This window comes from Planomonospora alba, from assembly GCF_039534085.1.
GTDB lineage: Bacteria > Actinomycetota > Actinomycetes > Streptosporangiales > Streptosporangiaceae > Planomonospora_B > Planomonospora_B alba.
On record NZ_BAAAUT010000013.1, the window covers coordinates 1 to 113725 of the forward strand.

Below are 113725 nucleotides of genomic sequence, written 5' to 3' on the forward strand. Positions count from 1 at the left end.
CCCCCCCGGGTCGCGGACGCCGCCCCGGCGGCCCCGCCCGGTGCGCCGGACCTTCCGGAGGCTCCCGCGGTTCCGGAGGCCCCGGCCGCTTCGCACACGGCGGCCGCCCCGGCTGCTCCTGCCGTCCCGGTCCCGCCGGATACCGCCGGTGCTCCGGGCGCGCCGGTCCCCCCGGAGGAGGCCGCCTCCGCGCCCGGGGGCGGTCGGGCCCCCGCCGAGGAGCGGCGGGCCCCGGTCACCCCGATCGACACCGAGGCCCTGCGTCGTCTGCGCAGGCTGGCCGCCGCGGCCGAGGCCGGACGCGCCGAGTCGTCCGGGCGCGCCGCCCCCGCGGCCTCCGCCGGGCCTGCCGTGCCCTCCGCGCCCGGCGAGCAGGGGGAGCGGCCGCCCGCACCCCGCATCGTGCCGCGCTTCGTCGAGCCGGCCCCGATCGGGCCGCGGGCCGTCCCGGCGGCCGACCAGACCGAACGGACCGACCAGACCGAACGGACCGAGCAGGCCGAGCGGGCGGAACCGGCCGACCAGACCGAACGGACCGAGCAGGCCGAGCGGGCGGAGCCGGCCGACCAGACCGAACGGACCGACCAGACCGAACGGACCGAGCAGGCGGAACGGGCAGAACGGGCCGAACGGGCCGAACGGGCCGAGCGGGCCGAGCGGGCGGAACCGGCCGAGCAGGCCGAGCGGACCCAGCGGGCGGGGGACCGTACGGCAAGGCGCGCGGGAGAGCCCACGGCGGACGAGCCCGCGCGTCCCGGAGCCGAGCGGAAGGTGTGGCCGCCGGAGCGGCCGCCGGCCGTGCCGGGCGGCGTCTCGATCCGCGCCGTGCCCGCCGGGCCCGCCCCCGCCGACCCCGGGGCGCCGGTGGGCCTGCCCGGGCAGGGCGAGGCGAAGGTGCGCCGGGTGGAGTCGGTCATCGGCCGCGACTCCGAGGGCGGCTGGCGGCGCCTGGCCCAGGTGGTGATGGGACCGGGCGGAGGCCGTACGGACGGCTCGGAGATCGACGAGGCGCGGGCCAGGGGCGCCTTCACCGGCAGCCGCCGGGTCGTCGTGCTGGGCTGCACCGGCGGCGCGGGGCAGACCACGACGGCGCTCATGCTCGGCCACACCCTCGCCCGCCACCGGGAGGACCGGGTGCTGGCGGTCGACGCCAGCACCGGGGCGCACGCCCTGTCCAGCCGGATCGAGGGCGAGTCGCCCGAGACGCTGAGCTCCCTGCTGGCCGGGCTGGACGGGGTCCAGGGCTACCTGGGCATGCGCGCCTACACCAGCCGGTGCGCATCCGGGCTGGAGGTCCTGGGCGGCGACACCGACGCCGGCGCCGAGCAGCGGCTGGCCGACCGGGCGCTCTTCTCCGACCGGCGGCTCGGCCAGGCGATGGACCTGCTGGAGCGCCACTACAAGCTGGTCGTGGTGGACCCGGCCGCGGCGCTGGCCGCGCGTGTCGTCCCCTACGCCGACCAGCTGGTCATGGTCGTCCCGGCCAGCGAGGACGGGGCCGAGTCGGTGGCGATGACGTACGACTGGCTCGACGGGCACGGCTGCGCCGACCTGCGGCGGCGGGCGATCGTGGTCGTCAACGGGGTGAGCCGGCGCAGCATGGCCGACGTGGAGCAGGCCGAGTCGGTCGCCCGCGGCCGGTGCCGTGCCATCGTGCGGGTGCCCTGGGAGGACGAGCTGGCCCCCGGCAGGTCCGAGACGGTGGAGCCGTCCCACCTGCGGGCGCCGGGCCGCCGGGCCTACCTCGCACTGGCCGGCGTCGTGGTGGCCGGCCTCGCGGCGATACGGACGACCAGGACGAGCGAGGAGGAACTGGCCCAGTGACCCCCGGGGCGCGAGAAGACGTGATGTGCCCGTGAAGGAACGATCCCGGCGACCGGTGAAGGAGAAGTCATGAGTCGCGCGTCGCGGGCGCGCAGCCGCCTCGCGGTCCGGTACTTCGACGACCGGATCCTGCTGACCGACTCCTCCGCGTGGGCCTACTTCCGCCTGCCGACCGTGAGCTACGAGTTCGTCACCCCGGAGGAGCGGGAGGCGCTGGCCACCAACATCACGATCGCCCTCGCCGCGATCCGCATGCCGGACGCCGAGGTGCACCTGCGGGTGGCGCACCGCACCTACCCGGCCGCGGAGTGGGCGCTGGCGCTCAACGCCACCTCGGACGAGGGACCGGGCTGGCGCGACTACCTGGAGGAGATGTACCGGCACGTCTGGGCCAAGGACTTCTGGACGAAGGAGGTCTACCTCGGCGTACGGCTCGGCGCGCGCGGCAGGCAGCTGGGCGAGGGGGCGTTCTCCCAGCTCTTCGGGATCTACCGGAGGAGCGAGAAGGTCCTCGGCATCGAGGACGACCACGTGCCCAGGTCGGAGATCGCCAAGTGGACCGACCAGGCCGAGCGGCTCGGCCGGGCGCTGGCCGCCAGCGCGCTGTACGCCCGGCACGCCACCTCCACCGAGATCGCCTGGCTGTTCCAGCACGCCGCGACCGGAGCCCTGGGCGACCCGCCGCCCTCGGCCAGCCCGAAGCGGCGCTGGGGCCGGGGGGAGATCGAGTCGCTGGTCGAGGGGCAGATCCACAACGGCAGGTCGCTGCTGCGGATCGAGCAGACGCACGGCGAGTCCTACGTCGCCCACCTGTCCTTCGCCCGGTTCCCCGACCTGATGCCGTTCCCCGACGGCGAGCCGTGGATGCACTTCGCCGACCAGCTGCCCTTCCCGGTGGAGATCAGCTCGCGGATGCGGCTGATCCCGCCGGTCAAGGCCAGCAAGGACGTGGCGCGCAAGCTCGCCCACGCCCGGGACATGGACATCCACATCCGGGAGGCGGGCGCGGAGGCGCCGCTGGCGCTGGCCGAGCAGATCGACGCGGCCCGCATGCTGGAGCACGGCATCACCAAGGAGCGCCTGCCCTTCGTGTACGGCTGGCACCGGCTGATCGTGTCGGCGCCCACCGAGGAGATCTGCGTGCAGCGGGTCGAGGCGGTCGTCGAGCACTACCGCGACATGGGCATCGACATCGTCAACTCCACCGGCGACCAGTTCTCGCTGTTCTGCGAGGCGCTCCCGGGCGAGCGGGTCCGGGTCAACGCCTACGCCCAGCGGCAGCCGCTGCGGACCATCGCGGGCGGCATGGCCACGGCCACCGTGGACCTGGGCGACCGGGTGGACGAGACGAACGCCGGGTGGGTGGGGCCGTACATCGGCGAGACCCTGGGCCGCGCCCGCAGCATCGTGCACTTCGACCCGCTGGTGGCGGCGGCCCGCAACCGGCCGACGGCCATCGCGATCACCGGTGAGCCGGGCGGCGGCAAGACGACGCTGGCGCTGCTGATGATCTACCAGATGGCGCTGCGCGGCGTGACGGTCGCGGTGATCGACCCCAAGGGCGACGCCGAGTCCCTGGTCAGGCTGCTGCAGGAGCGGGGCCGCAAGGCGCGGATCATCCCGCTCGGCTCGGCCGCGCCCGGGCTGCTCGACCCGTTCTCCTTCGGCGACGACCTCGCGGCCAAGAAGACGATGGCCACCGAGACGCTCCGGCTGCTGCTGCCGCGCATGTCGGAGGAGCGCGAGTCGGCGATGATCCAGGCGGTCGCGGCCGTCTCCAACGGGCCCGACCCCTCGCTCGGCAAGGTCGTGGAGTTCCTGGAGCGGGCCGGGGACGCGGCGTCGAAGAACCTGGGCGCGGTGCTCCGCTCGATGTCGGAGATGCACCTGGCCCGGCTCTGCTTCGACCCCTCCGGCGGTGACCAGATCGACACCGAGGGATGGACCACGGTCTTCACCCTCGGCGGGCTGACCCTGCCGGACGCGGCCACCGGCCGCGACGACTACTCCTACGAGCAGCGCCTGTCGGTGGCCCTGCTGTACCTCGTCGCGCAGTTCGCCCGGGGCCTGATGAACGGCCTGGACCGGCGGACCCCCAAGGCGATCTTCCTGGACGAGGCGTGGGCGATCACCTCCACGCCGGAGGGCGCCAAGCTGGTGCCCGAGGTGAGCCGGATGGGCCGCTCGCGCAACACCGCGCTGGTGCTGGTCTCGCAGAACGCCGGCGACCTGCTGAACGAGCAGGTGACGAACTGCCTGTCGTCGGTCTTCGCCTTCCGCTCGACCGAGCGGGTCGAGGTGGAGAACGTGATGGCGCTGCTCGGGGTGGACCCCTCCGAGGAGCACAAGGCGGTGCTGCGCTCGCTGGGCAACGGCGAGTGCGTCTTCCGCGACCTGGACGGCCGGGCGGGCCGGATCGGGGTGGATCTCGTCTCCGGTGAGCTGCTGCGGTGGCTGGACACGAATCCGACCCATGACAAGCCCGGTGAGAACGTGCACGATCTACCCGGGGGCGACGGGGTCGGCAGGCCGGGGGCGACGGCGCTGGAGGTGCGGTCATGAAGGGCTCGGACGGCAGAGACGAGAGGCTGAGACGCTCCGCGTGTCCCCGGGACGGCCGGGCGCCCGCCCGGTGGTCGCCGGTGCGCAGGCGGCCGGACGGCGGGCGGCGCCGGCTGGGGCGCGGGCTCGCCGTCGTGCTGGTGGCGGTGGTGGCGTTCACCGCTCTGCCGCTGGCCTTCCCGGTCGGCGGTTCCGTCGCCGCGGCGGCCCCCTGCGACCTCTCGCCCGACCTGGCCCCCGAGGTCGTCGGCGGAGGCGTGGACGGCCTGGTCAAGCCTCCGGCGACGGAGGGGGCGCAGGCCGCGCCGGCTCCGCAGACGAACTACGCCACCTACGGCATGAGCGGCCAGTTCTGGCACACCCACGAGCTGGGCTGCGACGACGTCGCCGCGGTGCTGGGCAACGCCTGGGCCAACACGGTCTTCTCCTGGGCCAAGGCGCTGGACCGGCTGACCATCACCACCTACCAGGCGGCGGCCAGCGAGGGGCCGCTGGAGTCGATCAAGAACGTCGTCGACGACATCGTGGTCAACCTGTCCGAGGCGATGTACTGGCCGTACCTGCGGCCCGTGGTGATCCTCGGCGCCATCTGGCTGGCCTGGTACGGCCTCATCCGCAAGCGGGCGACCACGACCGCCGAGGGCGTCATCTGGATGGTGCTGGCGGTCACCGTCGCCGTCTGGGTCTTCAGCCGCCCCGGCGACCTCACCGGAGTGGGCAAGATCGTCACCGACAAGACCGGCGAGGTCGTCAACTCGGCGTTCTCCGGCCTGCCGGGCGCCGGCGGCACCTCCTGCCTGCCGGCCAAGGGGGAGACCTCCCCGCAGGCGCAGGCGGGCGGCTACGGCCGGTCCGGCACGCCGAGCGTGGAGCAGAACGCCGACGCGCTCTGGTCGACCCTCGTCTGCAAGCCGTGGCTGATGGGCGTCTTCGGCACCGCCGACCCCGAGGCCCCGGTGGTGAAGGTCATGGGCGCCAAGATGCTCGACATCCAGGCCATCGACCTGGCCGAGCAGAAGGCCGCCCAGACCCCGGACTCGGGCGCGCACCAGGCCCGCTACGAGGAGGAGGTGGCCAAGTACCTGAAGACCAGTCCGGTCTACTTCCTCTTCCAGGGCAAGGACTGGACGAACCGGCTGGGCATCGCGATCGGCGCGTTCATGGCCGCGGTGGTCGCCGGGGTGCTGATCTTCCTGGTCGCGGTCTCGCTGCTGGCGCTCAAGATCGGGTTTCTGCTGCTGCTCATCCTCGCGCCGGTCTTCCTGCTCATCGGCGTCCATCCGGGCTCCGGCCGGATCATCGCGATGCGCTGGGTGGAGATGCTGATCGGCACGCTGCTCAGGCAGGCGGTGCTGGCGCTCGTGCTGGGCGTGCTGGTGTACGGCTACGCGCTGATCATCTCCACCGCGATGCCGTGGGGCATGCAGGTCATGCTCATGGCGCTGCTGACGATCGCGGTCTTCTTCTACCGGCGGCCGTTCCAGCACCTGTTCGCCTCCATGGACGGGCACACCCTCACCACCCGCATGCTGGGCGAGGCGGCCGCCGCGCCGACCCTGCAGCGCGCGGCGGGCGTGCTGCCGCCGGTCTCGGCGGCCAGGGCCGGCAGGTGGCGCATGCGCAAGGCGGAGCGGCTGCTGCACGCGGCCGGGGTCGCGGCCGGGGCGGGGGCCGGCGGGGCCGCGGCGGTGGTCCAGGGCGCCCAGGGCAGGGTCAGGGGCCAGGAGGACGCGGCGGGCACCCCCTCGGGCGCCAGGGTGCCGGTCACCGCGCAGCCCGCGCCGCTGGACCCCGAGGGCAAGGCCGCCGGGCGGCGGGCCGCGTCGGCCCGTCCGGTCGCCGCCGCCCGCTCCGGCGCGGCGCCCCCGCTCAACCTCTCCGGCAACCGTACGGCGGGCGGCCCCGCGGGCTCCACCGGCCGTACGCCGGCGGGGTCGTCCCCGGCCAGGGCGGGTGGGTCCGGCGGGTCGTCGTCCGGTGGACCGTCCTCCGGAGGCGGCTGGTTCGGCGGCCGCTCCGGCGGGGGCTGGGCGTCCCGGGGCGGCTCGGGCTCCTCGGGAGGCCGGTCCTCCGGCGGGGGCGGCCGGTCGGGCGGGAGCGTCTTCGGCGGCGGTTCCCGGGGCTCCTCCTCGGGGTCCGGGGGGAGTCTGTTCGGCGGCTCGCGCGGTTCCTCGGGCGGCGGAGGCGCCTCCCGGGGCTCCTCGGGAGGCCGGTCCTCCGGCGGGGGCGGCCGGTCGGGCGGGAGCGTCTTCGGCGGCGGTTCCCGGGGCTCCTCCTCGGGGTCCGGGGGGAGTCTGTTCGGCGGCTCCCGCGGCCCGTCGGGCGGTCCGGCGCGGAGCGGGAGCACGGACCGCCCGTCCGAGGCGCCCCCGCTCTGGCTGCCGAGCCGTTCCGACCGGGGCCGGGAGGCGGACGAGGCTCCCCGGCCCTTCTGGCTGCGCCCGTCCGGGCCGGACAGATCGGACAAGGAGTAGCGGGCGATGGTGGAGAGCGGTGGCCGCCGGGGAGTGGTCTTCGCGGTTCTCGTCGGGCTGCTCGCGGCGGTCGGGATCTACCTGACGATGTGGGAGACGGCCGGCGGAGGCCGGGCGGCGGAGGCCGATCCGGTGGGCGCCGGCCGCGCCTCGGCCGGGTCTCCGGGCCCGCCGGGGCCGAGCGTGAGCGCGGAGCCGCCGCGCCCGTCCGCGACGGCCAGCGACGCCCCCTTCGACGTCTACTCGTACCTGCCGATGACCAAGCAGGAGCTCGCCGCGGCGGCGGACTACGCCGAGCGCTTCACGGCCGAGTACGGCACCTACCGCCACGACGAGGACCCGGCGGCCCACGGGGAGCGGTTGCGGGGCTACGCGACGCTGGAGTTCGGCGAGGTGCTGGTGCGGGCCCGCACGTCGACGGGGTTCGCCGAGGCGAACCGGGCCGACGAGGTGGTCTCCGAGGGCACGGCGGAGGTGAAGGAGATCCGGCAGATCCAGGACTCCTCCGTGGTGTTCGTCGTCGCCTGCACCGAGCGGATCACCGCGCGGAGCGGGCCGCGGGAGGAGACCCACGAGTACGCCGTCACGCTCATCCCGGTCGGCTCCGACTGGCGGGTCCATGACCTGCAGCCGGCCGACGAGGGCCAGGAGGGCGACGAGCGGCCGTCCGGGACCGGCGAGAGCGGATGAACGGCGGCGCAAGGGGCAGGGTCGCGCTGGCCCTCGCCGTGGCCGGGATCTGCCTGGTCGCGCTGATCATGGCCCCGATGATGATGGTGAGCACCTTCCCGACGATCACCGGCGGTGGTCTCGCCGACTGCGGGGAGGCCGCCGCGCAGGCGTCCGGCCAGTCCGAGACGGCGCTGTCGGACATCCCGCCGGAGTACCTGGAGCTGTACCGGAAGCACGCCGAGGAGGTCGGCGTGCAGTGGAACGTGCTCGCCGGGATCGGCAAGCGGGAGACCGACCACGGGCGCTCCACGCTGCCCGGCGTGCGCAGCGGCACCAACCACGCCGGCGCGGCCGGGCCGATGCAGTTCCTGATCAGCACCTGGGGCGGCAAGGCGAAGATCAAGATCCCTTCGGAGTTCAACGGCTACGCCTCCGACGGCGACGGCGACGGCTGGGCCGACGTCTACAACCCGGCCGACGCCATCCTCGGGGCGGCGAAGATGATCAAGCGGAACGGGGCGCCGGAGGAGGTGCGGCGGGCGCTGTTCGTCTACAACCGGGCCTGGTGGTACGTGGACCAGGTCATGGAGATCGCCGAGCGGTACGCCGCGGACGGCGCGGTCGCCGTCCCGCCCGAGGCCGCCGAGGAGTGCGACGAGGACCTGGTCGAGGCGGCCCCCGACGGCGTGGTGGCGCAGATCCTGGAGTACGCGCTGGCCCAGCGCGGCAAGCCGTACCTGTGGGGCGGGACGGGGCCGGACGCCTTCGACTGCTCGGGGATCGTCTACATGGCCTACCGGAGCGCGGGCCTGAGCATCCCCCGCACCACGTTCGGCCAGTGGCCGTTCGGGGTGCGGATCCCCGAGGGGGAGGAGCAGCCGGGCGACCTCGTCTTCTTCAACTCCGGGCCCGGCACCGGACCGGACCGGCCCGGACACGTCGGCATGGTGGTCTCGCCGGGGAAGATGGTCGAGGCCCGGTGCCGGCTCTGCGGCCCGATCAAGGTCACCTCCTACCGGACGCGTACCGGCATCGTCGGATTCACCCGTCCCCTGCAGAACCCCTCGGTCCAGGAGCAGCTCAGGCTCCGCGCCCAGGGCTGACGGCCGCCGCGGGCCCGCGGCGACGTGCGCTGTCGCCGCCGGTGCCGCGGACCCAGCAGAATCGGGGTCCATGAAGGTCGTCGTAGGAGCCGCCATCGTCGACGGCGCGGGCCGGGTGCTCGCCGCGCAGCGCGCCGACCCGCCGGAGCTGGCCGGGGGCTGGGAGTTCCCGGGAGGGAAGGTCGATCCGGGGGAGGACGACCACGCGGCGCTGGTCCGGGAGTGCCAGGAGGAGCTGGGTGTCCTGATCGAGGTCGGGGAGCCGGTGGGCGGCGACTGGCCGCTGGGCGCGGACTCCGTGCTCCGGGTCTGGCTGGCGGCGATCGTGGCGGGGGAGCCGGAGGCCAGGGAGCACCGGGAGCTGCGCTGGCTGGCCCCGGGCGAGCTGGAGGACGTGACCTGGCTGCCCGCAGACCTGCCGATCGTGCGGGCGGTGCGGAAGCTGCTCGGCGGGGATGACGTGCGGGCGCCGCGTCACGGTGATTGAAACATAGCTCATCGTGACATAACTGCTACAGAGCGTGTTGTCGTCATGCGTTCACGTCGGGGATCGGAGACGCGCGGTGACCGTACTGTGCAGAAGATGGTGGAAGCGTGCCGTGATGGTGTCGGCCCTCGGGACGGGGGTGTTCCTGCCGGGCGGCTGGCTGGCGGTGCACGCGTTCGAGCCCGAGTCCGACACGTCTCCTCTCGACCTGACCGGGGCGACCGGCCCTCTGCCGTCCGTGGTGCCGGTTCCGCCGGTTCCGCCGGTCACGCCGATCACACCTGTGCCGCCCGTCCCGTTCCGGCCGCCCGCCGAGCCGCCCTTCAAGAAGCCCGCCAAGAAGCAGTCCCCCCGGACCGGCCCGTCCCCGCAACGGCCGGTGCCGTCCGGAGAGGGGGGCGCCGGGATCGGGGACCCGGGGGACGGCCGGGACGGGTACGGCGGGCCGGGCGACCGGGACGGTTGGGACGCCGGGGGCGGCGGACCGGACGACCGGGACGAGTACAGCGGGTCTGGCGATCGTGACGGATACGGCAAGTCGGGCGATGGGGACCATTGGGACGGATACGGCGAGCCGGATGATGAGAGTGGCCGGGACGGGTGCGACGGGCCGGAGGTCGGAGGCGTCGGGGGAGCCCACGGCGGAGGGGGCGCGGAGGACGAGGAGGACAGGGCGGACCTGAAGGGCGAGGACCCCAGGAACGAGGAGGAGCGGGAAACGGGGGAGCCGTACAGCGGGAAGGACCTCCGGAGCGGCGGGGGCGCGCACGGCGGGGAGGACGCCCGGGACGGCGGGAAGGCCCGGGGTCGGGACGCGGGCGGCAGGCGGGACGCGGGCGGGAGGTGGGACGCAGGCGGGAGGTGGGACGCGGGCGGGAGGCGGGACGCAGGCGGCGCTCGGGCCGTCATCCCGGATCCGGAGGAGTCCCCCGCCCCCGGATCCCCCGGCGGGCTCGTCCCCTCCCTGCCGCCGTTCCCGTCCGTGTCCGCTCCGTCCATGACGGGCGCCGGGCAGCAGCCGGACGACTGCCTCCCCGAGCAGGTGCTCCCGGGTGCGGGAGAGATCGGTTCCGTCCCCGACCCCGGGCCGTACGAGGTCCCCTACGACGTGCAGGGGGTGGGGGGCCTGGAACGCCCGCGTGCCCTCGGACGGGACGGTGCGGCGCCGAAGAAGCCGCGCAAGAGGCCGCGGCGGTCCGACGGGGTGCTCCCGGGCCGCCACGGGCCCGGAGGGGTGGTCAGGAGGCCGCCGGCCCCCGCGCCCGTCCCGACTCTGGTGTGGCCGTGGCCGGTCCCGTCGTTCGCCTGGCCGACCCCGTCGCGGCAGCCGCCCGTCTCCTGGCCCACCCCGCGGGTCCGGATGCCCGAGGCGGAGCCCTCCCCGGTGGCGTCCCAGCAGCCGCAGGGGGCGCCGCTGCCGCTGCAGCTGAACAACCGGAGCCGGGAGATCGAGATCGTGCGGGAGCGGGAGCCGCAGGTGGAGGTGCGGGGGCTGCCCGCCGCGGCGGTCGCGATCGGCGGGCTGCTCTGCCTGCTCTGGCTGCAGGCGAAAGTGCAGCAGAAACGTGCCGATCGGGCGATGTCACGGTGACGACTTTGCTGGTAATTTTACCCGGCTAGTATTTCCTTGACTGAGTCGCCCGGGAGTGCACGGAGGCACCGGTGACGAGATCCCGCCGCACGGCCGCCGTTTCGGCCGTGCTCATGTCGCTGGGGCTGAGCGGCGTGGTCGTGTTCGCCGCGGTCTCGTTCTCCGGGCCCGGCCAGGCCGCCGCGGCCACCAGGGCGGTCCTCGCCGAGCCCCCGGACATGCTCCCCGGCTGCGATCCCTCCGAGGACGGGGGCGCGTGCGACGAGCCGCCCGCGCAGGAGGCCACCCCGGTCGTCACCGTGACGGTCACCGCGAACCCCGACGGAAGCGTGCCCAAGCCCACGGCCACCGCGACGGGGCAGGTGACGGTCACCGCCACGGTGACCGTGCCCCCGAAGACGCCGTCCCAGACCCCCACCTCCACGCCCACCCCCACGGCCACGGCCACGGCGGCCGCGCCGACCCCGTCGCAGCCGGTCCAGGTGCCGACCTCGCAGCCGATCGCCCCGGTGACACCGACCGCGGAGCCCGCCGAGGAGGAACCGCAGTTCCCCACGGCGGAGCAGAGCCCGACGGCGATCCCGACCGCGTCGCCCGAGCCGAGCGGCAGCGCCTTCACCGACTCCGGCTCCACCGTGCCGTACATCCGCAACGCCAGCTCCGGGGCGAGCCCGGCGACGCTGAGCCGCCAGCTCGGCATCCCGGCGCTGATCCTCGTGCTGCTCGTGCTGTTCGCCGTCCTGATCTTCGAGGGGCGGCTGCGCCGCATGGCCCACGCCGCCGCGGTCCGCCGGGCCGGTCCCCGCGCCGCGGCCCCGGGCGGCCACCCCGCCGGCGCCGCCTACGCCCCGGGCTACGCCGCGGCCCCCGGCTTCCCGCACGCGGTCTACCCGGGGAGCACGGCCTACGCCCCGATCATCAGCCTCGTCCCGATGCAGATGTACGCCCCGGCCTACCCCGAGGCGTACGCGGCCGGGCCGTACGCGCAGCCGTACGACCCGGCGGCCGCGCCCGGGTACGGGCAGCCCCCCTACGACCCGGCGGCCGCGCCCGGGTACGGGCAGCCCCCCTACGGGCCGCCGGCCGCGGGCCAGGCGTTCCAGGAGCAGGCGTTCCAGGAGCAGGCGCCGCCCGGTGCCGCGCCCCACGGGGAGTTCCCGGCCGGATCCCGTGAGGGTTTTCCCGCGGGCCCGCCCGCGCGGGAGCCCGCGACCGCTCCGGACGGCTCGTGGTTCACGCCCGCTCAGGGGACGGCTCCGCAGGGCGCGGCCGCGGAGGACACCACCGTGCAGGCCCCGCTCCCGCCGATCCCGCCCGCGCAGGAGCCGACCGTGCAGGCCCCGCTCCCGCAGGGGCCCGGACCCCGCGACCCGTCCGGCCCGGTTCCGCCGGGTCCCGCCGCGGAGCAGGCCCCCTCGGGGATGCTCCCGCCCGATCCGGCCGGACGCTCCGGCGCCTCCTTCCCGGGCGACCCGGCGCTCCACGAGCAGCCGCCGGCGGGCAGGTTCCCGCAGGACCCCGCCCTGGCCGGCGGGCCGGCCCCGGCCGGTCCCGGGGCGCCGCCCCCGCCTGAGGGGCCCGGCGGCACGGCGGTCTACCCCCTGCCGGGACAGGAGGCGGCGAAGAAGAAGCGCGGCCTCTTCCGCCGCGGATAAGCCGCCGCGGGCGGCGGGCCGGACCCCGTACCCCGGCCGGTCACGCGCGGACCGGGTGCTCACGCGGGAACGGCCGGTCACGCGCGGACCGGGCGCTCACATGGGAACGGCCGGTCACGCGGGGACGGGACCGGCCGTCGGGGAAGGACCGCGGGAGCGTCAGCTCTTCTTCGCGTCGGAACGCTTGAAGATCTTGTTGCCCAGCCAGACCAAGGGGTCGTACCTGCGGTCGGCGACGCGCTCCTTCATCGGGATCAGCGCGTTGTCGGTGATCTTGATGTGCTCGGGGCAGACCTCGGTGCAGCACTTGGTGATGTTGCAGTAGCCGAGGCCGTGCTCGTCCTGGGCCGCGTCCCGGCGGTCGACCGTGTCGTAGGGGTGCATGTCCAGCTCGGCGATCCGCATCAGGAACCGGGGGCCGGCGAAGGCCGGCTTGTTCTCCTCGTGGTCGCGGATCACGTGGCAGACGTTGTTGCACATGAAGCACTCGATGCACTTGCGGAACTCCTGGCCCCGCTCGACGTCGATCTGCTGCATGCGGTACTCGCCCGGCTTCACGTCGGCCGGGGGCGTGAAGGACGGGATCTCGCGGGCCTTGGTGTAGTTGAACGACACGTCCGTGACCAGGTCCTTGATCACCGGGAAGGTCCGCATGGGCGTCACGGTGATCGTCTCGTCCTCCGCGAAGGTGGACATCCGGGTCATGCAGCCCAGCCGGGGCTTGCCGTTGATCTCCATCGAGCAGGAGCCGCACTTGCCGGCCTTGCAGTTCCAGCGGACGGCCAGGTCGGGGGCCTGGGTGGCCTGGAGCCGGTGGATGATGTCGAGGACGACCTCGCCCTCGTTCACCTCGACGGTGAAGTCCTCCAGCCTGCCCTCGCCGCCCTCGCCCCGCCAGACGCGGAACTTCGCCTTGTAGCTCATGGCCTCACTCCTTGACCAGCGAGTCGAAGTCGGCCAGTTCTTCTGCGGTCATGTACTTCTCCAGCTCGCCTCGGTCGAACAGCGTGAGCAGGTCGTCGCGCATCTGCGGCTGGATCCTCTCCTCGACGGTCACCGTCGAGCCGTCCTCGGAGGCACCGCAGACCAGGAGCTTGCGCCGCCACTCGGGCGACATGGAGGGGAAGTCGTCGCGGGTGTGGCCGCCGCGGCTCTCCTCGCGCATCAGGGCGGCCCTGGCCACGCACTCCGAGACCAGGAGCATGTTGCGCAGGTCGAGGGCGAGGTGCCAGCCGGGGTTGTAGATCCGGCCGCCCGGCGCCCCGACGTTGCGCGCCCGCTCCTTGAGCTTCTGGACCGCCTCCAGCGCCTCGGAGATCTCCCCGGCCTTGCGGATGATGCCGACCAGGTCGTTCATCGTGCGCTGCAGCTCGTGGTGGACCTCGTAGGGGTTCTCGCCCGAGCGCTCCAGCGGGGCCAGCGCCTCGGCCTGCGCCGCGGCCACCGCCTCCCTGCGGACCGCGGGCCGGGCCGCCGACCGGTCAGCCAGCCGCTCCACGTACGCGGCGGCGCCGGCGCCCGCCCGGCGGCCGAACACCAGCAGGTCGGAGAGCGAGTTGCCGCCGAGCCGGTTGGAACCGTGCATGCCGCCGGAGACCTCGCCCGCCGCGAACAGGCCGGGGACGGAGGCCGCGCCGGTGTCCGCGTCGACCTCGACCCCGCCCATGACGTAGTGGCAGGTCGGGCCGACCTGCATCGGCTCGGCGGTGATGTCGACGTCCGCCAGCTCCTTGAACTGGTGGTGCATCGACGGCAGCCGCCTGACGATCTCCTCGGCGGGCAGCCGGGTGGACACGTCCAGGAAGACGCCGCCCTGCGGTGAGCCGCGTCCGGCCTTCACCTCGGCGTTGATGGCGCGGGCCACCTCGTCGCGGGGGAGCAGCTCCGGAGGGCGCCGGTTGTTGGCCTGGTCGGTGTACCAGCGGTCGGCCTCCTCCTCCGTCGTGGCGTACTGCTTCTTGAAGACCTCGGGGATGTAGTCGAACATGAAGCGCCGGCCCTCGGAGTTGCGCAGCACGCCGCCGTCGCCGCGGACGGACTCGGTGACGAGGATGCCGCGCACGGACGGCGGCCAGACCATCCCGGTCGGGTGGAACTGGATGAACTCCATGTTGATCAGCTTCGCCCCGGCCAGCAGCGCCAGCGCGTGGCCGTCCCCGGTGTACTCCCAGGAGTTGGAGGTGACCACGTAGGACTTGCCGATGCCGCCGGTGGCCAGCACGACCGCCGGGGCCTCGAACAGCAGCAGCCGGCCGTTCTCCCGGCGGTAGCCGAAGGCGCCGGCGATCGCGCCGTGCGGGCCGTGGGCCGGGCCGTCGTCCTTCAGCAGGCGGGTGATCGTGCACTCGGCGAAGACCTTGATGTACGCCTCGGGGTCGCCGTGCAGCCGTTCGTCCTCCTGCTGGAGCGCGACCACGCGCTGCTGCAGGGTGCGGATCATCTCCAGGCCGGTGCGGTCGCCGACGTGGGCCAGGCGCGGGTACTCGTGGCCGCCGAAGTTGCGCTGGCTGATCTTCCCGTCCTTGGTGCGGTCGAACAGCGCGCCCCAGGCCTCCAGCTCCCAGACCCGGTCGGGGGCCTCCTTGGCGTGCAGCTCGGCCATCCGCCAGTTGTTGAGGAACTTGCCGCCGCGCATGGTGTCGCGGAAGTGCACCATCCAGTTGTCGGCGCTGTTGACGTTGCCCATGGCCGCGGCCGCGCCGCCCTCCGCCATGACGGTGTGGGCCTTGCCGAACAGCGACTTGCAGACGATCGCGGTGCGCTTGCCCTGCTGCCGGGCCTCGATGGCCGCCCGCAGGCCCGCTCCGCCGGCGCCGATGACGACGACGTCGTATTCGTGACGCTCGATTTCCACAGGTGATCCTTACGCGAACGGGAAGGCGACGATGCCCTTGGCGACCAGCCGTACGTAGAGGTCGGCGCCCATGACCGAGAACATGGAGGCCAGCGCCAGCTCCTGGTGCTTGGCGTTGAGCTTGGAGACGAAGGTCCACGCCTTGTACCGGAGCGGGTGCCGGGAGAAGTGGTTCAGCCGCCCGGCGGTGATGTGCCGGCAGGAGTGGCACGAGAGCGTGTAGGTGACGATCAGGACCGCGTTGACGACCAGGATCCACGAGCCGAGCCCGTTCGGCTTGGCGACGAGGGCCTTGACCGCGTCGTAGCTGAGGATCAGGCCGATCACGATCGCGGCGTAGAAGAAGTAGCGGTGGACGTTCTGCAGGATGAGCGGGAAGCGGGACTCACCGGTGTACTTGCCGTGCGGCTCGCCCACGGCGCACGCCGGAGGGGACAGCCAGAAGCCCCGGTAGTACGCCTTGCGGTAGTAGTAGCAGGTGAAGCGGAATCCGGCGGGCAGGGCCAGGATGAGGAAGCCCGGCGGCAGGGTGTACCAGTCGCCGAACGGCGCCCAGCCGAACAGGCGGGCCTCTTCCGGGCAGCTCGTCGCCAGGCACGGGGACGTGAACGGCGCGTGGTAGGGCGACACGAAGTAGTCCATGTCGAAGATCGCCCAGAAGCTGTAGACGAGGAACGCCGTGAAGATGAGGAAGGTGACCAGTGGATACCGCCACCACTGGTCGGTCCTCAGGGTGCGCTCCCGGAGCTGCGCGCGCTGCCTTCTGGCCGGGCTGTCGGCCGTTGTCTGGGTCATCGGAGACGCCTCCACCTCCCGCGGACCCTGCCCGCCGGGGGTCCGGGTCGTTTCAGTTGTGGCCGCGCGCGCCGAGCCGCCGCGGCGACTCTTACGGGCGCGCGCCTGTCGGTGGGGGATACGTTACGACGGGACCCGGGAATTGTGTGAGAAGCATCACTCACATTTTCACGGTGGAAGTGTGATTCCCGTCACTCCGGCCTGACGGGGTGCGACGCTCAGTCGGTGGACGGCAGCTTCACCACGGTCACGAAGAAGTCGTCGATCCGGCGGACCACGTTGATGAACTGGTCGAAGTCCACGGGCTTGGAGACGTAGGCGTTGGCGTGCAGGTTGTAGCTGCGCAGGATGTCCTCCTCCGCCTCGGAGGTGGTCAGCACGACGACCGGGATGCGGCGCAGGTCGCCGTCGCTCTTGATGTCCTGGAGCACCTCGCGGCCGTCCTTGCGGGGCAGGTTGAGGTCGAGCAGGATCAGGTCGGGCCGGGGCGCGTCGGCGTACTCGCCCTCGCGGCGCAGGAAGGCCATGGCCTGCTCGCCGTCGTTGACGACGTGCAGCTTGTTCCTGACCTTGTTGAGCTCGAACGCCTCCTTGGTCAGCAGGATGTCGCCCGGGTCGTCCTCGACCAGCAGCACGTCGATCCAGCGGAACTCATTCATGTGCGTCTCCTGCAGGAAGGGTCCAGCGGAACGTCGTCCCGCGCCGGGGGGAGGCCTCCGCGCGCCCGCCGTCCGGGGCGCCGTTGTCCACCCAGATCCGCCCGCCATGGTATTCGACGATCTTCTTGCAGAGCGCCAGTCCGATCCCGGTGCCCTGGTAGGCGTCGCGGCCGTGCAGCCGCTGGAAGATCAGGAAGATCCGGTCGGTGTACTTGTCCTCGATGCCGATCCCGTTGTCGGCGCAGGAGAACTCCCACATGTCCCCGTCCCGGCGGGCCCCGATGTGCACCCGGGGGGCCTCCTCGGAGCGGAACTTGAGCGCGTTGCCGACGAGGTTCTGGAAGAGCTGGATGAGCTGGGCGCGGTTGCCGAGCACCACGGGCAGCTCGTCGCGGGTCACCGTCGCGCCGGTCTCCTCGATCTGCGCCGAGAGGTTCTCCAGCGCCTCCGCCAGCGGCACGGCGCTGTCCAGGGGGACGCGCTCGCCGCCGGCCCGGCCGGCCCGGGATAAGTCGAGCAGGTCGCTGATGAGCGCCTGCATGCGCTTGGCGCCGTCCACCGCGAAGGAGATGTACCGCCTGCCCTGCTCGTCCAGGCGGTCGCCGTAGCGCTGCTCCAGCAGCTGGCTGAAACTGGCCACCTTGCGCAGCGGCTCCTGCAGGTCGTGGCTGGCCACGTAGGCGAACTGCTCCAGCTCGGCGTTGGAGCGCCGCAGCTCGGCGGCCTGCTCCTGGAGCTTCTCCTGCGCCCGGGTGGTCCGCCGCCACTCCGCGACGATGCGGCGGCGCATCGCGTCGACGTGGCCGGAGAGCTCCGCCAGCTCGGCCGGGCGCTCGACGTGCAGCCGGTGCTCGAAGTCGCCCTGGGCGACGGCCCGGACCTGCGCGGTGAGCGTGGCCACCGGCCGCAGTACGGCGTGGCGGACGATGAGCGTGAAGCCGACCCCGGTCAGGACCAGCACGGCGGCCATCGCGCCGAGCGCGGCGTAGAGCATCCGCCAGCCCCGCTCCAGCCGGTCGGTGGCGTCCGTGTGCAGGGCGGTGAGGTGGTCGCGGAGCGCGGCCAGCGAGGACTGGACCGCGCGGAAGCGCTCGGTGCCGGCCCGCGCGCGCTCCGCGGCGGAGGCGTCCTCCTCGGACGGCGGGCCGGCCGTGACCGCGTCGCCGTACTCCCGGCGCCAGGTCTCGGCCGCGGCCCTGAGCGTGCCGAGCTCGGCGCGGACCGCCTGGCTCTCGGGTATCCGGGGGATCAGGCGTTCGAGCGCGGCCAGGGCCGCGTGCTCCGTGGCGACCGCGTCGCGGTAGTCGCCGCGGTGGTCCTCGTCGCCGGTGCTCGCGTACGCGCGCGCCGCGCTCGTCTGCGCGGTGAGCGCCCCGGACAGCTCCAGCACGCGCAGGGCGGCGGGGTCGACGACCTCGACGAGCGTCTCCCGGGCCTCGCTGGTCGCGGCGACCGAGCCGGCCGTGACCGCGATCCCGGAGGCGAAGGACAGGGCGGCGGCCGCACCGGCGATCAGGAACCAGCGGCCCACCGGCAGGCGGCCGGCGCCGCTCGCGGCGGGGGCGGAGAGCGGTCGCGGCCGGGTGAGGTCGCCCACCGTCAGGTGCTCCGCGCGGTCCCGGCGACGAGCACGGTGGCCAGGTCGTCGGTGAGAGCCTCCTCGTTCAGCTCGATGACCCGTTCGATGAGCCGGTCGAGGTGGATGCCGCCCTGCTCGCGGATCAGCCGGAGCAGCCCCTCGGTGCCGAGCAGGTCGGGGCCGCCCCCGACGGTGGCCTCGATCAGGCCGTCGGTGTAGAGCAGGACGGACCAGTCGCGGCCGAGCGGCACGTCGATGGGGGCCCAGTCCACGTCGGGGAAGATGCCCAGCGGCGGCCCGGAGGGGGTGCCCGGCACGACCTCCACCACGCCGTCGCGGATCAGCACGGGCGGCGGGTGGCCGACGACGTGCAGGCGGGCGTGGGAGAACGCGGGGTCCACGGTCATCGTGCACAGGGTGGTGAAGATCTCCGCGGACTTGCGTTCGAGGCGGAGCACCGAGTCGAGCGTGTGCAGCACGTCGTTGCCGGTGTGCCCGGCCAGGACCAGGGTCCGCCAGGCGATGCGGAGCGAGACCCCGAGCGCGGCCTCGTCCGGGCCGTGCCCGCAGACGTCGCCGACCACCACGTGCACGGATCCGTCGGGTCTCTGCACGGTGTCCCAGAAGTCGCCGGCCAGCAGGGTGCGCTGGCGGCCCGGCAGATAGCGCGACTCGTGGCGGAGGCCGCCGTCCCGCAGCACGGGGACGGGCAGCAGGCCGTGCTCCAGGCGGGAGTTCTCCTTGGTGACGAGCTCGGCCTCGACCAGCTTGCGCTGGGCCATGTCGGCGCGCTTGCGCTCCATGGCGTAGCGGACGGCGCGGATCAGCAGGCGGGCGTCGATGTCCTGCTTGACGAGGAAGTCCTGGGCCCCGGCGGAGACCGCCTCCACCCCCACGTGGGAGTCGTTGAGGCCGGTCAGCACGAGCACGGCGGCGTGCGGGGCCATCGCGAGCACCTGCTGGAGCGCCTCCAGACCGCTGGCGTCCGGCAGGGAGAGGTCGACGAGCACGCATCTGACCTCGTCGGTCAGCCGGACCAGGCTCTCCGCGAGGCTGCGCACCCAGATGATCTTCGGGGGGTTCTCGGCCTCGCTGAGCAGCTCCTCCACGAGGAAGGCGTCACCCGCGTCGTCCTCGATCAGGAGGAGCGTGAGTGTTTCGTTGGGAGGGGCGGTCACTGACGCCTCTTCGGGTCGGGGGATCCGTTAACCCTATGAGAATAGTGCCGCGACCTCGATGATGCGGATACGTGATCGAATCACACGGGTTTCAGGGGGCCTGGCCCGCTCCGAGGAGCTCGACCCCCGGGGGGAGGCTGCCGTCGTGGGCGGCCTCGGCGAGGAAGAACAGCAGGGTCGCGCGGAACGCCTGGGCCGCGCGGGTGGGTTCGACGTCCTTGCGGTGGGCGAGGGCGACGGTGCGGCGGAGCCCGGGCGGGGCGAGCGGCGTGCCGGTCAGGCCGGGCCGGCCGTCCAGCACCATCGAGGGGACGAGCGCGATGCCCAGGCCCGCCTCCACGAAGCGGAGCACGGCGTCCATCTCCCCGCCCTCCACGGCGAAGCGCGGCTCGAAGCCCGCCTGGCGGCACGCGTTGAGCGTGGCCTCCCGCAGGTCGTAGCCGCGCCGGAACATCACCATCGGCCGTCCCCGCAGGTCCTCGATCCGCACGTACGGCCGGCGCGGGCGCGAGGCCGAGGGGGAGACGACGACCAGGTTCTCCCGCAGGATCTCCTCGGTGACCAGGGCGGGGTCGTCGCTCTGCAGCGGCAGGATGATGAGCGCCAGGTCGAGCTGGCCGCGGGCCAGGGCGCGGACCAGGTCGCGGGAGCCGCCCTCCTCCACCAGCAGCTCGATGCCGGGGTAGGCGCGGTGGAAGCGGGCCAGCGCGTCGGCCATCAGCCCGGCGCACAGGGAGGGGGTGGCGCCCAGCCGCACCCGGCCCCGGCGGAGCCCGGCCAGCTCGCCGATCTCCCGCCGCGCGGTCTCGGCGTCGGCGAGCATGCGACGGGCCAGCGGCAGCAGCGCCTCGCCGGCGGGGGTGAGGGTGACGTTCCCCCGGGCGCGGCTGAACAGCGGCGCGCCGAGCTCGGCCTCCAGAGCCTTGATCTGCTTGCTCAGCGACGGCTGTGCGACGCGCATCCGCTCGGCTGCCTGGGTGAAGTGCCGGGCCTCGGCGACCGCCACGAAGTAGGCCAGTTGCTGGAGCTGCACGCTTCCCTAGCGTAGGGATGCCCTGATCGCGGGCTTCGCCCGGCCCTCCTGCGGGGGCGGGCGCGCTGCCTTATAACATGCCGATGTCGGGAGCGAAACGGGGTCGTGATGAAAGGTGTGAGATTGCTCGCACTTGATGACACCGTGTCAGCACGGGAGCCCCGGGAATCCAGACGCAATAGCCGGAGGCTATGGAAACCACGCCCATGATGACTTGGACGTGACCAAAGTCCTTTTCTTAGCGTCAGGGCTGTGACTGCCATTGATGGGCGCGGAAGGTCCACCGCGCCGGTTGCCCCCCCAGCCAAGCCAGTGACGCCCGCGACGCCCGGCCGCAAGCCCGGGTTCCTCGCCTCCTCCAACGGGAGGAAGGCCGTGATGGCCGTCACCGGCGCCGTTCTCGTGATCTATCTCGTCCTGCACATGGCAGGCAACCTCAAGATCTATTCGGGCGCGGAGTCGTACAACGCCTACGCCGAGTTCCTGCGCACCATGGGCGAGCCCGCGGTCCCCTACCGGACCGTGCTGACCGTCATCGAGGTCGTGCTGGCCGTCAGCGTCGTGCTGCACATGTGGGCGGCGATCACGCTGGCCCGCCGGGCGGGCCGGGCCCGCCCGGTCAAGTACGCGGCCAAGCGCAGGTCGCAGGCGAACGGCTACGTCGCGCACATCATGCGCTGGGGCGGCGTCACCATCGCGCTGTTCGTGATCTGGCACCTGCTCGACCTGACCTTCGGCACGGTGAACCCGGCCGGTTGGGACGGCACGCCGTACGAGCGCATGGTCCAGGGCTTCGCCCCCGAGCGCTGGTGGGTCACGCTCTTCTACGCCGTCTCCGTCGTGATGGTCGGCCTGCACCTGCGGCACGGCCTGTGGAGCGCCTTCCAGACGCTGGGCCTGGCGAGCGGGCGCAGCTACCGCCCGCTGCGGGCGACGGCCGCGGTGATCTCCGCGGTGCTGGTCGTCGGCTTCCTGGTGGTCCCCTTCTCGATCATGATCGGAGCGGTCAAGTGAGTGAGCTGTACACCGAGGGCGAGCCGATCCGCGACACCAAGGCGCCGGACGGCCCGATCGAGGACCGCTGGGAGAAGCGGAAGTTCAGCGCCAAGCTGGTCAATCCGGCCAACAAGCGCAAGATGCACATCATCGTGGTCGGCACCGGCCTGGCCGGCGGCTCGGCCGCCGCGACCCTCGGTGAGCTCGGCTACAACGTCACCTCGTTCTGCTACCAGGACTCGCCCCGGCGCGCGCACTCGATCGCGGCGCAGGGCGGCATCAACGCGGCCAAGAACTACCGCGGCGACGGCGACTCGATCTACCGGCTGTTCTACGACACCGTCAAGGGCGGCGACTTCCGCGCCCGCGAGTCGAACGTCTACCGCCTGGCCCAGGTCAGCGTGAACATCATCGACCAGGCCGTGGCGCAGGGCGTGCCGTTCGCCCGCGAGTACGGCGGCCTGCTCGACACCCGCTCCTTCGGCGGCGCCCAGGTCTCCCGGACCTTCTACGCCCGCGGCCAGACGGGCCAGCAGCTGCTGCTCGGCGCCTACCAGGCGCTGGAGCGGCAGATCGCGGCCGGGACCGTCAAGATGCACACCCGCCACGAGATGCTCGACCTGATCGTGAGCGACGGCCGGGCGCGCGGCGTCATCGTCCGCGACATGGTGACCGGTGAGATCGAGCGGCACCTCGCCGACGCGGTCGTGCTGGCCACCGGCGGCTACGGCAACGTGTTCTTCCTGTCCACCAACGCCAAGGGCTGCAACACCACGGCGATCTGGCGGGCGCACCGGCGCGGCGCGTACTTCGCCAACCCGTGCTACACCCAGATCCACCCGACCTGCATCCCGGTCAGCGGCGACTACCAGTCCAAGCTGACCCTGATGTCGGAGTCGCTGCGCAACGACGGCCGCGTCTGGGTGCCGAAGAAGGCCGGCGACACGCGCGAGCCCGCCGACATCCCGGAGGAGGAGCGCGACTACTACCTGGAGCGCATCTACCCCGCCTTCGGCAACCTGGTCCCGCGCGACATCGCCTCCCGGGCGGCCAAGAACGTCTGCGACGAGGGCCGCGGCGTCGGCCCCGGCGGGCTCGGCGTCTACCTCGACTTCGCCGACGCGATCAGGCGGCTCGGCCGCGACGCGGTGGAGAAGAAGTACGGCAACCTCTTCGAGATGTACGAGCGCATCACCGGCGAGGACCCCTACACCCGGCCGATGCGCATCTACCCCGCCGTGCACTACACGATGGGCGGCCTGTGGGTGGACTACGACCTGCAGTCCACGATCCCCGGCCTGTTCGTGATCGGCGAGGCGAACTTCTCCGACCACGGCGCCAACCGCCTCGGCGCGTCCGCGCTGATGCAGGGCCTGGCCGACGGCTACTTCGTGCTCCCGACCACGATCGGCGACTACCTCGCGAACGGCCCCTACGGGGAGGTCGACGAGGCGGCGGTGGCCGAGGCCGAGACCGCGGTCCGCACCAAGATCGAGAAGCTGCTCTCGGTCGACGGCAACCGCACCCCCGACTCCTTCCACCGCGAGCTGGGCAAGCTCATGTGGGACTACTGCGGCATGGAGCGCACCGAGGAGTCGCTGCGCAAGGCGCTGGAGCGGATCCCGGAGCTGCGCGAGGAGTTCTGGCAGAACGTGAAGGTGACCGGCACCGCCGAGGAGCTCAACCAGGTGCTGGAGCGGGCCGGCCGGGTCGCGGACTTCTTCGACCTGGCCGAGCTGATGTGCATCGACGCCCTGCACCGCACCGAGTCCTGCGGCGGCCACTTCCGCGCCGAGTCGCAGGACGCCGACGGCGAGGCGCTGCGCGACGACGAGAACTTCGCCTACGTCGCGGCCTGGGAGCACGGTGAGCAGGGGCCGATCCTGCACAAGGAAGCCCTGGAGTACGAGTACGTCAAGATGACCCAGCGGAGCTACAAGTGAACCTCACACTCAAGGTCTGGCGCCAGAAGGGGCCGGAGGACAAGGGCCGCATGGTCACCTACCGGGTCGAGGACGTGTCCCCGGACATGTCCTTCCTGGAGATGCTCGACGTGCTCAACGAGAAGCTCATCCTGGAGGGCGACGACCCGATCGCCTTCGACCACGACTGCCGCGAGGGCATCTGCGGCATGTGCGGCATGGTGATCAACGGTGTCGCGCACGGCGAGCAGGTGGCCACCACCACCTGCCAGCTGCACATGCGGCACTTCGAGGACGACGCGGTCATCACCATCGAGCCGTGGCGCGCCGCGCCGTTCCCGGTGGTGAAGGACCTGGTCGTGGACCGCTCGGCGTTCGACCGGATCATCCAGGCGGGCGGCTTCATCTCCGTGCCCGCCGGTTCGGCCCCGGACGCCCACAGCGTCCCGGTGAAGAAGGCCGACGCCGACGCGGCGTTCGACGCGGCCACCTGCATCGGCTGCGGCGCCTGCGTCGCGGCCTGCCCGAACGGCTCGGCCTCCCTCTTCACCGCGGCCAAGATCACCCACCTGTCCCTGCTCCCGCAGGGCCAGCCCGAGCGCGACTCCCGCGCCAGGGCCATGGTGGAGCAGATGGACGCCGAGGGCTTCGGCGGCTGCACCAACACCGGCGAGTGCACCGCGGTCTGCCCCAAGGGCATCCCGCTGGAGACCATCGCCCGGATGAACCGCGACTACCTCAAGGCGTCGAAGTAGCCGCAGGGGGCGTATGCTCCCTTCCTGCCCGGGGAGCCGGTCCGCGCGCGAACGGGCGCGACGGGCCGGTCGCGGGCGGCCTGCCGGCCCGGGCGGTCGGGAGGCGGCGTGAGCGGGCGCGGGCCGTACCTTCGTGGGGAGGTACGGCCCGCGCTTTTCTCCGCCCTTTCCGGGCCCGCCCTTTGGCGGGCCTACCACGGGCTGACCCGGTCGCAGCTGGACGCCAAGCACAAGACCTACGGCAGGCAGGGCTACTACCCGGTCAGCGTCGACGGCGAGTATGTCCCGGGCCAGGGCGTGGTCTACGCCGCGGTCTGGGTCAAGAACTAGCCGCCCGCGCCGTGGCCGGGGCGTGCGGGGCCGTACGGCACGGCCGCGTCAGAGGTGCGCGCGCAGGGCGGCGGTGAACCACTCGCAGGCGGGGGCCATCGGGGGGAACGGCGGGCGGCCGTTGAGCACGACCATCAGCTGCCAGTACCGCTCCACCCGCCGGTCGGTGAACGCCTCCAGCGTGTCGGCGATCCGGAGGCGCTCCCCAGCCGGGAGCGCCGGGTCGACGATCCGGTCCAGGACCCGCCTGCCCTCGGGGGAGTCGGGGGCGACGCCCGCCGCGAGCGCGCCGCCGGCGTGCTCCATGATCTTGTCGTGGTCGTAGCCCCCGGGGGGCGACTTCATCTCCTGCCGCATCCGCCGCTGGAAGTCCTCGTCCATGGCGAGCAGCACCATCCGGCGCACCCGCCGCAGGAACCCCTCGTCGGAGACGAGCTCGGCGAGCTCGATCCAGGCGTCGACCTGCTCGGCGGAGGGGTCGGCCGGCAGCTCGGCGGGCATCAGGCGCATCGCCTGGGCGATGTAGGCCCCCGGGGCCTCCGGATCGAGTCCTTCGAAGGCGCGGTCGACGAAGTCGTCGATCATGCGCTGCCGCTCCCGTGCGGACAGCCGGGCGAGTTCGTGCATGAGTCTCATCTCCTCGGTGGTGCTTGCACGCCGGGCGACCGACCGCAGCACCGCGCGGCGCAGCCGCAGGGCGCGGATCTCCACGTCCAGGGCGTCGGCGTGCGTGCGGGCGACCTCGGACACCGTCACCTGCCGGTGCAGGACCCGCCGGACCGTCTCCAGCCCCAGTCCCAGCTCGCGCAGGGTCTGGATCAGCTCCAGGCGGGCCACCGCCTCGGCGTCGTAGAGCCGGTGGCCGCCGGCCGAGCGGCGGGCCGGCTCCAGCAGGCCGCTGTCGGACCAGAAGCGGATGGTCCGCACCGGCAGGCCGGTGCGGCGGGAGAGCTGCCCGATGGACAGCGGCTCGGCGCGGTCGTTCACGAGACGATCCTCGGATCTCCAGTCACTGGAGGTTCAACCCCGATCGCCGACAGGCCGTCGGCGGCCTCGGCGATCACGGTCATGTCCGGCTGGGCGTCGAGCACGAGGCGGAAGGCGCTGCGGATGCCCTCCTGGTCGTCGGCGATGAGGATGCGGATGGGCACGCCGATCATCGTGCCAGAGGGATGCGGGCCGACAGGGACCAGCCGCCGGGCACGGCCGCCGCGCGCAGGGCGCCGCCCATGGCCTCGACGTGCCCGCTGAGGCCCGGGAGGCCGAAGCCGCCGCGGCGGCCCGCCCGCCCGCCGGACGCGCCGCCACCGGGTGCGCAGGGGGCGCGGGCGGCCGCCGCCTCCAGGGGAGAGGCGGGGGAGAGAGGCCGCAGCAGTCACACCGATGCCGCGGCGACCGACGGCACGCAGGCCCCCACGGCCCGCCGCGCCGGGGACCAGCGGGCGGTCAGCGCGGCCAGGGCGGTCGGCGCGAGACCCTCCGCCATCCCCCATCCGCCGCCGCCCTCGCCTACCACCTCCGCCGGCGGGGCCGCTGCCGTCGCTGCGGGCGCGGCGCGGCGTGGTCCCGTGCCGGTGAAGGGTCCGCACTCATCCTGACGGCATCGGATGATGGCATACGACTCCCTTTCCTTCCCTAACATGTCCTCATTGAGAGGAGAATAGGGTATTTTCATGGCGAAACGTCTCCGTCTGCGGGGCGTGCCGGTGGACCGCTGCGATCCGCCCCGCGCACCGCCCGGCCGTGGGGATCCGACAGGAAAGGAGTGCTCGCGCCATGAGCACGATCTACAAGTCCGAAGCCGGCGCGCGTGAGATCCGGCGGCGCTACCAGGAGCTGCTGGACGCCTGGCCGGTCCCCGCCGAGCACGTGCGGGTGCCCACGCGCGAGGGGGAGACCTTCGTCGTCGTCTCCGGCCCGAAGGGGGCGCCACCCGTGCTGCTGCTGCACGGCTCGGGGGCGAACGCGGCGATGTGGCTGGGCGACATCGCCTCCTGGGCCCGCTCCTTCCGCACCTACGCCGTCGACCTCGTCGGGGAGCCGGGCCTGAGCGCGCCGTCCCGGCCGCCCCTGGACTCCGGCGCGCTCGCGCTGTGGCTGGACGACGTGCTGGACGGCCTCGGGCTCACCGCCGCCTCGCTCGTCGGGGCCTCCCTCGGCGGCTGGGTGGCGCTGGACTACGCCACCCGCCGCCCGGAGCGGGTGAGGCGCCTGGCGCTGCTGTGCCCGGGCGGCCTGGGCCGGCAGCGGACGGGCTGGATGGTCAAGGCCCTGCTGCTGCGCCCGTTCGGGCGCCGGGGGCTGCGCCGGACGGCGCGGTCCGTCGCGGGCCTGGAGTCGCCGGAGGCCCGGCCGTTCCTCGACTACCTGGTGCTGGTCTTCACGCAGTTCAGGCCGCGCACGGAGCGGCTGCCCGTGTTCCCCGACGGCGCGCTGCGCCGCCTGGACATGCCCGTGCTGGTGGTCGTCGGCGGCCGGGACGCCATGTTCGACTCCGCGGAGACCGCCCGGCGCGTGCACCGGTGCGTCCCGAACGCGACCGTGGACCTCCTGCCCGAGGTCGGGCACTCGATCATCGGCCGGACCGAGCAGGTCGCGGCGTTCCTGCGCGGCTGACCCCCTGCCCCGCCCGGGGCCTCAGCCCAGCTCGGCGACGAGCTCCTGGCGGAGGGTCTCCAGGTCGACGTCGATCTCGGACAGGATCCGGCGGGCCGGTCCGGGGCCGGCGCGCAGGATGCCGAGGAGGATGTGGCCGTCGGCGATGTGGTTGTGCCTGAGGGCGATGGCCTCGCGCAGGGAGAGCTCCAGGGCCTTCTTCGCGGGCGGGGTGAAGGGGATGTGCCGGCCGCTGACCGTGCGGCCGCGGTGGTCGCGCTGGGGCGGCCGGTCCAGGGCGCCGGGGCCGAAGGCGGCCTCGACCTTCTCCCGGATGGCGGACAGGTCGATGCCGATCGTCTCCAGCGCGTCGGCGTCGATCCGGTCGCTCCCCATCGGGGGGATCATGCCGAACACGGCCCGGTAGGCCCGCTCGTGGTCCAGGCCGTGCCGGGCCAGCACCCGAGCGGAGACCGTCTGGGGCTGGTCGAGCAGGCCCAGCAGGACGTGCTCGCTGCCGATGAAGTGGTGGTTGAGCCGCCGGGCGTTCGCCTGGGCGAGCTTGACGGCCTGGCGGGCGTCGCGGGTGAACCGCTCGAACATGCCTACTTCTCCCTTCTCAGGAGCCCGCGGCCCCCTGCGTACTTCTTGTGCACCGCCTGCCGGGAGACCTCCAGGCAGTAGGCGATCTCCTGCCAGGACCATCCCTGCTCGCGGGCGTTCTCCACCTGAAGGGCCTCCAGGCGGTCGACCAGCATCCGCAGCGCCCGCACGGCCCGCAGGCCGACGGCGGGGTCGCGGCTGCTGGCGTCGGAGGCCAGCTGCGCCGTATCGCTCATGCTGTCAATGTAGGTTGACGCGGGACTTTATGTCAACCCTGGTTGACGTGGGACCGGAAAATGAGTTGCCTGGTCAGAGCGGGATTTGCCAGCCTGTACAGGCCATGCGCTCCTTACCTGCCGCCGATCCCGGCACCCCTGACGCCCGAAGCCCGCTGCGCTATCTGTGGTGGGTGGCCCGCAACCAGGCCGCCGCGCTCGCGGCGGGCATCGCCTACGCCACCCTGTGGTGGCTCACGATGGCCCTCGTCCCCCTCTTCCTCGGCGAGGGCATCGACGCCCTGCGGACCGGTGACACGGACGGGCTGGTCACCTGGGGAGCGGTGGTGTTCGGCCTGGGCGCGGCGCAGGCGTTCACCGGCGTCATGCGGCACCGGATGGCCGTCTACAACTGGCTGAGCGCCGCCTACCGGACCGTCCAGGTCACCGCCCGGCAGGCGGCCCGGCTGGGCGCGACGCTGCCCAAGCGCATGTCCACCGGAGAGGTCGTCAGCATCGGCAACTCCGACATCGCCCACATCGGCAGCGCGATGGACATCCTGCTGCGCGGCGTCGGCGCGGTCGTCGCCATCGGCACGGTGACCGTCCTGATGATCCGCATGTCGCCCCCGCTGGGCCTGACGGTGCTGATCGGCGTCCCGCTCATGGCGGTCGCCGTGGCACCGCTGCTGCGCCCGCTGCACCGCCGCCAGAACGCCCACCGCGAGCTGCAGGGCGAGCTGTCCACCCGGGCCGCCGACATCGTCGCCGGCCTGCGCGTGCTCCGCGGCGTCGGCGGCGAGCAGGTCTTCGCCGACCGCTACACCGCCGAGTCCCAGCGGGTACGGCGGGCCGGGGTCCGGGTGGCCTCGGTCGAGTCGGCGCTGGAGGGCGCGCAGATCCTGCTGCCCGGCCTGCTGATCGCCGCGGTGACCTGGCTCGGCGCGACCTTCGCGCTCCAGGGCCGGATCACCCCGGGCCAGCTCGTCACCTTCTACGGCTACGCGGTCTTCCTCATCGCCCCGATGCGGACGCTCACCGAGGCGGCCGACAAGCTGACCAAGGGGCACGTCGCCGCCCGCCGGGTGGTGCGCATCCTGAACCTGGAGCCCGAGATGACCGGCGGCACCGGCCGCTCGGACGGCGGCCTGCTGCGCGACGTGGCCTCCGGCGTCGCGGTCCGCCCCGGCACGTTCACCGCCGTCGCCGCGGCCACGCCCGAGGAGGCCATCGCGATCGCCGACCGGCTCGGCCGCTACAGCGACGGCGACGTGGACTTCGGGGACGTGCCGCTGCAGGAGCTGCCGCTGGCCGAGGTCCGCCGCCGGATCCTGGTGGCCGACAACGGCGCGCGGCTGTTCGCCGGCCGGCTCAGGGACGAGCTGGACGTCGCGGGCGGCGCCTCGGACGACGACATGGCCGAGGCGCTGCACGCCGCGTGCGCCGAGGACATCGTCGAGGCCCTCCCCGGCGGCCTGGACACCCGGGTCGCCGAGGCGGGCCGGGAGTTCTCCGGCGGCCAGCAGCAGCGGCTCCGGCTCGCCCGCGCCCTGCTGGCCGACCCGGAGGTGCTCATCCTGATCGAGCCCACCAGCGCGGTCGACGCGCACACCGAGGCCCGCATCGCCGACCGGCTCGCCAAGGCCCGCCAGGGCCGCACCACGCTGGTCTGCACGACCAGCCCGCTGGTGCTCGACCGCGCCGACCACGTCGTCCACGTCGCCGGCGGCGTCGTGCGGGCGCAGGGCACCCACCGCGAACTGCTGGCCACCGCGCCGGCCTACGCCGCCACCGTCACCCGGGGAGAGGACTGACGTGAGCGAGCGGACCACGAGCACGGCGGTGCCGCCCATGCGGCCGACGGAGGAGGACGCATGAGCGAGCGAACGGACGAGCGCACCGCCGGGGAGTCGGGCGAGCGGCGGGACGACCGGATCCTGCCGGTCGCCGACCAGGCCCAGGTCAAGGCCTATGCCCGGCGGCTGATGATGAGATACCCCCGGGAGCTGGTGACGGCGCTGGTCCTGCACGGCCTGGCCGCCGCCTTCGGCCTGGCGGTGCCGTGGCTGCTGGGCGGGCTCGTCCAGGACGTCCACGACGGCGCCGCGGTCGACCCGCTCTGGCTGGCCCTGGCGGTCGGCGGCTTCCTGACCGGGCAGGCGGTCCTGGTCAGATACGCCGTCTACGCCTCCTCGACGCTCGGCGAGAAGGTCCTGGCCGAGCTGCGCGAGGAGTTCGTCGGCCGGGTGCTCGGCCTGCCGCTCTCGGTCGTCGAGCGCGCCGGGTCGGGCGACCTCATCACCCGGACCTCCCGCGACGTCGACGCGCTGTCGCGGACCGTGCGGCACGCCGTCCCCGAGACGCTGATCGCGCTGGTCACCTGCGCCATCACGGTCGGCGCGCTGGTGCTGGCCGGACCGCTGATGATGCTGCCCGCCCTGCTGGCGGCCCCGCTGATCTGGCTGGCCACCCGGTGGTACCTCAAGCGCGCCCGGGACGGCTACCTGCGGGAGAGCGCCGCCTACGCGGACATGACCGACGGCCTGGCCGAGACGGTGAACGGCGCCCGCACCGTGGAGGCCCTCGGTCTGCAGGAGCGGCGCCGCCGGCGCACCGACACCGACATCGCCCGGTCGTGGGCGGCCGAGCGCTACACCCTCGGCCTGCGCACCGTCTGGTTCCCCGCGGTCGAGCTCGGCTACGTGATCCCGATCGTGGCCACCCTGGTCGCAGGCGGCCTGTTCCACCTGCGGGGCTGGGCCACGCTGGAGCAGGTCACCATGGCCGTGCTCTACGTGCAGCAGCTCGTCGACCCGCTCGACCGGCTGCTGATGTGGATCGACGAGCTCCAGGTCGGCGGGGCCTCCATGGCCCGCCTGCTGGGCGTCGCCGAGGTGCCCGACGACCGCGAGGCCGGCTCGGCCTCCCCGCAGGGCCGGGAGCTGCGGGCCGACGGCGTGCACTACGCCTACCGCGAGGGGCACGACGTGCTGCACGGCATCGACCTGGCCGTCCGGCCCGGGGAGCGGCTGGCCATGGTCGGCCCGTCCGGGGCGGGCAAGTCCACGCTGGGCAGGCTGCTGGCCGGCATCCACGGCCCGCGCGCGGGCACGGTCACCGTCGGCGGTGCCCCGCTGGTCGAGCTCCCCCTGGACGACCTGCGGGGCCAGGTCGCCCTGGTGAGCCAGGAGCACCACGTCTTCCGGGGCACGCTCCGCGACAACCTGCTGATCGCCCGCCCGGACGCGGACGACGCCGGGGTCAGGGCGGCGCTGGCGGCGGTGGACGCCGCCGAGTGGGTCGAGGCGCTGCCGGACGGCCTGGACACCGTGGTCGGCTCGGGCGGCACGGCGATCTCCCCGGCCCAGGCGCAGCAGCTCGCCCTGGCCCGCCTGGTCCTGGCCGACCCGCACACCCTCGTCCTCGACGAGGCCACCTCGCTGATCGACCCGCGGGCGGCCCGGCACCTGGAGCGGTCGCTGGCCGCGGTGCTGGAGGGCCGTACGGTGATCGCCATCGCGCACCGCCTGCACACCGCGCACGACGCGGACCGGGTGGCGGTGGTCGAGGACGGCCGGATCAGCGAGCTGGGCTCCCACGACGAGCTCGTCGCCGCCGGCGGCTCCTACGCCGCGCTGTGGAGCAGCTGGCACGGCATGCCGCGGTAGGGACCGGCGCGGACACGCCGCGCCGCGGTGGAAAGCGGTGCGGACACGGCGCGGGCCGCGGCCCGGCGGTGGGGGCGCGGCCCGCGCGGCCCGCGGCTCAGCCGATCCCGAGCGACTTCTTGAGGAAGTCGACCTGGAGCAGGAGCAGGTTCTCGGCCACGACCTCCTGCGGGGTCATGTGCGTCACCCCGGACAGCGGGAGCACGCTGTGCGGGCGGCCGGCCGCCAGCAGCGCCGAGGACAGCCGCAGGGTGTGCGCGGCGACCACGTTGTCGTCGGCCAGGCCGTGGATCAGCAGGAGCGGCCGGTCGAGCTTGTCGGCGTCGGCGAACAGCGACGAGGCATCGTAGCGGCCTTCGTCCGGCAGGCCGAGATAGCGCTCGGTGTAGCAGGTGTCGTAGAGCCGCCAGTCGGTCACCGGGGCCCCGGCGACGGCCGCGTGGAACACGTCGGGCCGGCGCATCACGGCCAGGGCCGCGAGATAGCCGCCGAAGGACCAGCCGCGGATGGCCACCCGGGACAGGTCCAGGTCGTCGGGGAAGCGCTCGGCGGCGCCGTGCAGGGCGTCCACCTGGTCGTCGAGGACCGGGCCGGCCAGGTCGTGCAGGATCGCCCGCTCGAACTCCGGGCCCCTGCCCGGGGTGCCCCGGCCGTCGGCGACGACCACCGCGAAGCCCTGGTCGGCGAACCACTGGCTGGTCAGGTAGGCGCCGGAGGCGGCCAGCACGCGCTGGGCGTGCGGCCCGCCGTACGGGTCCATCAGGACGGGGAGCCGGGCCGAGCCGGGCACGTGGCCGCTGGGCAGGATCACGGCGGTGGACAGCTCGCGCTCGCCCGCGCGGATGAGCGAGACCCGCAGGTCCAGGCCGTGCCGCTCGGCGTGGGAGGCGATGTGGCCGCGCGGGGAGTGGTGGTGGAAGACCTGGACCACCGGGCCCTCGGTGTCCAGCGTCTGACCGGTGAGCACGAGGGTGCCGCCCGCGGTGCGGCCGCTGTAGACGCCGCCCGCGGACGGGCTGATCAGGGTGATCCCGCCGTCGCGGTAGGCCCACACGGCGATCTCGGCCGGGTCGCCGCCGCTGGCCCGGAAGAGCACGGTGCCGCCCGAGACGTCGAGGACCTCGCGGACCTGGAGGCTGGGCGGCGTGACCGGCTCGTCGCCGATGATCAGGCGCCGTCCCCCCTCGGAGTCGGCGACCCAGACCAGGGTGCCGTCCGGCAGGTGGCCGGGCACGCCGTTGACGATCTCCACCCAGGCGTCGTCGGTGTCCTCGCGGACGAGCACGGACTCCCCGGTGGCCGGGTCGATCTTCAGCAGCTTCATCGACCGCTGGTCGCGGGAGAGGGTGACGATCGCCAGGCCGTGGGCGTCCCAGCAGGCGGTGACGAGGTATTCGTCGGTGAAGGGCACCGGCGTGCGGGAGCCGTCCAGGCCGAGCACGAACAGCTCCACCTTGGCGTTGGGCGTGCCGGCGGCGGGGTAGCGCTGCGGGACGGCGGGCCGGGACGGGTTGGCCGGGTCAGCGATGAACCACTCCCGCACCGCCGACTCGTCGGCACGCTCGACCAGCACCGCGTCGCCCGCAGGGGACCACCAGTGGCCCCGCATGCGGTTCATCTCCTCGGCGGCGACGAACTCCGCCAGGCCGTAGGTGACGCCGGGGCCCTCGGGGCGGGCCAGCGTGTGGTCCACCCCGTCCTGGAGGTCCTGGACGTGGAAGGCTCCCCCGGTCACGTAGCCGACGTAGCCGCCGTCGGGCGACAGCCGCGGGTCGATCACCGGGCCGGGCGTCGCCAGGCGCCGCACGCCCCGGGTCCTCAGGTCCACCGCGTACAGCCCGCCGGCCAGGGCGAAGACGGCGGTGGTCACCGCGGCGTCGGTGCTGTAGCCGACGATGCCGCCGGCCTGCTCCCGGCTGCGCTCGCGGCGCGCCCGCTCCTCGGGCGGCAGGTCCTCCTCGTCCACGGCCAGCGCGCGCGGGTCCGCGACCAGGCGCTCGCCGCCGCCTGCCACGTCGAACTCCCACAGGCAGGTGACGGGATCGGAGCCGCCCTTCGTCCGCAGGAAGACGATCCGGGAACCGTCGGGGGCGATGGTGAAGCCGCGCGGCACTCCGAGGGTGAAACGGCGGGTGCGCGCGTGCAGACGAGGGAAGCTCTCACTCATACCGCCCATCCTGCCAGCTTGACAGCGTGTTCCACGGTGCCCGCAGACGTTCGAGTGAAGGCTGTTATGAAAGAAAATGGTCAGACGAGACTTATTGGGTGAATTACCTACTTCCCGGGGGTGGCGCGGGCCGACAAGTTCCTCCGGTCGCCGACCGTCTCCGGTACCCCGATACCCTCTGAGTCATGAACGATCGGCGTCTGCTGCTGGTACACGCGCATCCCGACGACGAGACCATCGGCACCGGGGCCACGATGGCCAAGTACGCCGCCGAGGGCGCCCACGTCACCCTGGTGACCTGCACCCTGGGAGAGGAGGGCGAGGTCATCCCGCCGGAGCTCGCGCACCTGGCCGCCGACCGCGACGACACGCTGGGCGAGCACCGCATCGGCGAGCTGGCGGCGGCCTGCCGCGCGCTCGGCGTCACCGACCACCGCTTCCTGGGCTGGCCCGGCCGCTGGCGCGACTCGGGCATGATGGGCGCCGCCTCCAACCACCGGGAGAACGCCTTCTGGCGGGCCGACGTCGAGGAGGCCGCCGCCGAGCTGGTCAAGGTGATCCGCGAGGTCCGCCCCCAGGTCCTGGTCACCTACGACGACAACGGCTTCTACGGCCACCCCGACCACATCCAGGCCCACCGCGTGGCCCGGCGCGCCTTCGACCTGGCCTCCGAGCCCGCGCACGGCGAGGGCGAGCCGTGGCGGATCTCCAAGTTCTACCTCACCGCGCTGCCCCGGTCCGCCGTCCGCCGGGCCACCGAGGCGATGCGCGAGGCGGGCACGCGCTTCCAGATCGCCGAGGCCGACGACCTGCCGTACGGCTGCGCGGACGAGGACGTCACCACCGAGATCGACGCCCGCGCCCACGTCGGCGCCAAGCTCGACGCGATGCGCGCGCACGCCACCCAGATCGCGGTGGACCCGCCCTGGTTCGCCCTGTCCAACGGCATCGGCCAGCAGGCGTTCGGGGTCGAGCACTACATCCTGCGCCACGGCGTGCCGGGTCCGGCGGGCCGGGGGGCGCCGGTCGAGGCCGGCGGCATCGGCGAGCCGTACGACCGCGAGGACGACCTCTTCGCGGGCATCAACTAGCCTCGATGTCCGTGGAACAGGTTCCGGAGACGACCAGGGCGCCGGCGGAGGCCACCGCGGGACCGTCGTCGCCGGTCACCGCGGCGGCCTACACCGTGCTGGTCCTCCTCGGCCTCCTGATGGGGCTGCTCGGCGGGTTCCAGCACTCGTGGTACATCCGGCCCGTCCCGGTCTCGGCCATCGCCTGGGTCGCCGGGCTCTTCGCCGTCTGCCTCGGGGCCGGCCGGGCCATGCGCGGCCGCGGGGCGGCGTGCGCGCCCGCCGCGGGCTGGGCGGCCGTCACGATGCTCTGGCTGGGCGTCCGCCCGGAGGGCGACCTGGTCATCGCCGACGACCCGTCGGGCTACGTCTACCTGTACGGCGGGCTGCTCGCCGTGCTGGCGGGCGTGCTGATGACCCCGGCGCGGGGCGGATCGTGGCTGCTCAGCGGCTACCCCCACGGTGCCGGCCCGGTGCGGTCCGATCCGTCCTGACTGCGTAGGGTGGCCTGCGTGCAGCCAGAGCAACCGGTGGACCGCGACGCCTACCGCAGGGTCGTCGGCCGTTTCGCGACCGGCATCGCGGTCGTCACCACCATCGTCGACGACACCGACCACGCGATGACCGTCAACTCCTTCGCCTCGGTCTCGCTGGACCCGCTGCTCGCGCTGTTCTGCGCGGAGAAGGTCGCCCGCTTCCACGACGCGGTGCTCGCCGCCGGGGTGTGGGGGGTGTCGGTCCTGGCCGACACCGCCGAGGACGTCTCCCGCTTCTACGCCCACCGGGGCCGTCCGCTCAAGGGCCAGCTCGACGGCCGCCCGCATCACCGCGGCGGGCTCGGCGTGGCGCTGTTCGACGACGCGCTCGCGACCCTGGAGTGCCGCACGACCGCCGTGCACGACGGCGGCGACCACTCCATCGTGGTCGGCGAGGTGGTCGCGGTGGACACGCCCGCCGAGGGCTCGCCGCTGCTGTACCACGAGGGCCGCTACCGCAGGCTGGGCTGAGCCCCGCACGGCCCCCTGTCGCCGATCGCGCGCAGGGCGCACAATCACCGGTATGCGACGGTGGCATCGCACCCGGCGGGCGCTCAACTACGCGAACCTCTCCACCCCCCTGGGGCTGCTGGTGGCCCGGCTGGGTCGCGCCCGCCTGACGGCGGGCCCGGACGGCCTCCTGCTGGCGCACGGTTACCGCATCCCGTTCCCGGTGGCCGGGGCGTTCACCGTCGGCAACGTGGTGCTGACCCGGCACGGGGAGGGCTATCTGACCGGCGCGCTGCTGCGCCACGAGGCCCGGCACGCCTCGCAGTACGCGGCCTGCGCGGGTCTGCCGATGCTCCCGCTCTACGTCGCCGCGGCGGCCGTCTCACTGCTGCTGTGCGGGAACCCCGCCTCCTGGAACGTCTTCGAGCGACTGGCGGTCCTGGAGGACGGCGGCTACCGGCGCACCCCGCCGTGGTGGTCCCGGTCGCCCCGCACCGGGCCCTGACCGCCGGGCGGCACGAGCGTCAGCGTGTCCACGGCCGCCTCGCGGACCGCCTCCTCGCCGGTGCGCATGGGGACGGTCTTCCCGGCGGCCCACAGCGGCGCCTGGTCGGCGTAGTGGTCGTGGAATGCGTGGCCGGAGGCGCCGGTCAGGTTGATCCACCGCGAGCCGTCCGGATCGGCGAGGTCGACGACCATCCGCATGGACGGCAGCCAGCTCACCGCGTACCCCTCCTGCACGTCCCAGCCGGTGGCGTCGACCGCGTCGTCGCTCCCGCCCACCCGGAACGGACCCCGGTTGAACAGCCACTCCACCGGGGCGATCCCGGAGGTCCCCAGGGAGCCGTGGACCAGCGTCAGCGTGTGCAGCTCACCCCAGCGCCACGCCCCGGGCTCCGGGCCGAGCCGGGCATCCAGCTCGTCGTAGGCCAGTGCGAGGGCGCGGCGCAGCATGTCGTCGCGGGTCTCCCGCACGTCCGTGCGGACGTCGTCCCAGAAGGGGTCGCCGGCCCGCTGCAGCAGGACGCGGACCACCTCGAACCAGCGGTCGCCGCCGCCCGGCCGGGCGCCCTCCGGCAGCTCGTCGCCGAACGTCTCCAGCAGCAGGTGCCGCCAGACGGCGTTGAAGTACGCCGCCGGGGCCGAACCGGCGCCCTGCGAGCCGTCCCAGTCGCGCAGCAGCTCGCGGGCCCGCCCCGCCGGCCCGGCCACCTGGAGCTCCAGCAGCGCGGGCACCAGGAAACGGGCGAAGCCGTTGTGCGTGTCCGACTGCAGCGCGGCCATCGCCGCGGCGTCGACCGGACCCTCGGCCAGGGCGGCGCGCAGGCGCTCGGAGATGCGCTGGGCGCGGTAGCCGTACGCCCAGTCCTTGGTCAGCACCGGCGGGTAGCGCTCCGGGTCGATGACCGCGTTGTTGGCGGTCACGATGTGGCCCTCCGGCGGGTTGTAGAGGCTGGGCAGCTCGTCGAAGGGGATGGTGCCCTGCCAGGCGTACTCGCCGGTCCAGCCGGGCACCGGCCAGGTGCCGTCGCCGCGCACCCGCACCGGGATCCGGCCCGGCGCCTGGTAGCCGATGTTGCCGTCGACGTCGGCGTAGACCAGGTTCTGCGCCGGCACGTCGAACAGGCTCGCCGCCGCCCGGAAGTCGTTCCAGTCCTGCGCGGCGTTCAACGCGAAGACCGCGTCGGCGCTCCGGCCCGGCTCCAGCGCCGTCCACTTCAGCGCGACCGCGTCGGCCCGCTCGCCGTCGGCCCGCCCGGCCCCGGCCAGCGCGCCGCGGGCGTCCCCCATGACGTCGGAGACGAGGGGGCCGTGCATGGTGTGGCGGACCGTCAGCACGACCGGGTCGCCCCCGGCCACCCGGATCGTCTCGGTCCGCTTCTCCAGCGGCTTCCACTCGCCCATCAGCAGGTAGGAGTCGTCCTTCACCTTCTCCAGGTAGAGGTCGGCGACGTCGGGGCCGAGGTTGGTGAACCCCCAGGCGATCCGGTCGTTCCGCCCGATGATCACCCCGGGGGTCCCGGAGAAGGTGAACCCCGTCACGTCGAAGGGGCACTCGGCGCTCTTGCTCCGGCAGTGCAGCCCGGCCTGGTACCACACCGACGGCACGCCCGCCGCCAGGTGCGGGTCGTTGGCCAGCAGCGGCTTGCCCGAGGCGGTGTGCCGCCCGCTCACCACCCACGAGTTCGAGCCGATGCCGCTGCCGCCCGCCGGGTCGCCCATCAGGCTCGGCACCGCGCGCATGGCCTCCGCCGCCCGGGTCAGCGCCGCGGGGTCCGGCGCGGGGACGCTCTCCTGCGGCTCCCGGCTCTGGTCGAAGCGCCCGCCCGTGACCGCCCCCCGGGTCACGATCGGCCGGTGGAGGTCGAACGGGTAGCCGGGCCAGAGCTGCTCCACCCGCTCGCGCGGCAGCCGGGTGGCGGCCAGCGCCCGGCCGATCTCGTCGGACAGGTTGGAGCGCAGGTCCCAGGCCATGGCCTTGAGCCAGGACAGGGAGTCGACGGGGGTCCACGGCTCGGGCTCGTAGCCGGGGGCGACCAGCTTGAGCACGCCGTACTCCAGGCTCCTGGAGAGGGCGCCCCCGCTGCGCTCCAGCCAGGAGTTCACCCCCTCGGCGTAGGCCTCGAGGTGGAGCCGGGTCTGCTCGTCGAGCAGCGGCAGCTCCTGCTCGGCCACCCGCCGCCAGCCCATGGTGCGGACCGCCTTGTCCTGGTCGACCGTGGCGGCGCCGAACATCTCCGACAACCGGCCGGCCGTCGCGTGCCGGCGCAGGTCCATCTCGAAGAACCGGTCCTGGGCGTGCACGTAGCCCTGGGCGAGGAACAGGTCGCGGGCGGAGTCGGCGTAGATGTGCGGGATGCCGTACGCGTCGCGGTGCACGGTGACCCTCCCGGTCAGGCCGTCCACCGCGAGTGTGCCCGACACCTGCGGGAACGACGCGCGCACGGCCCAGACGGCGGCCCCGGCGCCCGCCGGCCCGAGGAGCGCGAGCGCGGTGAGGACCCGTGCGAGCCACCGCAGCGGCCGGGACATCCGGGCGTACGGCCGGAACCTCAAAAGACCTCCCTGCGACACGTCCGGGCGTTCGGCGCGACCACCCCCGGATCCGTAGGGCCACGATCGCATCCGGGAGAATGCGGCGCATGGAGTTTACGACCGCCGACCTGATCGACGCCCACGGCGACGTCCTGGCCAGCTGCGTGACGCAGTTCCGCTCGTACGGCGGGCGCACCCGCTTCGCGGGCCCGATCGCCACCGTCCGCTGCCTGGAGGACAACGCCCTCGTCAAGCGGGTCCTGGCCACCCCCGGAGAGGGCCGGGTCCTGGTGGTGGACGGCGGCGCCTCGCTGCGCAGCGCCCTGATGGGCGACGTGATCGCCGCCTCCGCCGTCGCCTCGGGCTGGTCCGGCGTGGTCGTCAACGGCGCGGTCCGCGACACCGCCGCCTTCGCCGCCCTCGACCTCGGCATCAAGGCCCTCGGCTCCAACCCCCGCAAGAGCGCCAAGGACGGCAGGGGCGAGCTCGACGTGCCCGTCACCTTCGGCGAGGTCACCTTCACCCCGGGCGCCTGGCTCTACAGCGACGAGGACGGCATCGTCGTCGCCCCGCACGAGCTGTAGACGCCGGGACGGCGGGCCCTACCGGGGACGCGTGACGGCCGGGGCCCAGTCTCAGAATCAAATCTCATAATCTTTAGATTCTGAGATAGCGGTAGATGGTCGCTCTGGAGACGTCGAAACGGGCGGCGATCTCCTCGGCGCCGTGCCCCTCGGCGTACAGGGAGCGCGCCTGGGCGGCCTGCTCCCCGGTGAGCGCGGCCCGCCGCCCGCCGTTCCGTCCCCGGGCGCGCCCGCGCGCCCGGGGCGCGCCCGGTCCGTCCAGCAGCGCCCTGGCGCCGTCCAGGATGAGGCTCCTGAGCCGCTCGGCCGGCTCGTCGCGGAACAGCACCACCGGATCGGCCAGCCCGGCGACCACCTGGGAGGCCCGTACCCGCTGTTCGAGCCCGCCGCCCGGACCGGCCACCAGTTCGTTGGCCAGGGCGATCGCGGCCCGGAAGCGGTCGGCGACCGGCGCCTGCACCAGCAGGGTCATGTCCTTGACCAGCATGGTGAGCGTGTGGCGGTGGCGCAGGTGCACGTCGACGTAGCCCTCGATCGCCCGCCACCGCACCTCCTCGGCGCCGTCGCAGGACTCGGCCCGGGCCAGTACCGCCTCCAGCTCGTCCAGCAGCGGCAGCGTGAGCCGGTGGAGGATCTCCTCCTTGGAGTCGAAGTGGTAGTAGAGGGCGGCCTTGGTGATGCCCACCTCGTCGGCGATGGCCTGCATGGAGGTGGCGCGGTAGCCGCGGGCGGCGAACAGGGCCCGCGCCGCCTCCAGGATCCGCTGGGATGTCATGTCCCCCACTTACCTGTGGTCAGTTCGTTTGGTAGCCTACTTACCAAAGGTAAGTCTATCGCCGTGGGGATGATCTATATGCGAACCAGGGTGTCCTTCCCCGTCGCCGGCGTCCGCTGCGCCGGCCACCTCTACCTGCCCGCCGGTTCCGGACCGGTGCCGTGCGTGGTGCTCTGCCACGGTTTCAGCGGGACGATGGACCGGCTCTTCGACCACGCCGAGCGTTTCGCCGCAGAGGGCTTCGCGGCGCTGGTCTTCGACTACCGCGGCTTCGGCGAGAGCGACGGCGAGCCGCGCCAGGTCCCCGACATCCCCGGCCAGCTCGCCGACGTCCGCGCCGCCGTGGCCTTCGTCCGGGGGCACGAGCGGGTCGACCCCGACAGGGTGCTGCTGTGGGGCAACTCGCTGGGCGGCGCGCACGCCGTCACCGTGGCCGCCGGCGATCCCCGGATCGCCGCGGTGGTGGCGCAGATCCCGTTCAACGGGTTCCCGAAGAAGGTCGAGGGCCGGTCGGCCGGTGACACGCTGCGGCTGCTGGGCGCGATCCTCTGGGACGCGCTACGGGGCCGGCTGGGCCTGCGGCCGTACTACATCCCCATGGTGGGACGTCCGGGAGAGCTCGCCGTGACCGCGACCCCCGAGGCCGACAGGCACATCGAGACCCTGACCGGCGGGCAGCAGACGTCCTGGCGCAACAGCGTCGCGCCCAGAGGGCTGCTGCAGATGATGCGCTACCGGCCCGCAGAGGCCGCGGCGCGCCTGGCCTGCCCCCTGCTGGTCTGCGTCGCCGCCGAGGACCGGGAGACACCGCTGGAGACCAACCGGGCGCTGGCCGAGCGCGCGCCGCGGGGCGAGCTGCGCGTCTACCCCGGCACCCACTTCACCTTCTACACCGACCCCGGGTTCCGGGACCGCGTGGTCGCCGACCAGATCGGCTTCTACCGCCGGGCGTCCGCGGCGGTGTGAGGGAGGACGCGCACCGCCTCCCGGCCGCGGGGACCCGTGCGGCACCGGGCACGATCCGTGCGGGAGAGGCCCCGCCGCCACGGGACGGCACAGGGCCCCGGATGTCACAGGACCGTCTCCAGGACCGTGGAGCGGTCCGCGAAGCCGTGCCTGCGGTAGAAGCGCACGGCGGCCTCGTTGGCCGCGTAGGCGGTCACCCCGGCGTAGCGGGCGCCGCGCCCGCGGGCCCAGGACCGGAACTCCGCCACCAGGCGGGCGCCGACCCCCTGCCCCCGGTGGCCGGGCTGGACGTACATGCTGCCGAGCGTCGCCACCGGGACCGGCCGCATCGCGGTGGGCCCGGTGAGCGACCCGGTCAGGTGGCCGACGATCCGGCCGCCGTCGTCGGCGACCAGGACCAGCCGGTCGGGATCGTCCAGCGCGGCGGCGAACCTGGCCTGGCCGTGCTCGCGGGGCCAGGCCAGGTTCAGCGACGGGTCGCGCGCCCCGGCGTCCTCGGCGAACAGCGCGGCACTGCAGGCCACCACCCCGTCCAGGTCCTCGGCCCGCGCGGGCCGTACGGTCACAGCGATCTCACTCATGATCGCGACGCTATCGGGCGGCACCGACATTCACGGTGCCCGGCGCGGATCGCGCCCCGTGCCCCGCGTGGCGGGGGGCGGCGCGCGCACCGTCCGGAGGAAGGCCCGCGTCCCGCTCCCGGAGGAGGGTCACCGGGGTTCTCCGGGCGGCCTGCCGATGTCCGCCGGCAGGTCCAGGGCGAGGACCGTGTCGAGGTGGACGAACGCCTCGAAGCGGGAACCCGGGGCGAGGGCCTCGTCCTGCTCCAGCTCCTCCGCCAGGCGCAGCGCCGACGGCGTGTCGAGGTCGTCGTCGAGGGCCGCCTCGATCCGCGCGACCCGGTCGACGGGCATGGGGCTGCTCGGGTGCTCCGACCACTCGGCGACGCGGGAGCGCATCCGGCGCAGCGTCCGGTCGGCGGCGCGCAGCGCGTCCCAGGACAGGTCCGCGGGCTCGCGGTAGCGGTGCCCCAGCAGCGCCAGCCGCACGGCCAGGGGGTCGAGGCCCCGCGCCGCCACGTCCCCCAGCGTCGCCCCCGCGCCGCCGGCCGCGCTCGCGTCCCCGCCGAGCACGGGCCCGGTGCGGACCGCCCGCGGGCCCGCCGGGCCGCCGGCCGCATCCAGCAGGACGGTCCCCTCGGGCACCTCCGGGAGCGCACCGGGGGAGGAATGCTCGGCGGGGCGCAGGTTCAGCGTCAGGGTGTCGGCGTGGAAGGCGTCGTCGTCGGCGGCGCGGTGCAGGACCACGCGCAGCCGGTGCCGCTCGCAGACCCGCCGGACCAGGTCCGCCAGCAGGTGCGGGCGGAGGTCGCCCAGGCGGGCGGGGCGGGCGGCCGGGCCGCGGGTGCCGATCCGCAGGGCGCGGGCGCCCTCGGGCACCACCCGCTCCGCCCGGCCGCTGGAGGTGTCGTGGAGCCGCAGCATGAGCCCGAGACTAGTTCGGCGGCCCGCCCGCCGCGCGCACCGGCCCGCCCGCCGCGGGTGTCGGTCCGGTTCCGCCCCGCGCGTCCCGGCCGTCAGCGGAGCGGGGCCCGCGGCCCGGCCCGGGGCCCGGCACGGCCGGACCGCGGGACCGGGCGGAGGCGTCAGGAGGCGGTGCCCTCCAGGAAGGCGAGGATGTCGCGGTCGCCGCGCTCGCGCAGCCGGGCGAGGACCTCCTCGCGGGCGGCGCCCTCGGGCAGGCCGATGCGGCCTCCGATCAGCCGCAGCCCCTCGGCCTCCGAGGCGACCGGGGCGGTGTAGCCGATCAGGTGCAGGGCCCGGTTCAGCGCCGGGAGGCCGGGGACGGCCGCGGGCAGGTAGCGGGTGAGCAGCTCGCCGCCGTCGGAGACCGTCAGGAAGACGTGGTCGCCCTCGGAGGCGCCCGCGGCGACCAGGATCGGCCGGATGGAGCCCATGGTCGGCTGGTTGTGCCAGCTGATCACCACGTCGCCCGAGGGGGTGGAGGCGGTCAGCTGCCCGCCGGGGGCCATGCCGAGGTAGGCGGCGAACCCGGTGGGCAGCGGCGAGCCCGAGCCGCGCAGGTGCTCGGCGTTGACGTCCACCCGGTGCCACCAGCGGCCGTCGCGGCTGCGGAAGCACCGCCGGGTCGCCGAGACGTCCCGGCGCGGCTGGTAGTCGCTCTGCTCGGCCTCGGCCACCCGGATCCACCCGCGCTGGGTGCGCTCGAAGCCGGGGCCGCCCGCGTAGGCGCGGACCGAGCTCTCGCTCACGTCGTAGCGGGAGGTCAGGTTGGCGACGATCGTGTTGACCGGGGCCTCGCCGCCGGCCCGCTCGATCTCCCGGACGATCATCTCCCGGATGCCGAGGTACTGCTCGCCGCCCCAGCGGGTCAGGCCGTACTTGTTGCGGTCCAGCCGCAGGAACCGGTCGTCGGCGGTGAGCTGGTTGCGGATGCCGACCAGGCTGTAGTCCTCGCCGATGCGCTCCTGGATCTCCTCGGGCGTCAGCGCGCCGCCGGCCACCGCGAGCACGGCCTCGGCCTTGTCGTTGACGCTGCGCGGCCAGAGCACCACGTGGTCCTCCAGCACCCGCAGCTGGGGCACCGCGGCCAGCCACCGCTCGGCCACGTCCTCGCGGATGCCGAGCTGGCTGACCATCGTGACGGCCTCCGCCAGCGGGCGCGGCCCGTCGGTGAACAGCTGCCGGGTCTTCTCCCGCAGCTCGTCGGCGCCGCCCGCGACCAGCCACCCGTCCACCTGCTCGTAGCCGGTGAGCAGGGTCCGCACGAAGCGCCAGGCCGGGATGCCCAGCGTCTTCAGCTCAGCGCGGTGCCACGGCACCGCCGCGGCCAGGTCGTCGGCCGGCACCGCGGAGCCGAGCCGACCCCGCAGCCACGACACGTGCGCCACCAGGGGCGCCGCGTCGGGGCCGGACAGCCAGGTGTCCACGTGGTCGCGCAGGTCGCGCTCGATCTGCCGGATGCGCTCGCGCGTCACCGAGAACCGCTGGGCCAGCTCGTCCAGCGTCACCCGCTGGGAGGCGTACAGCCGGTCCCTGGCGATGGCCCGCTGGCGCTCGTCCAGGGAGGTGAAGACCTCGTCGATCAGCTCGGGCAGCGGACGGTCGGGCCGGGCGGGCACCGCCGGGGCGACGCTGTCCTCGGTGACGGGGGCGAGCAGCCGCTCCAGCACGTCGATGAAGAGCTTGTGCACGGTCTCGCGGCCGAGCCCCTCGGGCGTGTGCACGCTCGAGGCCGGATCGGCGAACCTGAGCAGCGGCAGGATGTCGCCGAGCGTCAGATGCCCCCAGCACGACAGGGCGAGGTCGGCGAGCCGACCGGCCACCTCGGGGGTCCCGACGATGGAGCAGGCGCGCTCCAGCGGAAGCGCCTGCCACCACGCCTCGGGGAGACGGGGGTCGGTCGCGATCGGCGCTACCTGGCCGGGAGAGGTCCAGCGCAGGGGTGGCGCGATGTCGCTCAGGCTGAGGTTCATTGGGGTCCAACCGGCAAGGGGAATGTATCCGCAGTTCAGAGTATGTGATCAGACGGGAAGGAACGGGCTGGCCCGTCCCGAGTGGGACACGTACAGCAGTTCGCGGGCCCGGGTGCAGGCCACGTAGAGCAGCCCCCGCTCGCGCTGGAGGTCGTGCGCCCGGGCGGTGAGGTCCTCCCCGGCCGGGGTGAGGGAGTCCGGCGCCGGCACGATCCCGTCCGCGACGCCGATCACCGCCACCCGCCGGAACTCCAGCCCCTTCATGCCGTGCAGCGTGGTCACCCGCACCCCCGTGTCCTTCAGCGCTGCCCTGGCGCCCCGGACGAGGTCGGCGGTCCTGGCGGCCACGGCGATCTCCCCCGGGGGGACGCCCTCGGAGATCCATCGCGCCACGTGCGCTGCCAGGCCGTTCAGCTCGTCCTCCGGTGAGTCGTAGGCGCGGACCACGGGATGCGGGCCGTGCCGGGTGGCGCGGAAACCGTACAACTCCTGCACCCCGGCCACCAGCCCGTCGGCCGGCCCGCCTCCGCGCAGCCGCACCCCCCAGGAGAGGATTTCCCCGGGGAGCCGGTAGGACACCTGGAGCCGGTGCCAGAGCGCGTCGATGCCGACGGAGGCGAGCGAGACCCGGGTGTCGAGCACGCGCTGGTGCGGGTCGCCCACGATGAACAGGTCGTCCGGCGCGTGCGGCACCGCCGCGCGCAGCAGCCGCCACTGCGCGGGGTGCAGGTCCTGCGCCTCGTCCACCACGATGTGCCGGTACGGCTCCCGCCGCGGCGCGGCCTCCTCCAGCAGATCCCCGGTGGTCTGGCCGAGCAGGATCGAGGCGTCGGCGGCGAGCTGGAGCAGGGTGCGCTTGCCGCGCTCGGCCAGCCTCCCGGTGACGTGCTCGACCGCGGCCCAGACGGCGGCCCGCTCCTCGGCCGGGAGCGCGACGCCGCGGCCCGGGCGGGGGGCCGACAGATACTCGTCCAGGGTCAGCAGGTTCTGCGCCAGGATCACCTGCTCCCACTCGCGCAGCAGGAACGCCGGGCTGTGCCCGCTGCCCGTCTCCCGCCAGAGCCCGGCCAGCTCGTCCGCGCCGACGATCACCGGTGCGCGTCCCTCGGCCTCGGCCACGACGCGCTGGGCGAGCCGGTCCACGTTGCCGACCTCGATGCGCTTGCGGACCACCCCGTCCTCGATCAGCACGTCGAGCCGGGCGGACAGCTCGGTGCTCAGCCCCTGGGAGAAGGTGACCAGCAGGACCGGGCCCGCGCCGCGCCGGGCCAGGAAGGCGGCCCGGTGCAGGGCGGTGAGGGTCTTGCCGGTGCCCGCGCCGCCGGTGACCAGGACCGGCTGCCCGTAGGAGTCCCGGTAGGCCAGCCGACGCTGCGGCGGGTGCAGGAACACGCACCAGCCGGGCGCGTCGAGCACGTGGTTCAGCTCGCGCACGTCCGCGGCGAAGACGGCGCGGTCCGGGCTGCGCCGCAGCGCGGCGGCGAGGTCGTCGGGGTCGATGGGGTCGATGGGGTCCGCGGCGGACGGCGGGTCGGCCGGGCGGCAGGCGTCGAGCTCCCGCCAGGCCGTGGCCACCGACTCCCCCCGGGCGAGCGCGGCCAGCGGGGCGTACTGCGTCACCGGCAGCAGCGGCTCCAGCGCCTCCAGGGTCAGCTCGTCGGAGATCAGCCGGACCAGCGGGAGGAAGCGGTGGTCGACACCCAGCTCCGCCATGTCGCTGTCGCAGGTGTCGGCGAAGAGCCGGGCAGGGAACACCGCGGACGAGCGGCGGATCGCCCGCTCCGCCTGCTCCAGCGCCTCGGCGTCCCACACCTCGACCACACCGATCACCGGGTTGACCCCGAAGCGGTACCGCTGGGCGTAGGCCCAGGCGTCGGCGTCCGGCAGGACGGTCAGCAGCCAGTAGACGTCCCGCTGCCTGACCACGACACCGCGGTGCCGGTCGGCGAGGCGGAGCGTCGCGACCCGGTCGTCCCTGGCCCCCCTGACCCGCTCCGGGTGGGGCGCGCCGGAGGAGTTCTGCAGGAAGCGGCGCACGGAGACCAGCGCGTCCCGGCGCGCCGGCTGCGGCAGTGCGCCCAGCTCCACGGGGAACTCGGGGGAGATCGCGAGTCGGGGCATCGGCTACGCCAGCAGGGACTGCAGGTCGCGGTCACCGCGCTCGCGCAGGCGGGCCAGGAGGTCGGGCAGGTCCGCCGACCCGCTCATCCCGATCCGGGTGGCGATGACCCGGGCGGCCTGCTCGACGGTGCCGCCGGGCGCGGTGTAGCCGACCAGCCGCAGGGCCCGCGCGACCGGGTCGGTCCCGGGGCTCGCGGCGGGCAGGTGCCTGGCGCGCAGGACCCCCTCCTCGGACAGCGTCAGGAACAGGTGGCTCCCCTCCTTGGCGCCGACGTCGTGCAGCAGGAGCACGAGCGAGTCCAGGGCCGGCCGGTCCCGCCAGCGCAGCGTCAGCTCGCCCACCATGCTGGTGACCGTACGGCTGTCGCCGGGGGCCAGCCCCAGGTAGGCGGCGAACCCGCTGGGCAGCGGGCACTCGGCGCCCGACAGGTGCTCGGCGGTGATGTCGACCCGCAGCCACCAGCGGCCGTCCGGCTGCCGGAAGCAGCGGCGGGTGAGCGAGACGTCCTTGAGCGGCCGGGGCGTGACGGCCTCGGCGGGCCGTCCGGCCGCCTCCCCGGCGGCTTCCCGGGAGGGCTCCGGGGCCGGTTCGCGGCCGGGGCCTGCGTCCGGCGCCTGGCGGGGGGCCGCGCCGTTGGCGCGCCGGGCCGACTCGCCGGCGCCGAGGATGCGCAGCTGCGGCACGTTCTCCAGCCACTCCTTGGCGACCTCGGGGTGGATGCCGAGGGAGGAGACCAGTTCGAGGGCGCGGCCGACGGTCGGCGGGCGCTCGGCGCTGCTGATGAGGTCGCGGGTCCGGTGGCGCAGCTCGGCGATGTCGCCGTCCACCAGCCAGTCGTCGACCAGGTAGTAGTCGCCCAGGGTGGCCAGCACGAACTGCCACGCCGGCACGTCGAGGGAGCGCAGCTCCCGGGGGTGCCAGTCGGCCGCGCCGATCAGCCGCTCCACGGGGGCGGCCTTGCCGAGGGTCTTCCTGAGCGCCGCCAGGTGCGCCCGGTACGGCGCCGCCTCGTCGGAGGCGAGCCAGTCGCGCAGCCGCGCGCGCAGGTCGTCCTCGGCCTCCCGGACCACCTCGGCCGGGACCGCGAAGAGCTTGGCCAGCGCCTCGACGGTCGCCGGGTCGTCGGTGAACACCCTGTTCTGCGCGACGGCCCAGCTCAGGTCCTCCAGGTCGGCGAAGGCCGCGTCCAGCAGCTCGTGCAGGGTCGCCGGCGCCGGGCGCCGGGGCGCGGGCGCGTCGGCTCCGGCGGATGCGGGGACCGGCTCGGGCGCGTCGCCGGCGCCCGCCGGTCCGCGCGCGGGCTCGGGCTCCGGCTCGCGCGCGGGCTCGGGCTCGGGTTCCGGCTCGGGCGCGGGCGCGGGGCGGGCATCCGGCTCGTGCGCGGCCTCGGGCTCCCGCACGGCCTCGGGCCCGTCCGCGGCGGGGGAGCCGGGACCGGCGTCCGGGGCGGAGACGGCCTCCGGCTGGAAGGCGGCCTCGGAGCGCAGGGCGGCCTCGGCCCAGGGCTCGGTCTCGATCCGGGGGGCGGGCAGGGGATCGGGCAGAGGATCGGGCAGGGACCTGGTCCAGGGGTCGAACCCGCGCGCGGGACCGGTCCCGGGCAGCGGCGGCCGGGGCCCGGGCAGGGGATCCGGCCCGGACCCGGCGGCGGCAGGGAGCCCGGGCTCCGCGGCGATCCGAGGTTCCGGCAGGGACCGTGCGGGCTCGTCCCCGGACTCCGGGGCCGGGAGGTCGGAGACGGCCTCGGGCGTGCTCTCGGCTGCCCGCCCGGCCTCGATCTCGGCTGCCCGCCCGGCCTCGGCCACGGGCCCGGCCTCGGCCTCCGGCGCGGTGGAGGCCGGGGCCGGGACCTCCGGCTCGGCGTCCGCGCTCCCGGACTCGGGCGCGGCGACGGGCCGCGCGTCCTCCGATGCCTCCGGAGCCTCCAGTCCCACCGGGGCCTCCGGTGCTTCCAGGTCCGCCGGTGCTTCCAGGCCCGCGGGGGTCTCCGGCGCCTGCGGTACGGCGGCGCGGCGCTCCTCGGCGGCGGGCCGCGGCGCGGCGGACACCGGCGACAGCCGGGCGAAGACCGCGGAGAAGAGCGTGGTCAGCAGCGGGCGCGGCTGGACGAAGGGCTGGTCCCGCAGGTCGTGGCCGGTCAGGGAGAGCAGCCCGGCCCAGGAGCCTGCCCGGTCCAGGGCGATGGCCGTGCAGGGCTCGTCGGCCTCGTCGGGATCCAGGACGTACAGGGCGGGGAGGACGTCGCCGACGGCCGCGGCGGGCCAGTGCTCCAGCGCGACCTCCGTGACGATCTCCGCGAGCCGGTCGGCGCCCAGCACGGACAGGACCGTGGGCAGGGGCAGACTGCGCCACCAGGCGTCCGGCAGATCGGGCTGGTCCCGCAGGACCGGGATCGCGGCCGCGTCGCTCCAGCGCAACGGCGGCACAAGGTCACTAAGACAGACGTTCATCCGTTCCCTTCACCAGCCCCTCAAGCCGCCCGAGTCACTCCTCGTCGCTGGAGAACGAGACTCATGGAACAGACCATAGTCTGGCAAATCGCCTCAGTGCACCGGGGTGGTCCCAGCGGGGGCGGTCTCAGCGGCGGACGGCCGCGAACCGGAGCCGTACGTAGTCGGCCATCCAGCCGGTCTCGCGCCGCAGCGCGGGCGCTGCCAGTTCGTTCACCCGGCGCAGCAGCGGCTCGACCAGCTCGGCCGGAACCTGGTGGAGCAGGGAGCCGGCGAACATCCGGACCCAGTCCGCCGCGCCGTTGGGGCATTCGTCAAGTGGCGTCGGCCGGTCGAAGTACTCGAGAATGCGGACGACGAAGCCGCCCTTCTCCAGCCGCGCGGCGTACTCGGCCGGGGTCGGGAAGTACCACGGCAGGTCCGGGTCGCGCAGTCCGTGCTCGCGCCAGGCGGTGGAGACCGCCGCGATCAGCGCGGCGCAGTTGCCCGCGCCGCCCATCTCCGCCACGAACCGCCCGCCCGGGGTCAGCGCCTCCCGGACGCTGGCGATCACCGCGTCCGGTTCGCTGCCCATCCAGTGCAGGGCCGCGTTGGAGAAGACCGCGTCGTACGGCTGCGCGACCACGAAGTCGCGGCCGTCGCCGACGATGAAGTCCAGCCCGGGATACTGCGCCAGGGCCTTCTCGATCATCGCGGGGGAGCCGTCGATGCCCAGCACGCGGGCGCCCCGGGAAGCGATCTCGGCCGTCAGCACCCCGGTGCCGCACCCCAGGTCCAGCACGCGCTCCCCGGGCCGGGGATCCAGCAGGTCGACCAGCGGGGCGCCGTACGCCGAGATGTATCCGAGGCCGCTGTCGTAGGTGCGAGCGTTCCAGTTCATCAAGCTCGGTGTGTCGTATCGCAAGATGATCAGCTCACATTCCGAGACCGCAGCCCCTCAACGGCAAACCCTCCCGACACTTTAGAGGCTGGCGCATCGCGCGGCGTATCAGTCCCGCAGGCCACACCGCCCCCGGGCGGCTCACCCGACGGCGCCGTCCCACTCGCTCTCGAGGACGGCCTTGGCCGCGTCGATCTGCGGGACGGTCAGGACCACCGGCTCGGCGTCCGTCTCCGGGAGCCTGGCGGCCAGTTCGGCGTCCAGGGCACCGCTCATGCGCAGGGCCTCCATGCGGACGGGCCGGGCGTACCCCTTCAGGAAGAGGTTCTGGCCCCGGTCGGAGAAGACGAACTCCTGCCAGAGCCGGGCCGCCGCCGGATGCGGCGCGGCGGCGTTGATGGCCTGCACGTAGTAGGACGCGATCGTGCTCTGGCCCGGGATCGCCACCCTCCAATCGGGCCTGCCCTTCTCGGCCTCCTCGGCGGCCCGCTCGGCGTTGAGGAAGTCCCAGTCGAGCACGACGGAGGGGGTGCTCCCGTCGGCCGCGATGTTCCCGGCCTCCTCCAGCCCGCGGAAGAACTCCACGCCCCGCTCCGCGTCCGCCTCGCCGTCGCGCAGCGAGGCGGTCATCACGCCGCTGAAGGCGGCCGCGTTCTTCCTGGGGTCCCCGGGCAGCCAGACGCTGTGGCCGGACTTGCGCAGATCGTCGTAGGAGGCGGGGGCCCGGACCCGGCGCGCGTCGTAGCCGACGGACATGTAACCGCCGTAGGCGGCGTACCACTTGCCGGAGTGGTCCTTGAGGTGGTCGGGGATGTCCTGCCAGGCGCGGACCTTGTAGGGGGCGAAGGAGTCCGCGGCCGCCACCGCCGTCTCCAGGCTCAGGTCGAACACGTCGGGCCGCAGCTGCTCGGCGGCCTCGATCTGGCGCTGACTGCTCGCGCCGGGCTCCAGCTCGTTCACCGTGATCCCGTACTCGTCGGAGAACGCCTCGATGATCTCGCCGTAGTTCACCCAGTTCCGGGCCAGGCCCACCACGTTGAGCGAGCCCTCCTTCCGGGCCGCCTCGATGAGCCGCTCCATGCTCGTGAACCCCTCCTCCAGGGAGGCGGCCTGGAGCTTCACCGGGGGGAGCGGGGTTCCCTCGGTGGCCGGTGCGCCGCCGCATCCGGTGATCGCGGCGGTGAGGACCACGGCGGTGGCGATGGCGAATCGGGTGCATGCAGTCACGGGGCGCATACTCCCTGCGGGGCCCGGAGGGGTCGAGGAGGCGCGGCCGTTCTTGGTGAACGGCTTACACCGGCGCGCACCGCGCGGTACGGGGACGGACCCGGGCGGGGGCGGCCGTTGACCCGGCGGCCGTCCGCGGTCAGCCGGCCCTGCGACCGGCCCTGCGGCCGGTCCGCGGTCAGCCCGGGACCGGGCCGCCGCCGCGCGGGTCGCCGCTCCGCGGGCCTCCCGCGACGACCTTGGCCGCCACCAGGGCCTCCTCGGGGATCTCCACGAGGGTGCCGTCCCGCTTGCGCACCCCGAGCACGCCGTCGCGCCAGAACTCCAGCTCGCCGACGGCGTCCCGGAAACCTTCGGGGACCCTTCGCCGGGTCGTTACCCTTTTCCCCACGTCGGAGGGGTTTACTGTGATGGTCAGGCGGGCGCCGAAGCGAGGAGTCACCGCGTTTCGCCCCCCTCCCGTTTCAGACTCGCGGCGGGCACGGCAATACTCTAGGGCGTAGCAACCCGCGGTCGAAGTCGTGCCTAGGTGCGTAAAGAAGAAGGAGCCCGAGGTGACCTACGTCATCGCGCAGCCTTGCGTGGACGTCCTGGACAAGGCGTGCATCGAGGAGTGCCCCGTCGATTGCATCTACGAGGGCGAGCGCATGCTCTACATCCACCCCGACGAGTGCGTGGACTGCGGTGCGTGCGAGCCTGTCTGCCCCGTCGAGGCGATCTTCTACGAGGACGACCTCCCCGAGCAGTGGAAGGACTTCTACAAGGCCAACGTCGAGTTCTTCGAGGACCTCGGTTCGCCCGGCGGCGCCTCCAAGGTCGGCAAGATCGAGAAGGACCACCCGGTCGTCGCGGCCCTGCCGCCGCAGGCCGAGGGCCACTAGAACGCCGCCGGGCCGGGAGGCGGTGCGGCGCCGGATCGCCACCGCCCCCCGCCCAGGGGGACCATCACGACCTCTCCCCCGTCCCGTGCCGGGCGGGGGCGCTAGCGGGGAGAACTGTGTTCGGGCTGCCTGACTTTCCGTGGGACCGGCTCACGCCGTACAAGGAGCTGGCGCTGGCGCATCCCGGCGGCATCGTCGACCTGTCGGTGGGCACCCCCGTCGACCCGGTGCCCGAGGTCGCCCGGCGGGCGCTGGCGGAGGCCGCCGACAGCCCCGGATACCCGCTGACCTACGGCACCGAGCGGCTGCGCGCCGCCGCGGCCGGATGGCTGAGGCGCAGGCACGGCGTGGCCGTCGACCAGGCGAACGTGCTGCCGCTGATCGGCTCCAAGGAGTTCGTCGCCTGGCTGCCGACGCTGCTCGGCGTCGGCCCCGGCCGGCGGGTGGTCTTCCCCGAGCTGGCCTACCCCACCTATGACGTGGGGGCGCGCATCGCGGGCGCGGAGCCGTACCCCGCGGACGGCCTGCTCGCGCTCGGGCCGGAGCGCGTGCCGCTGGTCTGGGTCAACTCCCCGTCCAACCCGACCGGCAGGGTCCTGCCCGCCGAGCACCTGCGCAAGGTCGTCTCCTGGGCGCGCGAGCACGGCGCGGTCGTCGCCTCCGACGAGTGCTACATCGAGCTGGGCTGGGAGGAGGAGCCGATCTCGGTCCTCCACCCGGACGTGTGCGGCGGCTCCCACGAGGGGCTGCTCGCGGTGCACTCGCTGTCCAAGCGCTCCAACCTGGCCGGCTACCGGGCGGGGTTCGTCGCGGGCGACCCCGCGCTGATCAAGCGGTTGCTGGAGGTCCGCAAGCACGCGGGCATGATGATGCCGGCGCCGGTCCAGGCGGCGATGGCCGCGGTGCTCGACGACGACGCGCACGCCGAGGAGCAGAAGGCCGTCTACGCGGCGCGGCGGGCGGCGCTCCGCCCCGCGCTGGAGGCGGCGGGCTGGCGGATCGAGCACTCCGCCGCCGGGCTGTACCTGTGGGCCTCCGACGGCACGGGCTGCTGGGACCAGGTGCGCAGACTCGCCGAGAAGGGGATCCTCGTCGCACCCGGTGACTTCTACGGCACGGCGGGCGGGGGACATGTCCGGATCGCTCTGACGGCCAGTGACGAACGGGTCAGTGCGGCGGTGCGCCGCCTCCAGTAGGATCGCGCGGCATGACCCCTGAGGTCGTCGTGATACTCGGACTGAGCGTGCTGACCCTCGTCCTGCTGCTGGGCGCGTTCCTCGCGACCACGCGCCAGGACAGGAGGGCGCCCGAGGCCGGGTCCCCCGGCGAGACGCCCCGCACGCCGCCCGAGGCCGGGCGCTCCTCGCCGCCGCGGCCCTCCCCGGTCCAGGCCGGGGACGCAGGCCAGGCGGGCGTGGACTACCCCGATCCCCGCACGATCGAGGTGGGCGACACGATCGAGTACCAGGGGGTGCGGGCCCGCGTCCTCGGCGCGATCCACCTGTCGTGGCAGGGCGCGCAGTGGACGGAGTACCTCCTCGACGAGGGCGTGCGCCGCCACCGGTGGCTCTCGGTCGAGACGCGCTCGGGCCCGGCGCCCGAGGAGGGGCTCCGGCTCGACGTGCTGCTGTGGACGCCCGTACCCGACGAGGGCATGATCCCGGCCAAGACGATGATCATCGTGGAGGGCGTGGAGTTCTTCCCGGAGGGCCGGGGGACCGCGGCGTTCCGCGGGGAGGGGTTCACCGGGCTGCCCGAGCGGGGGCTGCTCGACTTCGCCGACTACCGCGCCGCCGACGGCCGGCTGCTCTCCTTCGAACGGGTGCAGGGCGAGGGCTGGACCTCCTGCTACGCGCAGCCCCTGCCCCCGGGGTCGATCACGATCCGCCGACGGGTGTAGCCGGGCCTCAGGAGAGCCGGATCCGGCTCGCGGAGGCCTCCGCGTCGGTCCGCCAGCCGCCCTCCTCGCCGTCCTCCACGTTCCAGGACCGGCCGTCGTAGCCGACCCGGCGCAGGCCGTACTTCTGGGCGTGGGCGACCGACCAGGTGGCGATCAGCCAGCCGCGCCTGCGCGAGGAGGTCTCCAGCGTGGTCCCGGAGCCGAGGGTGCGGGCCAGCTCCCTGCGCGCCGCGGCGGGGTCGGGGTCCGGGACCGGCTTCTCCTCGTCCTCCAGGTCGAACCAGCAGTGCACCGCGCCCGGGACGCGGCCGGTGAAGGCCGCCGCCAGGATCTCCGCGTTCTCCTCGTGCTGGGCGTACAGCGAGCCGTCGGCCGAGCGCTGCACCGCCTGGGCCGCCTCGTGCAGCGGGATCTTCCGGTAGTCCTTGACCTTGACCAGGGCGGAGAAGAACTTGCCCGCGGTGTAGACCGGGTCGAGCAGCTGCTCGGGCGTGCCCCAGCCCTGGGAGGGCCGCTGCTGGAAGACACCGAGCGAGTCGCGGTCGCCGAACGGGATGTTCAGCAGCTTGGACTCCTGGATGCCGGTGGCGTAGGCGATCACCACGGCCCGCTCGGGCAGCTTGCGGCGGTGGGCCACCCCGGCGATGGCCGCGGCCACCTGCGCCTGCTCGATCTCCAGGGGGATGGTCCCGCCGGGGGTGGTGACCAGGCAGCCCTCGCCGGTCACGGTCCGGTTGAGCAGGGCGAAGACGCCCACGGTGATGCCCACCGCGAGCACGGTCACGATCGCGATGATCGCGATGACACCTGGGGAGAACCGCCGTCGCACGCTGAAGAACCTACCGGCCCCGCGGAGCGGGCAGGCGCCCGCGGGAGGGCCGGGGCGGCGGCCTCGCACCTCCCGGGGCGCGGTCCCGGCGCCGTCCGGGGCGCGGCCCTCGCGCCGTCCGGGGCGCGCCCGGGCCGTCCGCCCCGCGCCCCGGGTGCGGCGGTAGGGTCGCGGCATGGGCACGAGCTTGGATCTCACGCAGGACGTCGGCGCGCTCACCGCGCGGATCGTGGACATCGAGTCGGTCAGCGGGAACGAGAAGGCGCTCGCCGACGCGGTGGAGGAGGCGCTGCGCCCCCTGCCGCACCTGCGGGTGGACCGGGACGGCGATTCCGTCGTGGCCCGCACCGGGCTCGGCCGGGGCGAGCGGGTGGTGATCGCCGGGCACCTCGACACGGTCCCGGTCGCGGACAACCTCCCCAGCCGGGTCGAGGGCGACCTGCTGTACGGCTGCGGCACCTCCGACATGAAGAGCGGCGTCGCGGTCGCACTGAAGCTGGCCGCGGCGCTGCCGGAGCCGAACCGGGACGTGACCTACGTCTTCTACGACTGCGAGGAGGTCGAGGCCGAGCGGAACGGGCTGTTCCGGCTCGGCCGCGACCACCCCGACTGGCTCGCCGGCGACTTCGCGGTGCTGATGGAGCCGACCGACGGGGTGATCGAGGGCGGCTGCCAGGGCACCCTGCGGGCGCAGGTGGTCACCCGGGGCAAGCGGGCGCACAGCGCCAGGGCCTGGCTCGGCTCCAACGCGATCCACGCCGCCGGGCCGGTGCTGGACGTCCTGAACGCCTACGAGGCCAGGAGGCCGGTGGTGGACGGGCTGGAGTACCACGAGGGGCTGAACGCGGTGGGGATCACCGGCGGCGTCGCGGGCAACGTGATCCCCGACGAGTGCGCGGTGACGGTCAACTACCGCTTCGCCCCGGACCTGTCGCTGGAGCAGGCGCAGCAGCACGTGCGGGAGGTGTTCGACGGCTTCGAGGTGCACTTCACCGACGGCGCCCCCGCCGCGCGGCCCGGCCTGAACCACCCGGTGGCGGCGGCCTTCGTGACCGCCGTGGGCGGCGCCCCGAGGGCCAAGCTCGGCTGGACCGACGTCTCCCGCTTCTCGGCTCTCGGGGTCCCCGCGGTCAACTACGGCCCCGGCGACCCGAACCTGGCCCACCAGCGCGGGGAGTTCGCCTCGCTGTCCAAGATCGCCGAATGCGAGCGGCACATGCTGGCCTGGCTCTCCTGAGAGCCCCGCCGCGTCCCCGCCGGGCGCGCCCTCCGGACAAAGAGAAAGTGGCTTTCCTCGCCGGCCATTTGGCGGGGAAAGCCACTTTCAGTCCCGAGCAGCACCCTCGCCGATTAGACGGAGCCATCGCGAAATCCGGTTCCGCGTTTCCACCGGGATTTTTCAAGATTTTTTTTCGGGGTGGTTCCGGCGTGATCGGCGGTAAAGGTTGCCGGTATGTCCTCACAGGTGGGTTGCGGCCCTGGCTGGGCAGATCCTCTTCGGCCGGCCCAGGCCGTCAGCGAAGTCTCTCCCCGGCCCGAGGGCGGGGTCCTGCCGATGCTGGAGGTAATCGATGAAGAAGACGCGTCCGGAGCGCCGCCAGGGGTCCGCGGTCGTCCGCGGCGGCCTCGTCCCGGACTCCACCTACGACCAGCGGCTGCTGGAGGAGCAGAGGTCCACCGACTGGCTGCACATGGACCCGTGGCGGGTCATGCGCATCCAGTCGGAGTTCGTGGAGGGCTTCGGTCTGCTCGCCGAGCTGCCCCGGGCGGTGACCGTGTTCGGCTCGGCGCGCACGCCGGTGGACTCGCCCGACTACGAGCTGGGCGTGCGGATCGGCCGGGGGCTCGCCGAGGCGGGCTACGCCGTCATCACCGGCGGCGGCCCCGGGTGCATGGAGGCGGCCAACAAGGGGGCGGTCGAGGGAGGCGGGATCTCGGTCGGGCTCGGCATCGAGCTCCCCTTCGAGCAGCACATGAACGACTACGTCGACCTCGGCATCGAGTTCCGCTACTTCTTCGTCCGCAAGACCATGTTCGTGAAGTACTCCTGCGGGTTCGTCGCCCTGCCGGGCGGGTTCGGCACGCTGGACGAGCTGTTCGAGGAGCTGACCCTCGTCCAGACGCGCAAGGTCACCTCCTTCCCCGTGGTGCTGGTGGGCACGGAGTTCTGGAGCGGGCTGCTCGACTGGATCAGGACGACGCTCGTGTCCACCGGGAAGATCTCCCCGGCGGACGTGGACCTGATCCAGGTCACCGACGACCCGGACGAGGTCGTACGGATCATGGTCGAGGCGGACCGCGGCCGGTCGGCGCAGCTCGGGAAGGAGGAGGCGGCGGCCGAGGACGCGGTGGCCGCCGGGGAGTGAGGCGGCGGAGAACGCGGTGGCCGCGGCCGGGTGGCGCCGAATAAGGTGATCCGGTGTTCATCTGCGTGTTCCTGGCGTCGAGCCAGAGGATCGATCCCAAGTACCTGACCCTGGCCCGGGACGTGGGCGCCGAGCTCGCCCGGCGCGGGCACACGCTCGTCAGCGGCGGGGCCCGGGTGTCGTGCATGGGGGAGGTGGCCCGCGCGGCCCGCGCGGGCGGCGGCCGCACGGTCGGGGTGATCCCGCAGGCCCTCGTCGACATCGAGGTGGCCGACACCGAGGCCGACGAGCTGGTCGTCACCGCGGACATGCGCGAGCGCAAGGGGGTCATGGACGCCCGCTCCGACGCCTTCCTCGTGCTCCCCGGCGGCATCGGCACCCTGGAGGAGCTGTTCGAGATCTGGACCGCGCGGACGCTGGGCCTGCACGACAAGCCGCTGGTCGTGCTGGACCCGTGGGGCCTGTACGCGCCGCTGCGGAGCCTGGTGGAGGGCATGCACGAGGCGGGGTTCACCCGGCCCGGCGTCTTCGACGCCATCTCCTGGACCACCGACGTCGGCGAGGCCTTCGAGCTGCTGGAGAAGAGGACCCGGCACCTGTCGCCGAGCCCCGAGGAGCTAGGCGAGGCCGCGGCGGGCTAGCGCGGGCGGGCGCCTGCCGGCCAGGGACTCGGTCATCTCCACCGCGAGCCGCACCTGGGCGGGGCGGGCGGTGCGGAAGACCCGGGCGCCCAGCCAGGCGCAGATCGAGGCGGCGGCGAGCTCCGCGGCCTCGTCCGCCGCGGCGTCCCCCGCCGCGCCCTCCGCCCCGGCCAGCGCGGCGGGGGTGACGGCGACGGTGTGCCCGGCGCGGACGAGCCGCTCGACCTCGGCGACCGAGCGCGCCTCGACCCAGCCGGGCGCGCCCGGCGCGTCAGGTCCGATCACCACGGGAACCGCCATGGCGTCATCCTAGGTCCTGCTCCGGATCTTCCGGTCCGCGGCGGGACCCGGCCCGGGGGAGTTGTGGCACGATTCGTATGTGCTGGTCGTACTCGTGCTCGCTGCGCTCGCCATTCTCGCCGGCGTGGTGGTGGTCGCCATGGGGAGGGGCGGCGAGCTGACCGAGTTCGCCCCCGACGTGCCCCCGCTCGCCCTGCCCGACGCCGGGAAGCTCACCGCGGTGGACTTCATGGCCCTGCAGCTCCCGGTGAGCCTGGTCGGCTACCACACGCAGAGCGTGGACGAGACCCTGCAGCGGGTCGCGCACGCGCTGAGCGAGCGCGACACCAGGATCGCGGTGCTGGAGCAGCGGGTGTCGGAGCTGCTGGAGAGCAGGCTTCAGGCCCGGCACGAGCTCCACCCCGGCCCGTCGTACGGCCCGGCCGCCGGGCACGCGCCCGAGAGCCCCGGTGCGGCCGTCCACGAGGACGCCGGGCGGACCGCGCCGCCGGCGGAGGCGGAGCCCGCCGCCCCGGAGGACACCGCGCGGGAGGGCACCGCCGTGGAGGACGCCGTCCCGCAGGAGGCGGACGGTTCCCGGGACGGCCCCGGGTCGGCCGCCGCGCACGACGACGCCGTGGCCCGGGACGGCGCGCCGGGGGAGGAGCCCGGAGGCGGGCCGGCCGCCCCCGGCGGGCGCGAGGACGCCGGGGAGCGCGGATGACGGGGCCCGTCCGGTGCGGCTGGGTGACCTCGGCCCCCGAGTACATCGCCTACCACGACGAGGAGTGGGGCCGCCGGGTCGAGGGCGACGACCGGGTGTTCGAGCGGCTCACCCTGGAGGCGTTCCAGTCGGGCCTGTCGTGGATCACGATCCTGCGCAAGCGGGAGAACTTCCGAGCCGCCTTCGCCGGGTTCTCCATCCCCGCCGTGGCCGCGTTCGGCGAGTCCGACGTGGCGCGGCTCCTGGCCGATCCGGGCATCGTCCGCAACCGCGCCAAGATCGAGGCGGCGATCTCCAACGCGCGGGCCGCGCTCGACACCGGCCTGTCCGACCTGGTCTGGCGCTACGCCGATCCGGACGCCCCGGTGCCCGCCGGCGACGGCGACGTGCCCGCGCAGACCCCCGCCTCCCGGGCACTGGCCAAGGAGCTGAAGCGGCGCGGCTTCCGCTTCGTCGGCCCCACCACCGCCTACGCGCTGATGCAGGCCATCGGCCTGGTCAACGACCACATCGCCGGCTGCTGGGTCCGCGCCGAGGTCGCCGCGCCCGCCGCCCCGCGGGACTGACCGCCGCCCGGCGGTCAGCGGCCGGAGAACCTCGGGCGCTCCTTGCGGAGGAAGGCCCGGGTGGCACCGAGGTGGTCCTCGGTCGCGGCGCACTCGTCCTGCAGGTCGGCCTCCAGCGCCAGCGCCTCGGCCAGGGTGCCGCCCGCCGCGGCGGCCAGCGCGCGCTTGGTCGCCGCGTAGGCGCGCGTCGGGCCCTGCGCCAGCCGTACGGCCAGCGCCCGCGCCTCGCCGGCCAGCTCCTCCGCCGGCACGACCCGGGAGACCACGCCGAGCTCCAGGGCGCGGGCCGCGTCGAGCGGGTCGCCCAGCAGGAGCAGCTCGGCCGCGCGGGCCGGGCCGACCAGGCGCTGCAGGGTCCAGGAGGCGCCGGAGTCCGGGGCCAGCCCGATCCCGGTGAAGGCCATGACGAACTTGGCCTTGTCGGCCGCCACCCGCAGGTCGCAGGCGAAGGCCAGGGCGGCGCCCGCGCCGGCGGCGACGCCGTTCACCGCGGCGACGACGGGCTTGCCCATCTCGGCGATCGTGCGGACGATCGGGTTGTAGTGGGTGCGCACGGTGTCGGCGAGGCCGCGCCCGGCCTCCAGGTTCGCGGCGTGCTCGCTCAGGTCCTGGCCCGCGCAGAAGGCCCGCTCGGAGCCGGTCAGCAGGACCGCGCGCACGGCGTACGCCTGGGAGGCCATGGTCAGGGCCTCCAGCAGCTCGGTCTTCATCCGCACGGTCAGGGCGTTCATCGCCTCGGGACGGTCGAGGGTGATGGTGGCGACCCCGTCACTGACGGAGTAGATGACGTCGTTCAACGGGAAGGGCCCTTTCACGGCTCGGTGAGGTGGCGTTCGACGAACGCCGAGGCGGCGGGGAGCAGGCGCGCGGCCTCCTGCTCGAAGTAGGCGCGGGCCTTCTCGCCGGGCCAGCCCGCGGGCAGCAGCTCGGCGGGGAGGCCGGGGTCGCGGAAGAGGAAGTTGCGCCAGCCGTGCAGCAGCCTGCTGCGGACGGCGAACACCCGGTCGTCGGCGGCGCCGTCCGGCAGCGAGTCGACCAGCTCCACCGCGCGGGCCAGCCACTCCTCGTAGGCGGCGGCGATGGCACCGAGGTCCCAGGTGCGGGCGACGAGCGCCCGCGGGTCGCCGTCGAGCACCGCCTCGAAGCGGTGGGCGCGGACCTCCTCGCCGTCGAGGAGCGTGTCGAGCTCGGGGGAGGGGCGCGGGCCGATCCAGGTGCCCTCCGCCAGCGGCGCGTACCCGAGGAAGGACAGGCTGGCCCGGAGCCGCTCCCGCCGGGCCCGGTCGCGCACCGGCTCGACCGTGAGCAGGTGCCACCGGCCCGACCAGGCGACGGCCCCGGCCCGGTAGATCCTCAGCGCGGTCTCGTCGAGACGGCGCACGCACTTGGGGGTGGCCTCGTAGCCGGGCCCCTGCGGCAGCCGGGTGGGCGTGAGCCAGCCCTGCCGGACCATGCGCGAGACGGCGGTGCGCACGGCGGGGGCCGCGATCTCCAGCGGGGCGAGCAGGCGGACGAGGGCGGCGACGGACGCGCGACCGCCCCGGGACCGCAGATGGTCACCGTACAGATCGAAGAGTGCGGCGCGGGCGTTCACGGGGACCAGTCTGGTCGCCCGAGGGATGCCGGACAATGCGTCGGGCCTGCGCGGGGCCGATGGGAGACCTGATCGTTCCCATCACGAGCGTGGAAGCGGGATAATAGGACATCACAGAAGACGTGAATGCGTCGGCCACCCTCGGGTCTGACGGAGATCCGGAGCCCGAAGCAGGAAGGGATACACGCATGGCGGCGATGAAGCCGAGGACCGGCGATGGTCCGCTGGAGGTCGTCAAGGAAGGCAGGGGAATCGTCATGCGGGTTCCCTTGGAGGGTGGCGGCCGGCTCGTCGTCGAGCTCTCGGCCGACGAGGCCGGTGCCCTCGGCGAGGAGTTGAAGAAGGTCGTCGGCTGACGACCGGCCCGGTGACCACGGCCCTGGCCGCAGGGCCGCCCCCCGAGGCGGCTCGCGCCAGGGCCGCTTCCGTCTGCAACGGTTGTTCGAGACTGGAGTTCTGACGTGCCCCTGGAGACCTCGATCGTCACGGCCGCGCGGGTGCCGGAGGACGCCGCGCTGCTCGCGGTGCCGTTCGGCGCGGATCTCGCCCCTCCGGTGGAGCTGCCGGTGCCCGCCGCCGGGCTGCTCGCCTGCTACGAGGCCAAGGGCGAGGCCGGGGAGATCGTCGACGTGCCGGTGGCGCGGGGAGGGGCCGTCGGCCGCGTGCTGCTGTACGGCATCGGCGACGGTTCGGCCGACGCGCTGCGCAAGGCCGGGGCGGCGGTCGCCCGCCGGGGCAGGGGCCGTGACGAGATCAGCGTGGTGCCGCCGGCCGGGGCCGCGGGGACGGGCGCCGCGGAGGCCGTCGCGGCGTTCACCGAGGGCGCGCTGCTGGCCTCCTACACCTTCCGGATCGGCGAGACCCCCGCCGCCTCCCGGCCGGTGGGCTCGATCCGGCTCGTCACCGGTGACGGCGGGGAGACCGGAAGCGCACCGGACACCGGCTCCGTCGAGGCCGGGCTCGCCCGGGGGAAGGCCCTCGCCGGCGCCGTCGCGCTCGCCCGGGACCTGGCCAACACCCCCTCCTCGGTGAAGAGCCCCGCCTGGCTGGCCGAGCGTGCCGCCGAGCAGGGCGTGGCCACCAGGATCTGGGACGAGCACGAGCTGCGCGCCGAGGGGTTCGGCGGCATCCTCGCCGTCGGCCAGGGCTCGGTGAACCCGCCGCGGCTCGTCCAGCTCTCCTACGAGCCGGAGGGCGGGCGGGCGGACGGGCACGTGGTCCTCGTCGGCAAGGGCATCACCTACGACACCGGCGGGCTCTCGCTCAAGCCGACCGAGGGCATGAAGTTCATGAAGACCGACATGGCGGGCGGCGCGGTCGTCATCGCGGTCCTGGGCGCGCTGGCCGCCCTCGGCGCGCGGGTGCGCGTCACCGGCCTGGTCGCCGCCGCGGAGAACTCCTTCTCCGGCGCGGCGCAGCGCCCCGGCGACGTGATCACCCAGTACGGCGGGCGGACCGTCGAGGTCCTCAACACCGACGCCGAGGGCCGGCTGGTGATGGCGGACGCGCTGGCCTACGCCGACGCCGAGCTGGACCCGGACGTCATGGTGGACGTCGCCACGCTGACCGGGGCGATCAGCGTGGCCCTGGGCAAGGGCCTGGGCGCGGTCTTCGCCTCCGACGACGAGCTGGCCGCCCGGCTGGTCGAGGCGGGAGAGGCGAGCGGCGAGCGGCTCTGGCGGATGCCGCTGATCGAGGACTACGCGCCGGCCCTGGAGTCCTCCGTGGCCGACCTGGCCAACATCGAGGCCGGGTCGGCCTACGGCGCGGGCTCGATCACCGCGGCGCTGTTCCTGCGCGAGTTCACCGGGAAGCGGCCGTGGGCGCACCTGGACATCGCGGGGGTCGGCCGGAGCACCTCGGACGAGGGGCTGCTGACCAAGGGCGCGACCGGCTTCGGCGTGCGCCTGCTGCTGGAGTGGCTGTCGGGCCGCTGAGCGCCGCCCCGCGGCGGGCCCGTGCGGGCCGGCCGTACGGCCGGGCGGTCAGGAGCCGAGCTTGAGCGCGGCCAGGATGCCGCCGCCGAGGGGGAGCAGCAGGGGGCGGAGCCGCTCGTCGGAGCGGACCAGCTTGCCCAGCTCCCGGACGGCGACGGTCTCCGGGTCGCGCCGGGCCGGGTCGGCGACCCGGTGGTGGAGCAGGGCGTTGTCGAAGACGACGACGCCGCCCACCCGGAGCAGCCGGACGGACTCGGCGAGATAGTCGCCGTACTCCCGCATGGCGCCGTCGCAGAAGACCATGTCGTATCCGCCGTCGGACAGGCGCGGCAGCACGTCCAGCGCGCGGCCCGTGATCAGCCGGACCCGGCCGCCGGAGAAACCGGCCTGGGCGAAGCTCTGCCGGGCCAGGCGCTGGTGCTCCGGCTCCACGTCCACGCTGGTGAGCGTGCCGTCGGGCCGCATGCCGCGCAGCAGCCACAGGCCGGAGACGCCGCAGCCGGTGCCGATCTCCACGACGGCGCGGGCGTTGACGGCGGTGGCGAGGAAGCAGAGGGCGGCGCCGCAGCTCGGCGAGACCGGAGGGGCCCCCACCTCGACGGCCTGCCGCCGGGCCAGGCGCAGGATCTCGTCTTCGGGATGGAAGTCCTCGGCATAGGCCAGAGTGGCCTCCAACGGACTGCTCGGCGTCTCTGCCATCGGCCTCTCCTCTCCCGCTCTCGATCCGTGCACCGTCGCGCATGCGCTGGGTCGCAGCCTAAGGGAGGCAGGCCGGATCGGGAACTCATGCCCCGGCTGGGACGTTGCATGGATTAAAGCGGCGTTTGCCGGTCCTCAGGGTAGTGAGCGCGCACGAAGGGACGAAACCAGGCACTATGGCGATAGCGGTGGTCCCGAAGAGAGGGGTGCTGGTGGACGAGCCCGACCACCAGGTGGATGCTCCCGTGTCAGACTGGACGCCTCCCACCTGGGACGAGGTCGTCCGGACCCATTCGGCGCGCGTCTACCGGCTGGCCTACCGGCTGACCGGCAACGTCCACGACGCCGAGGACCTGACCCAGGAGGTGTTCGTCCGGGTCTTCCGGTCCCTGTCGAACTACACCCCGGGCACCTTCGAGGGCTGGCTGCACCGCATCACCACGAACCTGTTCCTCGACATGGCCAGGCGCAGGCAGCGCATCCGGTTCGAGGGGTTCGCCGACGACGCGGCCGAGCGGCTGCGCGGCCGCGAGCCGTCCCCCGCGCAGGTGTACGACGACGCCCACCTGGACGCCGACGTGCAGGCGGCGCTCGACGCGCTCGCCCCCGAGTTCCGTGCGGCCGTCGTGCTGTGCGACATCGAAGGCCTGTCCTACGAGGAGATCGCCGCGACGCTCGGCGTGAAGCTCGGCACCGTCCGCAGCCGCATCCACCGCGGCCGGGCACAGCTGCGTGACGCGCTGGAGCACCGCGCGCCCCGCGGCGACCAGTCCCCCCCGACCATCACCCGCGGGGAGGAGCTCGCATGAGACACCACAGGCATCCGGAACGGCGGACCCGGACCGGGAGCGCAGGCATGAGCGCGGTGCGAGGACGGCGAGGGTCCGGAGCGGACACGACCGTCAGGGGCGAATGTCACGACGAGCCGCTCGGCAAGGAGTGGGCATGAGTCATCTTGGAGAACGCGTCTCCGCGCTGGTCGACGGAGAGCTGAACCACCACGAGCGCGACCGCGCCCTGGCGCACCTGACCTTCTGCGCCGACTGCCGGGCGGAGGTCGACGCCGTGCGCGCGCTGAAGAGCAGGCTGCGCTCGCTGGACGGGCCGTCGATGCCGGCCGACCTGACCGTGTCGCTGCTGCGGATGGCCGAGCCGGGCGGCCCGCTGCCGCCGCGCGAGCGGCCCTTCCCCGCCCCCCGGACCTTCGGCGGGGCGCCGATCCCGAGCATGCACAGCATCGCGCCGCCGGACAACCGCCCCCGCGGCAGAGCGGGCGGCGGACCCCGCCGCTCCCGCAGGGCGGGCTACGTGGCGGTGGGGTTCGCCTCCGCGGCCGTGGCGCTCGGCACGCTGTTCGTCGTGGGGGGCGCCGAGACCGGCCCGCGGGTGCCGCCGGTGGACATGTTCGCCAACCAGCACCGGAACACCGCACCCAGCGGCACGGTGACGCCCACGCCCACTCCGACCCCGACGGTGTTCGCACCCGCTCCGTGACCCGCCCGCCCGTCACCGCGCTCCCGCAGGCCCGCGGGGGCGGGGGCGGGCTCTTCCGTTCCCCGGGGATCCGGCTCCCCCGGCGTCCGCGCGTGCTCCGGGACCCGCGCACACCCCGGTGCCCGCGTGTGCCCCGGGAGCAGCGCCGTACCCCGGGACCCGCGCCGTACCCCGGGACCCGCGCACCCCGGTGCCCGCGTGCCCCGAGGCCTGGCGCGCTGCGCGCGCAGGGGTCGTGCCGCCCCTCGTTCGGGGGACGTCCGGACGGACCGGGCGGCGGGCCGCGCACGGGGAGTCTCCGGGATACTGGTGTGAGGCATTTCAGACAGGCGGGACGTGCTTTACGTCTCTCGTATGCTCCGCCGGGGAAGATTGCTTGGCTGCTGCCGAAGGGCGGCCTCATGCGAGGCAAGGAGTAGTGAGTATCCGATGACGACCGACGATCCCCGCACCCACGAGGCGCACGATGCCGAGGGGCGTGCGCCGTCGGGCCTCAGCGGCGGCCAGGAGCCGGCTCCGGAGTCCCCGCGGCCCGAGTTCCTGCCGGCCGAGGACGCCGCGGGACCGCGCGGTGAGTCCGGTGAGCAGGGCGGGCGCCCGGATGACGAGGGGTGGAGTCAGCTGGGGCACCCGCCGGCGCGCGGCTGGGACCAGGAGCCCTCGCCGGGCGCGCCGCAGCCCCGCGAGGGCTGGAGCGACACGGAGGAGATCGGCTGGGGTGACCCCTCCGGCCGTCCGCGCCCCGGCGCCGCGCCGTACGGGCAGCCCTACGGCGACACGGCGGTCTTCGCCTCCCCGCCCCCGCCCCCGCAGGCGGTGGGCATGGGCCCCGGATGGGCTCCGCCGCCCGGCGGTCCCGCGGGCGCCGCGGCGGCCCCCCGGCGGCGCACCCCGGGCACCGGCACGCTCATCGCCCTGGCCGCGGTGATCGCGCTGCTCGCCTCGACCTTCGGCAGCGTCGGCACCTACCTGCTCACCCGGCCGGGCGGCCCGGGTGTGGACCCGTCCTACACCATGCCCGCCGCGCCCAGCGGCTCCACGGCCCGGGCGCCGGAGTCGGTCGCGGGCGTGGCCGCCAGGGTGCTGCCCAGCGTGGTCTCGCTCTCCGTCGAGGGCGGGGGCGGCACCGGCACCGGATCGGGCTTCCTGATCAAGGGCGGTTACGTGGTGACCAACAACCACGTGGTCGCCTCGGCCGCCGACGGCGGCCAGATCCAGATCCAGTTCAACAACCGCAAGTCCACCGCCGCCCGGATCATCGGCCGCGACCCCGAGTCCGACCTGGCCGTGGTCAAGCCGGACGACACCTTCGGCATGCCGGAGATCAACCTCGGCAACTCCGACAACGTGGTGGTGGGCGACCCGGTCATCGCGATCGGCTCCCCCCTCGGCCTGACCAGCACGGTCACCACCGGCATCGTCAGCGCGCTCAACCGCCCGGTCCAGGCGGGCGAGAGCGCCTCCGACACGACCTGGTTCAGCGCGATCCAGACCGACGCCGCGATCAACCCCGGCAACTCCGGCGGACCGCTGGTCAACGCGAACGGCGAGGTGATCGGCGTCAACTCGGCGATCGCCACCCTCGGCAGCAGGCAGATGGGCGGTCAGAGCGGCAGCATCGGCCTCGGTTTCGCGATCCCGGTCAACCACGCCCGCCGGGTCGCGGAGGAGCTGATCACCACCGGTGCCGCCAGCAAGCTGCGGATCGGCGTGCTGATCGACCAGGCCTACCAGGGCAGCGGGGTGCGGATCGCGAGCGAGGCGCAGGGCGGCCAGGAGCCGGTGACGCCCGGCGGCCCGGCGGACCAGGCCGGCCTCAAGCCCGGCGACGTCATCCTGGAGGTCAACGGACTCATGCTGCAGGACGGCGACGAGCTGATCGCGCTGGTCCGGGGCAGGGCGCCCGGCGACAAGCTGGAGGTCAAGTACCAGCGGGGCGGCCAGGAGAAGACCACCACGGTGACCGTCCAGGCGGACCGGCCCGCGCCCGCGCCGACCTCGTCCTGACCGGCGCTGCGCGGGAGCGGGCTCGCGGCACGGGGCATTAGTCTGGAAGCTCTCCGGGTCCTCTCCCGGAGAGCTTCCAGACTTTCAGGGGGTTGTGCGATGGAGCCGTGCCCGAGCCGGGCGGCGCGCGCCGGGCGCCCCCGCGCGCTGAGCCGCTAGGAGATCACCGTGTTCGGACTCGGGTGGTTTGAGGTCGCGGCGCTGGTGGTCATCGCCCTGCTCGTCTTCGGCCCGGAGAAGCTGCCCCAGGCCGCCGCGCAGGCGGGCAGGACGCTGCGCAACCTGCGGCGGATGGCCAACAACGCGAAGGAGGACCTGCGGTCGGGGCTGGGGCCGGAGTTCGCCGACTTCGACCCGGCGGACCTCAACCCGAAGAACTTCGTCCGCAAGCACCTCACGGCCGACCTGGAGGAGGAGTGGGACGGCGCCAAGTCGGCCGCCGCGCTGACCGGCCCGGCCGTTCCGTCGTCCTACGCGGCGGAGGCGGCCGACGAGCTCGGTTACGGCGAGATCCCGCCGTACGACCGGGAGGCCACCTGACGAGGCGCCGGTCCCGGCGCGGGGCCCGGGCTCCCGGCGGTGCCCGGCCGACCTGACCGGCACGGCCGGCCCGGCCGGTGGCCGGCGGGCGGCGAGAACGCGCGGCGCGGCGGGCCCGGTCGGCGGGCGGCGAGAACGCGGAAGGCGCCCCCTCTCCCAGGAGAGGGGGCGCCTTCCGGCGTCCGCCGTACGGCCCCGACCCGGCACGGGGTCCGGACCGCCGCGGGCTCAGCGGCCCCGGGTGGGGGAGATGCCGAGCTGGAGGCCCTTGAGACTGGTCGGCTTCTTGCTCAGCCCGCCGGCGATGCGGATCAGCTCGGCCGCGGCCGGGGAGTCGGGGTCGGAGAGCACGAGAGGCTTGCCCTCGTCCCCGCCCTCGCGCAGCCGCATGTCGATCGGGACCTGCCCGAGCAGCGGGACGCGGGCGCCGAGGGTGCGGGTGAGCGCGTCGGCCACGGTCTGGCCGCCGCCCTCGCCGAACACCGAGATCCGCTCGTCGCAGTGCGGGCAGGGCAGCCAGGACATGTTCTCGATGACGCCGGCGATCTGCTGGTGGGTCTGCGCGGCGATCGATCCGGCCCGCTCCGCCACCTCGGCGGCGGCCTGCTGCGGTGTGGTCACCACGAGGATCTCGGCGGAGGGCAGGCGCTGGGCCACCGAGATGGCGATGTCGCCGGTGCCCGGGGGCAGGTCCATCAGCAGGACGTCGAGGTCGCCCCAGTAGACGTCGGCGAGGAACTGGTGGAGGGCCCGGTCCAGCATCGGCCCGCGCCACACGACCGGGGTGTTGCCCTCCGGCTTGAACATGCCGACCGAGATGACCTTGATGTCGTGCGCCACCGGCGGCATGATCATGTCTTCGACCTTGGTGGGCCGCTCGGTGGCGCCGAGCATGCGGGGCACGCTGTGGCCGTAGATGTCGGCGTCCACCACGCCGACCTTGAGACCGTTCGCGGCCATGGCGGCGGCGAGGTTCACGGTGACGGAGGACTTGCCGACGCCGCCCTTGCCGGAGGCGACGGCGAAGACGCGGGTCAGCGAGCCGGGCTTGGCGAAGGGGATCTCCTTCTCCGGGCCCCGGTCGCCGCGGAGCCTGGTCTGCAGCTCCTTGCGCTGCTCGGGGCTCATCACGTCCATCTCGACCTGGACGCCGGTCACCCCGTCGACGCGCGAGACCGCGGCGGTGACGTCGCGGGTGATGGTGTCCTTGAGGGGACAGCCGGCCACGGTGAGGAGGATGCCGACGCGGACCGCCCCGTCGGGGGAGATGTCGACGTTCTTGACCATGCCGAGCTCGGTGATCGGCCGGCGGATCTCAGGGTCGTTGACGGTGGCCAGCGCGGCCGTCACGAGTTCCGGGGTAGGTGCCATCGAAGTGTCGGCTGCCGCCACCGTGAGGGCGACGGGGGATGCCGTCCCTCCTTGTCTCTGTGTCGTCCAGGCGTTCGCGGACGGGTTCATCGTATGAACCCAGGGGGGGTGCGAAGAATTCCGGGATCAGGGAGCGGCGGAAGCGCCTTTGACGTCTTGTTACCCGCCGTGCCGGGCGCTGCGCGGGCACCCCGCCGTACGATCCGGACAATTCGCTATGTAGATGCGCATGCAACGTTCTAAGGTTACTCCGTGACGCTGACGGCGGGCGAGTCAAGGGATTCCATCGGCCCGGAGGAGCTGGAGGTCTGGCGCATGCTCCAGCGTGCCCAGGTGCGCATCACCCGGCTGCTGGAGACGGATCTGATGGTCGAGCACGACCTGGCGCTGGCCTCCTACGACGTGCTCGCGCGGCTGGCGGAGTCCCCCGGCCGGCGGCTGCGGATGAACGACCTGGCCGAGCGGGTGCTGCTCTCGCGCAGCGGCCTGACCCGGCTCATCGACCGCCTCCAGCGCGACGGCCTGGTCGAGCGCGAGGCCTGCACCAGTGACGCGCGCGGCCTGTTCGCGGTCCTGACCGAGGCGGGCGCCCGGCGGCTGGCCGAGGCCACCCCCACCTACCTGCGCGGCATCCGCAGCCGGTTCCTGGACGTGCTCGACCCCGACGAGCTGCGCCAGTGCGCGGCCATGCTGCACAAGCTGTTCCCGCAGGACGCGGACCGGCAGGACTGAGGGGCCGCGACAGAGCCGCAGGGGGCCGCAGCGGGGCCGCAGGGGGCCCGCGGCGGGGTCAGCGGCCGCCCTTCGGGCGGGCGGCGACCGGCTCGTAGGACTCCCGCAGCTCCTCGGCCAGGTGCTGGAGCTCCGAGCGGATGTAGTCGCGCGTGGCGACCTCGCCGAGTGCGATGCGCAGGGCCGCGATCTCCCGCGTGAGGTACTCGATGTCGGCCTGGTTGCGCTCGGCGGCCCGGCGGTCCTGCTCGCCCTGGATCCGGTCCCGGTCGTCCTGCCGGTTCTGCGCGAGCAGGATCAGCGGAGCGGCGTAGGACGCCTGCAGCGAGAGCATGAGCGTCAGGAAGATGAACGGGTAGGGGTCGAAGCGCAGCCCCTCGGGGGCGAAGATGTTCCACGAGATCCAGACCGCGACGAACACCGTCATGTAGACGATGAAGCGCGCGGTGCCGAGGAAACGGGCGATCCGTTCCGAGAGCCGCCCGAACGCCTCGGGGTCGTAGTGCGGGCGCAGGCGCAGGCCCGGCTCCCTGGGCTGGTCGAGCCGTTCGGTCACGTGTTCCCTCCGCTGTCCTCGTCTTCCCGCCAGTCGCCGGGGAGCAGGTGGTCGAGCACGTCGTCGACGGTGACCGCGCCCACCAGCCGGCCCGCGTCGTCCACCACGGGCACCGCCACCAGGTCGTAGGTGGCCAGGTAGGAGGTCACCTGTTTCAGGGTGAAGTCGGGTCTGATCGGGTCGAGCGAGTCGTCCATGACCGTGCCGAGCAGGGTGGACGGGGGCTCGCGCAGCAGCCGCTGGAAGTGGACCAGGCCGAGGAAGCGGCCGGTCGGCGTCTCGACGGGCGGGCGGGTCACGTAGACCTGCGTGGCCACGGCCGGGATGTGGTCGCGCTGGCGGATGTGGGCCAGCCCTTCGGCGACGGTGGCGGTCGGGGGGAGGATCACCGGCTCGGAGGTCATGATGCCGCCGGCGGTGTTCTCCGGATAGACCAGCAGCCGGCGGACCGGCGCCGCCTCCTCCGGCTCCATCAGCGCCATCAGCGCCTCGGCCTGCTCGGGGGCGAGGTCCTGGAGCAGGTCGGCCGCGTCGTCGGGGTTCATCTCCTCCAGCACGTCGGCGGCCCGCTCCGGGTCCAGGCGGCTGAGGATGCCGATCTGGTCGCGCTCGGGCAGCTCCTCCAGCACGTCGGCCAGCCGTACGTCGTCGAGGGCGGAGGCGACCTCGATGCGCCGCTTGTCGGACAGGGTGTGCAGGGCGCTGGCCAGGTCGGCCGCGCGCATGGTCTCGAAGGCGGCCAGCAGGCCGGCCGCGCCCTGGTCCTTCTGCACCGCGCTGAAGCCCCGCACGTCCTGCCAGTCCACGATCCGGCTGGCGCCCCGGCGCCGCAGGCCCAGGGCGGGGGCGGGCTTGGCCAGGGCGACCTTGGTGACCAGCCACTCGGAGGTGCGGGTCTTCTCCATGGCGAGGTCCAGCACCGTCATGCGCTCGCCGCCGGCCTCGACGGCCAGGTCGAGCATCTCGCCGATGACGAGGGTCTCCGAGGCCCGCTGCTCGAACCTGCGCATGTTGAGCCGGCCGCTGAAGACCAGCGCGCCCGCCTCGATGTCGAGCACCCGGGTGATCGGCAGGAAGACCCGGCGGCGGGGCTGCACCTCCACCACGAGGCCGTGCACGTGAGGCGGGCGGGAGCCGGCGACGGTCACCACCACGTCCCGGACCCGGCCGATCTGGTCCCCGGCCGGGTCGAAGACGGGCGTGCCCGCGAGCCGGGCGATGAAGATCCTCACATTCGAAGCGTAGGCCGTATCCCGGGGCGGGAGGCCGAGGCACGCTCACATGCCGGACATTCCTTGCCCTTATCCCCTGCCCGTGACAGCATCAAAACTCCAAAACGGTAGTTACATGGGTGGTGTCGCATGAGGCGTGCCGGTCTGCTGATCGCGTTCGCGTCGTCCTGGTGTTTCGCCTTCTCCGGGCCGATGGCCAAGTACCTCGCCGCCGGAGGGCTGAGCCCGCTGGAGTCCGTCTGGGTCCGGATGGCCGGAGCGGGGCTGCTGCTCGTCGGCGTCCTGGCGGCCGTGCGGCCCCGGGCGCTGCGCATCCCGCGCTCCCGGCTGCTGTTCTTCGGCGCCTACGCGGTGGTCGCGGTCGCGGGCGTGCAGGCGCTGTACTTCGCGGCGATCACCCGGCTCCCGGTGGGGGTCACCCTGCTGATCGAGTTCACCGCACCGGTGCTCGTCGTGCTCTGGGTCCGCTTCGTCCGCCGCCTGCGGCTGCCGCGCGAGGCGTTCGTCGGGGCCGTGGTCGCGGTGGCCGGGCTCGGCGTCGTGGTGGAGGTCTGGTCGGGCCTGAGCCTCGACCCGGTCGGCCTGCTGATGGCCTTCGGCGCGGCGGCCTGCTGCGCCGGATACTTCCTGCTCAGCGACGGCTTCGGCGACGACGTCGACCCGCTGGGCCTCATCGCCTGGGGGTTGCTCGGGGCCGCGGCGGTGCTGGTGCCGCTCTCCCGCCCGTGGGACATCCCCTGGGGGGCGTTCACCCGGGCCGTGGAACCGCAGGGCGCCCCGGTCCTGCCGGTGGCGGTGGCGGCGCTGTGGATGATCGTGGTCGCCACCGTCGTCGCCTACATCCTCGGCGTCACCGCGGTGCGCCGCCTGTCGGCCGCGGTCGGCTCCACGGTCGCCTCGCTGGAGGTGATCGCCGGGGCCGTGATCGCCTGGGTCCTGCTCGGCGAGTCCCTGGGCGTCTTCCAGATCGTCGGCGGCCTCATCGTCCTGGTCGGCGCCTATCTCGCGCAGCGGGCCACGGCCGCGCTGCCCGCGCCCGCGGGCGGGCTCACGGAGCCGGCCGTCGCGGTGTGAGCCGCACCACCCGGGACCCGGCCGCCCAGCGGGCGGTCAGGCCCGCGGCGTCGGCGGCGTTGAGGCGCTCCTTGGCGAGCGCGGCCACCGCCTCGGCCTCCCGCGCCTGGTCCACCACCTCGACGTCGGCGTCGAAGGAGACCAGGCGCCCGCCGTTGTCCTTGCTGCGCAGGGTCACCCCGACGCGCCCGGCGCCGGTGAGCCCGGGCAGCTCCTGCTCGCCGCCGCCGGTGACCACGTAGATGGCGCCGTCGTGCCAGACGTGCCAGGCGAGCCGGGGCCGGTCCAGCTCCAGCCAGAGCACGCCCGACTTCTTCGCGCCCTCCTCGATCACGCTCATGGGAAGAATGTACGGCCTGCGCCCCGCGGAGACCGCGGTGCGCAGGCCGTACGGGACCGGGGAGGGTCAGCGGCGGGCGAGCCGCCAGGCCGCCGGGAGCAGCCCGGCGGCAAAAGCGATCTTGACCGCGTCGCCGACCAGGAAGGGGACCACGCCCGCGGCGAGCGCCTCGCCCAGGCCCAGGCCCAGGGTCGCCATCAGGACCGGCAGGCCGAAGGCGTAGATCGTCAGGTTGCCGAGGACCATCGTGCCGACCGTGCGCGCGGCGGTGCGGTCGCCGCCGCGCTCGGCGAGCCTGCCGACGATCGCCGCGGCGGCGACGAAGCCGACGACGTAGCCGAAGGTGGGGCCGCCGAAGCCGGAGGCGCCCTCGGCGAACCACGGCACGCCCGCGACGCCCGCGAGCAGGTAGAGCGCCATGCTGAGCACCGCGCGGTTCATGCCGAGCGCGGCGCCGACCAGGACGACGGCCAGGGTCTGGCCGGTGACCGGGACCGGCCACATCGGGACGGTGAGCTGCGCGGCCAGGCCGGTCAGGGCGGCGCCGCCGACGACGAGCGCGGCGTCGCGCACCCGCGCGCCGGGGATGAGGTCGGACAGTACGGCGGGCCGGGCCGCCGGGGAAGCATGTGCCATCGTTCGTCTCCCTTTACCGAGGCGTGGTCCCCATTATTCGGACATCCGGTGCGTGAACCGCACAAGAGGTGCGCCAAGAAACAGGGGTGGGAGTTTGTGCGGCCACGACAGCGGGACCTGTCCGCCGGATCCGGCCGCGCGCCCGCTACGGTGGGGCCATGCGCTCCCGACGCTCGTGCCTCGCGGTCCCCGGAAGCAGCCCCCGGTTCCTGGAGAAGGCCCAGGGCCTGCCCGCCGACGAGGTCTTCCTCGACCTGGAGGACTCCGTCGCGCCGCTGGCGAAGGAGGAGGCGCGCAAGAACGTCGTGGCCGCGCTGCGCGAGGGCGACTGGTCGGGCCGGACCCGCGTGGTCCGGGTCAACGACCTGTCCACGCAGTGGACCTACCGCGACGTCATCGAGGTCGTCGAGGGCGCCGGGGAGTCCCTCGACTGCCTGATGCTGCCCAAGGTCGAGGACGCCGGCCAGGTGTCCTGGCTGGACACCCTGCTGACCCAGATCGAGAGGGCCAACGGGCTCCCGGTCGGCCGGATCGGCCTCGAGGCGCAGATCGAGAGCGCCAGGGGCCTGGTCAACGTCGACGCGATCGCCGCCGCCTCGCCCCGGCTGGAGACGCTGGTCTTCGGCCCCGCCGACTTCATGGCCTCGATCAACATGCGGACCCTGGTGGTCGGCGAGCAGCCGCCGGGCTACACCGAGGGCGACGCCTACCACTACATCCTGATGCGCATCCTGATGGCCGCCCGCGCGCACGACCTGCAGGCGATCGACGGCCCCTACCTCGCCATCAAGGACCTGGACGGCTACCGCCGGGTGGCCGCGCGCTCGGCGGCCCTGGGCTTCGACGGCAAGTGGGTGCTCCACCCGACCCAGATCGAGGCGGCCAACGAGGTCTTCTCGCCCTCCCAGGAGGACTACGACCGCGCCGAGCTCATCCTCGACGCGTACGAGTACTACACGACGGTCGAGCGGCGCGGCGCGGTCATGCTGGGCGACGAGATGATCGACGAGGCGTCCCGGAAGATGGCGCTGGTGGTGGCGGCCAAGGGCCGCGCGGCCGGGCTGTCCCGCACCTCCGCCTTCACCCCGCCCTCCGTCTGACGCGGCGGGCGGTACGGCGGGCCGGGCCCGCAGCCGCAGGGCCTACAGGCGCACCCCGATCGTGGTGAAGAACCACACCGACGAGGTCAGCCAGAGCCCGGTCAGCGCGGTGAAGGCCAACCCGCCCAGCAGGGGGAGGCTCCAGCCGGGCAGCCCCGGGCGGGGCAGGGCCAGCATCTTCGCGGTGAACACGCCGTAGAAGAAGCAACCCAGCAGCGAGTGGGCCAGCACGCGGGGCGTGTCGAACCAGGCGCCGAGCGCGTACAGGCAGTGGAAGGCCACCGGGACCGTCAGCAGGAACGCCGCCCGGCCCGACCAGCGGTGCACGGCGGCGATCCGCGGGCCGGTCCACGGCGCGTCCGGTCTGATCCGGCCCCACATCGCCAGCGCGGACAGGACCTGCACGCCGGCGAGGACGAAGGCGCCGGTGGTCAGCCAGGACTTCATGGCCAGCGGGCCGGAGAACCCGGCGGGGCCGACCGCGTAGCCCGTGGGGGTGTGGACGCGCCCGTACACGCCCAGCGTGACGGCGAGCAGGGCGCCCGCCGCGAGCGGGACGAGCAGCGGCGCGAGACCGCGCCGGGACGGGAGCGCGGCGGCCGTGACCCCGGCCCCGTCCGCCCGGACGGGGCCGGGGCCGCGGTCGCCGCGGGGGCCGTCGGCGGGGTGGTAGGTGCGGTGGCCGGCGCGGTCACCGTGGGTGCCGTGGGTGCCGCTCATCAGAACTCTCCAATGAACTCGTCGACGTCCTCGGGGCCGACCTGCTCGCCGCGGACCGTCGCGTTCTCCCCGGGCTCGGGGACGGCGACGTCGACCGGCTCGCCGTCGACGAGGGTGAGCCCGACGCGGCTGCCGTCGGGCAGGTAGATCCATCCGGCCCGGACGGTCGCGCCACGCACGACCGCGGTGGCCCGGTAGAGGCCGGAGGGCTTCTTGACGGCCGGTGCGGTGAAGCGCCACTCACGGGAGCCGAGCTCCAGCGTCCCGGTGGCCTTTCCGCCGTCGAGCCTGGCGGTGACGGAGGCGCCGCCGGGCCCGGTCAAGGCCACGGTGCCGCCGGTCACCCGGCCTTTCAGCCAGGCCTCGGACCTGCCGTCGCAGAAGTAGCCGACGGCCCTGCCGCCGCGGACGGAGACGGCGATGAGCCCGCCGTCGCCGCGGACCCGGCCCGCGTAGTCGGCTCTGGCCGGGACGGGGACGGCGGTCCCGGTGGTCTCGGCCGTCCGGGCGGCCCCGGGGGTTCCCGTGGCCTTCGAGATCTCCGCGGGGGCGGGCGCGGCCTGCGAGGTGGCCAGGGCCACCTCGGAGGGCCCTCCCGGGGCGTCCGGAGCCGCGGACGGGGCGGTGCTGAGCACGCCGAGCACGGCGGCCGTCGCCGCTCCGGCCGCCAGTGTGAGGACGGGCCCCAGCCGGTTCATGTCTGCTGCTCCCTGGGTCGGGGTTTCTGCCTGCCCTCCATGGAAGACCCCGCCGCCCGAGCCGTCTGTGGAGTAATCCGCACACGGGCCGGGAATCCGCACGGACCCGGGCGGGCTCGGCCGCTCCCGGCGAGTGGCTGAAATCGGATATGCCATTTATGGCAGTGACAAATCCGGCGCTCAGTCGATAAATCTCGCTAGAGAGGTATCGCCAGGACGGCTCCGTCGTGCTGCTGTGGATGGGGCGCGGCAGAGGGCCGTCCGGGGCGGTGACGAGGTGATCGTTTCAGTGGGGCTGGGTAAGAGTAGGGTCGCGTGCGATCTGCCGTTTCCGTAGGGAATTGCGGCCAGGCGCTGGAGATGAATGGAACGGTCCGGAATCCCTGGATCCGGACGCGGAGGCTTCCTGCGAGGAGGTGCTGAGCGTGGCCTCGGGCCCCCACGATCCGCGCTCGGGAGAACGGCCGCCGGACGACGGCGGCGCGGCCGGCGGTACGGCGCGCGCCGGGAGCGCGGGGCGGTCCCCCGGGCGTCCCGGGTCCCACGCATCCGCCGAGTCCTCCGGACCCCCGTCCCCGCCGACGATCCAGCACTTCCCGCCCGGCCCCTCCGACGACCGGCTCCGCGGCCTGCCGCTCTCCTCCCCGTGGATCGCGCCGCCTTTCGCGGCCCCGCTCCCCGCGGGCCGGGAGGAGCCGGAGCCGCCTGCCGGGCCGCCCGCAGGGTCCGCCGCCGGGCCTGCTCCCGGCCGGTCCCCGGGTACGGCGGGCGGACGGCGCCGTCCCTACGCCCAGCCCTACGCCGCGGCCCCCGTGCCCGCGGGGGAGACCCCCGGCCCCGGCCCCGCTTCCGGCCCCGATCAGGGTGCCGCCCCCGGTCCGGGCGCCGCCCCCGCCCCCGTGCCCGATCCGGAGCCGGAACCGCCCCGCCGCAGGCCGGTCCGGCCGGACCTCCTGGTGGCGTCCGGGCCTCCCCGCCGGGTCCCCGGCTCCCCGGACCGTCCCGCGCGGACCGGTCCCACGGGGCGCGAGCCGTCACCGGAGCCGGAACGGCCGGATCCCGTCCGGCACGGGCCGGATCCGGCGGGACCGGACCTCCTGCGGCACGAGCGGGAGGCCGAGCCGGTGCCGCCCCGCCCCGCCGAGCACGAGCCGCCACCGGAGCCGGAACGGCCGGACGCCGTGGGGCATGAGCCGGACGCCGTGGGGCATGAGGCCGACGCCGTCCGGCACGGACCGGACCCCGGCGGAGGGGACGGCGGCGCCGAGGAGTTCGAGCCGGTGCGGCGGGTCGGGCGCCCGCCCGGCGGCAGGCCGGTCCGGCCGGACCTCCTGGTGGCGCAGGGACCGCCCCGCAGGCACGGCCCCGGCGGGGGGCGCCACCGCCCCTCGGCCGCGCCCTCGGCCGTGCGCCGCTCCACCCCGCGCCGGGGCAGGGGCGCGCGCGCCCTGGTGGTCCCCATGGTCCTCGTCCTCGTCCTGACGGCCGCGGTCGGCGGAGGCCTGGCGCTGTGGCACTGGGTCGCCGGCAACCCGTTCGGCCCGGGGCTGCGCCTGGCCGGCGGCGAGTTCCGCCCGGCGGACGGGACCTTCGTCTCCCCGGTCGCCGGCGGCGGCGACGGCTCCAGCCAGGTGCTCAACGCCGTCGCCGCGGCGGGCTCCACCGTGGTGGCGGTCGGCAGCGACACCACCCGGCCCGTCCCCCGGCCGCTGTTCCTGGTCTCCCCGGACGGCGGCACGACCTGGCGGCTGGGGAAGGTGACCGGCTTCGCCGGCCAGGAGGACGGGCCGGCCACGGTCGGCCTGGTCGTCGGCGGCGACGGCCGGTGGCTGGCCGCGGGAAGCGAGCCGCTCGGCGCCGCGGGCCGTACCGTGGCCCTGTGGACCAGCGTCGACGGCCACCGCTGGAACACGCTGGACGGCGAGGCGCTGACCGCGTTCGCGAACGGGGACAGGATCGCCGATCTGGCCCGGACCTCCTCGGGCTTCGTCGCGGTCGGCAGCACCCTCCTCGCCGACGGCTCCCCGGCCGCGGCGGCCTGGACCTCGCCCGACGGGCGGAGCTGGACCCGGATCGACACCGATGACATCGGCGCCCCCGACCGGGTCCGCGGCGTCAAGGCGGTCGCCGCCCGGGGCGACGCCGTGGTGGCGCTGGCCGACCCGGCCCGGGGCGGCTCCGGCTCGGTCGTGCTGCGCTCCGGCGACGGCGGGAGATCCTGGTCGCGCTCAGGCGTGGCGCTGGACGACGTCCTCCCGCAGCCGGGCGCGCTCGCCACGGTCCGGAACGGGTTCGTCCTGGTCCCGATCCTGCAGCGCAACGCCGAGGGCGAGGTGCCCGTGCACTGCTCGGCGGACGGCGGCCGGTGGGAGCGCTGCGGCGCCATCACCGGGCTGGGCCCGCAGGGTGCGGGCGTCCGGCGCCTGACCTCCACCTCCGAGGGGGTGGCCGCGGTCACCGAGTCGGGGCTCGAACGCTACGTCGTCCACCGCAGCGTGGACGGCCGCAGATGGACCGAGGCGGCGGACCTCGGCCGGGTGCCCGGGGCGCTGCGGGCCCTCGCCCTCTCCGGCACGGGCACGCTCGTCGTCGGCGGCGACGAGCGCGCCGCCGACGTGGACAACCGGCTCGTCCTCATCACGGCGGCCGAGGGGGCCGAGGCGAGGGCGGTCCCCCTGGCCGAGATCGAGGGCCTGGTCCGGGTCGCCCGCGAGACGGCCCGGGTGGCCGCGGGGGAGGGCGGTTTCGTCGCCGTCGGCGCGGTCCGGGGCGACGCCGGGATCTGGACCAGCCCGGACGGCGAGCAGTGGCGGACCGGCGAACCGGCGGAGATCCTCGGCGGCGCGCACCGGCAGGTGCTCGGCGACGTGGCGTACGGCAGGCGGGGCTGGCTCGCGGTGGGCGGCACGATGAGCGGTGCCTCCTCGACCGAGCCGCTGCTGGCCACCTCCGCCGACGGCGGGACCTGGCGCCGGGTGCCGGTGGAGGGGGCGCTCAAGCCCGGGGACGGCCGCGACTTCCTCGCCCCGCACGCGGTCGCGGCCGGGCCGTCCGGGTACGTCCTGGCCGGGGAGGAGCGCGGCAGCGCCACCTCCGCCCCGGTCCTGTGGTTCTCCGCCGACCTCAAGCGTTACACCCGGGCGGAGAAGCTGCCCGCGGGCGGCGCCGGGGTCCGCCTGCACGACGTCTCGCCCACCTCGTCCGGCTACATGGCCGTCGGCGGCTCCGGCACGGCGGAGCACGAGACCGGCGTGGTCTGGGTCTCGGCCGACGGGGTCACCTGGCTGGCGCGGGGGCCCCTGCTGCCCGAGGGGGCGACCTCGGCGGGCCTGCGGCACGTGGTCACGTACGGCGGGCAGGCCGTCGTCATCGGCACCGCGCAGACCCCGCAGGGCCGCCGGGCGTTCGGCGCCGTCTCCCGCGACAACGGCTCGACGTGGGAGACGTCCTGGCTCCCCGCGGACGGGGCGGCCGCCGTGTACGACCTGGCGGCGGCCCCGGACGGTGTGGTGGCGGTGGGCCGGCAGGGCGAGCCCGGCGGGGAGGACAGCGCCGTGTGGACCTCCGAGGACGGGCGGTCCTGGCAGCGGTACACCCCCACCCAGGGGCGGATGGCCGGGACCGGCGTGCAGTGGCTCGGCGCCGTCGCGGTGGCGGGCGACCGCGTGGTGGCCCTGGGCCGGTCGACCACCTACGACACCGACCACCTCACCCTGTGGCGCTCGACCCTGACGGCGGACCGATGACGCCCCAGCCGGTGAGCGCCTCCAGCAGGCCGGAGGTGAGCGGCAGGCGCGGCAGCTCCTCGGGGGCGAACCAGCGGGCGTCGGCGGCGTCGTCGCCCGCGGCGAGCACGCCGCCGGTGACCTCGGCCAGATAGTCGCGGATCTCGTAGACGCCGCCCCCCGGGGCCGGGCGGTCCACCGTACCGGCCAGGGGGCCGACGGAGACCGCCAGGCCGGTCTCCTCCATCACCTCGCGGGCGACCGCCTCGGCGTCGGACTCCCCGGGCTCGACCCGGCCGCCGGGCAGGGACCACAGGCCCTCGCCGGGCGGGCGGCCGCGGCGGACGAGGAGCAACCGACGGGAGCGGTCGAAGACGATCGCTCCCACACAATTTACGCGCACCTGAACAAGATTACGGCTGGATAACGGACTGCGCTCTTGACTGACCCGTCACCGGAAGAGCACCGTGGGTAGGCGTGAGAGCATCGCCCATCTGTCCACGCTGTTTCGGCCCGCTTCATCCGCCGAGTGTCTGGTCGAGCGCCTGGCGATGCGGCCTGCACGGTGACGTGCTGCCCCTGCAGCCGCCGTTGCACCCGTCGCAGGCGGCCGTGGAGGCCGTCGCCCGGGACGCCCACGTCCCGGTCTGGATGCCGTGGCCGCTCCCGGCGGGCTGGCTGGTCACCGGGTTCGCCACGGCGGGCGACGAGCGCAGCGGCACCAGGGCCACCGTCGTCGCGCTGGCCGGTCCCTCGGTGACGCAGGGCCCCGCGGACATGCTGATCATCGCGGAGGAGCCCGGAGTGGGGCTCGGCGCGGGGTTCGGCGGGTTGCCCGGGCCGGACCCGGGGGAGGGGTTCGGTGAGGGCCCGCCGCACGCGAAGATCGACGTGAACGGCCATCCCGCCGCCCTGTGGTGCGCGGGCGGCGCCCCGGACCGGGCGGTCTACGCGGGCGAGGCGATGGGCAACTGGCTGTGGAGCATCGTCTGGCCCGCCGACGCCGGTTGCCTGGTCGCCCTCTTCGAGCTCTCCCTGCGCGACCTGCGCGACGACGGCCAGGTCTTCGACCTGCCCTTCGGGGCCTTCTCGCCCCGGCTGAGCGGCCCCGGCACCTGAGCGCGGGCGCTTGATCCCGGGCACCTGAGCGCGGGCGCCCGGGCGGGTACGGCCGGTCCCGGCCGGGGCGCGGTCCCGGCCTGCGCGTCCTCCGGCCTGCGCGGCCGCCCGTCCCCGGCCTGCGCGGCCGCCCGTCCCCGGCCTGCGCGGCCGCCCGTCCCCGGCCTGCGCGGCCACCCGGCGGCCCCGTGCGGGCCGGGCGCTCCTAGCATGGATACGCTCCCCCTCCGACCAGGCCCGGGGGAGACGTGTTCGACATCCAGTTCTTCGTCGAGGCGTTCGTCACGATGTTCGTCATCATGGACCCGCCCGGCACCATCCCGCTCTTCCTCGCCTACACCGGCGGCCGCAGCCCGGCCGAGCGCAGGAGGATCGCCTGGCAGGCGCCCATCGTCGCGTTCTGCCTGATCGTCGTCTTCGCGGTCTTCGGGCAGGCGATCCTCGGCTACCTGCACGTCGAGGTCCCGGCCATGCAGATCGCCGGCGGCCTGCTCCTGCTGCTGGTCGCCCTCCAGCTGCTCACCGGTGAGACCGGGCCGGCGCCCACCACGATGAAGTCCAACGTGAACGTGGCGCTCGTCCCGCTCGGCACGCCCCTGCTCGCCGGCCCCGGCGCGATCGTCGCCACCATCGTCTTCTCCCAGCAGGCGGAGGCCAAGAGCGGCGGCATCCTGGCGCTGGCCCTGGCCATCGGGGCGGTGCACATCCTGCTGTGGGTGTTCATGCGGTTCGCGGTGGGCATCGTCCGGGTCATCAAGGAGAACGGCATCGAGCTCGTCGGCCGCATCGCCGGACTGCTGCTCGCGGCGCTGGCCGTACAGCTCATCATCACCGCCGTGCGCGCGCTCGTCGGAGCGGGCTGACGCGCACGGCGCAGCGGGTTCGGCCGAGCCGCCGGTGCGCAGTAAAGTTCGTAACCGTGACAGCGCGTATCGAGCGAGTGGTGACCGAGGGTGTCGTCGACGTCGACGGCACCGAGCACAAGGTCGAGAACAACACCTGGATCGTGGGTGACGATGAGGAGGTCATCGTCATCGACGCCGCACGTGACGCGGACAGGATCCTGGAGCAGGTCGGCGAGCGCGAGATCCTCGCCGTCATCTGCACCCACGGCCTGCCCGACCACGTCGGTGCGGCCATCGAGGTGGCCGCGCGCGACGAGGCGGTGATCGCCATGCATCCCAAGGACAAGCCGCTGTGGCGCCGGACCTGGCCGGACACCTGGCCGGACATCGACCTGGAGGACGAGGGCGTGTTCGCCGTCGCCGACGTGGAGCTGGAGGTCGTGACGACCCCGGGCACCACGCTGGGCGGCATCTCGCTCTACTGCGAGGCCCTCGGCGCGGTCTTCACCGGCAACACGCTCCTGGCCGACGGTCCCGGCAAGATCGGTGGCGAGTACCCCGCGCTGGCCGATCAGCTCGCCGCGATCGGCGGACGGCTGTTCACCCTGAAGTCCGGCACCCGCGTGCTGCCCGCGCACGGCGAGGAGTCGACCATCGGCGAGCTGGAGCCGCAGTTCGACGCCTGGCTGTCCGGCTCGCTGACCGGCGGTGGCGGCGCCGCGCAGGACGAGGGCCCGCTGACCGACGGGACGCGCGCGGCCGGCATCCGGCTGAACATCGACGGCGACTAGCCTCCCCATGGACCAGCTCCCGCTGGAGGGCATGCCGCGCCGGCTCTACTCCTGCACGCCGTCGCGGCTGAACACCTGGCTGGAGTGCCCGCGGCGCTACCGGTTCGCCTACCTCGACCGGCCGGCGCCGCAGCGGGGACCGCGCTGGGCGCACACCAGCGTGGGCGTGAGCGTGCACAACGCGCTGGCGGCCTGGTGGCGGGAGCCGCCGGAGCGGCGGACCCCTCAGACGGCGGAGGCCCTGCTCGCCGGCGGATGGATCACGGACGGGTTCCGGGACGCCGAGCAGTCGGCGGCCTGGCTCGACCGGGCACGGGCGATGGTCGCCGGCTACGTCGCCACCCTGGACCCGGACGACGAGCCCGTCGGCGTGGAGCGGACCGTGGCCGTCCGCACCCCCGTCCTGGCGCTGTCCGGGCGGGTCGACCGGCTCGACCGGCGGGGCGGGGAGCTGGTCGTGGTCGACTACAAGACCGGCCGCCGCCCGCCGTCGGAGGAGGACGCCCGCTCCTCGCTGGCGCTGGCCGTCTACGCCGTCGCCTCCGGGCGGATGATGCACAGCCCCTGCCGCCGGGTCGAACTCCACCACCTGCCGACCGGTTCGGTCGCGGGCTGGGAGCACACCGAGGAGTCCCTGGAACGGCACCTGCGCCGGGCGGAGGAGATCGGAGCGGAGGCCGCGCGGGCCGACGAGCGCCACGAGGCGTGGGCGGGCCCGGCCGGACGGGGTTCCAGGTCGAGGGGGCGGAGCGCGGACGGCGCGCCGCCGGAGGTCCCCGCGGAGATCGACGCGCTCTTCCCGCCGCGGACCGGCCCGCTCTGCTCGTGGTGCGACTTCCGCCGCCACTGCCCCGACGGCCGGGCGGCCGCCCCCGGGAAGCTCCCCTGGGAGGGTCTGGCCGACGACTGAGGGGCACGGGACCGGGCCGCCGGTCCCTCTCAGGCGGCCTCCACGGCCCCCGCCGGCCAGCGGCGCGGGTCGGTCAGCCCCTTGAGCCCCCGGCTCACGTCGTAGCCCGCGGCGGCCAGCCGCGCCCGGCAGGCCGCCAGCATCTCGCGGGTCCGCGGGGTGAAGGCCCGGTCGTGGACGGGCTCGGGGAGCGCGTTCACGCCCAGCCGGAACGCCTTCAGCGCCGCGGTCACCGCGGCGGGCGGCACCTCGGGCAGCACGCCGTACATCCGTCTGGCCCAGTCGGGCAGCGAGTAGTAGCACAGCGCGCCGAACGGGAAGTAGGCGGGTTTGCCGGGGTTGAGCATGCGCAGCTCGGCGGGCAGGCGCGGCCAGAGCAGGAAGCGCACGGTCTCGGCGGCCTCGGGGGTGACCCTCAGCCGGGGACGCATCCCGGCGAAGTAGTCGTCCATCTCCGCCAGCGAGCCGGGCACGTCCTCGGCGTGCAGGCCCACGTAGGTCGCGCTCCGGCGCTGCTCGGCGAGGTAGCGGTCGGCCTGGCGGCCGGTGAGCCCGAGACCCGCCCGCCGCGCCACGGCCAGGTAGGACGAGACCTCGGCGCAGTGCACCCAGAGCAGCAGCTCGGGATCGTCCACCCGGTGGATCCGCCCGGTGTCGGGGTCGTCGATGCGCAGGCTCCGGTGGATGCCCCGGACCCGGCGCCCGATCGCGTCGGCCTCCTCGGGGCTGCCGAAGGTGACCCGGCCCACGAAGTCGGCGGTACGGCGGAGCCGCCCGAACGGGTCCTGGCGGAAGGTGGAGTTCTGCCAGACGCCGCGCATGGCGAGGGGGTGCAGGGCCTGGAGCATGAGGCCGCGGACGCCGCCGACCCACATGGACCGGTCGATGTGCACGAGCCAGGTCGACGTGTGCGGGGGCTGGACGACGAGGTCTCCGATGCTCTCCATGGTAAGCAGATGATTACACAGCATTGGATGGATCGTCCAACAAGGGTTCCCGGCGGGGACGAGGGCGGCGTCCGCCCCGGCGCCGCGGACGCCCTCCCAGGAGCGCGGGGATGCCGGAGCCGGCCGCCGCCCCGGTGGTGCGTACCCGGAACCGGGGCCTCAGCTGAGCAGCCGGGCCTCGGCGGAGTTCCAGAAGCCGGTCAGCGCGGCCGCCGTGGTCTCCGGTGCCTCCACGGCGGGCGAGTGGGCCGCCCCGGGCACGACCACGCACTCGGCGTCCAGCCGGCGGGCCATCTCGGCCTGCATCTCCGGCGGCCAGCCGTCGTCGTGCTCGCCGTACAGGACCAGCGTGTCCACGCCCACCTGGGCCAGGTCGTCGCACCGGTCGGGGGCGGAGAGCACCTGCCGGGTCATGACGTCCATGCCCACCGGCGAGTTGGAGAACAACCTCTTGCGCAGGAACGCGACGATCTCGTCGGGCACCCCCGCGGCCAGGGCCTCCGGCTCCATCCGCTGGTGCCACAGGTGCTCCATGCCGTGCTCGGGCAGCTCGGTGAGCATGGCGCGGCCGAACCGGGCGCGCGGGCCCACGATCGCGGCCGGGCCCGAGCTCATCAGCGTGTAGGAGGCGAACTTGGTGCGGCCGTCGATGACCGCCTCCCGGGTGACCAGCCCGCCGAAGGAGTGGCCGACCAGGTGGAGGGGCTCGTCTCCGGCGACCGTCTGCGCCAGGACGTCGATGTCGTTGCCGAGCGCCGCGCAGGTGTAGGCGGCCGGGTCGTCCGGGCCGCCCGTCTCGTACTGGCCGCGCATGTCGACCGCGATGACCCGGCGGCCCGCCTGGGCGAGCGTCTGGAGGACGGCGATGAAGTCCTCCTTGCTGCCGGTGAGGCCGGGGACCAGCAGGGCGGGCCAGCGCTCGGGCACACCGCTGACGGGCAGCGCCTCCAGCGCGGCGAACGTGCCCACCGCCGTGTCGATCGAGACCGAGCGGACACCGGGAGGCAGGGTCAGAAAACGCGGCGTACTCACGTGAGACCACGATACCTCTCCGGCCGGGATGTCCGGCCGCGTTGCGGCGGGCGGGAGGGGGAGCGACGCACGGGACGCTCCCCCTCCGCACCGCCGGCTAGTTGCCCCGGCGTCCCCGCTGCTGGCCCCGGGGGGCGGGGCGGCGGCGGTTCTGGACGCGCTCGGAGGCGGCCGAGGGGGCCACCTCGTCGTCGTCCGTCGCCAGGTCCGGCGACTGGAAGATCACCGTGAACGGGTTCGGCGGAATGATCTTCTCGGGCTGGGGGCGGAGCTGCGGCGGGGCGGCCGCGGACTCGTCGTCCCAGCGGAGGTCACCGGCCTCCTCGCCCGCCGCCGGCCGGTCGGGACCGGTCTCCGGGGTGCGCCCTGCGCGGGCACGGCCGCGCCGGGGGGCGGGCCCGTCATGGGATGCCATATCTGCCTCCACCTCGGGGAGTTCGACGGCAGGGCTCCGCAGCTCCTCGGCCTCGGCCGGGGCCGGAGGCTCCTGGACGGCGCGCGAGCGGGTGCGGCGGCTCCTCGGCTCCTCGGCGGGGAGCGCGGGAGCCTCGGCCACCGGCGTCCCGGTCACCGGCGTCTCGGCCACCGGCGTCCCGGCCGCCGTCTCGGCGCCCGTCCCGGAGACCTCGCCGCTGCTCCGGCCACCGCGGGTGCGGCGGCGCTCGCGGGTGCGGGCGGGGCGCTCCCTGCGCTCCTCCCGCTCCTCGTCACGGTCCTTGCGCCCGCGGGAGCGGACGCGGCCGGTCTCCCCGAGGTCCTCGACCTCCTCGGCGGCCAGACCGGCCCGGGAGCGGTTGGCGCGCGGCAGCACGCCCTTGGTGCCCTCGGGGATGCCCAGGGCGCTGTAGATGTGCGGAGAGGTCGAGTAGGTCTCGGCCGGCTCGGCGAAGTCGAGCGAGAGCGCGTTGTTGATGACCTTCCAGCGGGTGAGGTCCTCCCACTCCACGAAGGTCACCGCCACGCCGGTACGGCCGGCGCGGCCGGTGCGGCCGATCCGGTGCACGTACGACTTCTCGTCCTGCGGGCAGTCGTAGTTGACGACGTGGGTCACGTCCTCGACGTCGATGCCGCGCGCCGCGACGTCGGTCGCGACCAGCACGTCGATCTTGCCGTTGCGGAAGGCCCGCAGCGCCTGCTCGCGCTGGCCCTGCCCCAGGTCGCCGTGGACGGCCGCCGCGGCGAAGCCGCGGTCCTTGAGGTCCTCCACGACCCGGTCGCAGGCCCGCTTGGTCTCGCAGAAGACCATCGTGAGCCCCCGGCCCTCGCACTGCAGGAGGCGCGCCAGGATCTCGATCTTGTCCATCCGGTGCGTGCGCCAGACGAACTGCGTGGTCTGCGGGGTGGCCTCGGCCTCGGCGTCGTTGCTCTCGGCCCGCACATGGGTGGGGCGGTTGAGGTAACGCCGGGACAGGGCCACGATCTCGCCCGGCAGCGTGGCGGAGAACAGCATCGTCTGGCGCTCGGCCGGGACGAGCTTGATGATCCGCTCGATGTCGGGGAGGAAGCCCAGGTCGAGCATCCGGTCGGCCTCGTCCAGGACCAGGACGGCGATCTGGGAGAGGTCCAGGTGCTTCTGCTTGACCAGGTCGAGCAGGCGGCCCGGGGTGCCGACGATGACGTCGACGCCCTGCTTGAGGGCCTCGATCTGGGGTTCGTAGGCGCGCCCGCCGTACACGGTGAGGATCCGGGAGCCGAGCTTGCCCGCGGCCGTCACCAGGTCCTCGGTGACCTGGATGGCCAGCTCGCGGGTGGGCACGACGATCAGCCCGCGGGGCTTCTTCCGGTTCTTCCTGGGCTTGCCGACCCGCTGCAGCATCGCCACGCCGAAGGCGTAGGTCTTGCCGGTGCCGGTGCGCGCCTGGCCGATGATGTCCTGGCCGGCGAGGGCCAGGGGGAGCGCCATCTCCTGGATGGGGAACGGCGTGGTGATGCCCTCGGTGGCGAGGGCATCAGCGATCTCTGGTGTGACTCCGAGGTCTCGGAACGTCGTCAGCTTGGCCTGCCTAAATCTCCGTTGAAGGCAGTCCTGCCGGGACCGCGGGCCGAAAAGCTCCCCGTGCCGGGTCCTCGCGGAAGGGCCAGCCCTCTCGTGTCATCAGCGACCGCTGCGGCGTCACGCCGGATTTCAGGGGGGCGTTCAGGATGGGCCTCCTGAATTAACACAGTGCGGTCGCACTTTCACAGGGAAGTGTACCCGATACCACAACCCGGAACCGATTTCCCGGTATTCCGCGTGAACGACGTGCCGCTCCGGGCGCCGCCGAGCCGGTTCACCGGCGGCCCCGGGTGCTCGTAGGCTGCCGCCATGAGTGATTCCCGCCCCGGCGTCGCCGACCTGCTCGGCGTCCTCGCCTACGCCGAGCTGACCGCCTTCCTCCGTCTCGCCGAGGACGCCGCGCGCCACGCGCCGACGCTCACCGACCGGGCCGAGCTCGGCGACCTCGCGGCGGCCGAGTACGCCCACTTCCGCCTGCTCCGCGACCGGCTCGTCTCGATCGGGGCCGACCCGGAGGAGGCGATGGCCCCCTTCACCGAGGCGCTGGACGGCTGGCACGAGCGGACCGCGCCGAACGACTGGATGGAGGCCCTGGTGAAGGCGTACGTCGGCACGGGGATCGCGCTCGACTTCTACCGGGAGGCGGCGGCCCGCGTGGACGAGGAGACGCAGGCGCTGGTCGAGGAGGTGCTGGCCGACGAGGAGCGCTGCCGGTTCGCGGCGGAGCGGGTCGGCGCGGCCCTGGAGAAGGACCCGGTGCTGAACGGGCGCCTGGCGCTGTGGGCCAGGCGGATGGTCGGCGAGGCGCTGAGCCAGGGCCGGCGGGTGGCCGAGGCCCGGCCGGAGCTCGCCGCCCTGCTGGTGAGCTCGGACGGGGAGGACGTCACCCGGATGTTCACCCGGCTGACCGAGGCCCACGGCAGGCGGATGGCGGCCCTGGGGCTGACGCCGGGGCCGTGACCCGGGGCCGGCCCCGGGTCACGTGCCGGGCGCCGGGTCAGAGCGTGCCGCCGAAGCCGACGGGCCGGGCCTCCTCCTCGCCGATCTCGACGAAGCCGAGGGAGGCCATGGGCACCAGGACCCGGCGCCCCTTGACATCGGTGATGGAGAAGACGCCCCGGTCGGCGGCGAGGGCCTTGCCGAGTTCTTCCTCGACCTGCTCGGCCGAGAGGTCGGTCTCCACCACGAGCTCGCGGTGCACGGACCGCACGCCGATCTTGATTTCCATCGTTCTCCCTTCGAGGGCTCCTGTTTCATCGTGCCCCTCGGGGAGTGCGCCGCCCCGGTTGATCGCGTCAAGCGAACAGGGCCGGGCCCGCGGACGGCTCGGGCCGCGCCGCGCGGCGCCGCCGGACCGCCGGTCGGCTCGTGCGCGGGAAGCGGGAAGGCCGCCGGTCGGCTCGTGCGCGGGAAGCGGGAAGGCCGCCGGTCGGCTCGTGCGCGGGAAGCGGGAAGGCCGCCGGTCAGCTCGTGCGCGGGAAGCCGGAGATGCCGCGCCAGGCCAGCCGGGCCATGAGCTGGGTGGCGGCGTCCTTCGGGATGGACCCCCCGCTGCTGAGCCAGTAGCGGGCGCTGACCTCGGCCATGCCGACCAGGCCGACGCCCAGCAGGTGGGCCTCGTCGCTGGAGCACCCGGTGTCCTCCTGGATGACCTGGCTGATCATCTCGGCGCTCTCGCGGAGGTTGCGCTCGATGCGCTGGCGGACCGGGGCCACGTTGCGCAGATCGGACTCGAAGACGAGGCGGAACGCCTCGCCCTGCTCGGAGACGAAGTCGAAGAACGCGCCGATCGCCGCCTGGACGCGCTGCTTGTTGTCGGTGGTGGAGGCGAGCGCGTCCCGGCAGCGGGTGATCATGTCGTCCACGTGCAGGTCGAGCAGCGCCAGGTAGAGCTCCTGCTTGCCGGGGAAGTGCTGGTAGAGCACCGGCTTGCTGACACCGGCCCGCTCGGCGATCTCGTCCATCGCGGCCGCGTGGTAGCCGTTCTCCACGAAGACTTCCTGCGCCGCGCTGAGCAGTTGCCGGCGGCGGGCCATCCGGGGCAGCCGGGTGCCCCGGGGCTTGGCGTCCGGGGTAGTGGTCACGGCGGTCTCCTTGCGGGATGCTCCTACGGTCTCCGGGTCATCCTACGCGCGAGTAACCAGGTCAGCGATAGTCATCCTCGTCGAGCTCCACCTCGTGGCTCTGCTCCACGACGTCGGCGGGGTTCGCGTCGAGGGGGATCCGGTCGGGCCAGCTCTGCCTGGTGGGGCGCACCTCCTGGTACTGCTCCGCGGCGTCGGCCTCCGGGGTCTCGAGGCCCGTCTCCACGGGCGCCTCCTCGGACACGGTGTCGTCGATCTCCTCGAGGGTGCTCTCGTTCACGTCCATCTCCGACATCGGTCCGTCCTTCCGTCCTCCCGGTGAACACTGGACGCCACCAGCGTACGTCGCCGTCCCCGCCGTGCCCGGCAAGGTTGGGCATCGGATCCGCTGCGGCGGGTATGTGCCTCATTGGTAAGTGTTTCCGCGCGCTTGGGGATTTTTCCGAACATGTGCGCGAAACTCGGAGGAGGGCCGGGACGCCCGGACGGCGGAGGGCGGGGAGGACGCGGGAGGCGGCATGCGGAGCATCTGGAACGGGGCGGTGTCGTTCGGGCTCGTCACGATCCCGATCAGGCTGTACACCGCGACGGAGCAGCGCGGGGTCGCCTTCAACCAGGTGCACCGGGAGGACGGCGGGCGCATCAGGCTCCGCCGCTTCTGCGAGGTCTGCGGCGAGGACGTGCCCTACGCCGAGGTGGCCAAGGGATACCCGCTGCCGGCCGGGGAGACGGTGGTGCTCGACGACGAGGACTTCGAGGAGCTGCCGCTGACGACCGCGCACCGGATCGAGGTCCTCCAGTTCAGCCCCGCCGACCAGATCGACCCCGTCCTGCTGGCCAAGTCCTACTACGTGGAACCCGACCCGGCGGGTGTGAAGCCGTACGTGCTGCTGCGCGACGCGCTGGAGCGGTCGGGGCGGGTGGCGGTCGCGAAGGTGGCGCTGCGGCAGCGCGAGTCGCTGGCGGCGCTGCGGGTCAGGGAGGGGGTCATCGTGATGGAGACCCTGCTCTGGCCGGACGAGGTGCGCCAGGCCCCCGACGCGTTCCTGCAGGACGGGGCGGAGGTCGGGGAGCGGGAGGCCAGGATGGCCGACTCGCTCGTCGAGACCATGAGCGCGGACTTCGACCCGGCCGCGCACCGCGACGCCTACCGCGAGGCGCTGCTGGAGGTCGTGGAGGCGAAGGTGGCCGGGCGGCAGGTCGTCCGGCCGCCCGCCCCGGTCGGGCAGGCCGGTCCCTCGGCCGACCTGATGGCCGTGCTGCGGGCCAGCGTGGACGCGGCCAAGCGCGGCCGGGACGCCGAGGGCGGATCCCGCCGGTCGGCCTCGCCGCGCCGGTCGGCCTGACCGCGCCGGTCCCGCCGACGGGCCCGACCGCGCCGGTCCCAGCCGGTCCCGCGGTCCCCCGGTCCGCGCGGCCCGTACGGTCCCCGGTCCCGCGCCTCCGGCCGCGGTCGCGGGGCGCGCCTTCTCGGACGCGGCGGCGCAGGCCGGACGGCGGCGTTTTCCGGGGACCGTCCCGGTGGATATCGTCCCCGCAGGGAGCGAACCGCAGGAGGAGACATGGGGCAGAGCCCGATCCCGTGCTGGCCCGGCCGGATGGTCGAGCTGGGAGAACGCCGCGTCCACGTGCGCTCGACCCCGTCCGGCCCGGCCGAGACGGCGGTCTACGTGCACGGCCTGGCGGGTTCGGCGACCAACTGGACCGACCTGATGGGCGAGCTGTCCGACGTGGTGACCGGCCACGCGATCGACCTGCCCGGCGCCGGATACTCGCCGGAGCCGCCCGACGGCGACTACTCGATCGCCGCCCACGCCCGGACCGTCGCCGAGTTCATCGAGCGCACCGCCGACCGCCCCGTGCACCTGTTCGGCAACTCCCTCGGCGGCGCCGTCTCGGTACGGCTGGCCGCCACCCGCCCCGACCTGGTGCGCTCGCTCACCCTCGTCTCCCCGGCCCTGCCCGACCTGACCCCCCGGTACGGCCCGGCCCGCGTGGCCCTGTCCACGGTGCCCGTCCTGGGCGAGTGGGCCTTCGACCGGCTCCGCCTGCTCCCGGCCGAGCGCAGGCTCAACGCCACGCTCGGCATGTGCTACGCCGACCTCGGCCGGATCCACCCGGAGCGGCTGCGCGAGGCGGCCGAGGAGCTGCGCCGCCGCGACGCGCTGCCGTACGCCGGGGCCGCGGTGATCAACTCGGCGCGCGGCCTGGTCGCCGAGTACCTCCGGGAGTACTTCCGGCGCGGCGCGGACGGTCTGTGGCGGCAGGCGGCCATGGTCAAGGCCCCCACGCTGGTCATCCACGGCCGCCACGACCGGCTCGTCAACCCGCGTACGGCCGCCCGGGCCGGCCGCACGTTCCCGGACGTGCGCCTGGTGCTGCTGCCCGACGCCGGGCACGTCGCGCAGATGGAGGTGCCGGAAAGGGTGGCCCGCGAGGCCCGCCGTCTGATATGTGAGACGGCGCCCGTCTCGATTGGGGAATGAGCACAGGCCCCGGCTAGGTTGTGAGTGGTGCGCCGACGCCAGCCGTCGGACGCGTTCGTCGAGATCCCCTGCAACGGGAGTGGAACCGTGTCGTTGCCACCGCTGGTAGAGCCGGCAGCCGAGCTGACCGTCGAGGAGGTGCGCCGTTACTCGCGCCACCTCATCATCCCCGACGTGGGCATGGCCGGGCAGAAGCGCCTGAAGAACGCCAAGGTGCTCTGTGTGGGCGCCGGCGGACTGGGGTCCCCGGCACTGATGTATCTCGCCGCCGCGGGTGTCGGCACGCTCGGCGTGATCGACTTCGACGTCGTCGACGAGTCCAACCTGCAGCGCCAGGTCATCCACGGCCAGTCGGACATCGGCCGGCTGAAGGCCGAGAGCGCCGCGGCCACCGTCCGGGAGATCAACCCGCTCATCGACGTGGTCGTGCACAACGTCGCGCTGTCCACCGACAACGTCATGGAGATCTTCTCCCAGTACGACCTGATCCTCGACGGCACCGACAACTTCGCCACCCGCTACATGGTGAACGACGCGGCCGTGCTGCTCGGCAAGCCGTACGTCTGGGGCTCGATCTACCGCTTCGACGGCCAGGCGAGCGTCTTCTGGGCCGAGCACGGCCCCTGCTACCGCTGCCTCTACCCGGAGCCCCCGCCGCCCGGCATGGTGCCCTCCTGCGCCGAGGGCGGCGTGCTCGGCGTGCTGTGCGCCTCGATCGGCTCCATCCAGGTCAACGAGGCCATCAAGCTGCTCACCGGCATCGGCGAGCCGCTGGTCGGCCGTCTGATGATCTACGACGCCCTGGAGATGACCTACCGCTCGGTCAAGGTCCGCAAGGACCCCGAGTGCGTGCTCTGCGGCAAGAACCCGACGGTCACCAGCCTGCTGGACGACTACGAGGCGTTCTGCGGCGCCGTCTCCGCCGAGGCGGCCGAGGCCGCGGCCGGCTCCACCATCACCGCGGCCGAGCTCAAGGAGTGGAAGGACCGCGGCGAGAACATCTACGTGGTCGACGTCCGCGAGCCGAACGAGTACGAGATCGTCTCCATCCCGGGTGCCGTGCTCATCCCCAAGGGCGAGTTCCTCAACGGCTCGGCCCTGGAGAAGCTCCCGCAGGACAAGAAGATCGTGCTGCACTGCAAGTCCGGCGCCCGCTCCGCCGAGTGCCTGGCGATCGTCAAGAACGCCGGCTTCTCCGACGCCGTCCACGTGGGCGGCGGCGTGCTGAGCTGGATCAAGACGGTCGACCCGAGCCTGCCGACCTACTGACCGCCCCGGGCCGCCGGTCCGGGCCCGCGGGCCCGGCCGGTCCCGTACGGCGTGCGCGCCCCGCGGAGCCTCCGCTCCGCGGGGCGTCGCCGTTCTCCGGGGACGTGCCCGCGGGACCGGCGCGCCCGCCCCGCGCGCCGGAGCGAAGGCGTTTGCGCCGAACCGGGGGAGGCATCCGCCCGGCCCGGTTAAGGTCGGGGGCGTGAACGACGTGCCAGGTCGGAGGCGGGGGTGGCCTGTGCTGGTCGCGGCGTCCGCGCTCGCCCTCACCTGCGCGGGCGTGGCCGGGGTGGCCGCCAGCGCCGCGGGCGCCGAGCTCACCCGCGGCCCGAGCGCGGCGGAGCTGGAGCGGGCGGCCGCGGTGGAGGTGGCCCGCCGCTGGCGGGTCTGGCCCGCCGGGAGGATCTTCCCCGAGACCGTGCCCTACCCCGCCGAGCAGGGCGGGACGGAGCGGGCCCGCCGGGTGGGCATCTCCCCGGAGACCTCCTGCGACCGGGCGGTGGACGCCCGGCTGCGCGCGGCCCTGGCGCGGGCGGGCTGCCGGGGGATCCTGCGCGCCACCTACCTCGACGCCCTCCAGGGCGTGGTGTTCACCGTCGGCGTCGCCGCCTTCCCCGACCGGGCCGCCGCCGCCTCGGCCGGGGCCGCGCTGCCCGGCGGCGGGCGCCCCTCTCCGGGGCTGAGGGCACTGGCCTTCCCGGGCACGGTCGCCGACCGGTTCACCCCCGCGGTACGGCAGGCGGGCGCCGCGCGCACGGGCGGGCCGTACCTGGTGATGGTCACCGCCGGGCGGGTCGACGGGCGGCCCGCGAAGGCCGCCGGGCAGCCGCGGCCGACCCTGTACGCCTTCATCGGAGACGTCGCCGACCGGATCCTCGCCGCCCTGTCCACCCCCGCCAGGCCCGACTGCTCCCGCCCGGAGTGGCGGTGCTGAGGCGGGCGGCCGCCGGAGTGTCGGCGGTGCTCGCCGTACTGGCCTGCGGGCTCGCGCCGGCCGCCCCCGCCCGCGCCGACGACGTCCGCGCCCGGCAGCAGGAGGTGCTGCGGACGCTGGGCCTGCCCGCGGCCTGGCGGATCTCCAAGGGGCAGGGCGTGACCGTCGCCGTGCTGGACTCCGGGGTGGACGCCGGCCACCGCGACCTGGCGGGCTCGGTGACCGAGGGCAGGGACTTCACCGCCGGCGCCAACCCGCCGGGCGTGCGGCCGCCGAAGCTGCACGGCACCTACATGGCCTCGCTCATCGCCGGGCACGGGCACGGCCCGGGCGGCCGCGACGGGGTGGTCGGCGTCGCCCCCCGGGCGCGGGTGCTGTCGGTGCGGGTGATCCTCGAGGACGAGGAGCCCGGGTTCCGGGAGTTCAACTCCGCCGGGCGCTACGAGAACGTGGTGGCCCGGGGCATCCGGTACGCCGTGGACCACGGCGCCGACGTGATCAACATGTCGATCTCGAAGGAGCTGGCGACCGCCGAGGAGCGGGCGGCGATCCGCTACGCCGTCTCCCGCGGGGCGGTGCTCGTCGCGGCGGCGGGCAACGAGGGGGCGGCGGGCTCCGGCGGGTACGCGCCCTACTCCTACCCGGCGTCGTTCCCGGGCGTGGTCTCGGTGGCGGCGACCGGCCCGGGCCTGCGCCGGGCCTCCTTCTCCAACGCCAACCCCTCGGTCCTGGTGGCCGCGCCCGGGGTGGACGTCCTCGGCGCGGGGCCCGGCGACGCGTACTGGGTCGGCCGCGGCACCTCCCAGGCGACGGCGCTGGTCTCCGGGGTGGCCGCCCTCATCAAGGCGGAGCACCCGGAGATGTCGCCCGCGCTGGTCGTGCAGGCCCTCACCGCGGGCGCGACCCGCAGGCCCGCGGGCGGCTACGACACCGGCACCGGCTTCGGGGTGGTCAACGCCGCCCGGGCGCTCGCCGAGGCGGCCCGCATCTCCGGGCACACCCACACCGCCGCGGGGGACGGCGCCCACGACCCCGCCCGGCCGCTGGGCGCCGCGGCCGGGCCGGTGCGGGTGGTCCGCCGGGACGGGCGGAGGATCGCGGTCCACGCGGGAGTGGCCGGGGCAGCCGGGCTGGGGGCCCTCGCCTCCCTCGCGGTGATCGCGGTCGCCGCGGGGCGGGGACGGGCGGAGGACCCGTCCGGCGCGGCGCTCGCCCAGGAGCCCGTCCCCGCGTCCTGACCCCCGCCTCCTCGCCCCGGCCCCTTCGGCCCCCTCGGCCCCCGGCCCCTTCGGCCCCCTCGGCCCCCGGCCCCCTCGGCCCCCGGCCTGGAGGCCCGCGGAGGTCTCCGGCGGTCCCGCCCTGACCTTTCCGGGCACCGACCGTGACGACACAAACACGGTCCGGCGATGGGGTGGCGGAAAGGGGGGACGTAGCATCGGAGTATGTCGCAGCCCGGCAGGTCCCAGGAGCCGGACCGGCGCCCGGACACCCCGCCGCCGCCTGCCCGGCGGAGCCGGCCTCCGGCCGGCTCCGGGTTACGGCGCGCCGGGGGGGCGGGGGCCGGTGCCGTGCGGCTCCGGCGCGCGTCCGCGCGTCCCGCCGCCGAGCGGCGCAGCCGGGTCCGCCCCTGGCCGCGGACGTTCCGCGACCGCGTGGCGGCCGCGCCCGCCCGGGAGGCCGCACTGGAGCAGGGCGTGCGGTTCCGCCGCCTCCTGCTGCTGCTGGTGGGGGCGATCCTGGCGATCTCCGCGACCGACGCGCTGACCGGGCTGGTCGGGCTGCTCCGCGAGACCACGGCCCGTCCGCTGACCGAGGCGGAGAAGACGCACTACGTCCAGCAGGACATCGCCCGGCGGTGGCACACCTGGCCCGCGGGCCTGGTCTTCCCGCCGGAGCTGGAGTACGTCGGCCTCGGCCGGGCGCAGCTGTACGCCCGCAGGGTCGGGATCGCCCCGGAGACCACCTGCCGGAGCGGCACGGACGCCGCGGTCGGGGAGGTCCTGGAGGAGCACGGGTGCCGCACGTTCCTGCGCGCCGCCTACGTCGACCAGAGCTCCACGTTCGCGATCACCGTGGGGATCGCCGTCATGGAGGACGCCGAGCGGCGGGTGGCGGCGACCGGGGAGCTGTCGAGCGACGACCGGGTGGGCGTGCGCCCGGTGGCGTTCCGGGGCACCGCCACCGAGCTGTTCGGCGCGGCCCAGCGCCAGCGCAACGCCTGGGTCGGGGTCGGGCCGTACATCGTCTTCTCCACCGCCGGTTACGCCGACGGCCGCACCCGCGACGCGGTCGCGCCGGAGGAGATCACGCACAGCGAGCTGTGGCCGACGGCCCAGGCGGTGGCCGGGCGCATCGCCCACGCGCTGGGCGCCGAGCCCGACGTGCCGCGCTGCACCGAGGGGAACGTGTGCTGAGGCGGCGGGGTCTCCGGGCGCGGAGCGCGCCGGTCGCGGGCCTGCTGGCGGTGCTCGTCGCGTTCTGCGCGGCCCCGGCCGGCGCCGCGGACGTCCGCGAGGACCAGCGCTGGGTGCTGGAGGCCCTCAACGTCGAGGAGGCGTGGAAGACCACCAAGGGCGCGGGGGTCACGGTCGCCCTGGTGGACAGCGCGGTGGACGCGGAGGTCGCCGAGCTGCGGGGCAGGGTCACCGCCGGACCCGCGCTGGGGTCGGACAGGTTCGTGCGGGACTCCACCGGGCGGCGGCACGGCACCGCGATGGCCTCGCTCATCGCCGGGGCGGGCAGGGGCGGAGGCGGCCTGCTCGGGACGGCGCCCGAGGCGCGGATCCTCTCGCTCCCGCTGGCGCTGGACGAGGACCTCCCCGTCACCACCGACGACGACCTGCGCACCGGGAGCGACAGCCCGCTGGCCCGCGCGATCCGCTACGCGACCGACAACGGGGCCGACGTCGTCAGCATGTCGCTGGGTGCCTACGGCCCGCACCGGGGCGAGCGCGAGGCGGTCTCCTATGCCCTGGACCGGGGGGTGGTGCTCGTCGCGGCGGTGGGCAACGACGGCGACGACACGTACGCCGCGCGCGAGGACACCTCCTTCTGGAGCTTCCCGGCCGGATACCCGGGCGTCATCGGCGTGGGGGCGGTCGACCGCTCGGGCAGGCCCGCACCGTTCAGCAGCGACAACCTGTCGGTCATGGTCGCGGCGCCGGGTGTGGACGTGCCGGTGGCGCTGCCCGGCGGCGGGTACGAGCCGTCGGACGGCACCAGCTCGGCCGCCGCGCTGGTGGCCGGGGTCGCCGCGCTCATCAAGGCGGAGCACCCGCAGGCGACGCCGGACGTGGTCGCGCGGGCCCTGACCTCCACGGCGGGCTCCGTCTCCGCCGGTTACGACGAGCACGTGGGGTTCGGCGTGGTGGACGCCGGACGGGCGCTGGCCAGGGCGGGCGAGCTGACGGCCGCCGCGCGCCCGGCCCCGGTGGCGGACGACCACCGCTTCGGCGGGGGGGAGCCCGCCGGGGAGCCGGCCCGGCCGGGCGCCGACCCGCTCCGCCTCTGGCTGTACGGCGCCGGGCTGGCCGGCGGCGTGTTCGCCTTCGCCGGGGCCGTCGTCGTCCTGAGCCGCAGGACCGCACCCCGGTGAGGGAGGGCCGGGTCCGCCGCCGCGCGCCCCGCCGGGGGAGGGCCGCGGAACGCGGGACCGCGTCCTGCCGGGGGAGCCGCGGAGCGGCGGCGCCCGGCCCGGTTCGACGCGTTTAGGACACCGTTCGGGCACTGTTCGGCAGCGGCGGGCCCGATGTCGGCCTTTCCGCGTCCGTGATCCGGTGCGGGTTCGCTAGGGTCGCCCGTCATGGGGTACGAGTTGCGGGTGGAGCGCCCGGCGCCTCTCACCTTCGCGGAGCTGGCGAACGTGCTGGGGCGGGCGGGGTTCGAGTTCCGCGGTTCGCAGGAGGAGGGCGAGGTGCTCGCGCGCCACGGTGACGGGATCCACCCCGTCGCCGTCTGGGACGGCGCGCTGTCCGGTACGCCCGGGTCCGACTGGCAGGTGGCGCAGCTGGTGCGGGTCTCCGCGCTGCTCGGCGCGGAGCTGGTCGGCGAGGACGGCGAGTCCTACACGGTCCGCGACGGCGTCGTCGAGCAGGTGAACGGCGCGGCCTCCCACGAGTTCGGCAGGATCGACGAGATCCTCGCGGCCGGGCCCGCCGTATGGAGCAGCTAGAGCGCCCGGGCCTGCCCTCCCCGTACGCCGAGCGGGTGCTCGATCTGGTCGAGCGCATCCCGCCGGGCAGGGTGATGTCCTACGGCGACGTCGCGGAGTACCTCGGCGAGGGCGGTCCCCGCCAGGTCGGCAGGGTGATGTCCGTCTGGGGCGGAGGCGTCCCCTGGTGGCGCGTCGTGCACGCGGACGGCACCCCGCCCCCCGGCCACGAGCAGCGCTGCCTGGCCGCCTGGCGCGAGGAGGGCACTCCGCTGCGGGGCCCGCGCGCGGACATGCGTCTCGCCCGCTGGGACGGGCGCGGGGAAATTGACAGCGAAGTCGCGGAAAGCGGCGGTTAACCCGGTGTGGCCGGTCCCACTAACATGGCGAGGGACGGACAGCTGTCTGCCCGAAAGGCGGTGCCTTCCCCATGGCCACCGGCGCCTCACCCGCGCGAGCGACCGGCGACCCTGTCGCTGACCGTCTGCGGGTCGTGCAGGATCTCTGCGACCGGGGAGAACCGCTCGACGCGATGATGAGCGCGGTGCTCGCCGAAGGGCTGACCCCGGCGCAGCGCAGGCGGTTCGACGCCGAGGCGCTGGCCGGGCCGCTCGGCACCCGGCTCGACATCGCGGCCAAGCGCGGCGCCGCCCGGCGCCGGGAGTTCGTGACCGCGGTCAAGCCCTACCTGGCCGGCGTGGACCCGCGCGTCAAGCGCGAGCTGCCGGTCGCCCGCAGGCTCGCCTTCCACCTGATCGAGCAGCGCGGCGTGGACGAGCTGGCCGAGGGCGAGGCCCTGCAGAAGCTGGTCACGGCCGCCGCGGAGCCGTCCCGGCGGATCCGCAAGAAGATGCGCTGGTACGCGGACCTGCCGCTCCGCGACGAGCTGCCGGAGTCGCTGTACCGGCTGCGTGCCGCCGACCTCGTCCCGGTGACGCAGGTCGAGGACGTCTCCTGGGTCGACGGGCGGCTGCGGGTCAGCGGCCACGCCTACCTGGCGGGGCTGTCGGTGCGCAGCCGCCGCTTCAACCGCGCCACCGTCGTGCTGCGCGGCCCGCGCTGGCTGCCGCCGGTACGGCTGCGCACCCGCAGGACCCACCACCCGGAGGCCACGCACGGAGCCCGGGAGGCGGGCTGCAACTACGACTGGGCGGGCTTCACCGCCGAGCTGGACCCGCGGGCGCTGCGCTGGCGGGCCGCGCTGCGGGCCGTCGTCCGGGGCGGCAAGCGGCTGCTCCGCCGCCGGGCCACCGTACGCGACACGACCACCTGGCGCGCCGAGATCGTGATCTGGAGCCGGGGCGCCCGCGCGGTCGGCCTGCTCCGCGGTCCCGTCCTCGGCCGCACCGAGCGGCCCTCCGGCCTGGAGGTCCGCCCCCGCTGGTGGGTCCGGCCGGTCTGGACGTCCGACCGCGCCTTCCAGGTGGTGCTGCAGCCCACCCGGGCCGAGCTGACCGGGGTACGGCTGGCCGGCGAGCGGCTGGAGCTGGCGGTGTTCCTGCCGGACCGCCGGTTCACCCGGGGCCAGGCCAGGCTGGACGGGCACCGGGTGGCGGCCGAGTTCACCCCGGTCGAGGGCGGCACGGAGGTCGTCGTGCCGCTGGCCGTGGAGTCGCTGCTGGCCGAGCGGGACGGCGGCCGGCTCTGGATCGAGCCGAAGGGCGACCCGGCGGCCCCGGTCATGCTCGGCCGCGCGGCGGAGAGCCGCACCGTCATCGGCGAGCGGGAGATCACGGTGCTGGGCGACCGGCGCGACCGCGTCATCATCTCCGCGCACCGGATCCGCCCGATCATCTCCTCCGCGGTCTGGGAGCCCGGCGGCGCGCTCGTCCTCGAAGGCTCCTACCCCGCTCCGGGCGGCGGTCCGGAGGGCGGCCCGGCCGAGCTGACGCTCCGCCACCGCAGCGGGCTGCTCCACTCCGTCGCGCTGGAGCGCGACGGCTCCCGCTTCCGGGTGCGCCTGACCCCGGCGGCGATGCCCCGCTTCGGCGAGACCGCCCCGCTGAGCAGCGGAAACTGGAGCATCGCGGTCCGTGAGGCGTCCGGGGAGATCGTCCCGGTCCGGATGGGCCACGCGGCCCTGGCGGCGCTGGACGAGAGCCCGCACACCGTCGCCGGGCGCGAGTACCGGCTGATCTCGACCCGGTTCGACGTGCCGGTGCTGGTGGTGGCCGAGAGCCTGCCCGACGACGAGAAGGGCCCGGGCGGGCTGCACCTGCTCCAGCGCTCCTTCTACCCGGCCCAGCGCGGCCGCGAGCTGACCGACGCGACCGTCTACGTCGCCTACGACGGCCGGCAGTACGAGGGCAACGTCCGCGCGGTCTACGAGGAGCGGGTACGGCGCGGCGACGACCGCGAGCACGTCTGGGTGGTCAAGGACGGCGCGTTCGCGCCGCCGGGGGCGCGGGAGCTCGGCTTCGGCTCGGGGATCACGCCGACCGTGGTCCGGGCGGGCAGCCGGGAGCACTACGAGGTGCTGGCCCGCTCCCGCCACGTGGTGACCAACGGCTTCCTGCCGCCCTGGTTCCGGGCCCGCGAGGACCAGGTGGTCGTGCAGACCTGGCACGGCAGCCCGCTCAAGCGCATGGGCAACGACCTGCCGCACATGTCCCGCGACCCGCGCCCGCCGGCCTGGCACCGGCAGGCGGCCGAGGTGCGCGGCTGGGACCTGCTGGTCTCGCAGAGCCCGTGGGCCACGCCGATCCTGCGCCGGGCCTTCGGCTACCAGGGCGAGGTGCTGGAGAGCGGCTTCCCGCGCAACGACGTGCTGTCCTCCCCCGACCGGCGGGAGCTGGCGGCGCGGGTGCGGGCCCGGCTGGGCGTCCCCGAGGACGTCAAGCTGGTGCTGTACGCGCCGACCTTCCGCGACTACGACCGCAAGAGCAACTCCATCCGGTTCGACCTGGAGAAGGCCCGGCGGGCGATGGGTCCCGGCCACCGCTTCCTGGTCAGGTTCCACTCGATGCAGGCGGCGCCCAACGTGCCGAGGGACCTGGCACTGGATGTCACCACATACCCTGATATGGCCGACCTGCTGCTGGTCGCCGACGTGTTGATCACGGATTACTCGTCCGCCATGTTCGACTTCGCCGCGACCGGCCGGCCGGTGCTCCTGTTCACCTACGACCTGTCGCGCTACTCGGCCAAGCGCGGCCTCTACCTCGACCTGGCGGCCGAGGCCCCCGGACCGCTGCTGTCCACCGGGGCCGAGGTGGTCGAGGCGCTCCGGGACATCGACGCGGTGGCCGCCGAGCACGCCGAGCGCCGGGAGCGTTTCAGGCTCACCTACGCGCCGCGCGACGACGGCAAGGCCACCGCGAGGCTGGTCGACCACGTCTTCGTCTCCTGAGCGAGCCTTCCGCCGGGCCCGCGCCCCCTGAACGTCCGGGGCGCGGGCCCGGCGGCCTCTGTGGAAACCCGGCGTGGATCCGCGGGGTCCGGCCTGAGGGATCCTCCACAGGACTGGCCGACCCGGCACGATCACTGCCCGACATCTGGTGGAATGGCGAGCTGTGAGTGGTCAGGGTTGGCGCCTGGTGCGCCGCGCGGGTGCGGGGGCGGCCGTTGCCCCCGTGCTCGACGAGCACCAGCGGGCGGTGGTGGCCCACGGGAGCGGCCCGCTGCTCGTCCTGGCGGGCCCCGGCACCGGCAAGACCACCACGATCGTGGAGACCGTGGTGGACCGGGTCGAGCGCCGGGGCGTCGACCCCGAGCGGGTGCTCGTCCTGACCTTCAGCCGCAAGGCCGCCGACGAGCTGCGCGAGCGCATCACCGGCCGGATGCGCCGCACCACCCGCACGCCGCTCGCGCTGACCTTCCACAGCTACGCCTACGCGCTGCTGCGCCGCGAGGCCGTCCTGGCCGGCAGGCCCGTGCCCCGCCTGCTCACCGGTCCGGAGCAGCTGCTGGAGATCCGCCGCATGCTCCACGGCGAGCTGGAGGAGGGCGCGCCGCACTGGCCCGACGACATGCGGGAGGCGCTGAAGACCCGGGGCTTCGCCTCCGAGCTGCGCGATTTCCTCGCCCGCGCCGCCGAGCGCGGCCTGGACGGGCCGGAGCTGGTGGAGCTGGGCCGCAGGCACGGCCGCCCCGACTGGGTCGCCGCCGGGCGCTTCGCCGACCGCTACCAGGCGCGCTTCGACCTGGACCCGGAGGAGGTGCTCGACTACCCCGAGGTGATCCGCGAGGCGGCGGCCCTGCTCGCCGACCCCGAGGTGCGGATCCGCGAGCGCTCCGCCTACGACGTCGTCCTGGTGGACGAATACCAGGACACCGACCCCGCCCAGGAGCTCCTGCTCCAGCGGCTCGCGGGGGAGGGGCGCGACCTCATCGCGGTCGGCGACCCCGACCAGTCGATCTACGCCTTCCGGGGCGCGGACGTGCACGGGATCATGGACTTCCCCGACCGGTTCCGCGACGCGCGGGGGGAGAGGGCCCCGGTCATCGCGCTGCGCGTCTGCCGGCGGAGCGGGCCGGGCCTGCTGGCCGCCACCCGGCGCCTGGCCGCCCGGCTGCCCGCAGCCGGAGGCCGGGTGGCCCACCGCGACCTGGTGCCGCTGCCGGACGCCGAGCCCGGGGAGGTCAGGGCCGTGGTGGCCGAGAGCCCCAGCCAGGAGGCCGCGGTCGTCGCCGACACCCTGCGCCGGGCGCACTTGCTCGACGGTGTGCCCTGGGCGCGGATGGCCGTGCTGGTCCGCTCCGCGGCCCGGCAGGTGCCGCTGCTGCGCCGGGCCCTGGTCGCGGCCGGGGTACCGGTCGTCGTCGGCGGCGGCGAGGTGCCGCTGATCCAGGAGCCGGGCGTGCGGCCGCTGATCCGGCTGATCCAGGTGGCGCTCCACCCCGAGCGGCTGGACGAGGGCACCGCCGAGGAGCTGCTGACCGGCGCGCTCGGCGGCACCGACATGATCGGCGTGCGCCGCCTGCGCAGGGCGCTGCGCGTCGCCGAGCACGAGGCGCTGGCGCTTCCCGCGGAGTTCGAGGGCGAGAAGGGCGGGTCCCCCGACCCGGACGGACGCGGCCCGGGCGACGGCGGGGACGCGGCGGACCCGGACGGACGTGGCCCGGGTGACGGCGGGGACGCGGCGGACCCGGAGCCGGGCGGGGCCGGGCGGGAGAGGCCCCGCTCCTCCGGCGAGCTGCTCGTCGCCGCGCTGAAGGACGCCCGGGAGCTGGTCCGGATCGAGCCGCACGTGGCGCTCCCGGCCGAGCGCGTGGCCCGGCTCATCGCCGCCGCCACCGAGGTCGTACGGCGCGGCGGCACCGCCGAGGAGGTGCTCTGGGCCGTCTGGCAGGCCACCGGCCTGGCCGAGCGGTGGAGCGAGCTGAGCGCCGCGGGCGGGCACCGGGGCCGGCAGGCGGACCGCGACCTCGACGCCGTGGTGGCGCTGTTCGACCGCGCGGCCAGGTTCGCCGACCGGCTGCCCCACGCCGGAGTCGAGGTGTTCGTCGAGGACCTCGTGGCCCAGGAGATCCCCGGCGACTCGCTGGCCGCGCGGGCGCCCGAGGGCGACGCGGTCCGCATCATGACCGCCCACCGGTCCAAGGGACTGGAGTGGGACGTGGTGGTCGTCGCCGGGGTCCAGGAGGGCGTCTGGCCCGACCTGCGGCTGCGCGGCACCGTTCTGAGCACCGACGACATGGTCGCCCGCGCGGGCGGCTCCGAGCACGAGAACCCCGCCGCGGTCGCCGCGGCGCTCGCCTCCCAGATGCTGTCGGAGGAGCGCCGCCTGTTCTACGTGGCGGCGACCCGGGCCCGGCGCAGGCTCGTCGTCACCGCCGTGGGCGGGGACGACGTCGAGGAGCGGCCGTCGCGGTTCCTGTCCGAGCTGGTGCCCGGCGCGGGCGAGGAGCCGACCGTCGACGAGCGATCCCGCTGGCTGAGCATGCCCGCCCTGGTGGCGGACCTGCGCGCGGCGGTGTGCGACGCGAGCAGGCCCGAGCCGCTGCGCCGGCTCGCCGCCGCGCACCTGGCCAGGCTCTCCGCCGCCGGCGTCTCCGGCGCCCACCCGGACGAGTGGTACGCCCTCACCCCCATCTCCGACGACCGCCCGCTCGGCTGGCCCGACGACACCGTGCGGATCTCCCCCTCGGCCGTGGAGAGCTTCACCAAGTGCGGCCTGCGCTGGCTGCTGGAGACCTCGGTGGGCGCCGGCGGCACGGACGCGGCCCGGGGCCTGGGCACGGTCGTGCACGCGCTGGCCGTGCTCGCCGCCGACGGCATGCCGACCGAGGAGACCCTCGCCAAGCGGTTGGACGAGGTCTGGCACGAGCTGGACTTCGGCGGCGTCTGGTACAACCGCAAGCAGCGCAAGGTCGCCGAGGAGATGATCGGCAAGTTCGTCCGCTGGCACCGGGAGAACCCCCGGGAGCTGGTCGCGACCGAGGAGTCCTTCGTCGCGACGGTCTCCGAGGGGGTCCAGATCAAGGGCCGGGTGGACCGGATCGAGCGCGACGAGCAGGGCCGGGCCGTGATCATCGACATCAAGACCGGCGGTGCCAAGCCCTCCGAGGCGGACCTCGACCGCCACCCGCAGCTCGGCGTCTACCAGCTGGCCGCGCTGCTCGGCGCCTTCCGGAGGCACGGCCTGACCGAGCCCGGCGGCGCCGCCCTGGTGCAGCTCGGCAAGGCGGCGGGCAAGCAGCAGGCGCGCGAGCAGATCCAGCGGCCGCTGTCGGAGGACCCGGATCCCGGCTGGGCCCGCGACATGGTGGACACCGTCGCGCTGGGCATGTCGGGCCCCTTCTTCCAGGCCAGGGTGAACGACGGCTGCCGCACCTGCGCCGCCCGGTCGAGCTGCCCGGTCAACGACGGCGGGGGGCAGGTGTGCTGAGCGCGGCCCGCCTCGCCGAGGTCCTGGGCGTCCTGCCGCCCACCCCGGAGCAGGCCGCGGTGATCGAGGCCGGGCTGGAGCCGATGGTGGTGGTCGCCGGGGCCGGGTCCGGCAAGAGCGAGACCATGGCCGGGAGGGTGGTCTGGCTGGTCGCCAACGGCCTGGTCCGGCCCGAGCAGGTCCTCGGACTGACCTTCACCCGCAAGGCCGCCGGCGAGCTGTCCCACCGCGTCCGCGAGCGGCTGGGCGCGCTGGCCGGCACGGTCCCCGCCGACCTGCTGGCGGGTGAGCCGACCATCTCGACCTACCACGCCTACGCCGCCCGGTTGGTCACCGAGCACGCCCTGCGCGAGGCGCTGGAGCCCACCATGCGGCTGATCACGCCCGCCGTCGCCTGGCAGCTGGCCGGGCAGGTGGTCAGCGCCTACGACGGGCCGATGGGGGAGATCGAGTGGGGGCCGGCCACCGTCACCCGCGCGGTGCTGGAGCTGGCCGGTGAGCTGGCCGAGCACCTGCGCACCCCGCAGGACGTGCGGGAGGTGGGCGCCTGGCTCGCCGAGCGGTACGGCGAGCTGCCCGGCAGGACGGTCGCCGCCCAGCGCAGGGTCCTGGAGACCCAGCGGGTCCGGGAGCGGCTGCTGCCGCTGGTGGAGGCCTACGGCCGGCTCAAGCGGGCCCGCGAGGTCGTCGACCACGGCGACCAGATGGCGCTGGCCGCGAAGATCGCCTCCGGGCATCCCGAGGTCGGCGAGCTCGAACGGAGCCGGTTCGCCGTCGTCCTGCTGGACGAGTACCAGGACACCAGCCACGCCCAGCTCGTGCTGCTCCGCTCCCTGTTCGGCGGCGGCCACCCGGTGACCGCCGTCGGCGATCCCTGCCAGTCGATCTACGGCTGGCGCGGCGCCTCGGCGGGCAACCTCACCCGCTTCCCGAGCGACTTCCGCACCGCCTCCGGCGAGCCCGCGCCGGTCCGGCAGCTGTCGGTCAGCTTCCGCAACGGGGACGCGGTCCTCGACGTCGCCGCCCGGATCCAGCTCCCGCTCCGGATCCAGGCCCGGGAGGTGCCGGTGCTCGTCCCCGGCGGGAACCGCGTCGAGCGCGGCCGGGTGGTCTGCGCCTTCCACGAGACCGCCGACGACGAGGCCGCCTGGATCGCCGAGCGGATCCACCGGCTGCTGGGCACCGAGTCCGCGCCCGACGGCCTGCCCTGGGGGGAGGGCGAGCGCAAGCGGGCCAAGCAGAGCGTGTGGGGCGGCCCGCAGTGCCTGCAGCCGCACGACGTGGCGATCCTGGCCCGCAAGCGCTCGCAGTTCCCCGCGCTCCGCCGGGCCCTGGAGGAGCGCGGCATCCCGGTCGAGGTGGTCGGCCTGGGCGGCCTGCTGACCGTGCCCGAGGTCGCCGACATCGTGGCCACCCTGCGCGTGCTGTACGACCCGTCGGCCGGGGACGCCCTGGTCCGGCTGCTGTCGGGCCCCCGCTGGCGGATCGGCCCCGCCGACCTGAAGGAGCTGGGAGAGCGGGCCCGCGAGCTGAACCGGGAGACCCGCGAGGGCGGCTCCCCGGTGGCGGACCCGCTGGACCAGGTGGTCGCGGAGCTGGCCGAGGAGCGCGGCAGCCTGGTCGACGCGCTGGACGAGCTGCCCGACCGCCCCGAGTGGCAGGACCTGTTCTCGCCGGTGGCGCGGGTGCGGCTGGTCGCCATGGCCCAGGAGCTGCGCTCCCTGCGCGCCCGCGCGGGCCAGCCGCTCCCCGATCTGATCATGGAGATCGAGCGCCGCCTCGGCCTCGACATCGAGGTGGCGGCCCGGCACGGGGGCGCCGGGACGTTCGCCGCCCGGGCCGACCTCGACGCCTTCCTCGACGCGGCCTCCCGCTTCGCGGGCGACTCCGAGGACCCGACGCTGGGCGCGTTCCTGGCCTTCCTCAAGGCGGCCGACGAGGAGGAGAACGGGCTGGACGCCGGGAGGGTCGGCGAGAGCAACAGCGTGAAGCTGATGACCGTGCACGCCTCCAAGGGGCTGGAGTGGCCGGTCGTCGTGGTGCCGGGGATGTCGCAGGCGCTCTCCTCGACGGGCGGGCTGACCACCGGAACGATCTTCCCGGCCCGCCCGGTGGTCAGCCCGCGCTGGACGGAGAACCCGCGGCGGCTGCCGTACCCGCTCCGCGGCGACGCCTCCGACCTGCCCCGGCTGACCGGGCTCACCAGGGAGGAGCTCGCCGAGTTCGACGAGGGCTGCCGCGAGCGCGACCTGATGGAGGAGCGGCGGCTCGCCTACGTCGCGGTGACCCGCGCCCACTACCTGCTGATCGCCTCGGGCTACCGGTGGGGCAGCGCGGCCAAGCCCCTGACGCCGTCGGACTTCCTGTTGGAGATCCGCGACACCTGCGGGCAGGTGGCCACCTGGGCGACGGAGGCCGGCGGGAGCACGGCCAACCCCCTGCTGGCCGAGCCCGCCGAGCGGACCTGGCCCACCGTCGACGACGCCCGGTACGCGGCGGCGCTGGACGGCGCGCTGCTGGTCGAGGAGGCCCTCGCGGCCCTCGCCGCGGGGGAGGCCGGGGACGCCGGCGCCGCGGAGGCGGGCGGCCCGGCGGAGGTCAGGGAGGCCCGGGAGGGCAGGGAGAGCACGGAGGGCTGGGAGGACCGGGAGGACCGCCTGCCGGCGGAGCTGCGCGGCTGGGACCGCGACCGCGCCAGGGCCTGGGAGCGGGACACCGAGCTCCTGCTGCGCGAGCGGGAGCGGAGTCGGCGGCGCGGCGGCCGCCTGGTCGAGCTGCCCGCGCACCTGACGGTCTCGTCGCTGGTCACCCTGGCCGCCGATCCGGCGGCCCTGGCCCGGGAGATCCGCCGCCCGGTGCCGAAGAAGCCCGCGCCGCTGGCCCGCCGCGGCACCTCCTTCCACCAGTGGCTGGAGTCCCGCTGGGGCCAGCAGCGCCTCCTCGACGAGTTCGAGCTGCCCGGCGCCGGGGACGAGGCGGAGGAGGCCGACACCCGGCTGGCCGAGCTCCAGCGGAGATTCGAGGAGAGCGAGTGGGCGGGCCGGGAGCCGCTCGACGTCGAGGTCCCGTTCGAGACGGTGATCGGCGACCGGGTCGTCCGCGGCCGGATGGACGCCGTCTTCCAGAGCCCCGACGGCCGCTACGAGGTGGTCGACTGGAAGACCGGCAGCCGCCCCGCCGGCCGGGCGGCGGCCGCCGCCTCCGTCCAGCTCGCCGCCTACCGGCTGGCCTGGTCCCAGCTGGCCGGCGTGCCCCTGGACCAGGTCGGCGCCGCCTTCCACTACGTCCGCCTGGGCGAGACGGTCCGCCCGGTGGACCTCCTCGACGAGCGCGGCCTGGTCGCGCTCATCGAGTCGGTCCCCGCCGCCGGCTGACGGCGGCCCGCCGCGCCCGGCCGCTCAGCCGGACAGCGCGGCGGCGTCGATCGGGAGGCCGAACGGCTCCGGCAGCTCCAGCGTGCCGCCGCTGTGCACGGCGGCCGCCTTCGGGTACGGCTCCCGCTCGCCGGACCGGGTGGGGTCCTCGACCGGCTCGCTCATCAGCGTGGCCTTCTCCGGCCCGGTCGTCGGATCGACGATCAGGTGGAGCGGTCCCCACGCATTCCGCCGCCGACCCTGTCACCGCCTTCCACGCGGCGTGACGGACCGCCGCCGACCGGGCGCAGGTAGTGGAAGCCCGGCTTCGGGTGCATGAGGAAGTCGTGGTGGGAGATGTTCCAGGCGTAGGCCCCGGCCATCGCGAACTCCACCACGTCCCCCGGCTCCAGCCGGGCCGGCACGGCGCGGGCCAGCACGTCCTTCGGCGTGCAGAGTTGGCCGACGATCGTGACCGGCTCACCCGCCTCGCCCGGGCCGCCCCCGGAGGTCCAGGCGGCCAGCGGCTGGTCGTGGCCCTTGGTGGCCGGGGTCCGCAGATGGTGGGTGCCCCCGGCGACGACCGCGAACAGCGTGCCGTGGACACGCTTGACGTCGATCACCCGGGTGACGTAGCGCCCGCAGTAGACGGTCAGCGCCCGCCCCGGCTCGATCCGCAGCACCGTGGCCCCGGCGTCCCCGGCGTCCCCGAAGAGCTCGCGGCGGAGCCCGGCCAGGCCCGCGCCGTACGCCTTCCAGTCGAAGCGCGCGCCCGGGTCGGCGTACGACACGCCCATGCCCCCGCCCAGGTTGACCTCGGCCGCGCCGAGCCCGCGCGCGTACTCCAGCACGGCCCGCGCCAGCTCCAGCAGGCGGGGCGCGTCCAGTCCGCTCGCCAGGTGGGCGTGCACGCCGCGCCAGCGCACCCGGTCCTGGCCCGCGAGCAGGCCGAGGCACTCGGCGACCCCGTCGGGGTCCATGCCGAACGGGGTCGCGCCACCGCCCATGGCCAGCGAGGCGCCCGCCACCGGGACGTCCAGGTTGACGCGGAGCAGGACGTCGGCCGGGCGCCCGGAGGCGAGCAGCCGGCGCAGCTCGCCGGGGCTCTCCACGTGCAGCCGGTCGACGTCGGAGGCCAGCTCGGCGTCGGTCTTGCCCGGACCGCCCAGCGCGACCGGCACGCCGGGGAACAGCGCCCGCACGTGCGCCAGCTCTCCGCCCGAGGCGACCTCGAAGCCGTCCACGTACCGGGCGAGCACCCGCAGCAGCTCCGGGTCGGGGTTGGCCTTGACCGCGTAGTGCAGCTCGATCCCGTCCAGCGCCGCCCGCACCCCCGCCAGGTGGGCGTCCAGCTCCCCCAGGTCGTACACGTACGCCGGCAGGTCCGCGGGGATCACCGGGCACCCGCCGCGTGCACGCGCGGGGAGGCGTCCGGCGCCGGGCCGGCCGACGGGTCCGCCGACGGGAACGCCAGCGGGTTGGCCACCGGGACGTAGCCCGCCGCGCGGTCCGCCGCCCGCGACCACCGGACCGCCAGGTTGGCCTTGGCCGGCAGCGACGCGCCCGTCAGCAGGTCAGCGAGCGGCGGCGGCCACCCCCGCGCCGCGGCGTAGCCGGCCAGGACCCGCCCGGCCACCGCCCACAGCCCGTGCACCGGCCCGGTCCCGGCCAGCGCGGCGGCGATCTCCGCGAGGTGGTTGACGACCAGGCAGTAGACGACCCGGTTCCAGCCGCTGTCCGCGTCGTAGGTGAGCGCCTCGGCGACCCGGGAGGGCAGGGCCGACAGGTCGTGGCGGCCGGCGACGAGCTTGGTGCCCTCCAGGTCGCGGAAGACGGCCCGCACCGGTGTCCCGGAGCCGTCCACGCCGACCAGGACGTTCTGCAGGTGGGGCTCCAGGACCACGCCGTGGGCGAGGTAGGCCTCCAGCACCGGCGGCGCGACGCACTCCACGTAGGCCCGCCACCAGCGCACCGGGTCGGCCGCGGCGGCCGGGGGGAGCGGGGCCGCGGCGAGGGCGCCGCCGAGCAGCGGGGTCACCCCGGGACCGCAGACCCGCAGGGGGCTCTCCCGGACGATCACGCTCAGCCCCTCCAGGAGCCGGGTGCCGAGGCCCGCCGAGCGGTAACCGGGCTCGGGGAGCCAGCGGGTGCCGGGGAACTCCTCGGCCAGCCGCCGGAACACGGGCTCCAGGCGCGTGGTCAGCTCCACCGCCCCGGCCAGCTCGTACCAGGAGTTCTTCCGGACGCAGTTGGTGATCCGCACGTCCAGGCTGAACTTCAGGCACCGGTCGATCTCCGGCGCGTAGACCGTGCGGACCGAGGAGGTGGGGACCGCGGGGCGGGAGCCGTACCCCAGGTCGACGAGGCGCCCGTCGGCCAGCGGCGCGGCCAGTTCGGCGGCGAGCAGGTCGAGCTGCCAGGGGTGCGCGGGCAGCAGCGCGTAGCCGGGCGGCGCCTCGCCCAGGGCGTCCAGGACCGCCGTCTGTCCGGCCCCGGCCAGCACGTCGGAGCGGACGCCGAGCAGCCGGAGCGGGAAGCTCGCGTGCGCCTCCGGCGCGTACGCGAGCCAGTCCGCGCGGCCGGTCGCGGCCTCCCCCGCACCGGTCGCCGTGCCGATTCCGGTCGCCGTGCCGGTCTCGGTCGCCGCACCGGTCGCCGTGCCGCCTCCGGGGCCGCCCGCCGGGCCGCCGCGGGCCTTCGGGCTGGGGTGGAACGGGTGCCCGAAGACCAGCGCCTGCTCGGAGGCCAGCCACGGGTCGGCCGGGGCGGCGGCGGGCCGCCGGGCCGCCAGCAGCGCCGCCATGGCCCTCCTGCTGGAGCCCACCTGGGCGGCGAACTCCTCCTCGCCGCCGCCCAGCTCGGCCTCCACCAGGCGGACGAGCCGGGTGGAGGAGAGCGGCCGCCAGCGGCCGTCGTGGCGCCATTCGGCGGGGCCGGTGAAGCGCAGCGCGAGCCCCCCGTGCGTCCGCACCCGCAGCAGGGTGCCCGCCAGGCGGAGCAGCGTGTACGGCCCGTCGCGCCAGGTCTGCCCGCGCGGTCCGGCCACCTCCCGCAGGGCGCAGCGCAGCAGCGCGGCCAGCGTCGCCTCCTCGGCGGCGACGGCTGTGTCGGATATATCGGCTGTGTCGGTGGCGCCGGAGGAGCCGGGAACGAGGCCGTTCATGGGGTCCCTTGCGTGATCACGGGCCGGATGGCCGCGGGAGGATGACGGAGGTAGTTGGGGCCGCTGGCGCCGTAGAACTTGTTCACGTCGCGCGCGCCGGTGCGCGCCTTGTCCACCAGCGTCCCGGCGGTGACCATCGACTTGCCGACGAGCCGGGCGGCGTCGATGGTCCTGGCCCGCAGCAGCCGGGCCATCGGGTCCTCGCCGTACGGCTCCAGCGCCTCGGCGAGCGTGTCCCGCAGCAGCCGGGCGGCCCGCGCGGGCGGCAGCGCCCCGAAGACCGGCGCGGCGGCGGCCAGGTGCAGGGTGATGGTCACGAACACGTCGGCGAGCGCGTGCGGGTCGTCGGTCAGCATGCGCTCGTCGGTGAAGTCCGGCACGGCGATCCCCGCGTCCCGCAGCCGCCCCGGTGAGGCCAGCAGGCCGTCGTTGTCCTTGACCAGCAGCCGGAGCGGGCGGCCGTCGAGCACGAGCGAGAGGTTCTGCTGATGGGCCTCCAGCGCGACGCCGTACCGGACGAAGAGCCGCACGCCGGTGGCGAACAGCAGGCGCAGGTACTCGGTCAGCAGCGCCTCCACGGCCTCCGCCGGCCCTGCGGCTCCCACGGCCCCGCCGCCTCCGCCGTGCCGCCGCGCGGCGAGCGCCTCGGCGACCGTGCCGCCGCCGGGCAGCGGCGCGAGCAGCGCGGCGACCGGGACGAGCTCGCCCGGCGGGAGGCGGCGGGCCAGCCAGCCCAGGTACTCGTGCCCGGCGTGGGCGTAGCTCTGCTCGTCGGCCAGCAGGATGCCGGGACCGGCGATCTCGCGCAGCAGCAGCTCGGCCCGCGCCCCGTCGGCCAGCGTCCCCGGCTTGATCGAGCGCCGGTTGCGCAGGCCCAGCGTGCTGGTGGGCAGGGGCAGTTTCAGATGCGTGCGCGCACCGGCGGCGACCGTGCGCATGGACAGCGTGGGCCGGACGGTCAGGTACGGCTCCGGCGCCGGGACCGCCCACGGGATCCGCCGGACCACCGGCAGCGCCAGCGGGTGCACCGGGAACAGCACGTGCGTGTCCGTGAGCTCCGCGGCCAGCCCGACCCGGGACGGGTCCGGGGCCTGCGCCGGCGGTGCCCCGGTCACCCGCTCGCGGGGCACGGCCGCCCAGCGCAGCTCGAAGCTCGGCGCGAACTCCGGCGCGTACGCCGCCAGTTCCTCCTCCGAGAGCCCGGCCCGGCAGCGGGCCGTCGGGTACACCGGGTGGTCGACGAACGCGGCCAGCGCCTCGTAGCGCAGGTTCACGCCGCCGGGGTCGTCGCGGCCGCCGGGGGCGCCGTGGCCGGCCGCGGGCCCGTCCAGGGGCGGCCCGGCCGCGCGGCGGAACAGGCGGGCGAGCACCTCCTCGCGGCGGGCGTCGTGCAGTTCGAGGGCGCGCAGCGCCTCGTGGCACTCCCGGGCGAAGGCCTCGACCCCGGGGGCGTCGGCCGGGTGCGCGACCGCCCGCAGCGCGCCGAGCACCTCCACCAGGCGCAGGACCTCCTCCGGTGCCACCGTGAAGTCCTGGAACGGCGAGCCCGGCACCAGCCGGACGAGGCGCCCGCCCGGCAGGCCGAGGGCCACGCCGTTCCTGCTCCTGGTCACCCGCCCGGACAGGCCGCCGTAGTCCTCGCGCAGCAGCGCGTCCAGGACCCGGGCCGCGAGATACGGCTCCCGGCCCCCGGCGAGGCGTTCGGCGATCACGAGACCACCCACGGGTCGGCGGCGGTGAAGTCCGTGACGGCCCGGTCCACGCTCGCCCGGTCGGGCCCGATGGCGCGGACGATGCCGAGGTAGTCGCGGTTCGTGTGGCTGCGGTCGACGCGGTCGCCCACCGCGCGCAGCGGCCGGTGCCACA

The 113725-nt window shown here is 74.6% G+C and carries 102 protein-coding genes and 1 pseudogene (1 of these 103 cut by a window edge); 56 read left to right on the top strand and 47 right to left on the bottom strand.

Annotation, left to right across the window (positions count from 1 at the left end; all coding sequences use genetic code 11):
• The 8 genes from ABD823_RS09790 to ABD823_RS09825 all read left to right on the top strand — a co-directional run.
• The coding region (locus ABD823_RS09790) for a MinD/ParA family ATP-binding protein (protein WP_486352081.1) at positions 1-1824 on the top strand (1824 nt) is incomplete at its 5' end.
• Between the two features lie 69 nt (positions 1825-1893).
• Positions 1894-4386, top strand: a complete 2493-nt coding sequence (locus tag ABD823_RS09795; RefSeq protein WP_344858049.1) for an ATP-binding protein — start codon at positions 1894-1896, stop codon at positions 4384-4386.
• Positions 4387-4466: 80 nt separating this feature from the next.
• Positions 4467-6860: a type IV secretion system protein gene (locus ABD823_RS09800; RefSeq protein ID WP_344858051.1), complete on the top strand. Its 2394-nt coding sequence runs from the start codon at positions 4467-4469 to the stop codon at positions 6858-6860.
• A gap of 6 nt (positions 6861-6866) precedes the next feature.
• Positions 6867-7550 carry a hypothetical protein gene (locus tag ABD823_RS09805; RefSeq protein ID WP_344858053.1) on the top strand — a complete coding sequence of 228 codons (684 nt, stop codon included), beginning with the start codon at positions 6867-6869 and terminating at the stop codon, positions 7548-7550.
• A complete protein-coding gene (locus tag ABD823_RS09810; protein WP_344858055.1) occupies positions 7547-8635 on the top strand; it encodes a C40 family peptidase in 1089 nt (362 codons plus the stop codon). Before ABD823_RS09805 ends, ABD823_RS09810 begins: the two co-directional genes overlap by 4 nt.
• A gap of 70 nt (positions 8636-8705) precedes the next feature.
• Entirely contained in the window at positions 8706-9122 is a 417-nt protein-coding gene (locus ABD823_RS09815; protein ID WP_344858056.1) for a (deoxy)nucleoside triphosphate pyrophosphohydrolase, read from the top strand.
• Between the two features lie 997 nt (positions 9123-10119).
• The gene (locus tag ABD823_RS09820) at positions 10120-10713 is read left to right on the top strand and encodes a hypothetical protein (protein ID WP_344858058.1); all 594 of its coding nucleotides are present in this window, start codon (positions 10120-10122) and stop codon (positions 10711-10713) included.
• Positions 10714-10784: 71 nt separating this feature from the next.
• Positions 10785-12368 (top strand): hypothetical protein, encoded by a 1584-nt coding sequence (locus ABD823_RS09825; RefSeq protein ID WP_344858060.1) that lies wholly within the window; start codon positions 10785-10787, stop codon positions 12366-12368.
• A gap of 159 nt (positions 12369-12527) precedes the next feature.
• Here the strand turns inward: ABD823_RS09825 and ABD823_RS09830 are convergent, their stop codons facing one another.
• From ABD823_RS09830 to ABD823_RS09860, 7 genes are all read right to left on the bottom strand, one after another.
• Entirely contained in the window at positions 12528-13292 is a 765-nt protein-coding gene (locus ABD823_RS09830) for a succinate dehydrogenase/fumarate reductase iron-sulfur subunit (RefSeq protein ID WP_344858062.1), read from the bottom strand.
• A 4-nt stretch (positions 13293-13296) separates the two neighbouring features.
• Positions 13297-15222, bottom strand: coding sequence for a fumarate reductase/succinate dehydrogenase flavoprotein subunit (locus tag ABD823_RS09835; RefSeq protein ID WP_344858063.1), 1926 nt, complete (start codon positions 15220-15222; stop codon positions 13297-13299).
• A 9-nt stretch (positions 15223-15231) separates the two neighbouring features.
• Positions 15232-16017: a hypothetical protein gene (locus ABD823_RS09840; RefSeq protein ID WP_344858065.1), complete on the bottom strand. Its 786-nt coding sequence runs from the start codon at positions 16015-16017 to the stop codon at positions 15232-15234.
• A 218-nt stretch (positions 16018-16235) separates the two neighbouring features.
• A complete protein-coding gene (locus ABD823_RS09845; protein ID WP_344858067.1) occupies positions 16236-16676 on the bottom strand; it encodes a response regulator in 441 nt (146 codons plus the stop codon).
• The gene (locus ABD823_RS09850; protein ID WP_344858069.1) at positions 16669-18273 is read right to left on the bottom strand and encodes a sensor histidine kinase; all 1605 of its coding nucleotides are present in this window, start codon (positions 18271-18273) and stop codon (positions 16669-16671) included. Before ABD823_RS09850 ends, ABD823_RS09845 begins: the two co-directional genes overlap by 8 nt.
• Before the next feature lie 2 nt (positions 18274-18275).
• Positions 18276-19433: a PP2C family protein-serine/threonine phosphatase gene (locus ABD823_RS09855; protein ID WP_344858070.1), complete on the bottom strand. Its 1158-nt coding sequence runs from the start codon at positions 19431-19433 to the stop codon at positions 18276-18278.
• A 91-nt stretch (positions 19434-19524) separates the two neighbouring features.
• Positions 19525-20466 (bottom strand): LysR family transcriptional regulator, encoded by a 942-nt coding sequence (locus ABD823_RS09860; protein ID WP_344858072.1) that lies wholly within the window; start codon positions 20464-20466, stop codon positions 19525-19527.
• A gap of 312 nt (positions 20467-20778) precedes the next feature.
• On the opposite strand from ABD823_RS09860, the gene ABD823_RS09865 reads away from it, so the two are divergent.
• The 4 genes from ABD823_RS09865 (at position 20779) to ABD823_RS09880 (ending at position 24469) form a co-directional block, all read left to right on the top strand.
• The gene (locus tag ABD823_RS09865; protein ID WP_344858074.1) at positions 20779-21480 is read left to right on the top strand and encodes a succinate dehydrogenase cytochrome b subunit; all 702 of its coding nucleotides are present in this window, start codon (positions 20779-20781) and stop codon (positions 21478-21480) included.
• Positions 21477-23405 (top strand): fumarate reductase/succinate dehydrogenase flavoprotein subunit, encoded by a 1929-nt coding sequence (locus ABD823_RS09870; RefSeq protein ID WP_344858075.1) that lies wholly within the window; start codon positions 21477-21479, stop codon positions 23403-23405. Before ABD823_RS09865 ends, ABD823_RS09870 begins: the two co-directional genes overlap by 4 nt.
• Positions 23402-24139, top strand: coding sequence for a succinate dehydrogenase/fumarate reductase iron-sulfur subunit (locus tag ABD823_RS09875; protein ID WP_344858077.1), 738 nt, complete (start codon positions 23402-23404; stop codon positions 24137-24139). Before ABD823_RS09870 ends, ABD823_RS09875 begins: the two co-directional genes overlap by 4 nt.
• Before the next feature lie 108 nt (positions 24140-24247).
• On the top strand, positions 24248-24469 hold the full coding sequence (locus ABD823_RS09880) for a hypothetical protein (RefSeq protein ID WP_344858080.1): 222 nt from the start codon (positions 24248-24250) through the stop codon (positions 24467-24469).
• 48 nt (positions 24470-24517) lie between these two features.
• Here ABD823_RS09880 and ABD823_RS09885 read toward each other — a convergent pair whose 3' ends face one another.
• Together ABD823_RS09885 and ABD823_RS09890 are read right to left on the bottom strand one after the other, a co-directional pair.
• The gene (locus ABD823_RS09885) at positions 24518-25456 is read right to left on the bottom strand and encodes a helix-turn-helix domain-containing protein (protein WP_344858082.1); all 939 of its coding nucleotides are present in this window, start codon (positions 25454-25456) and stop codon (positions 24518-24520) included.
• Positions 25453-25620, bottom strand: a complete 168-nt coding sequence (locus ABD823_RS09890; protein ID WP_344858084.1) for a helix-turn-helix domain-containing protein — start codon at positions 25618-25620, stop codon at positions 25453-25455. Before ABD823_RS09890 ends, ABD823_RS09885 begins: the two co-directional genes overlap by 4 nt.
• Positions 25621-26245: 625 nt before the next feature.
• Between ABD823_RS09890 and ABD823_RS09895 the strand changes: the two genes are divergently transcribed.
• Positions 26246-27085: an alpha/beta fold hydrolase gene (locus ABD823_RS09895; protein ID WP_344858086.1), complete on the top strand. Its 840-nt coding sequence runs from the start codon at positions 26246-26248 to the stop codon at positions 27083-27085.
• Between the two features lie 21 nt (positions 27086-27106).
• On the opposite strand, the gene ABD823_RS09900 is transcribed toward ABD823_RS09895, so the two are convergent.
• The 3 genes and pseudogenes from ABD823_RS09900 to ABD823_RS09905 form a co-directional block, all read right to left on the bottom strand.
• Entirely contained in the window at positions 27107-27472 is a 366-nt protein-coding gene (locus ABD823_RS09900) for a Clp protease N-terminal domain-containing protein (protein WP_425566588.1), read from the bottom strand.
• Between the two features lie 57 nt (positions 27473-27529).
• Positions 27530-27667: pseudogene (locus ABD823_RS34600) on the bottom strand (Clp protease N-terminal domain-containing protein); the annotation flags it as partial.
• Between the two features lie 2 nt (positions 27668-27669).
• Positions 27670-27903: an RNA polymerase subunit sigma-70 gene (locus ABD823_RS09905; RefSeq protein ID WP_344858089.1), complete on the bottom strand. Its 234-nt coding sequence runs from the start codon at positions 27901-27903 to the stop codon at positions 27670-27672.
• Between the two features lie 104 nt (positions 27904-28007).
• Between ABD823_RS09905 and ABD823_RS09910 the strand changes: the two genes are divergently transcribed.
• Complete coding sequence (locus ABD823_RS09910) at positions 28008-29696, top strand: ABC transporter transmembrane domain-containing protein (RefSeq protein WP_344858091.1); 1689 nt, start codon at positions 28008-28010, stop codon at positions 29694-29696.
• A 60-nt stretch (positions 29697-29756) separates the two neighbouring features.
• On the top strand, positions 29757-31550 hold the full coding sequence (locus tag ABD823_RS09915; protein ID WP_344858093.1) for an ABC transporter ATP-binding protein: 1794 nt from the start codon (positions 29757-29759) through the stop codon (positions 31548-31550).
• A 97-nt stretch (positions 31551-31647) separates the two neighbouring features.
• Here ABD823_RS09915 and ABD823_RS09920 read toward each other — a convergent pair whose 3' ends face one another.
• Positions 31648-33717, bottom strand: a complete 2070-nt coding sequence (locus tag ABD823_RS09920) for a S9 family peptidase (protein ID WP_344858094.1) — start codon at positions 33715-33717, stop codon at positions 31648-31650.
• Positions 33718-33902: 185 nt separating this feature from the next.
• Here ABD823_RS09920 and mshB point away from each other — a divergent pair, with 185 nt between their 5' ends.
• Genes mshB through ABD823_RS09940 form a run of 4 tightly spaced genes read left to right on the top strand, consistent with a single transcriptional unit; the run spans position 33903 to position 36278 of the window.
• A complete protein-coding gene (gene mshB / locus ABD823_RS09925) occupies positions 33903-34808 on the top strand; it encodes an N-acetyl-1-D-myo-inositol-2-amino-2-deoxy-alpha-D-glucopyranoside deacetylase (protein ID WP_344858096.1) in 906 nt (301 codons plus the stop codon).
• Between the two features lie 11 nt (positions 34809-34819).
• A complete protein-coding gene (locus ABD823_RS09930) occupies positions 34820-35281 on the top strand; it encodes a DUF6113 family protein (protein ID WP_344858098.1) in 462 nt (153 codons plus the stop codon).
• 18 nt (positions 35282-35299) lie between these two features.
• Entirely contained in the window at positions 35300-35794 is a 495-nt protein-coding gene (locus ABD823_RS09935; protein WP_344858100.1) for a flavin reductase family protein, read from the top strand.
• 52 nt (positions 35795-35846) lie between these two features.
• A complete protein-coding gene (locus tag ABD823_RS09940; RefSeq protein ID WP_344858101.1) occupies positions 35847-36278 on the top strand; it encodes a hypothetical protein in 432 nt (143 codons plus the stop codon).
• On the opposite strand, the gene ABD823_RS09945 is transcribed toward ABD823_RS09940, so the two are convergent.
• Positions 36227-38806, bottom strand: a complete 2580-nt coding sequence (locus ABD823_RS09945; RefSeq protein ID WP_425566589.1) for a penicillin acylase family protein — start codon at positions 38804-38806, stop codon at positions 36227-36229. The genes ABD823_RS09940 and ABD823_RS09945 overlap by 52 nt on opposite strands.
• Positions 38807-38916: 110 nt before the next feature.
• Between ABD823_RS09945 and rraA the strand changes: the two genes are divergently transcribed.
• Positions 38917-39393: a ribonuclease E activity regulator RraA gene (gene rraA / locus ABD823_RS09950; RefSeq protein WP_344858105.1), complete on the top strand. Its 477-nt coding sequence runs from the start codon at positions 38917-38919 to the stop codon at positions 39391-39393.
• 73 nt (positions 39394-39466) lie between these two features.
• Here the strand turns inward: rraA and ABD823_RS09955 are convergent, their stop codons facing one another.
• A complete protein-coding gene (locus ABD823_RS09955) occupies positions 39467-40168 on the bottom strand; it encodes a TetR family transcriptional regulator (RefSeq protein WP_344858107.1) in 702 nt (233 codons plus the stop codon).
• A 78-nt stretch (positions 40169-40246) separates the two neighbouring features.
• Between ABD823_RS09955 and ABD823_RS09960 the strand changes: the two genes are divergently transcribed.
• On the top strand, positions 40247-41134 hold the full coding sequence (locus ABD823_RS09960; RefSeq protein WP_344858109.1) for an alpha/beta hydrolase: 888 nt from the start codon (positions 40247-40249) through the stop codon (positions 41132-41134).
• A 104-nt stretch (positions 41135-41238) separates the two neighbouring features.
• Here the strand turns inward: ABD823_RS09960 and ABD823_RS09965 are convergent, their stop codons facing one another.
• The 8 genes from ABD823_RS09965 to ABD823_RS10000 all read right to left on the bottom strand — a co-directional run bounded on the left by ABD823_RS09965 (position 41239) and on the right by ABD823_RS10000 (position 51700).
• Positions 41239-41715 carry a GNAT family N-acetyltransferase gene (locus tag ABD823_RS09965; protein ID WP_344858110.1) on the bottom strand — a complete coding sequence of 159 codons (477 nt, stop codon included), beginning with the start codon at positions 41713-41715 and terminating at the stop codon, positions 41239-41241.
• 129 nt (positions 41716-41844) lie between these two features.
• Positions 41845-42618, bottom strand: a complete 774-nt coding sequence (locus ABD823_RS09970; RefSeq protein ID WP_344858112.1) for a cysteine--tRNA ligase — start codon at positions 42616-42618, stop codon at positions 41845-41847.
• A gap of 161 nt (positions 42619-42779) precedes the next feature.
• A complete protein-coding gene (locus ABD823_RS09975) occupies positions 42780-44630 on the bottom strand; it encodes a sigma factor-like helix-turn-helix DNA-binding protein (RefSeq protein ID WP_344858114.1) in 1851 nt (616 codons plus the stop codon).
• A 48-nt stretch (positions 44631-44678) separates the two neighbouring features.
• Positions 44679-46751 (bottom strand): UvrD-helicase domain-containing protein, encoded by a 2073-nt coding sequence (locus ABD823_RS09980; protein ID WP_344858116.1) that lies wholly within the window; start codon positions 46749-46751, stop codon positions 44679-44681.
• A gap of 3 nt (positions 46752-46754) precedes the next feature.
• On the bottom strand, positions 46755-49169 hold the full coding sequence (locus ABD823_RS09985) for a hypothetical protein (RefSeq protein WP_344858117.1): 2415 nt from the start codon (positions 49167-49169) through the stop codon (positions 46755-46757).
• 160 nt (positions 49170-49329) lie between these two features.
• Positions 49330-50082, bottom strand: a complete 753-nt coding sequence (locus tag ABD823_RS09990) for a class I SAM-dependent methyltransferase (protein ID WP_344858119.1) — start codon at positions 50080-50082, stop codon at positions 49330-49332.
• 141 nt (positions 50083-50223) lie between these two features.
• On the bottom strand, positions 50224-51309 hold the full coding sequence (locus ABD823_RS09995; protein WP_344858121.1) for an extracellular solute-binding protein: 1086 nt from the start codon (positions 51307-51309) through the stop codon (positions 50224-50226).
• A gap of 178 nt (positions 51310-51487) precedes the next feature.
• Positions 51488-51700, bottom strand: a complete 213-nt coding sequence (locus ABD823_RS10000) for a putative acetyltransferase (protein WP_344858123.1) — start codon at positions 51698-51700, stop codon at positions 51488-51490.
• Positions 51701-51863: 163 nt separating this feature from the next.
• Between ABD823_RS10000 and fdxA the strand changes: the two genes are divergently transcribed.
• From fdxA to ABD823_RS10015, 3 genes are all read left to right on the top strand, one after another.
• On the top strand, positions 51864-52190 hold the full coding sequence (gene fdxA, locus ABD823_RS10005; RefSeq protein WP_344858124.1) for a ferredoxin: 327 nt from the start codon (positions 51864-51866) through the stop codon (positions 52188-52190).
• Positions 52191-52306: 116 nt separating this feature from the next.
• Positions 52307-53386: a succinyldiaminopimelate transaminase gene (dapC, locus tag ABD823_RS10010; RefSeq protein WP_344858126.1), complete on the top strand. Its 1080-nt coding sequence runs from the start codon at positions 52307-52309 to the stop codon at positions 53384-53386.
• A gap of 11 nt (positions 53387-53397) precedes the next feature.
• Positions 53398-54090 carry a DUF4178 domain-containing protein gene (locus ABD823_RS10015; RefSeq protein ID WP_344858128.1) on the top strand — a complete coding sequence of 231 codons (693 nt, stop codon included), beginning with the start codon at positions 53398-53400 and terminating at the stop codon, positions 54088-54090.
• Positions 54091-54097: 7 nt separating this feature from the next.
• Here ABD823_RS10015 and ABD823_RS10020 read toward each other — a convergent pair whose 3' ends face one another.
• Positions 54098-54919 (bottom strand): hypothetical protein, encoded by an 822-nt coding sequence (locus ABD823_RS10020; RefSeq protein ID WP_344858129.1) that lies wholly within the window; start codon positions 54917-54919, stop codon positions 54098-54100.
• Between the two features lie 175 nt (positions 54920-55094).
• On the opposite strand from ABD823_RS10020, the gene dapE reads away from it, so the two are divergent.
• From dapE to ABD823_RS10035, 3 genes are all read left to right on the top strand, one after another.
• Positions 55095-56156: a succinyl-diaminopimelate desuccinylase gene (gene dapE, locus ABD823_RS10025; RefSeq protein ID WP_344858131.1), complete on the top strand. Its 1062-nt coding sequence runs from the start codon at positions 55095-55097 to the stop codon at positions 56154-56156.
• 334 nt (positions 56157-56490) lie between these two features.
• A complete protein-coding gene (locus tag ABD823_RS10030; RefSeq protein WP_344858133.1) occupies positions 56491-57285 on the top strand; it encodes an LOG family protein in 795 nt (264 codons plus the stop codon).
• A gap of 53 nt (positions 57286-57338) precedes the next feature.
• On the top strand, positions 57339-57926 hold the full coding sequence (locus ABD823_RS10035; RefSeq protein ID WP_344858135.1) for an LOG family protein: 588 nt from the start codon (positions 57339-57341) through the stop codon (positions 57924-57926).
• Here ABD823_RS10035 and ABD823_RS10040 read toward each other — a convergent pair.
• Positions 57903-58226, bottom strand: coding sequence for a hypothetical protein (locus ABD823_RS10040; RefSeq protein WP_344858137.1), 324 nt, complete (start codon positions 58224-58226; stop codon positions 57903-57905). The genes ABD823_RS10035 and ABD823_RS10040 overlap by 24 nt on opposite strands.
• Before the next feature lie 79 nt (positions 58227-58305).
• Here ABD823_RS10040 and ABD823_RS10045 point away from each other — a divergent pair, with 79 nt between their 5' ends.
• On the top strand, positions 58306-58929 hold the full coding sequence (locus ABD823_RS10045; protein ID WP_344858139.1) for a hypothetical protein: 624 nt from the start codon (positions 58306-58308) through the stop codon (positions 58927-58929).
• Positions 58926-59495, top strand: coding sequence for a DNA-3-methyladenine glycosylase I (locus tag ABD823_RS10050; RefSeq protein WP_344858140.1), 570 nt, complete (start codon positions 58926-58928; stop codon positions 59493-59495). The genes ABD823_RS10045 and ABD823_RS10050 overlap by 4 nt, the downstream gene beginning before the upstream one ends.
• Positions 59496-59509: 14 nt before the next feature.
• Here ABD823_RS10050 and ABD823_RS10055 read toward each other — a convergent pair whose 3' ends face one another.
• On the bottom strand, positions 59510-60292 hold the full coding sequence (locus tag ABD823_RS10055; RefSeq protein ID WP_344858141.1) for an enoyl-CoA hydratase-related protein: 783 nt from the start codon (positions 60290-60292) through the stop codon (positions 59510-59512).
• Between the two features lie 14 nt (positions 60293-60306).
• Positions 60307-61089 (bottom strand): PaaX family transcriptional regulator, encoded by a 783-nt coding sequence (locus ABD823_RS10060; RefSeq protein ID WP_344858142.1) that lies wholly within the window; start codon positions 61087-61089, stop codon positions 60307-60309.
• Positions 61090-61277: 188 nt separating this feature from the next.
• On the opposite strand from ABD823_RS10060, the gene ABD823_RS10065 reads away from it, so the two are divergent.
• Both ABD823_RS10065 and ABD823_RS10070 read left to right on the top strand, forming a co-directional pair.
• A complete protein-coding gene (locus ABD823_RS10065; protein WP_068901342.1) occupies positions 61278-61445 on the top strand; it encodes a DUF3117 domain-containing protein in 168 nt (55 codons plus the stop codon).
• Between the two features lie 105 nt (positions 61446-61550).
• Positions 61551-63026 (top strand): leucyl aminopeptidase family protein, encoded by a 1476-nt coding sequence (locus ABD823_RS10070; protein WP_344858147.1) that lies wholly within the window; start codon positions 61551-61553, stop codon positions 63024-63026.
• Between the two features lie 48 nt (positions 63027-63074).
• Here ABD823_RS10070 and ABD823_RS10075 read toward each other — a convergent pair whose 3' ends face one another.
• Complete coding sequence (locus ABD823_RS10075) at positions 63075-63725, bottom strand: O-methyltransferase (protein WP_344858149.1); 651 nt, start codon at positions 63723-63725, stop codon at positions 63075-63077.
• A gap of 176 nt (positions 63726-63901) precedes the next feature.
• On the opposite strand from ABD823_RS10075, the gene sigE reads away from it, so the two are divergent.
• From sigE to ABD823_RS10095, 4 genes are all read left to right on the top strand, one after another.
• The gene (sigE, locus tag ABD823_RS10080) at positions 63902-64534 is read left to right on the top strand and encodes an RNA polymerase sigma factor SigE (protein ID WP_344858151.1); all 633 of its coding nucleotides are present in this window, start codon (positions 63902-63904) and stop codon (positions 64532-64534) included.
• A 136-nt stretch (positions 64535-64670) separates the two neighbouring features.
• Entirely contained in the window at positions 64671-65219 is a 549-nt protein-coding gene (locus tag ABD823_RS10085) for an anti-sigma factor family protein (RefSeq protein ID WP_344858152.1), read from the top strand.
• Between the two features lie 429 nt (positions 65220-65648).
• Entirely contained in the window at positions 65649-67226 is a 1578-nt protein-coding gene (locus tag ABD823_RS10090; RefSeq protein ID WP_344858154.1) for a S1C family serine protease, read from the top strand.
• 168 nt (positions 67227-67394) lie between these two features.
• Positions 67395-67766: a sec-independent translocase gene (locus ABD823_RS10095; RefSeq protein ID WP_344858156.1), complete on the top strand. Its 372-nt coding sequence runs from the start codon at positions 67395-67397 to the stop codon at positions 67764-67766.
• Between the two features lie 228 nt (positions 67767-67994).
• On the opposite strand, the gene ABD823_RS10100 is transcribed toward ABD823_RS10095, so the two are convergent.
• Positions 67995-69137 carry an Mrp/NBP35 family ATP-binding protein gene (locus ABD823_RS10100; protein WP_344858157.1) on the bottom strand — a complete coding sequence of 381 codons (1143 nt, stop codon included), beginning with the start codon at positions 69135-69137 and terminating at the stop codon, positions 67995-67997.
• Between the two features lie 252 nt (positions 69138-69389).
• On the opposite strand from ABD823_RS10100, the gene ABD823_RS10105 reads away from it, so the two are divergent.
• Positions 69390-69869 carry a MarR family winged helix-turn-helix transcriptional regulator gene (locus tag ABD823_RS10105; RefSeq protein ID WP_344858159.1) on the top strand — a complete coding sequence of 160 codons (480 nt, stop codon included), beginning with the start codon at positions 69390-69392 and terminating at the stop codon, positions 69867-69869.
• 58 nt (positions 69870-69927) lie between these two features.
• Here the strand turns inward: ABD823_RS10105 and ABD823_RS10110 are convergent, their stop codons facing one another.
• Positions 69928-70425, bottom strand: coding sequence for a DUF1003 domain-containing protein (locus ABD823_RS10110; protein ID WP_344858161.1), 498 nt, complete (start codon positions 70423-70425; stop codon positions 69928-69930).
• Complete coding sequence (locus tag ABD823_RS10115) at positions 70422-71657, bottom strand: magnesium transporter MgtE N-terminal domain-containing protein (RefSeq protein ID WP_344858162.1); 1236 nt, start codon at positions 71655-71657, stop codon at positions 70422-70424. Before ABD823_RS10115 ends, ABD823_RS10110 begins: the two co-directional genes overlap by 4 nt.
• Positions 71658-71786: 129 nt before the next feature.
• Between ABD823_RS10115 and ABD823_RS10120 the strand changes: the two genes are divergently transcribed.
• The gene (locus ABD823_RS10120; protein ID WP_344858164.1) at positions 71787-72731 is read left to right on the top strand and encodes an EamA family transporter; all 945 of its coding nucleotides are present in this window, start codon (positions 71787-71789) and stop codon (positions 72729-72731) included.
• On the opposite strand, the gene ABD823_RS10125 is transcribed toward ABD823_RS10120, so the two are convergent.
• Together ABD823_RS10125 and ABD823_RS10130 are read right to left on the bottom strand one after the other, a co-directional pair.
• Positions 72706-73071 (bottom strand): hypothetical protein, encoded by a 366-nt coding sequence (locus ABD823_RS10125; RefSeq protein ID WP_344858166.1) that lies wholly within the window; start codon positions 73069-73071, stop codon positions 72706-72708. The two genes, ABD823_RS10120 and ABD823_RS10125, sit on opposite strands and share 26 nt — an antisense overlap.
• Before the next feature lie 66 nt (positions 73072-73137).
• Positions 73138-73707, bottom strand: coding sequence for a biotin transporter BioY (locus ABD823_RS10130; protein ID WP_344858168.1), 570 nt, complete (start codon positions 73705-73707; stop codon positions 73138-73140).
• Between the two features lie 158 nt (positions 73708-73865).
• On the opposite strand from ABD823_RS10130, the gene ABD823_RS10135 reads away from it, so the two are divergent.
• Entirely contained in the window at positions 73866-74807 is a 942-nt protein-coding gene (locus tag ABD823_RS10135; protein WP_344858170.1) for an HpcH/HpaI aldolase/citrate lyase family protein, read from the top strand.
• Between the two features lie 42 nt (positions 74808-74849).
• Here ABD823_RS10135 and ABD823_RS10140 read toward each other — a convergent pair whose 3' ends face one another.
• Both ABD823_RS10140 and ABD823_RS10145 read right to left on the bottom strand, forming a co-directional pair.
• A complete protein-coding gene (locus tag ABD823_RS10140; protein WP_344858171.1) occupies positions 74850-75527 on the bottom strand; it encodes a DUF6529 family protein in 678 nt (225 codons plus the stop codon).
• Entirely contained in the window at positions 75527-76225 is a 699-nt protein-coding gene (locus ABD823_RS10145) for a hypothetical protein (RefSeq protein ID WP_344858173.1), read from the bottom strand. The genes ABD823_RS10140 and ABD823_RS10145 overlap by 1 nt, the downstream gene beginning before the upstream one ends.
• Positions 76226-77427: 1202 nt before the next feature.
• Between ABD823_RS10145 and ABD823_RS10150 the strand changes: the two genes are divergently transcribed.
• Positions 77428-79971 carry a hypothetical protein gene (locus ABD823_RS10150; protein WP_344858175.1) on the top strand — a complete coding sequence of 848 codons (2544 nt, stop codon included), beginning with the start codon at positions 77428-77430 and terminating at the stop codon, positions 79969-79971.
• Here the strand turns inward: ABD823_RS10150 and ABD823_RS10155 are convergent.
• Entirely contained in the window at positions 79934-80338 is a 405-nt protein-coding gene (locus ABD823_RS10155) for an NUDIX domain-containing protein (RefSeq protein WP_344858177.1), read from the bottom strand. The genes ABD823_RS10150 and ABD823_RS10155 overlap by 38 nt on opposite strands.
• Positions 80339-80427: 89 nt before the next feature.
• Here ABD823_RS10155 and ABD823_RS10160 point away from each other — a divergent pair, with 89 nt between their 5' ends.
• The 4 genes from ABD823_RS10160 to ABD823_RS10175 all read left to right on the top strand — a co-directional run bounded on the left by ABD823_RS10160 (position 80428) and on the right by ABD823_RS10175 (position 83615).
• Positions 80428-81069, top strand: coding sequence for a DUF6758 family protein (locus ABD823_RS10160; protein ID WP_344858179.1), 642 nt, complete (start codon positions 80428-80430; stop codon positions 81067-81069).
• 248 nt (positions 81070-81317) lie between these two features.
• Positions 81318-81932: a MarC family protein gene (locus ABD823_RS10165; RefSeq protein WP_344858180.1), complete on the top strand. Its 615-nt coding sequence runs from the start codon at positions 81318-81320 to the stop codon at positions 81930-81932.
• A 56-nt stretch (positions 81933-81988) separates the two neighbouring features.
• Positions 81989-82705 (top strand): MBL fold metallo-hydrolase, encoded by a 717-nt coding sequence (locus ABD823_RS10170; RefSeq protein ID WP_344858182.1) that lies wholly within the window; start codon positions 81989-81991, stop codon positions 82703-82705.
• Between the two features lie 7 nt (positions 82706-82712).
• Positions 82713-83615, top strand: a complete 903-nt coding sequence (locus ABD823_RS10175; RefSeq protein WP_344858184.1) for a RecB family exonuclease — start codon at positions 82713-82715, stop codon at positions 83613-83615.
• A 29-nt stretch (positions 83616-83644) separates the two neighbouring features.
• Here the strand turns inward: ABD823_RS10175 and ABD823_RS10180 are convergent, their stop codons facing one another.
• The 3 genes from ABD823_RS10180 to ABD823_RS10190 form a co-directional block, all read right to left on the bottom strand.
• Positions 83645-84562 carry an oxygenase MpaB family protein gene (locus ABD823_RS10180; protein WP_344858185.1) on the bottom strand — a complete coding sequence of 306 codons (918 nt, stop codon included), beginning with the start codon at positions 84560-84562 and terminating at the stop codon, positions 83645-83647.
• A 159-nt stretch (positions 84563-84721) separates the two neighbouring features.
• Positions 84722-85594: an alpha/beta fold hydrolase gene (locus ABD823_RS10185; protein WP_344858187.1), complete on the bottom strand. Its 873-nt coding sequence runs from the start codon at positions 85592-85594 to the stop codon at positions 84722-84724.
• A gap of 97 nt (positions 85595-85691) precedes the next feature.
• A complete protein-coding gene (locus ABD823_RS10190) occupies positions 85692-87497 on the bottom strand; it encodes a DEAD/DEAH box helicase (protein WP_425566586.1) in 1806 nt (601 codons plus the stop codon).
• 402 nt (positions 87498-87899) lie between these two features.
• Here ABD823_RS10190 and ABD823_RS10195 point away from each other — a divergent pair, with 402 nt between their 5' ends.
• A complete protein-coding gene (locus ABD823_RS10195) occupies positions 87900-88550 on the top strand; it encodes a ferritin-like fold-containing protein (RefSeq protein WP_344858189.1) in 651 nt (216 codons plus the stop codon).
• Between the two features lie 37 nt (positions 88551-88587).
• Here the strand turns inward: ABD823_RS10195 and ABD823_RS10200 are convergent, their stop codons facing one another.
• The 3 genes from ABD823_RS10200 to ABD823_RS10210 form a co-directional block, all read right to left on the bottom strand.
• A complete protein-coding gene (locus ABD823_RS10200) occupies positions 88588-88818 on the bottom strand; it encodes a DUF3107 domain-containing protein (RefSeq protein WP_344858191.1) in 231 nt (76 codons plus the stop codon).
• A gap of 235 nt (positions 88819-89053) precedes the next feature.
• Positions 89054-89674, bottom strand: a complete 621-nt coding sequence (locus ABD823_RS10205; RefSeq protein WP_344858193.1) for a TetR/AcrR family transcriptional regulator — start codon at positions 89672-89674, stop codon at positions 89054-89056.
• Positions 89675-89735: 61 nt separating this feature from the next.
• Complete coding sequence (locus ABD823_RS10210) at positions 89736-89969, bottom strand: hypothetical protein (protein WP_344858195.1); 234 nt, start codon at positions 89967-89969, stop codon at positions 89736-89738.
• Between the two features lie 223 nt (positions 89970-90192).
• On the opposite strand from ABD823_RS10210, the gene ku reads away from it, so the two are divergent.
• From ku to ABD823_RS10270, 12 genes are all read left to right on the top strand, one after another.
• Positions 90193-91020 (top strand): non-homologous end joining protein Ku, encoded by an 828-nt coding sequence (gene ku, locus ABD823_RS10215; protein WP_344858197.1) that lies wholly within the window; start codon positions 90193-90195, stop codon positions 91018-91020.
• Between the two features lie 216 nt (positions 91021-91236).
• On the top strand, positions 91237-92160 hold the full coding sequence (locus ABD823_RS10220; protein WP_344858199.1) for an alpha/beta fold hydrolase: 924 nt from the start codon (positions 91237-91239) through the stop codon (positions 92158-92160).
• A gap of 87 nt (positions 92161-92247) precedes the next feature.
• Positions 92248-93429, top strand: a complete 1182-nt coding sequence (gene moeZ, locus ABD823_RS10225; RefSeq protein WP_344858274.1) for an adenylyltransferase/sulfurtransferase MoeZ — start codon at positions 92248-92250, stop codon at positions 93427-93429.
• Between the two features lie 202 nt (positions 93430-93631).
• Positions 93632-94363, top strand: a complete 732-nt coding sequence (locus ABD823_RS10230; protein WP_344858201.1) for a hypothetical protein — start codon at positions 93632-93634, stop codon at positions 94361-94363.
• On the top strand, positions 94357-95601 hold the full coding sequence (locus ABD823_RS10235; RefSeq protein ID WP_344858203.1) for a S8 family serine peptidase: 1245 nt from the start codon (positions 94357-94359) through the stop codon (positions 95599-95601). The genes ABD823_RS10230 and ABD823_RS10235 overlap by 7 nt, the downstream gene beginning before the upstream one ends.
• A gap of 330 nt (positions 95602-95931) precedes the next feature.
• Positions 95932-96777, top strand: a complete 846-nt coding sequence (locus ABD823_RS10240; RefSeq protein ID WP_344858205.1) for a hypothetical protein — start codon at positions 95932-95934, stop codon at positions 96775-96777.
• A complete protein-coding gene (locus ABD823_RS10245) occupies positions 96771-97958 on the top strand; it encodes a S8 family serine peptidase (RefSeq protein ID WP_344858207.1) in 1188 nt (395 codons plus the stop codon). Before ABD823_RS10240 ends, ABD823_RS10245 begins: the two co-directional genes overlap by 7 nt.
• Positions 97959-98165: 207 nt before the next feature.
• On the top strand, positions 98166-98534 hold the full coding sequence (locus ABD823_RS10250) for a hypothetical protein (protein ID WP_344858209.1): 369 nt from the start codon (positions 98166-98168) through the stop codon (positions 98532-98534).
• On the top strand, positions 98522-98872 hold the full coding sequence (locus tag ABD823_RS10255) for an MGMT family protein (RefSeq protein ID WP_344858210.1): 351 nt from the start codon (positions 98522-98524) through the stop codon (positions 98870-98872). Before ABD823_RS10250 ends, ABD823_RS10255 begins: the two co-directional genes overlap by 13 nt.
• Positions 98873-99006: 134 nt before the next feature.
• Positions 99007-101862: a CDP-glycerol glycerophosphotransferase family protein gene (locus ABD823_RS10260; RefSeq protein ID WP_344858212.1), complete on the top strand. Its 2856-nt coding sequence runs from the start codon at positions 99007-99009 to the stop codon at positions 101860-101862.
• 163 nt (positions 101863-102025) lie between these two features.
• The gene (locus ABD823_RS10265) at positions 102026-105343 is read left to right on the top strand and encodes an ATP-dependent helicase (RefSeq protein WP_344858214.1); all 3318 of its coding nucleotides are present in this window, start codon (positions 102026-102028) and stop codon (positions 105341-105343) included.
• Positions 105337-108717 (top strand): ATP-dependent helicase, encoded by a 3381-nt coding sequence (locus ABD823_RS10270; RefSeq protein WP_344858216.1) that lies wholly within the window; start codon positions 105337-105339, stop codon positions 108715-108717. Before ABD823_RS10265 ends, ABD823_RS10270 begins: the two co-directional genes overlap by 7 nt.
• Positions 108718-108741: 24 nt before the next feature.
• Here ABD823_RS10270 and ABD823_RS10275 read toward each other — a convergent pair whose 3' ends face one another.
• The 5 genes in view from ABD823_RS10275 to ABD823_RS10295 are tightly spaced (at most 38 nt apart) and all read right to left on the bottom strand, a layout consistent with a single transcriptional unit that may run on beyond the window.
• Positions 108742-108882, bottom strand: a complete 141-nt coding sequence (locus ABD823_RS10275) for a hypothetical protein (RefSeq protein ID WP_344858218.1) — start codon at positions 108880-108882, stop codon at positions 108742-108744.
• Positions 108883-108920: 38 nt separating this feature from the next.
• Positions 108921-110093 carry an alanine racemase gene (locus tag ABD823_RS10280; protein ID WP_344858220.1) on the bottom strand — a complete coding sequence of 391 codons (1173 nt, stop codon included), beginning with the start codon at positions 110091-110093 and terminating at the stop codon, positions 108921-108923.
• A complete protein-coding gene (locus tag ABD823_RS10285) occupies positions 110090-111859 on the bottom strand; it encodes an IucA/IucC family protein (RefSeq protein ID WP_344858222.1) in 1770 nt (589 codons plus the stop codon). The genes ABD823_RS10280 and ABD823_RS10285 overlap by 4 nt, the downstream gene beginning before the upstream one ends.
• Complete coding sequence (locus tag ABD823_RS10290; RefSeq protein WP_344858223.1) at positions 111856-113571, bottom strand: IucA/IucC family protein; 1716 nt, start codon at positions 113569-113571, stop codon at positions 111856-111858. Before ABD823_RS10290 ends, ABD823_RS10285 begins: the two co-directional genes overlap by 4 nt.
• A protein-coding gene (locus tag ABD823_RS10295) for an ATP-grasp domain-containing protein (protein WP_344858225.1) crosses the window boundary here: on the bottom strand, positions 113568-113725 show its 3' portion. Its footprint extends 1012 nt past the window's final position; the window shows 158 of its 1170 coding nt (coding positions 1013-1170); its start codon lies beyond the right edge, outside the window; its stop codon occupies positions 113568-113570. Before ABD823_RS10295 ends, ABD823_RS10290 begins: the two co-directional genes overlap by 4 nt.

What these genes read in the sequence shown, in the direction of transcription:
- ABD823_RS09920 (WP_344858094.1), bottom strand. Translation starts at nt 33,717, where the DNA reads ATGAGTGAGAGCTTCCCTCGTCTGCACGCGCGCACCCGCCGTTTCACC.
- ABD823_RS09915 (WP_344858093.1), top strand. Translation starts at nt 29,757, where the DNA reads ATGAGCGAGCGAACGGACGAGCGCACCGCCGGGGAGTCGGGCGAGCGG.
- ABD823_RS10250 (WP_344858209.1), top strand. Translation starts at nt 98,166, where the DNA reads ATGGGGTACGAGTTGCGGGTGGAGCGCCCGGCGCCTCTCACCTTCGCG.
- ABD823_RS09955 (WP_344858107.1), bottom strand. Translation starts at nt 40,168, where the DNA reads ATGACATCCCAGCGGATCCTGGAGGCGGCGCGGGCCCTGTTCGCCGCC.
- ABD823_RS10145 (WP_344858173.1), bottom strand. Translation starts at nt 76,225, where the DNA reads ATGAACCGGCTGGGGCCCGTCCTCACACTGGCGGCCGGAGCGGCGACG.
- ABD823_RS10285 (WP_344858222.1), bottom strand. Translation starts at nt 111,859, where the DNA reads ATGAACGGCCTCGTTCCCGGCTCCTCCGGCGCCACCGACACAGCCGAT.
- ABD823_RS10210 (WP_344858195.1), bottom strand. Translation starts at nt 89,969, where the DNA reads ATGTCGGAGATGGACGTGAACGAGAGCACCCTCGAGGAGATCGACGAC.
- rraA (WP_344858105.1), top strand. Translation starts at nt 38,917, where the DNA reads ATGGAGTTTACGACCGCCGACCTGATCGACGCCCACGGCGACGTCCTG.
- ABD823_RS09970 (WP_344858112.1), bottom strand. Translation starts at nt 42,618, where the DNA reads ATGCTGCGGCTCCACGACACCTCCAGCGGCCGGGCGGAGCGGGTGGTG.
- ABD823_RS09965 (WP_344858110.1), bottom strand. Translation starts at nt 41,715, where the DNA reads ATGAGTGAGATCGCTGTGACCGTACGGCCCGCGCGGGCCGAGGACCTG.
- ABD823_RS09815 (WP_344858056.1), top strand. Translation starts at nt 8,706, where the DNA reads ATGAAGGTCGTCGTAGGAGCCGCCATCGTCGACGGCGCGGGCCGGGTG.
- ABD823_RS10220 (WP_344858199.1), top strand. Translation starts at nt 91,237, where the DNA reads ATGGGGCAGAGCCCGATCCCGTGCTGGCCCGGCCGGATGGTCGAGCTG.
- sigE (WP_344858151.1), top strand. Translation starts at nt 63,902, where the DNA reads ATGGCGATAGCGGTGGTCCCGAAGAGAGGGGTGCTGGTGGACGAGCCC.
- ABD823_RS10275 (WP_344858218.1), bottom strand. Translation starts at nt 108,882, where the DNA reads ATGAGCGAGCCGGTCGAGGACCCCACCCGGTCCGGCGAGCGGGAGCCG.
- ABD823_RS09810 (WP_344858055.1), top strand. Translation starts at nt 7,547, where the DNA reads ATGAACGGCGGCGCAAGGGGCAGGGTCGCGCTGGCCCTCGCCGTGGCC.
- ABD823_RS09945 (WP_425566589.1), bottom strand. Translation starts at nt 38,806, where the DNA reads ATGTCCCGGCCGCTGCGGTGGCTCGCACGGGTCCTCACCGCGCTCGCG.
- ABD823_RS09895 (WP_344858086.1), top strand. Translation starts at nt 26,246, where the DNA reads ATGAGCACGATCTACAAGTCCGAAGCCGGCGCGCGTGAGATCCGGCGG.
- ABD823_RS10130 (WP_344858168.1), bottom strand. Translation starts at nt 73,707, where the DNA reads ATGGCACATGCTTCCCCGGCGGCCCGGCCCGCCGTACTGTCCGACCTC.
- ABD823_RS09910 (WP_344858091.1), top strand. Translation starts at nt 28,008, where the DNA reads ATGCGCTCCTTACCTGCCGCCGATCCCGGCACCCCTGACGCCCGAAGC.
- ABD823_RS09960 (WP_344858109.1), top strand. Translation starts at nt 40,247, where the DNA reads ATGCGAACCAGGGTGTCCTTCCCCGTCGCCGGCGTCCGCTGCGCCGGC.
- ABD823_RS09845 (WP_344858067.1), bottom strand. Translation starts at nt 16,676, where the DNA reads ATGAATGAGTTCCGCTGGATCGACGTGCTGCTGGTCGAGGACGACCCG.
- ABD823_RS10040 (WP_344858137.1), bottom strand. Translation starts at nt 58,226, where the DNA reads ATGGCGGTTCCCGTGGTGATCGGACCTGACGCGCCGGGCGCGCCCGGC.
- ABD823_RS10085 (WP_344858152.1), top strand. Translation starts at nt 64,671, where the DNA reads ATGAGTCATCTTGGAGAACGCGTCTCCGCGCTGGTCGACGGAGAGCTG.
- ABD823_RS10015 (WP_344858128.1), top strand. Translation starts at nt 53,398, where the DNA reads ATGACCCCTGAGGTCGTCGTGATACTCGGACTGAGCGTGCTGACCCTC.
- ABD823_RS10065 (WP_068901342.1), top strand. Translation starts at nt 61,278, where the DNA reads ATGGCGGCGATGAAGCCGAGGACCGGCGATGGTCCGCTGGAGGTCGTC.
- ABD823_RS10135 (WP_344858170.1), top strand. Translation starts at nt 73,866, where the DNA reads ATGCGCTCCCGACGCTCGTGCCTCGCGGTCCCCGGAAGCAGCCCCCGG.
- ABD823_RS10030 (WP_344858133.1), top strand. Translation starts at nt 56,491, where the DNA reads ATGAAGAAGACGCGTCCGGAGCGCCGCCAGGGGTCCGCGGTCGTCCGC.
- ABD823_RS10175 (WP_344858184.1), top strand. Translation starts at nt 82,713, where the DNA reads ATGGACCAGCTCCCGCTGGAGGGCATGCCGCGCCGGCTCTACTCCTGC.
- ABD823_RS09940 (WP_344858101.1), top strand. Translation starts at nt 35,847, where the DNA reads ATGCGACGGTGGCATCGCACCCGGCGGGCGCTCAACTACGCGAACCTC.
- ABD823_RS09975 (WP_344858114.1), bottom strand. Translation starts at nt 44,630, where the DNA reads ATGAACCTCAGCCTGAGCGACATCGCGCCACCCCTGCGCTGGACCTCT.
- ABD823_RS10090 (WP_344858154.1), top strand. Translation starts at nt 65,649, where the DNA reads ATGACGACCGACGATCCCCGCACCCACGAGGCGCACGATGCCGAGGGG.
- ABD823_RS09820 (WP_344858058.1), top strand. Translation starts at nt 10,120, where the DNA reads ATGACGGGCGCCGGGCAGCAGCCGGACGACTGCCTCCCCGAGCAGGTG.
- ABD823_RS10100 (WP_344858157.1), bottom strand. Translation starts at nt 69,137, where the DNA reads ATGGCACCTACCCCGGAACTCGTGACGGCCGCGCTGGCCACCGTCAAC.
- ABD823_RS09900 (WP_425566588.1), bottom strand. Translation starts at nt 27,472, where the DNA reads ATGATCCCCCCGATGGGGAGCGACCGGATCGACGCCGACGCGCTGGAG.
- ABD823_RS09830 (WP_344858062.1), bottom strand. Translation starts at nt 13,292, where the DNA reads ATGAGCTACAAGGCGAAGTTCCGCGTCTGGCGGGGCGAGGGCGGCGAG.
- ABD823_RS09805 (WP_344858053.1), top strand. Translation starts at nt 6,867, where the DNA reads ATGGTGGAGAGCGGTGGCCGCCGGGGAGTGGTCTTCGCGGTTCTCGTC.
- ABD823_RS10200 (WP_344858191.1), bottom strand. Translation starts at nt 88,818, where the DNA reads ATGGAAATCAAGATCGGCGTGCGGTCCGTGCACCGCGAGCTCGTGGTG.
- ABD823_RS10255 (WP_344858210.1), top strand. Translation starts at nt 98,522, where the DNA reads ATGGAGCAGCTAGAGCGCCCGGGCCTGCCCTCCCCGTACGCCGAGCGG.
- ku (WP_344858197.1), top strand. Translation starts at nt 90,193, where the DNA reads ATGCGGAGCATCTGGAACGGGGCGGTGTCGTTCGGGCTCGTCACGATC.
- ABD823_RS10140 (WP_344858171.1), bottom strand. Translation starts at nt 75,527, where the DNA reads ATGAGCGGCACCCACGGCACCCACGGTGACCGCGCCGGCCACCGCACC.
- ABD823_RS10180 (WP_344858185.1), bottom strand. Translation starts at nt 84,562, where the DNA reads ATGGAGAGCATCGGAGACCTCGTCGTCCAGCCCCCGCACACGTCGACC.
- ABD823_RS10050 (WP_344858140.1), top strand. Translation starts at nt 58,926, where the DNA reads ATGACGGGGCCCGTCCGGTGCGGCTGGGTGACCTCGGCCCCCGAGTAC.
- ABD823_RS10190 (WP_425566586.1), bottom strand. Translation starts at nt 87,497, where the DNA reads ATGGCGCTCCCCCTGGCCCTCGCCGGCCAGGACATCATCGGCCAGGCG.
- mshB (WP_344858096.1), top strand. Translation starts at nt 33,903, where the DNA reads ATGAACGATCGGCGTCTGCTGCTGGTACACGCGCATCCCGACGACGAG.
- ABD823_RS09840 (WP_344858065.1), bottom strand. Translation starts at nt 16,017, where the DNA reads ATGACCCAGACAACGGCCGACAGCCCGGCCAGAAGGCAGCGCGCGCAG.
- ABD823_RS10075 (WP_344858149.1), bottom strand. Translation starts at nt 63,725, where the DNA reads ATGGCAGAGACGCCGAGCAGTCCGTTGGAGGCCACTCTGGCCTATGCC.
- ABD823_RS09905 (WP_344858089.1), bottom strand. Translation starts at nt 27,903, where the DNA reads ATGAGCGATACGGCGCAGCTGGCCTCCGACGCCAGCAGCCGCGACCCC.
- ABD823_RS09990 (WP_344858119.1), bottom strand. Translation starts at nt 50,082, where the DNA reads ATGAACTGGAACGCTCGCACCTACGACAGCGGCCTCGGATACATCTCG.
- ABD823_RS10120 (WP_344858164.1), top strand. Translation starts at nt 71,787, where the DNA reads ATGAGGCGTGCCGGTCTGCTGATCGCGTTCGCGTCGTCCTGGTGTTTC.
- ABD823_RS10125 (WP_344858166.1), bottom strand. Translation starts at nt 73,071, where the DNA reads ATGAGCGTGATCGAGGAGGGCGCGAAGAAGTCGGGCGTGCTCTGGCTG.
- ABD823_RS09795 (WP_344858049.1), top strand. Translation starts at nt 1,894, where the DNA reads ATGAGTCGCGCGTCGCGGGCGCGCAGCCGCCTCGCGGTCCGGTACTTC.
- ABD823_RS09980 (WP_344858116.1), bottom strand. Translation starts at nt 46,751, where the DNA reads ATGCCCCGACTCGCGATCTCCCCCGAGTTCCCCGTGGAGCTGGGCGCA.
- ABD823_RS10195 (WP_344858189.1), top strand. Translation starts at nt 87,900, where the DNA reads ATGAGTGATTCCCGCCCCGGCGTCGCCGACCTGCTCGGCGTCCTCGCC.
- dapE (WP_344858131.1), top strand. Translation starts at nt 55,095, where the DNA reads ATGGGCACGAGCTTGGATCTCACGCAGGACGTCGGCGCGCTCACCGCG.